Here is a 112,118-nt window from a genome sequence, read left to right as displayed (position 1 = left end):
CGTGGCGGCCACGTCGACCTCACCGTGCTGGGGGCGTTCGAGGTGGACGTGGAGGGCAACATCGCCTCCTGGATGATCCCGGGCAAACTGGTCAAGGGCATGGGCGGGGCGATGGACCTGGTGGCCGGTGCCGAGAACATCATCGTCACCATGACCCATGCCTCCAAGGACGGCGAGTCCAAGCTGCTGTCGCGTTGCAGCCTGCCGCTGACCGGTGCCGGCTGCATCCGCAAGGTGCTGACCGACCTGGCCTATCTTGAGATCGAGAATGGCGCGTTCATCCTGCGCGAGACAGCGCCGGGGGTGAGCGTGGAAGAGATCGTCGCCAAGACCGCCGGCAAGCTGATCGTGGCCGATGATGTGAAAGAGATGACGTTCTAGGCTGATAACCGCCTTGCCTGTGCTGGCCTCTTCGCCGGCAAGGCCGGCTCCTGCAGGGAACCACGCATTCCTGTGCAGGAGCCGGCCTTGCCGGCGAAGGGGCCTTCAGCCGTTCAAAAAAAATCAATAAGAAGGAAAATCCCGTGGCCGCCGAACTCCAAGACAGCCGCTCCGCCCGCTTTGCCCTGCGTTGCTCCAACTGGGCCGAACGCTGGTTCCCCGACTCCTGGGTGTTCGCCGCCCTGGCCGTGGTGCTGGTGTCACTGGCCGCCCTGGCCATGGGCGCCAAACCCCTCGATACCGCCACCGCCTTCGGTGACGGGTTCTGGAGCCTGATCCCCTTCACCATGCAGATGGCCTTCGTGGTCATCGGCGGCTATGTGGTGGCCAGCTCGCCGCCGGCGGTGAAACTCATCGACCGCCTGGCGCGTATTCCGAAGAACGGCCGTTCGGCCGTGTGCTGGGTGGCGCTGATATCGATGGTCGCCTCGCTGCTCAACTGGGGCCTGTCGCTGGTGTTCGGCGGCCTGCTGGTACGCGCCCTGGCGCGCCGTACCGACCTGAAGATGGACTACCGCGCCGCCGGTGCCGCCGCCTACCTGGGCCTGGGCGCCGTATGGGCCCTGGGCCTGTCCTCGTCGGCCGCGCAGCTGCAAGCCAACCCGGCCAGCCTGCCGCCGTCGATCCTGGCGATCACCGGGGTGATCCCGTTCACCGAAACCATCTTCCTCTGGCAGTCGGGCGTGATGCTGGCGGCGCTGGTCATCGTGTCGCTGATCGTGGCCTACGCCACTGCACCCGGCCCGCAGAGTGCCCGCGATGCCCAGGCCTGTGGCATCGACCCCAGCTTCAGCGCACCACCACCGGCGCAGCGCACGCGCCCAGGTGAATGGCTGGAATACAGCCCGGTGCTGACCCTGCTGCTGGTGGCCCTGGCGGCTGGCTGGCTGTACCACGAGTTCTCGACCAAGCCGGCCATCACCGCGATCTCGGGGCTCAATACCTACAACTTTCTGTTCATCATGCTCGGCGCCTTGCTGCACTGGCGCCCGCGCAGCTTCCTGGATGCGGTGGGCCGTGCGGTGCCGACCACCACCGGGGTACTGATCCAGTTCCCGCTGTACGGCTCGATCGCGGCCATCCTCACCCAGGTCAAGGGCGTGGACGCGCAAACCCTGGCGCACCATATCTCCACCTTCTTCGTGCAGATCGCCTCGCATGACACCTACGCCTTGCTGATGGGCGTGTACTCCGCGGTGCTGGGCTTCTTCATTCCCTCCGGTGGCGGCAAGTGGATCATCGAGGCGCCCTACGTGATGCTGGTGGCCAACGACCTGCAGTACCACCTGGGCTGGGCGGTGCAGATCTACAACGCCGCCGAGGCGCTGCCTAACCTGATCAACCCGTTCTACATGCTGCCGCTGCTGGGCGTGCTGGGGCTCAAGGCGCGCGACCTGATCGGCTTCTCGTTCGTGCAGTTGCTGGTGCACGTGCCGCTGGTGCTGTTCTTGCTCTGGGCGCTGGGCACCACGTTGCAGTACACGCCACCTGTGATGCCGTAGCGCATCCGGCGGGTAAAAAAGGCGATCTTCGGATCGCCTTTTTCATGTCTAAATTAAATCGATAAGCATTCGTATTAAGGGTGATCCGATGATGTCCCGCTGTGTATTTCTAAACGGAATTTCCCGTCGTAAAACAAGGAGAAGGCCGCGATGTTCGCGCCGATTACCCGTTCCATGACGTTGACACTGGGCCTGTACGGCACCGCCTGCAGCGCCGTCGCACTGGCTGACAACGAACCCCTGCCCGACGCCGCCCCCCAGGCGCTGGAGCTGGGTTCGACCAACGTGAGTGCCCAGGGCCTGGGCAGCACCACCGAAAACACCGGGGCCTACACCACCGGCAGCATGAGCACCGCCACCCGCCTGAACCTGTCGATCAAGGACACCCCGCAGTCGATGTCGGTGCTGACCCGCCAGCAGCTGGACGACTTCCAGCTCGACAACCTCTCCGAAGCCATGGGCCAGGTGACGGGCGTGGTGGTGCAGCGCAACGACTCCGAGCGCCCCACGTACAACTCGCGCGGCTATGCCATCGACAACTTCCAGATCGACGGCATGCTCAACACCTTCGCGGGGCTCAAGTCCGACTCGGACACCATCATCTACGACCGCATCGAAGTGGTGCGTGGCGCCACCGGGCTGACCACCGGCGCCGGCGACCCGTCGGGCACCATCAACATGATGCGCAAGCGCCCCACCCATGAACTGGCGGTGAAAACCGGCCTGCGTGGCGGCAGCTACGACAACTACTACAGCTATGTCGACGTGGGCGGGCCGCTGGCCTTCGACGGCCGTCTGCGCGGGCGCAGCGTGCTGGCCTACCGCGATGCCCATTCGTTTCGCGACCGCTACCAGACCCAGCGCGAGGTGGCCTACGGCATTCTCGAGGGCGACCTGAGCGACGACACCGTGCTGGCGGTGGGGTACGACTACCAGAACAAGCATGTACAGGGTGCCTCGTGGGGCACCGTGCCGTACTGGAACGCCTCCGGTGGCAAGGCCAAGCTGCCGCGTTCGAACAACATCTCGGCGCCGTGGAGTTCATGGCCGCTCAAGGACGAGACCGTGTTCGCCACCCTCGACCAGCGCCTGGGCGGCGACTGGCACCTCAAGGCCGCCTACACCTACCGCCAGAGCGAAACCGACGGCAAGGTGTACTTCGGTGGCCAGGGCTTCCCCGAGGCCGACCGCAGCGGCATGAATGCCTGGGTCAGCCACTTCATCGGCGACGAGAAAATGAGCGCCGCCGACCTTAACCTGGGCGGGCCCTTTGCGCTGCTGGGGCGCGAGCACGAATTCATGATCGGCTATGGCGAGTCGCAGCGGCGCAACAGCGCGCCGCTCAAGCGGCCCCTGGACCTGCCGCCCGGCTACACGACCATCCCCGACTGGAAGTACCTGGGCGGGGTAGACAAGTTCGCCGATACCGTGACCAACCTGGATGGTTCGCGCGATACCACGCAGCAGAAGGCCGGCTATGTCGCCACCCGGCTGAACGTGACCGATGCACTGCACCTGGTGCTGGGCAGCCGCTACGGCAGCTGGAAGGTCACGGGGCGCTCATGGGCATTCGATGCGGCGGGGCAGGTGGTGGAGAACCCGCGCTCCAGCCGCACCCACAATGACGTGTGGACACCCTATGCGGGCGTTCTGTACGACATCACCGACCACTACACCGTGTACGCCAGCTATACCGACATCTTCAAGCCGCAGAACTACAAGGATGTCGACGACAAGTACCTGGAACCGGTGGTGGGCAGCAACTACGAGGTGGGCCTGAAGGGCAGCCTGCTGGACGAGCGCCTGAACCTGTCGACGGCGGTGTTTCGCAGCAAGCAGGACAACGTGGCCGAGGTGGACGATTCCATTCCGGTAGGGCCCAACGGCGAGCAGTATTACAAGTCCGGCGGCAAGGGCAATACCGTGGAGGGCTTCGAGGCGGAGGTCGCTGGCGAGGTGATGGCGGGGTGGAACATGACCCTGGGCTACAGCTACACCCACTCGCTGGATGCCGAGCACAAGCGGCGCAACACCACCCAGCCGTTGAACATGGTGCGCTGGAACAGCACCTACAGGGTGATGGACAGGTTGACCGTGGGTGGGTCGGTGGATTGGCAGAGCGACATCTACCGCAGCGGCAATCGTCCGGTGGGGCGAGGCAGCGATGGCCGGATCATCACGGCGCCGGCTGACATTCGCCAGCGGTCCTACACGGTGGTGGGGTTGATGTCCCGTTACGAGTTCGACGAACACCTGTCGGCGTCCTTGAACGTGAAGAACCTGCTGGATACCAGGTACTACAACAACGTGGGGTTCTACAACGGGGTGTACTGGGGTGATCCGCGCACGCTGACGGTGAGCCTGGATTGGCGGTTGTAGCGCCCTGAAGCCGAGCCAACAGGGCTGGCGATGCATGCCCTGTTGGCCGTGGCGATACCGTGCGCTGAGGCCGTGATAAGGCCTTACCCCATCTGTTCGAGCAACCCGCGCAACCGCTCACGCCCGGCGTCATCCAGCCCGAACACCGGCCTGCGCGGCTCGCCCACCTCAAGCCCGGTCAACGCCAACCCTGCCTTCACCGTCGCTGGCAAGCCGCCCTTGAGGATGAACTCCAGCAATGGCAACTGCCGGTAGAACAGCGCCCGCGCCGCCTCAAGGTCGTTACCCATCACGGCCTGGTACAGCTGCTGGTTGAGCGCCGGAATCAGGTTGGCTGCCGCCGTGCACCAGCCCGTGGCACCGGCCACGAACGCTTCCAGGGCCAACGGGTTGCAGCCGTTGTAGAACGGCACCTGGCCTTCGCCCAACTGCTGCAGCTTGTGCATGCGCTGGATGTCGCCGGTACTCTCCTTGACCATGGTCACGTTCTCGACCTGGCGCACGATGCGCATGATCAGCTCCACCGACAGGTCGGTGCCGCTGGTGGCCGGGTTGTTGTAGAGCATGATCGGCACGCCGATGCAGTCGCCGATGCTCTGGTAGTGCTGCAGGATCTCGGCCTCGCTCAGCTTCCAGTAGGCCGCCGGCAATACCATCACCGCATCTGCCCCATGGGCCTCGGCAAAGCGCGCGCGGCGCATGGCGCTGGCGGTGGTCAGGTCCGAGACGCTGACAATGGTCGGTACCCGCCCGCCAATGTGCGCCAGGCTGAACTCGGCCACCTGGTCCCACTCGCGGTCGCTCAGGTAGGCGCCTTCGCCCGTGCTGCCCAGGGGCGCGATGGCCTGTACCCCACCTTCGATCAGCCGATCGATGGAGCGGCCAAGGGCCGTCAGGTCGAGCTGGGTGCCGTCGGCGCTGAACGGGGTGATGGTGTAGCCGATGATGCCGTGAAAAGTCGTGGACATGAAAAACACTCCGCAGAAAACAGGTTCAGTTCAGGCAATCGGCATGCTGACGCAGGCACTGCCGGGCATAGTAGGCGAACGCCGCGCCGTGGCGCTTGGGGCGGGCGATCCAGTCGTGCGCTTCGCGCCCCAGCACCGGCTCGATGGGCTTGATCTGGCCGGCTGACATCGCCAGCAACTGCAGGCGCGCCGCGCGCTCGATCAACTGCGCGATCACACAGGCTTCCTCGATGCTGGCGCCGGTCGACAGCTGGCCGTGGTGCGACAGCAGGATGGCGCGCTTGTCGCCCAGCGCCGCGCTGATCAGCTCGCCTTCCTCGTTGCCCACCGGCACCCCGGGCCAGCCTTCGAGAAACGCGCAGTCTTCGTACAGCGGGCAGAGGTCCATGTGCGACACCTGCAACGGTACCTCGAGCATCGACAATGCGGCGATGTGGGTCGGGTGGGTGTGGATGATGCAGTTCACATCCGGGCGTGCGCGGTACACCCAGCTGTGAAAGCGATTGGCCGGGTTGGGCATGCCGCTGCCTTCGAGCACCTCCAGGTCCTCGTTGACCAATAGCAGGTTGCTGGCGGTGATTTCATCGAAGCCCAGCCCCAGTTGCTGGGTGTAGAAGGTGCCCGGTTGCGGGCCGCGGGCACTGATCTGCCCGGCCAGGCCGGAGTCGTGGCCGTTGTCGAACAGGATTCGGCAGGTCAGCGCCAGCTTTTCACGCACAGTCCACGTATTATCGGCAAGCGAGCCCTGCATCTGTTCCAGGGCCTGCTTGACCAGTTGGTCCTTGGGGAGTGCTAATGTCTTGGCCATTGGGGTTTCCTCGGTGGCGGATCGGACGTCAGGGCTGGCCCGCCCCGGTTGCTTGAAAGGTGAGCGGGGTGGTCAACCTCATGACACAAACAAGGCTATATGACACAAAGTGTCATTGGCAAGGGAAAGGTTGCCCATTGCACCGGGAATAGCGGCGTTAAATGTCTATCCGATTGAAAGTATTAAGAAAAAAACTTGGGCTGACGCTTGAGACGCTGGCCGAGAAAACGGCCATGACCAAGAGCTACCTGTCCAAGGTGGAGCGGGGTCTGAACACGCCTTCGATTGCGGCGGCGCTGAAACTGGCGCGGGCGTTGAACGTGAACGTGGAAGAACTGTTCGCCGAAGACCAGCCTGCGCAGGCGCGCTACAGCCTGGTACGCCGGGGTGAACGCCAGGCGTTGTCCGGCAGCGCCGAAGGGCCGGGCTACGCGGTGCTGGCCCAGCATATCGGCCAGCGCAGCCTGCTGCCGTTCATCATCTGCCCGCCGGCGGACTTCAGCGACTCGACGTTCAAGGAGCACCTGGGCGAAGAGTTCCTGTTCGTGCACGAAGGGCAGGTGGAAGTGGACTTCATGCACGAGCGGGTGTTGCTCGAGCGCGGCGATGCGCTGCACTTCAATGCCCAGACACCGCACCGGCTACGCTCGGTCGGGGCGGTGCAGGCGCAGTTGCTGGTGGTGGTGCACGACGCCGATTCGCCGGTTTAACCGGGCTGTCGAATGAACGCCACCGGCACGTGGGCCGTCAGCCATACGCCATTGTCGGCCTGGAAGAACGCCAGGCCCTGGGCGTGCATTGCCGCTGCATCGATGTGCAGCAGTACCGGTGAGCCGTAACGCTGGCCGACCGCAATGGCCGTGGCAGGGTCGTGGGACAGGTGCACGTGGTGACGGTTGCCGGCGATCAGGCCCTGTTGGGCAATCGAGTCGAGAAAGCGCGTTGCCGTACCGTGGTACAGCTCGGCAGGCGGCGCCTTGGGCGCGTACTGGAGCTCGACCGTCGCTGTCGAGTGCCCCTGTACGGCGCGAATCCTGCGGCCATCGTCCGACAGGCCGAAGCGTTTCTTGTCGCTGCTGGCCACCACCGCCTGCAGGTGCGCCAGGTCCAGCGCGCGGCCCTGGCGGGCGGCGCCGGCAATCAGTGCATCGACATCGCCCCAGCCTTCGCTGTCCAGTTGCAGATCGATGGATTCGGGGGCGTGACGCAGCACGTAGCTGAGAAATTTGCTGGTTTCGGTGAAGCGCTTGCTGCTCATGCGGGTCTTCCTTGAACGGTCTGCGCGGCAGCTTATCAGGGCGCGCAAGCGGCGACGAGCGGTGCGCAAGGGGCAGTGGCACGCCTTGAAGCCTGATAGAGTGCGCGTTGTTCCACTGCCCACAGGCCCGCACGCGATGACCACCACCTCGTATTTCTGGCGTGACCCGGCGTTGCCCTTCATCGAGGCGCGCGGGGTCGCAGACGGTCGCAAGGTCTGCTATGCGCGCCATTCCCATGCCGGGTTCTCCATCGGTGCGATCACTGCCGGGCGCAGCTCCTACCTCAGCGGGCACACCTGGCGCGAGGTCGAGACCGGCACGGTGGTGATGATGAACCCCGGTGTGGTGCACGCCTGCAACCCGATCGCCGACCAGCCGTGGTCGTACCTGATGCTGTACGTGGACATGCCGTGGCTGACCCGGCTTGGCTTCGCACCGGTCGCTGCCACCCTGAGTACCGCCCCGGCCCTGTTCGAGGCCCTGTTGCAGTTGTACGACGTGCTCATCGACAACCAGCGTGGCGCGACGTGCAAGGCGGCGGCTGCCGAAGCGTTCTTCGGCGACCTGCGCCAGCAGCTGGAGGCAGCGCCACCGCCGCTGGCCAGGCCGGATGCGCGCCTGGAGCGGGCGGCGGCATTCATTCGCGCACATTGCACCGAACCGCTCAAGCTCGAAGACATCAGCCAGGCCGCCGGCTTATCCACCTCGTATCTGATCCGCACCTTCAAACAGCATTACGGCCTGACCCCGCACGGCTTTGTGCTGGACTGCCGCGTGCAGTACGCCCGCGCCCAGTTGCGCCAGGGCCGGCTGATCGCCGAGGTGGCGCTGGAGGCCGGGTTTGCCGACCAGGCGCATCTGCAACGGGCATTCAAGCAGCACCTGGCTGCGACGCCCGGGCATTACCGCTCAGCCTAGGCGCTGTACGAAAAGCCTTGATACTTGGTGATGCTGGGTTGAAAACAGCCTGACCTTCGTCTTTTTCATACAGACCCCTGCATCAGGTACAGCGCACTCAGCACCAGCAGGGCGGCCAGGCTGCGATTGAACAGGCGCAGGCGCCGCGGGTTGTCGAGGTAGCTGCGGATCAGGCTGCCGGCCAGCGCCCAGCTGCCCAGCGAGAGGTAGCAGATCACCAGGTAGATCAGGCTGAACTGGCCCAGCAGGGCGGTTTCGCCCTGGCCCACGAAGGCGCCGATGCCCGCCACGCAGGCCAGCCAGGCCTTGGGGTTGAGCCATTGCATGGCAGCGCCGCGCAGCAGGCTGGGTGCGTGGGTATCACGCCCTTCACCGAGCGCGCCGTCGTCGCGGGCCAGTTTCCATGCCATGTACAGCAGAAACAGCACCCCGGCCCAGTGCAGGGCAACGGCAAGGCCTGGCCAGTGGCGCAGCACCTCATGCAGGCCCAGGCCGATCAGTACCAGCAGCAGGATGAACCCCAGGGTGGCGCCGGTAACGTGGCGCATGGCCGGGCGCAAGCCATGCCGTGCGCCGGCGCCCAGGGCAACGATGTTGACCGGGCCAGGGGAAATGGAGGCGGCCAGGGCGAAGGCGGCCATGGAAAGGCTGAGGCTCATGCGGCAGATCCTTGAGGGGGAGGGTGCAGCGAGGGTAGGCGGGAAGGTCGGTGGGGTATTGAAGGAAATTGCCCTGTGCCGCAGCGCGTGTTTTGCCACAGATTGAAATAATTTCACGCTGTGAGAAAAGTCAGCTGAAATTGTAGGATCACCGTCCCTAATTGACCCAAGGTTGATATGACTTCGTTCTCGGAGCCTCCCAGTACCCGGCCGTCCTGGCCATCCTCCCTTTCCCGTCCCCGTGACGTTTCCCGCCTGAGTACCTGCCCATGGAATGGCTAGCCGACCCCACGGCCTGGCTGGGCCTTGCCACGCTGATCGTGCTCGAGCTGGTACTGGGTATCGACAACCTGGTGTTCATCGCGATTCTCGCCGACAAGCTGCCGCCCCATCAGCGCGACCGCGCGCGGGTGATCGGCCTGTCGCTGGCGCTGATCATGCGCCTGGGCCTGCTGGCCAGCATCTCGTGGATGGTGACGCTGACCGCGCCGCTGTTCGAGGTGTTCGACAAGAGCTTCTCGGGCCGTGACCTGATCATGCTGTTCGGCGGTGTGTTCCTGCTGTTCAAGGCCACCATGGAGTTGCACGAGCGTCTCGAAGGGCATGTCGCCCACCATCAGGGCCCGGCGCGCCATTCGGCGTTCTGGCCGATCGTGGCGCAGATCGTGGTACTCGATGCAGTGTTCTCGCTGGACGCGGTGATTACCGCCGTGGGCATGGTCGAGCACCTGTCGATCATGATGATCGCGGTGATCTTCTCCATCGGCATCATGATCGTCGCGAGCAAGCCGCTGACCCGCTTCGTCAATGCCCACCCCACGGTGATCATGCTGTGCCTGGGCTTTCTGATGATGATCGGCTTCAGCCTCACCGCCGAGGGCCTGGGCTTTCATATACCCAAGGGGTACCTGTACGCGGCAATCGGCTTCTCGATCCTGATCGAGCTGTTCAACCAGCTGGCCCGCGCCCGGCGCAAGCGCAGCCTGCAACAGCACCGGCCATTGCGCGAGCGCACCGCCCACGCGGTGATGCGCATGCTGGGTGGGCGCCGGTTGCAGGCCGACGAGGTGGGTGAGGACATCGCCGACCTGGTCGAGGATGGCGATGAACAGGTGCTGTTCGACCGCCGCGAACGGGTGATGATCAGCGGCGTGCTGAACCTGGCCGAACGCCCCATCAGAACGCTGATGACGGTGCGCGCCAAAGTCGACTTCATCGACCTGGCGCAACCGCCGGAGGCGATCCGTACCGCGCTGATGCATTCGTCCTACTCGCGCCTGCCGCTGATTCGCCAGGGGCGGGTGGAGGAGCCGCTGGGCTTCGTGCACAAGAAGGAGCTGCTCAGGGAGCTGCTGGCCGGTCACGAGCCGGACCTGGAGCGCCTGGCGCGCACGCCGCTGAACCTGCTGGAGAGTTTCAGCATCCTCAACGCGCTGGAGCAGATGCGCAGCCAGTCGACCCACATCGCCTTCGTGGTCAACGAATTCGGCGACTTCACCGGCGTGCTGACCATGACCGACATCCTCGAGTCCATCGCCGGCGAGCTGCCCGATGCCAGTGAAGTAGAAGGGCCGGGCATCGTGCAGGCGCCGGACGGCTACCTGGTCAACGGCGCGCTGAACCTGCGCCAGATCCAGGCGCAGATCGGCTTTGCGGCCAAGCCCACCGAGGACTACCAGACCCTCGCCGGCCTGGTCATGAGCCTGCTCGACCGCCTGCCGCGGGTGGGCGATCAACTGACCTGGGGCGACTGGCTGATGACCGTCGAGGCCGTGCAGGAGCGCCGGGTGCGGCAGGTACGGCTTACACCGAACGCCGCCGCTGACGCAGCAGGTGCCTGACCCCCTCGAGCACCAGCACCACCACTGCCAGCCAGATCGGCAGGTAGGTCAGCCACTGGTCCGGGGCGATGCTCTCGCCCAGGATCAGGGCCACCGCCACCAGCAGCACCGGTTCCACATAGCTGAGCAGGCCGAACAGGCTGAACGCCAGCAGACGGCTGGCCATCACGTAGGTGACCAGCGCCAGGGCGCTGATCACGCCCAGGATCGGAATCAGCACGTAGAGCTGCGGGTGGGCCAGCAGGTCGGCTGCGCTCAGCGGGCCCTGCACGATGAAGTACACCGAGGGCGGCATCATCAGGCACATGTCGGCCCACAGCCCGCCCAGGTGATCGGTGCGCAACTTGCGCCGCAAGATGAAGTAGAACGGGTAGCCGCCGGCCACCAGCAGGGTTTCCCAGGCGAACGAGCCATGGCGTATCAGTTCATGCCCCACCCCCACCACGGCGCAGGCCACGGCGACCTTCTGCAGGCGTGACAGGCGCTCGCCATACACCACCCGCCCGGTCAGCACCATGGTCAGCGGCAGCAGGAAGTACCCCAGCGACACCTCCATGCTGCGCCCGTGCAGCGGTGCCCACAGAAACACCCACAGCTGCAGACCCATCAATGTCGAGGTACCCACCAGCCCCAGCAACAGCAGCGGGTTGCGCCGGATGCGCTGCAGTACGCCGATTGCCAGTGGCCAGTCCTTGGACAGCAGCATGAACAGCGTGATGCACGGCAGGGTCAGCAGCATGCGCCAACCGAAGATCTCCTCGCCGTCGAGGGGGGTGAGCAGGGAGGTGTAGTAGTACATCAGGGCGAACAGACACGACGCCATGACCGATGAAACGATGCCTCTGGACAAGGGGGCCTCGGGAGCACGAAGGGGTAGGGAAGTGGTGAGCGCGCATGATCTCAGGGGCGCGTCACCTGGGCAACCGGCTGTGTGCCCAATGCAGCCACGAACTCGGCCAACGGCATCGGCCGGGCGAACAGGTAGCCCTGCTGGAAGTCCACCCGGTGCCGGGCCAGGTAGTCGCGCTGGGCGATGGTCTCCACGCCCTCGGCGACAATGCCCAGGCCCAGCTTGCCCGACAGCTCGATGATGCTGTCCAGGATATGCAGCGACAGGGCATCGACGCCGATCATGGCCACGAAGCTCTGGTCGATCTTCAGGTAGTCGACCTTGAACTGGCGCAGGTAGCCCAGGCTCGACTGGCCGGTGCCGAAGTCATCGATGGCGATCATCACCCCCAGGGCCTGCAGCCTTGCGAACAGCTGCTCGGTGGTGTCGCTGGGTACCACCAGCTTGCGCTCGGTCAGCTCCAGGGTCAGGATCACCCGGCCAGGCGGGAAGGCGGCGAGAAAATCGCGGCAGTCGTCATACAGGGCCATGTCCTGGCAGTGATCGGCAGTGATGTTGATGCCCACATGAAAGCCGTCGCCAAAGGTCTGGGCGTGGGGCGCCAGGCCTTCGGCCACGCGCTGCATCAGGCGCCGGGTCATGGGCACGATCTGGCCGCTGTGCTCGGCATAGGGAATGAACAGGTCAGGGCGCACCATGCCTTCGCGCGGGTGCTGCCAGCGCATCAGCACCTCGGCGCCGGCCCAGCGGTAGTCACCCTCGCGCACCACCGGCTGGAAGTACGGGATGAACTCGTCGGCCTCCAGTGCCCGTTGCAGCTCCACCCGTGGCGAACTGGCCCTGCGCAGCTGCCAGCGGCAGGCCGCGCCGGCCATCACGCCCAGCAGGGTCACCAGGCCGAACAGCCCCGGGTACTCGGCGCGCATCAGGCGCCAGGGCTCGCCAGCGGCATAACCGCTGTGCACCGAAAAACGATAGCGCTGCGAGGCCTGCTGCGTCGGCGCCACGGCAAACACCGGGGGCGGGCCCTGGTGCACCACGCCGTCTTCGCCCATCCAGTTGGGGCCTACCTGCAGCACCAGGGTGGTGCCCTGGTCGAGCAGCTCCAGGGCGCTGCTCAGGTGGTCGCCATCGACGGTGGTGATGGCGCCGTCGTTGCCCTTGCTGAGCCGGTAGGCCAGCAGTGCATGGCCGGGCGTCACCGAGTTGCCGTTCATCAGCCACAGGCTGCCATCGACATAGTCCTTGGCATCCACCGGCTCGCTGAAGTTGCCAAACAGCGAACTGCAGTACAGGTCATTGTCACGAAACAGGTTGCTGGAGCGCACGAACGAGCCGCGTGTCACCTGTTCGCGCAGCGCCAGTGTGGCCTCTGCGCAGGGTTGGCGGGTCAGGGGCAACAGGGCCTGGGCGGCGCCGGCGATGTTGTCGAGGATGCGATCGAAGTGCCCGGTGACCAGGGCGGCCGTGTTCGCGGCCCTGGCCTCGAGCTCACGCTGTGCCTGCCAGTGCATGATCAGCACGCCGGACACCACCGGTATCGCCCCCACCAGCCATGGCAGCAGGGCTCGCAGGGTCCAGCGACCGGGGCGTTTTTTCGTGAGGGGCATGGTGGCTACCTGTGCGGGATGAGCGCGGATGATTTCAAGGGCAGGGTTTCCCTGGTACCCCGAGCGCACAGCATAGCCGTTCATCGGCCTGTATACAGCTGAGGCGTCAGCCTGATGTACTGCAGGGGAGGCTGCCGCTGTCGGCAGGCCCGGGCACTAAAGTACTTACAATTTTTCTTACGCCCTGTAGAATCGCGTTACGCATACAATAATAAGGTCCTTCGCCACTGGAGGATCAGACGGCCGAGAATAGGTCCCATATGAAGTGTCATGGGTTCAAACTGATTTATGGTGACTACCTCGCCCGCAGTGTGAGGGGCATCTCCTGCGCGCCGCCACGTTCGCTCCACATCGACAGCAAGCTACCCCTGTGATTTGAACGCTTTGATGATGAGGAAACGAACATGGCAGATATCTTCGAAAACCCGATGGGCCTGATGGGCTTCGAGTTCATTGAACTGGCCGCACCCGTCCCGGGTACCCTGGAGCCGATCTTCCAGATCATGGGCTTCACCAAGGTCGCCAGCCACCGCTCCAAGGACGTGCACCTGTACCGTCAGGGCGGCATCAACCTGATCCTGAACAACGAACCCAAGAGCGTGGCGTCCTACTTTGCCGCCGAGCATGGTCCGTCGGTGTGCGGCATGGCCTTCCGTGTGCGCAATGCCCATGAAGCCTATGCCCGTGCCCTGGAGCTGGGTGCCCAGCCGGTCGAGATCGAGACCGGGCCGATGGAACTGCGCCTGCCGGCGATCAAGGGTATCGGCGGCGCGCCGCTGTACCTGATCGACCGCTTCGAGGAAGGCAGCTCGATCTACGACATCGACTTCAAGTGGATCGAAGGCGTGGACCGCAACCCGGTCGGCGCCGGCCTCAAGATCATCGACCACCTGACCCACAACGTGTATCGCGGGCGCATGGCCTACTGGGCCGGCTTCTACGAGAAGCTGTTCAACTTCCGCGAGATCCGCTACTTCGACATCAAGGGTGAGTACACCGGCCTGACCTCCAAGGCCATGACCGCCCCCGACGCGATGATCCGTATCCCGCTGAACGAGGAGTCCTCCAAGGGCGCCGGTCAGATCGAAGAGTTCCTGATGCAGTTCAACGGCGAGGGCATCCAGCACGTCGCCTTCCTCACCGACGACCTGATCAAGAGCTGGGACGCGCTGAAAAAGCTCGGCATGCGTTTCATGACCGCACCGCCGGACACCTACTACGAAATGCTCGAAGGCCGTCTGCCGAACCACGGCGAGCCGGTGGGCGAGCTGCAGTCGCGGGGCATTCTGCTGGACGGCTCGTCCGAGGCGGGCGACAAGCGCCTGCTGCTGCAGATCTTCTCCGAAACCCTGATGGGCCCGGTGTTCTTCGAGTTCATCCAGCGCAAGGGTGACGACGGCTTCGGCGAGGGCAACTTCAAGGCCCTGTTCGAATCCATCGAGCGCGACCAGGTTCGCCGCGGTGTACTGACCGCCGAATAAACGCGGCGCGTATGCAAAAAGGCCATCGAGCATGCCTCGATGGCCTTTTTTTGTGCCTGCGCCGGCCTCAACCGTAACGACGCACCGATGGCGCGCGGCGGTTGCGAAACAGCGTCCAGTACACCGCTGCCGAGGTCATGACGCCCACCAGCAGCAACGACGGGATGATGGCCTGGGCGTTGGACAGCATCGCCTGCCAGATATGGCCGTCCGGGTAGCCGCCATGGATGGTGTACCCGTAACTGGCGGACAGCACGCGGACATGCTGTTCGGAGTGATCGGGCAGCACGTCGTCGAAGGTGCTGCCCTCGCTCCACAGGTAATCGTCACCGAACTGCAGCACCAGATTGGCGCTGGTCTTTACCCGCTGCATCGTGGCTTGCAGGGTCTTGGCGTCGACCAGGGCCAGCACGCCGAGCGGGTACTCCTGCAGGCGGTAATACAGGATGGCCGAGTCCGGGGTCACATCGTTGCCCGGCTCCAGGCGCAGGCGCTGGTTGAAGAAGCTGCCCGGGTCGACCAGCAGCTGGTATTCGCCGTGCACCGTGCTGCAGTAGGCCCGGTTCTCGCGCACCAGCACCAGCGAGCGCAGCTCGGGGCGCATCACCACTTCGGTACGCAGGCTGGGCAGGGCCCGCGGGCAGGGGAAGTCCGCCAGGTTGAGCACCTTGTTGCTGGCATTGTGCAGCGAGTCGAGGATGCGATCGATGTCCTGCTGGGTGTGCTGGATCGAGACCAGGGTCGACTCGGCCAGCATCTTTTCCACCTGCCAGCTCATGATCAACAGGCCGCACCCCACAGGGGTCAGGCCGATCAACAGGATGACCAGCAGTTCCAGCAGCACACGGCCAGCGCGAAATTTGTGACGGGGCATGATTCACCTATGTTGACAGAGCGGGCCGCAGGGGCGCGCGGGCATCTTGAGCGGATGCCGTTCAGCATAAGTGAGGGGCGTAGTTTGCCCTTGTAAGACGCGACGACATTGGCCGTGCTATTCGTCGACGCTCCGGGGGGCTAGCCTGCCTTCGATGCGGCCAGTACTGCCAGCACCTGGCGTGCGACAGCAGCCGAGGAGGCGGGGTTCTGCCCGGTGATCAGGCGCCCCTCGCGCTGGTCGCGCACCACGTATTCCTGCCAGGGGTCCTCGGCCTTGCTGTACAGGCCACCGCGCGCGGCCAGTTCGTTCTCGGTCAGAAACGGCACCACCTTGTCCAGTTCGGCCAGTTGTTCCTCGACGTTGGAGAACCCGGTAACCTCGCGGTCCTTGAGCAGCAGGGTGTTGTCACTGAGCTTGATGTTGAGCAGGCCGACCGCGCCATGGCACACCGAGGCCACCACGCCGCCGGCCTCGAAGATCTGGCGCGCCAGGCCCTGCAATGCCGTGTTGTCGGGGAAGTCCCAGATCACCCCGTGGCCGCCGGTGAAATAGATCGCGTGGTAGTCCTGCGCCTTGACCTGGTCAGGGGCCAGGGTGGCGCCCAGGCGGTTCATGAACGCCTTGTCGTCGTACCACTGCCAATCCAGGTCCGGGGCCATGCTCAGGCTGTGCGGGTCGATCGGCACGTAGCCGCCGGCGGGGCTCACATAGTCCACCTTGTAGCCGGCCTTCTCGATCACCGCAACGAAGTGCACGGCTTCGCCCAGCCACAGCCCGGTGGCGCGCTTGAGGCTCGGATACCTGGCGGTATTGGTCAGCACTACCAGTACTTTCTTGCTCATTGCAGCGTTCCTCTGGTGATCGGGCGCGGGGAGGGGGGGGCGAAGCAAACCTATAGAGCATAGTCGCGGCCGCAAAACCCGCCATCGCCCAGGGCGTTGTGCTAGTTTCCACCCATACAGCCGCTGTCACAGGAGTCACCGTCATCATGTCCACACACACCGATCCGTTCATGCAGGCCGCCATCGACGAAGCGCGGAAGAGCCTGGCAGAAGGTGGCATTCCCATCGGCTCGGTGATCGTGCACCAGGGCAGGATCATCGGACGCGGCCACAACCGCCGGGTGCAACAGGGCAGCGCGATACTGCACGGTGAAATGAGCGCGCTCGAAGATGCCGGGCGCCAGCCGGCCAGCGTGTACGCCGACGCCACCCTCTATACCACCCTGTCACCCTGCGCCATGTGCAGCGGCGCCATCCTGCTGTACGGCATCAAGCAGGTGGTGATCGGCGAGCACCACACCTTCCTGGGCGAGGAGGCCCTGCTGCAGAGCCGTGGCGTGAACCTGCAGGTGCTGCATGACGCCACCTGCACCGGCCTGATGCGCAGATTCATCGAGGACCACCCCCAGCTCTGGAACGAAGATATCGGCGAGCAGTCCGAGCCTTGAGCCCCAAGGAAGCGCACCCGATCATGCACACCCCCCATTCTGAAGCGGCCCCGAACCTGTCGGGCGGCATGAGCGATGCGGTACGCCAGTTCGACTGGAGCCGCACCGCCCTGGGGCCGGCGCCGCAATGGCAGGCTTCGCTGCGCATCGCCGTGGACATGCTGCTGGCTTCCAAGTTTCCGGGTTGCCTGGTGTGGGGCCCCGAGCTGATCAGCATCCACAACGACGCGTTCGTGCCCTTGCTCGGCGCCAAGCCGGCGCCGCTGGGCAAGCCGCTGAGCGTGATCTGGAGCGACGTGTGGGACGATATCAGCGCCCTGGCGCAGCGGGCTTACGCCGGCGAAGCGGTGTTCATGGAAAACTTCGCGCTCGATACCGACCGCAACGGGGACGTGGAGCGGGCGTACTTCACCTTCTGTTACAGCCCGGTGCGCGACGAGTCCGGCCAGGTGGCGGGCTTTCTGAACACCGTGTTCGAAACCACCGAGACGGTCAGAAACGAGCAGGTGTGGCGCGAACGCGCCGATGCCTTCGAACAGAAGATCATGGAGCAGACCGCAGACCACGAGCGCATCTGGGAGCTGTCCAGCGACATCATGATGCTGGTGCGCGAAGACCTGCAGATCTACGCCATCAATGCCTGCGGTCGCGAGCTGCTGGGCTGGGACGATTCGTTCATCGGCAGGCCGGTGCTGGAGCTGTGCCATGTCGACGACCGCCCGGGCATCGAAGCGGTGCACCAGCAACTGCGGGCCGGGCAGACCGTGCAGGGCTTCAAGTGCCGCTACCGTCACCGTGACGGCCATTACCGCTGGTTCAACTGGTCGATCGTGCCCAGCACCGGCATCTATACCGCCATCGGCCACGACATCACCCTGGACCAGGAGCGCGCCGCGGCCCTGGTGCAAGCCGAGGAACTGCTGCGCCAGAGCCAGAAGATGGATGCCGTGGGCCAGTTGACCGCCGGCATGGCACACGACTTCAACAACCTGCTGACCGGCATCAGCGGCAGCCTGGAAATGATCGAGCGGCGTATCGGCAGTGGCCAGCTGGACGGCCTGGATCGCTACATCGCCGCCGCCAAGGAGGCGTCCCAGCGCGCGGCGGTGCTCACCCACCGCCTGCTGGCATTCGCCCGGCGCCAGCCCCTCGACCCGCGCCCGGCAGACCTCAATGCCCTGGTGCACGGCATGGACGCCCTGATCCGCCAGACCCTGGGCCCGGACATCGCCCTGCAGCTGAAGGTCGAGCCGCAGCTGTGGCGCACCCTGGTGGACGCCAACCAGCTGGAAAACGCCTTGCTCAACCTATGCATCAACGCACGCGATGCGATGCGCGCCGGCGGGCGCCTGACCATCAGTACCGGCAATGAACGCTACGATGCCCGGGTCGCAGGCAGGGACGGCCTGCCCCCTGGCGACTACTGCTCGCTGACGGTCGAGGACGACGGCCAGGGCATGAGCCCCCAGGTGATGGAGCGCGCCTTCGAACCCTTCTTCACCACCAAACCCGTGGGCCAGGGCACCGGCCTGGGCCTGTCGATGGTGTACGGTTTCGTGCGTCAGTCGGGCGGGCGGGTGTGGATCGAGGCGTCCGATACCGGCGGCACCCGCATCAGGCTGGTGCTGCCACGCTACTGTGGCGCCGACAGCCAGTCTGCGGCCAGCGTACCGGTGCCGGCCAAGGTCAGCGTGCCGGGCAAGGGGCGGATCCTGCTGATCGATGACGAACCGACCCTGCGCATGCTGATCAAGGAGGTGCTGCAACAGGAAGGCTACGACGTGATCGAGGCCGTGGATGGCCGTTCAGGCCTGGCGGCGTGCCTGGCCGGCCCGCCGGTCGACCTGCTGATCACCGACATCGGCCTGCCCGGCGGTTTCAGTGGGCGCCAGGTGGCCAGCGAGGTGCGCCGGCACAACCCGCAGCAGAACATCCTGTTCATCACCGGCTACACCGACGAAGCCATCGCCCAGCGCGACACCCTCGAGGCGGGGGTGGAACTGCTGACCAAGCCCTTCCCGCTGGACCGCCTGCAGCGCAAGGTCAAGGCCATGCTTCAGCGCGCCGAGTCGCGTGGGCCGGGGGCCGGCACGCCGGCGCCCTGACTGGCCACGCGCTCCAGCAGCAGGTAGACGATGCAAGCCACCAGCAGCGGCAGCAGAAAGTACAGTACGCGGTAGGCAATCAGCGCCGCCAGCAGGGTGCCCTTGGCGTACTGGCCCTGCAGCAGGGTGATGAACACCGTCTCCAGCACCCCCAGGCCTGCCGGAATATGCGTGATCACCCCGGCAATGCTGCTGATCATCAGCACCCCGACGATGCTCGGGTAGCCCACCTTGTCCGGCAGCAGGGTGTAGATCACCAGCCCCATCAGCAGCCAGTTGCATGCCCCCATGACGGCCTGCAGCAGTGCCAGGCGGATGCCCGGCAGCGTGAGCACCTGCCCGCGCACCTGCCAGCTGCGGCGCCTGGCGAACGCGCAGGCGCCCAGGTAGGCCGCAGCGGCCAGCAGCATCAGCACACCGATCACGCGCAGCCCGCCGGTGCCGATCTCCATTCCCGCCGGCAGGCGCGGCAGGCCACAGGCGAACAGGCTGCCGGCCACCAGCAAGTAGCCCAGCCAGTTGGTCACCAGGCCCAGCCCGAGCAGGCGGCTGATGGTCGGTACATCCAGCCCCAGGCGCGAATACAGGCGATAGCGCAGGGCAACCCCGCCCACCCAGGCACTCAGGTTCAGGTTGAACGCGTAGCACACGAAGGCCAGCGGCACGACCTGGCGCGCCGGCAGCTGGTGGCCGGTGTAGCGCCGCCCCAGCAGGTCATAGCAGCTGAACAGCACGAAGCTGCACGCCGCAATCGCCCCGCCCAGCAGCAACACCCCGGGCGGGTACGACACCAGGGCGTGACGCACCTCGCCCCAGTCCTGGTTGCGCAGCAACATGAACAGCAATGTCGGTATCAGGATGAAGAACGCCAGGGTCAGGGCCCGGCGCGCCCATTGCCAGTGTGTGCCGGAACGCTTCATGACAGCGGCTCCTGGAGCGCCGCTGGCGGCTGCAGCGGCTTGAGCCGGGGCTGGTGCGCAGGCAGCCAGCCGACGATGGCCGGGAACAGCCGGGTGAAGTGGAACGCCATGAAGATCAGCGGCGCGCGCCACCAGTAACCGCGCAGCACCCGTTGCAGGGTCACCGGCTTGCATTGGCTGTGGGCCAGCGCCTGCAGGTGCTCGCCCAGCAGCTGGTTGAAGGCCTGGTCGCGGATCACCAGGTTGGCCTCGAGGTTCAGCGACAGGCTCAGCGGGTCGAGGTTGCTCGACCCCACCGTGGACCACTCGCGGTCCACCACCGCGACCTTGCCGTGCAGCGGGCGCTCGCAGTACTCGTGAATGCGCACGCCGTCGCGCAGCAGGTAGTTGTAGAGCATGCGCGAGCACAGCCGCACCAGCGGCATGTCGGGCATGCCCTGCAGGATCAGGGTGACGTCCACGCCACGCCGGGCCGCATTGCGCAGGGCCCGCAGCATCCGGTAGCCGGGGAAGAAATAGGCGTTGGCGATGATGATCCGTTCGCGCGCGGTGACGATGGCGCGCATGTAGTGCTGCTCGATGTCGGTGGGGTGCTCGGCGTTGTCGCGGATGCACAGGCACATGCGCGCCTGCACGCTGTCGGCACTGATCGGCGGCGCCCGGCGCCACCAGCCCCGGGGCCGCACAGGGCGGGCGCGCTGGGCGTCGAGCAGGGTCAGGGTGGCCTGCTGCAGGTCGGCCACGATCGGCCCCCGTACCCGCACGGCGTAGTCCTGCTTGGCCATCGGCCCGAAGTCGGCCAGGTGGTCGGCGCTGTAGTTGATTCCGCCGACAAAGGCAGTGTGCCCGTCGATCACCAGGATCTTGCGGTGCAGGCGGCGGAACAGGTTGGTGCGCAGCCCCAGCCGCCGCGGGCTCGGGTCGAACGCCTGCAGGTGCACACCGGCCTGGCTCAGCGCCAGCAGAAAGGCGTTGCTCAGGTCGGCGGTGCCATAACCGTCCACCAGCACCTCCACCTGCACGCCGCGTTGCGCTGCCTCGATCAATACCTGTTGCAGCTGCTTGCCGACCTTGTCTTCGAAAATGATGAAGGTCTCCAGCAGCACCTGCTCCCTGGCATTGGCAATCGCCTCGAAGGCGGCCGGGAAGTACGCCTCGCCATTGATCAGCAATTGCACCTCGTTATCCTCGCGCCAGTCGGCCTTCATAGCAGTACCTCCACGAACAGCGGCAAGTGGTCTGACAGGTGCGACCAGGGTTTGCGCCCCATCACCCGGGGTTGCCGGGCCTGGGCGTTGCGCACATAGATACGGTCCAGGCACAGCAGCGGCCAGCGCGCCGGAAAGCTGCGTGCGGGGCGCCCGTGGGCCTGGGTGAACACCTCCACCAGGCCGCAGCCGGCCAGGTGCTGGTCGGCGCGCTGGCGCCAGTCATTGAAGTCGCCCGCCACGATCACCGGCGCCTCGGCGGGCAGGCTGTCCAGCAGCCGGCACAGCAGGCGCAACTGCTTGACGCGCTGGCGCTCATCCAGCCCCAGGTGCGCACACACGGTGTGCAGCGGACGCTGGCCGGGAACATCGAGCACGGCGTGGAGCAGGCCGCGGCGCTCGCTGCCGGTCACGCTCACATCGAGGTTTTCGTAATGCCGGATGGCGAACTTGGACAGCAGCGCATTGCCGTGCTCGCCGTCCGGGTACACCGCATTGCGCCCGTAGGCGTACTGCGGCCACAGGCTGTCGGCCAGGAACTCGTACTGCGGCACGTGGGACCAGTCCGGGTGGCGGCTGGCATGGCCACGGTGGCTGCCCAGCACCTCCTGCAGAAACACCAGGTCGGCGTCCTGGCTGCGCACGGCCTCGCGTAGCTCGGGCAGCACATAACGCCGGTTGAACGCGCTGAAGCCCTTGTGCACATTCACCGTAAGCACCCGCACGGCGTGCTCGGTGACCTGCCGGCCGGCCACCGGCGGGGGCTGGGGCAGGCTCATGGGGCGTTGCCCGGGCCGAGCATCTGCGCCACCTTGCGCGTCAGCTGGGTGAACTTGAATGGCTTGTTGATCATCTGCATGCCCGGGTCGAGAAAGCCCCGGCACGAGGTGGCGTTTTCGGCGTAGCCGGTGATGAACAGCACCTTCAGCCCCGGGCGCAGCTTGCGCGCGATCTCCGCCAGCTGGCGCCCGTTCATCCCCGGCAGCCCCACATCGCTGATCAGCAGGTCGATCGGCCGGTCGGAGCGCAGAACCGACAGTGCCAGGCTGGCGTCGGCCACCTCGCAGCACTGGTAGCCCTGCTCGGCGAGGGTCTCGTGGACCAGCTGGCGCACCGTGTGGTCGTCCTCCACGATCAGCACGCGGTTGCTGCCATTGGCCTCCGGCGGCGGGCCGGGGGCGTGCGCTGGCGCGCCCTGTACATCCCCCACATGACGCGGCAGGTAGAGCTCGACCTGGGTGCCATGGCCGATGCTGCTGTACAGCGCCACGTGCCCCTGGGACTGGCGACTGAAGCCATACACCATCGACAGGCCCAGCCCGGTGCCCTGGCCGATGGGCTTGGTGGTGAAGAAGGGGTCGAAGGCGCGGTCCACGCTGCTTTGCGGCATGCCGCAGCCGTTGTCGTGCACGCTCAGCAGTACATAGTCGCCGCTGGCCAGCGGATGCCCGCCAGGCAACGGCTTGCCCTGGCGACGGTTGCCGGCGTGGATGCGCAGCTCACCGCCGTTGGGCATGGCATCACGGGCGTTGCTCAGCAGGTTGTCGATGGCTTCGCGCAACTGCTGCGCGTCCACCTCGATGTGCCACAGGTCGGCGTCGAGGCTGACCTGCAGGTCGATCTGCGGGGTCAGCAGGGCGCGCAGCTGGTCGCCGTCCAGCAGGCTGGCCAGGCTGACCGGGCCCGCATCCAGCGGCTGACGGCTGGAGAATGCCAGCAGCCGATGGGTCATGCTGGCGGCGCGCTGCACCGCCCCCAGGCTCATGTCGATAAGCTTGGGCAGGTCTTCCTGGCGGCCCTGGGCAAGGCGCCGGCGGATCAGTTCCACGCTGCCGCCGATGCCGGTAAGCAGGTTGTTGAAGTCGTGGGCCACACCGCCGGCCAACTGGCCGATGGCTTCCATCTTCTGCGTGTGGCGCAGCTGTTGTTCGTCTTCGCGCAGGTGGCGCAGTTGCTCTTCCACCCGCTGCTCCAGGTCCTGCAGGCGGGCCGCGCTGTACTGGGCCTGGTACTGTCGACGGCGGGCGCGCAGCGAAGCGTGGGTCAGGGCCAGCAGGCCGCTGGGCTGGAACGGGCATGCCAGCAGGAACAGGTTGCCCAGCGCCGTGTGCAGGTCGGCGTCCGGCGCCCGGGCCGGGCTGGTCAGCAGCACCACCGGCAGGTCCGACCAGGCGGGCTGGGTACGCAGGTAGTTGTGCACGGGCGACTGCACGAAGCCGCCCAGGGACTCGTCGGCGATGATGGCCAGCCCCGCGCCCTGGCCCAGGGCATCGGCCATCTCGTCCAGGTCGCGGGTGGCCAGCGCCTGTATGCCGGCTTCGTCGAACAGGTTCAGCGCCAGGCGGCTGAGGGTGGGCGGGGCAAGTATCAGTGCGCGTTCGCCGTTTGGCACCGAATTGTTCACGGGCGATCTCCTTTGATAACGCACAGCCAGGCGATTGCCTTTTTATCCATGCACTATCACTGGACACGCCACTTTCGGCGGGGTTCAAAACGCTTGCGGGAGCCCGGACGAGGGGCCTCAGAGGCCTTGCTGCACCAGCGGATCGTCCGGGTTCTGCTGCTCCAGCTGGGCCAGCAGCACCTGCACGTTCTGCAGCTGGCCGGTCTCTTTCCAGTAGCCGATCAGCAGCACCCGCGCCTTGCGGTTGGCCGGCTGGCGGGCGAGCAGGGTTTCAAGCTGCTTCTGCGCCACCTCGACCTGCTCCAGGCTGTGCAGGGTCAACGCCAGGGTATAGCGATACTCGGCGTTGTCCGGGTCCAGCGCCAGGGCCCGGTCGAACGCCAGCAGCGCGTATTCGTGCTGGTCGTGGCGCATCAGCCACAGGCCCAGCTCGTGTTGCAGGAAGGCCGAGTCGGGGTGGCGCTTGAGCGCCTGGGCCAGCAGCTCGCGGGAGGCATCGGCGTGGCCCTGGCTGTCGAGCAGGCGCACCTTGGCCGCCAGTGCCTCGAGGTCGTCGGGGGCCAGCGCCAATGCTCGCTCCAGTGCCTGCGCCGCCTCGTCGTCATGGCCCTCGTGCACGTACAGCCGGGCCAGGTGCACCTGGGCGGCGGCCTCGTCGAGCTGCTTGAGCAAGGCCTGCTGGTACTGCTCCAGTGCCTGCTGCAGCGGGCCGTAGTACAGGCCGACATCGTCCGGGCCCAGCCCCAGCAGCGCATCGACCGCGGCAAAGCGCACGCTCTGCTCGGGGTCTTCGAGCATCGGCCCCAGCAGCACGCTGCGCTGCGGCGCCGGCACCAGCGCGCTGATGCTGGCGATCGCCGCGCGGCGCACCAGCGGGTCGTCGTGGCTCAGGTCCTGGTCGGCCAGCTTCAGCGCCAGCGGCGAAGGGTAGTTGGGCAGCTCGGCATGCAGGCTGGCGCGGCGAATGCCCGACAGGTCGGCGCGCGCCAGTTGCTGGTACAGCACCCGCGCCGCCCCCGGCTGCCCTTCATGGGCCATGGTCAGCGCCTTGGTGTAGCCATGGCTGGGGGCCGGCGCGGGGGCCGGGGCGTCACCCAGCCAGCCGTAGCCCAGCCCGATGACGAGCAGCACGAGCAGGCTGAGCAGGGTATAGAGGCGCGGTTTTGACATGCGGCATCCGGGCAGGCGGGGTGGGGCAAGCTTGGGTCAGCCAGGAAACGGAGTCAATCCGTTTTCCCCCTTCACCTGCCCGCGCCCTGCGCCGCAGCCCGTGCCGCGAGCCGTCAGGTGCGAAAATGCACCACCAGGCTCTGCAGGTCGCTGCCCAGGCGCGCCAGTTCGACGCTGGAGCTGGCGATCTCGCTGCTGGCCAGTGCCGACTGGTCGGCGGTTTCGCGCACATGCAGCACGTTGCGGGTGATTTCCTCGACCACCGTGGTCTGTTCTTCGGCGGCGCTGGCGATGCGCAGGCTCATCTGCTGGATGTCCGAGACCTGCCGGGTGATCGCCGCCAGCGCATCGCCGGTGTTGCGCACCCCGGTCACGGTCGACTGGGTCTGCTCCACGCTGGACTGCATGATCTGCGTACTCTCGTTGGCAATGCGCTGCAACTCGCCGATCAGGTGCTCGATCTCCTCGGAAGACTGCTGGGTACGCTGGGCCAGGCTGCGCACCTCGTCGGCCACCACTGCGAAGCCGCGCCCGGCCTCGCCGGCACGTGCCGCCTCGATGGCGGCATTGAGCGCCAGCAGGTTGGTCTGCCCGGCCACGGCCTTGATCACCCCGAGCACGCTGGCGATACGGTCGATTTCCTGGTGCAGGCGGCTCATCGACTCGGCCGACACCCCGACCTCGCCGGCCAGCGCCTCGATCTGCACGATGGCATTGCGCGAGATGCCCGAGGCGCCGCTGGCTTCCTCGTCGGCCTGGCGGGCCGCCTGGGCCGCGTCTTCGGAGTTGCGCGCCACGGCCTGCACCATCGAGGTCATCTGGTTCATGGCGGTGGCGACCCGGTCGGTGTCGCTGCGCTGGCTGTCGGTGCCGGCCTGGGTCTGGGTGGTGATGGTGGCCAGCTGGCTGGCCGATACCGCCAGTTGCGAGGAGCCGTGACCAATGCGCGTGATCACCTCGCGCAGACGCTGGCTCATGTCGCCGATGGCGCGCAGCAGCTGGCCCAGTTCGTCACGCCGATGGCTGTCCAGCTGCACGGTGAGGTCGCCGTGGGCGATGCGCTCGGCCGCCTCCAGGCTCTGGCGCAGCGGGCGCACGATCTGCCGGCCGATCAGCCAGGCGATCAGGGTGCCCAGCACCAGGGTCGCGACGGTCACGCCCAGCAGAATCGAGACCACCGTGGCCACGCTGGCGGCAGCGCGCTCCTCTTCCTTCTTGTACAGCACGTTGATGCTGCCCTGCAGGTCGGCCAGCAGGGCGTTGGCCTGCACCACCCGGGCGCTGTCGGGCGGGTCCAGGGCCAGGGCGGCCTGGTGGGTGGTGATGTAGCCCTGCAGGCCGTCGGCCAGTTGCTGCACGGTCTGCAGGTCTTCGGCGGGCCAGGCGCCGCGCTGCACGTCCTCGAGCACCGCGTTCAGTGCGCTGTGCAAGGCCTGCTGGTGGGTCTGGTGGGTGTCCAGGTGGGCGGCCTGGGGCGCCAGCGCGTACTGGTAGTTGGCCTCGCGGGCAAACACCGTTTCGTCGAACAGGGTGCTCAGTCGGTTGATCCGCTCGAACGAGGTCTTGTCGTTGTGCAACCCCTTGAGGCCGGTGGCGGCCAACCACACCGCCAGGGCCAGCATCAGCCCGAAGCCCAGTGCCAGTTTGCGGGTGACGGTGAGGTTTTCCAGTGAAAGTACGCGCAGCATGAACGCTCCTTAGAGTGGGGGGAACGTGGTTCCCGCCACACTATAGAAGCGCTGTCGCAGTGGATGAAGGCTAAGTGCCATACATCACGCCAAACGTTGATCCAGCTCAATTTTATTGTCGGACAAAACTCAGAAGTCGTAACTCAGGCTGGTGTAGTAGAACGCGCCCTGGGCGCCCTCGGGCGAGGTGATCGAGTACTTCTGCACCCCGTACAGGGTCTGGCCTTCGAGTTTGTCGGGGTGGCTGTCGAACAGGTTGATCGCACCCACCGAGACCTTCAGCCCCTGGTCGAAGCGGTAGCTCAGGTCCAGGTCGGTGATCCACTGTGCGCTGAAGGTCTGGTCCAGGTCGGGGTTGCTGGCATTGAGGCTCTGCCATTCACCGTAGCGGCGCTGGGTCAGGGTCACGCCCCAGTTCTGGTACAGCCAGTTGGCGCTGAGGGTCAGCTTGGTGTCGGGGGTGCCGTGCTCGATCAGGCCCTGGGTGGCGCGCCCGACGATCTGGTTGCCGGCAATGCCGCCGGCATCGCGCAGTTCGGTGATGCGCGTGCGGGTCTTGGCGAAGCCGGCGTTCAGGTCCAGCCGGCCGTACTGCGCCAGGTCCCACTGGTACTGGCCGGCCAGCTCGATGCCGTCGGTGCGGGTGTCGGCAATGTTGGTATAGAACGCCGCACTCTGGATGTTGGCATACGGCGTACCGGCGAAGATCGGCCCCACCACGCTGGCCGGCAACTGGTCGGACAGGGTGATGCGGTTGTCGATGTCGATGCGGTAGGCGTCCACGGTCACCGAGGCGTTGGCCAGCGGGCGCCACACCAGGCCCAGGGAGTAGTTGGTCGACTCTTCGGGCTTGAGCGCGCGCCCGCCCAGCAGCGCGGCCTCGGGGCTGTCGGCACGCAGGGTGCGCTGCTGCACCTCGACCCAGTTGCCGCTGCCAGGTGGCTGCTCCACCACCTGCACGCTGAACGAGGACAGCCCGCTCTGCACCAGTGAAGGGGCGCGGTAGCCGGTGCTGAGGCTGCCGCGTGCGGCGATCTGCGGGGTGAAGTCGTAGCGCAGCGACAGCTTGCCGTTGGTGGTGTCGCCAAAGTCCGAGTAATGCTCCGAGCGCAGCGCCACGCCGGCCTGGAACTTGTCGGTGAGCTGCCCTTCGAGGTCGACATAGGCGCCGAACACCTTGCGCTCCAGCGACGCGGCATCGACGTTGGTGATGCCCGAGTAGTAACCGGGGATCGGCCGCCCGCTGACCGGGTCCAGGCTGCCGAACAGCGGCCCGTTCTGCCAGCCGGCCGCCTCGCCGGCGCCCAGGTGGTAGTTCTCCTTGCGCCAGGCCAGGCCCGCCGACAGGGTCAGCGGCCTGGCCAGCAGGTCGGTGGGGAAGTCGCGCACCCAGTCCAGGGTCAGGTTGGTCTGTTGGTTCTCGCGCTCGCCGGTGTAGATGCTCGACGGGCTGGCCGTGCCCCAGCTGGGGTTGATGGCGTTGCGGTCGGTGGACTTCAACGTGTCGTTGCCGTAGTTGGCAGCCAGGTCGAACGTGCCCAGGGTTTCGTCCTCCCAGCGCAGGCCGCCGGTCACGGCATAGTCTTGCAGGTTGTAGCGGGTGACCGGCAGGCGCCCGTCCGGGTAGCGGCGCAGCGCATCGCTGCCGTAGTTGCGGGCCAGGGTGGTGGGCGGGTCGAAGAAGCCGTCGGCGTCGGTGTTCTTGTGCGCATAGGTGGCAAAGCCATAGGCGGTCAGCCCTTCACCCAGGCCGATTTCGCTGTTGGCCACCAGGTTGTACTGGTCCGAGACATTGCCCGAGCCCCAGCGCCAGGTGCGGTAGCGGTTGTTCTGCTCGCGCGGGGTATCGGTGCTGGTGCTGCCGGGGTAGAAGATCCGGTTGTCGGGGTTGGTGTCGCTGGCCGGGTCCTGGCTGCCGGCATCGAAGCTCAGGGTCAGGAAGCCATCGTTGGGCAGGGCCAGGCCCTTCCAGCCGCTGAGCTTGCGCTGCAGGCCGTCGCCCTTGTCATAGCCGCCGAAGCGATAGCCCACGTTGCCGCCGTCGTCGTTCTCCTTGAGCACGATGTTGATCACCCCGGCGATGGCGTCCGAGCCGTACTGGGCGGCGGCGCCGTCGCGCAGGATCTCCACCCGCGACACCGCGCTGAGCGGGATCAGGCTCAGGTCCACGGCCGCTGCGCCACGCCCGTTGGCCAGGCCCTGGCGGGTCACGTTGGCGCTGGTATGGCGGCGCTTGCCGTTGACCAGCACCAGCACCTGGTCCGACGCCAGGCCGCGCAGCGAGGCGCCCTGGGCGATGGAGCCGGCGAACGCGCCCTGGGGCGACTGCGGGAAGCTGAACGAGGGCGACAGGGCGGTCAGCGCACCGGACAGGTCGCTGGCGCCGGTGTCCTGCAGCTTTTCGGCGCTCAGCACATCCACCGGGGCTGCGCTTTGCAGCGCGGTGACGTCGCTGCGGCGGGTGCCGACCACGACCACGGTATCGAGCTTGTCATCCGCGCCGGGTGCGGCCTGGGCAGAGCATTCGGGCACGGCAACGCTGCCGATGACCAGCGCGATGGCGCCGGCCAAGGGGGTGGGACGCAACATGGGGTGTACTCCTTGCAAGGCAGTTGAAGTGCGCCGGCAGCCTGCCGCCGGCGCGTTCGATCAGAATCGGCTGGTGACGCTGAGGCCGACCGTGCGCGGGTCGCCGTAGGTCAGCACGTACTGGCCCTGGGGGCCGTTGGGCCGGCCGTGCACCTGGTAGCGGCGGTCGGTGAGGTTGTTGACGAAGCCGCTCACGCTGAGCTTTTCATCCGCGCTGAACCAGGTCAGGCGGCTGTTGGCCAGGGTGTAGTGGGGCTGGCTGAGGGTCGGCTCGGCGCTGCTCTGGCGGTTGGCCAGAAAGTACTCCTTGTCGCGAAAACTCACGTCGGCGCCGGCCACCAGCTTGCCGCCGATCGCCAGCGGGATGGTGTAGTCGGCGCCCAGCGACACCACGTTGCGCGGCGAGCGCACGAAGCTGTTGCCGCTGTAGTCGGCGGTCACTTCGCCGGTGGTGGGGTTGACGTTCTTGAAGTCGGTGTACTCGGTGTCCAGGAACGACACCGCCGCGCGCAGGTGCAGGTAGTCGGTGGGCTGGCCCTCGATCTCCAGCTCCGCGCCCTTGACCTTGCCCTTGGCACCGTTGGTGAGCGCGGTGGTGAGCACGCCGCTGTTGACCGTCAGCAGGTTGACCTGGATGTCCTGGTAGTCGTAGTAGAACAGGTTGGCGTTGACCGTCAGGCGGTGGTCGAACCACTCCGATTTCAGGCCCAGCTCGTAGGCATCGAGCTGTTCCGGGTCGACCGTGGTCAGCTGCGCCAGGTTGCTCGACAGGCCGGTGTTGAAGCCGCCGGAGCGAAAGCCGTGGGCATAGCGAAAGAACACCCGCAGGTTGTCGTTGATGCGGTACTCGGGCGTCACATCGTAGGTCCAGGCGTCCCAGCGCTTGCTCTCGTCGCGGTTGCCGTTGGCACCCGCAGCGCCCAGCGGCACCAGCGGGCCGTTGGCGCTGGTGCGGGTGAGCTGGGCCAGGTCCAGGTCGATGCTCTTTTTCTCGGTGGTCCAGCGCAGCCCGCCGGTCACGGTGAAGTTGTCGCTCAGGTCATAGGCCAGGTTGCCGAACAGCGCGTAGCTGTCGGTCTTGTGGGTGTAGTCGAGGCTGCTCAGGTCGACCCCGCCGATCTGGTTGGAGCCGGTGCCGTTGGGCGTCGGGCCCGGCGTCACGAAACGCCGGTCGGTGCTGTCGAGGGTTTCGTGAAAGTAATGGGTGCCGAGCATCCAGCGCAGGGTTTCCTGCTGCGGGGAGGCCAGGCGAAATTCCTGCGAGTACTGGTCGTAGCGGTTGTCGGTGTCGCTCGCGCCGTTGACCTCGTAGGGGGTGTAGTCGGCGTCGGTCAGCGACTGCTGGCGGATAGAGTCGTAGGCGGTGATGGAGGTCAGCCGGTAGTCGCCGATGTCCCAGTTCAGGGTCAGCGAGGTGCCGTCGTGGTCGAGTTTGGAGTGCTCGTCCACGTTCAGCTCGATGCGCCGCCCCTGCGGGCGCTGGTAGCCGACGTTGTAATAGGTGCCCAGCGGCAGCGAACCGCTGCTGCCATCGCCCTTGAACTGGCGCCCGTGGAGCTTCCACAGCGCCTCCAGGTCCGGGTTGAGCCTGGCCAGAAACTGCACGCGCACGGCCTTCTTGTTGACGTCGCCATAGGTCTGGTCGTTGGTCAGGTTGTGGGTGAAGCCGTCGCGCTCCTCGGAATACAGCGACACCCGGCCGGCCAGGCGTTCGTCCACCAGGGTGCCGCCCAGGGCGCCGTTGAGGATGCGTTCGTTCTTGCTGCCAAAGCCGATGGTGCCGAAGCCGTCGGTGTCGAAGGTGGGCTTTTTCGAGATCACGTTGACTGCCCCCGCCGTGGTGTTCTTGCCGTACAGGGTGCCCTGAGGGCCGCGCAGCACCTCGATGCGCTCCAGGTCGAACAGCGGGCCGCCGCCGGCGACGGGTGCGTTGAGGTAGACGTCGTCGGCATAGATGCCCACCGGGTAGACCGTGGCGGCGCCGGTGTCGCCGGTGCCCAGGCCGCGGATGTACCAGCGCGGGCGGCCATCGCCATCGGGGTTCTTGGCCGAGGCGTTGGGGATGAAGGTGGTGATGTCGCCCATGGCGCGCACGCCGTCGGCGGTGATACTGGTGCCCTGGACCGCGCTGACCGCCACCGGCACTTCCTGCAGGGCTTCTTCGCGGTGTTGTGCGGTGACGGTGACGGTCTTGAGTGCCGGCGTGGTGCTGTCGTCGGCGTGGGCGGTGCTGGTGCCTGCGAGCAGCAGGCCCAGGCCGATGCCCCTGGCCAGTGGATGAAGCTGATGCATGGTGTGGCTCCCCGAGTGTGGCTGATACGGGGCTAGAGCAGGGTTTGTGCCATGTTTGCAAGCTGTTGATTTACATGGGTTTTATCGGGTGTTTCGGGGTGGGTTGCTAGTGGTGCAGCAGGGGGCTGTGGAACGCCTGCTGCTGCAGCAGCAACCGGTTGACAAGGCTGTGCCTTGCATCGCGGGTCAAGCCCGCTCCCATACGGACCGTGCGAATCCTGTGGGAGCGGGCTTGACCCGCGATGGGCTGCAAAGCAGCCCCAGCAATCAGGTGGCCACCCGCGACGTCGACCCGATCACCGCCTCCAGCACACTGAAATCGATCCAGTCGCGCACATCGAAGCGCCGCGCAATGAAATGCCACCGATGCAGAAAATCGGTGAAATCCTGCAGCGCCTCGATCGAGCGACTGTCCAGCGTGGTGCGCAGGCGTCGGTGCGCGTCCTCGCCATACGCCGCCGCCACCCAGTACTCGCTGGTGTTGAGCTCGCGCGCCAGGTAGCGTCGGGTTTCATCGGGGTTGGCCCAGGCCCACTGCTCGGTACGCAGCACCACGTCGACGATGCGCGTGCACGCGCCGAAATGCTGTTGCAGCAGGTTCAGGTCAACAGTCAGGGTGCGCGGCGTGCCGTTGTTGGAACGGATCAGCGGGTCGGGGTGCGAGCCGGTGTCGATCACCACCCGCAGGCCGAACTCGTGGGCCAGTTGCAAGGCCGAGGCCCCCTTGAGGAAGATCGCGTCGATATCGCCGCGCAGCAACCCGATCAGTTCGTTGTTGCGCCGGCTCACCCGGTTCATGCCCAGGGTCACCGTGGCGCCATGCACATGGGTGACCTGCTCGTCGCTGTGGGTGCCGCCGTAGGGGTAGTCCACCAGCTCAACATCGGCCACGTCCAGGCCTTCGAGCCTGAGCGCGTTTTCCAGCCCGCGCAGGGCCTGGGCGCGGGTGAAGTCGATCTGCACGTTGGCCCACTTGGGCAGGCCGAAGCGGCGGTTCTTGAGGTCGCGCACGCTTTTCACGCCGCTGTCCTCGGTGGTCAGGATCAACTGCACCTCATCGGCCCAGCTCAGCCCCAGCACGCGGGTCTGCACGCCGCTGGCGTAGGCCCAGATCGCCGGAATGTTGCCGCCGTGGCGCACCGAGTTGGGCAGGTGATGGTCGTAGTGGGCTTCGCGCACTTCGCGCTCGCTGGACTCGCGCAGCGACTGGATCGAAGTGCCCAGCGGCTGGAACGCCTCGGCCAGGCGCCCGGTCTGCACGGCGATGCCAAGGCCGGTCGGCACCGGGCTGTGGGTGTACCAGAGGGTATCGAGAGGGGAGGTCATAGGGGCATCGGGTCCTTGATGGGTTGTCGTTGTTGCACCAGCGGCAGCACTTCCTGGCCGATGCGCAGGGCTTCTTCCAGGTGCGGGTTGCCGGCCAGGATGAAGGTCGAGAAGCCGGCGTCGCGGTACTCGGCCAGGCGTTCGGCGATGTTCTGGTGGCTGCCCACCAGGCCCACGGTGGGGCCGGGCTTGGCCTTGGCGAAACCGGCCCACAGGTTTGGCCCCAGAATCAGGTCGTCGAAGCGCTGGATGTTCTGGTGATAGGCGCTCTGGCGGGCGCCGCCGACCGAGTCGCTGGCAGTGCTGAAGGTGCTGGAGAGGGCGCTGGGCCTGCCGTCGAGCCTGTCGAACTGGCGGCGCAGGTCGCGCCAGGCGGCCTCTTCGGTTTCGCGGGCGAACAGGTCCACGCGCAGGCCGAAGCGCACCGTGCGGCCCTGCCTGTCGGCCAGCTCGCGCACGCGCTCGATATGCGGCCTGAGCTGCTCGATCGGCTCGGCCCAGTTCAGGTACACATCGGCGTGGCGTGCAGCCACGTCCAGGGCCGGGTCGGAGAAGCCGGAGAAATACACCCCCGGCTTGCGCACATGGGCCAGGTGCTCGGGCAGGGCGCCGTTGTCCAGTTGATAGACCTCGCCCTGGTAGCTGAAGTGCTCGTTGCGCCACAGGCCGTCGATGATGTCGAGAAATTCGCCGGTGCGCCGGTAGCGCTGGTCGTGGTCGAGAAAGTCGCCCTGGGCGCGCTGGCTGGCGGGGTTGCCGCCGGTGATGATGTTCCAGTCCAGGCGGTCGTGGCTCAGGTGCTGCAGGATGGCGGCCTGCTGTGCGGCATAGGCGGGCAGGGTCCAGGCGGCCTGGAAGGCGATCAGAAAGCGCAGGCGGCGGGTTTCGCGGGCCAGTGCGGCGGCCACGATCCAGGGTTCGGGGCCGGTGGGCAGCAGGGCGCCTTCGAAGCCGGCCAGTTCGGCGGCCTTGGCCACCTGGGCGATGTAGTCGATATAGGTGAAGCCGTCGGGGCGGCCGTCTGCCAGCCGGCCGGGTGCGATATGGCCGTGCTGGTGGCTGAAGCTGCCACGGTTGTGCCGGTCGGTGCTCAATTGCGGCCCGTCGGTGCCCAGGGGTAGGCGCCAGAAGAATTCGGTGCTCATGGCTGTTCCTCGGTGAATGTGCCAGAGGTGGTGCAACCGTCATGCCACGCGGTGCGGGCCCGATTTTGCGGGGGGTGGGCTGCTGCACTGCTGCCAGGGCAGCAGTGCAGCAGCAGTGGGTGCGGCGGTTGCAGCACCAGAGCAATGCCCCCCTGTGGGAGCGGGCTTGACCCGCGATTGGCCCTAACCGGCCCGCGCATAGCTGCGATGCAGCGCCGCATACGCCCCACCCCTGGCCAGCAACTGCGCATGCGGCCCTTGCTCCACCAGGCGGCCCTGGCCGATCACCACGATGCGGTCTGCCTCGCGAATGGTCGCCAGCCGATGCGCGATGATGATCGCCGTGTGCCCCTCGCACAGCCGACGCAACGCCCGCTGGATGCGCCGCTCGGTATGCACGTCCACCGCCGAGGTGGCTTCGTCCAGCACCAGCACCGCGGGGTCTGCCAGGTACGCCCGCACCAGGCACACCAGCTGGCGCTGCCCATGGCTCAGGTGCGCGCCCAGCGCCCCCACCTGGGTCGCGTACTGGTGCGGCAGGCGCTCCAGCACTTCATCGGCGCCCAGCTCGCGGGCCGCCGCGATCAGCGTCGCATCGTCCGCCCCCGGTGCTGCCAGGCGCAGGTTGTCGAGGATGCTGCCGGCAAACAGCACGTTGTCCTGCAGCACCACACCCACGTGCCGGCGCAACTGCTGCTGGCTCAACTGGCGAACATCGATGCCATCGAGCTTCACCGCGCCGCCGTCCACGTCATAGAAGCGCGTGAGCAACTGCACCAGCGTGCTCTTGCCATGCCCCGACGGCCCGACCAATGCCAGCACCTCGCCGGCCCGTATGTGCAGGTCCAGCCCGTCGATCACCGGCGTTGGCGCCTGACGCTCATAGGCAAAGCGCACCTGCTCGAAGCGCACCTCGCCACGCGCCCTGGGCAACGCCACGGGCACCTGCGGGTCGAGAATCTGCGGCGCGGTGTCCAGCAGCAGAAAGATCCGCTGCGCCGAAGCCGAACCGGTGGCATAGCGCTCGAACAGGTCGGTCAGCTCCTGCAACGGCCCCAGAAACAGCATCACGTAGAACAGGCTTTCACCCACCTGGCCTACCGTCACCGAACCCTCGGCCAGCCCGTAGCCACCCACCAGCACCAGCACCGCCATGCCCATCGCGGCCAGCAGCGCGGTGAACGGCGCGAACCAGCCCGAGCGCAGGCTGCCCAGAATCAGCGCGCGGTTGAAGTCGTCCAGCAGGCCCTGGTAACGCTGCAGGTTGGTCTGCTGCCGGCCGGTCTGCTGCAGCAGGCGCACGCCGCTGACGCTCTCCACCAGATGGGCGGTGAAGCGGCTGCGGTTTTCCGCGACCTTCGCCCAGTTGCGCTGGGCGATACGCTTGAAGCCCCAGGTGGCGAGCAGCAGCAACGGCACGCTGCCGATCAGGCTGAAGAAGAACAGCGGCTCGATCAGCCACAGCATCACCGCCGCCAGGCTGCAGCGCAGCAGGGCGCCGAGCAGCTCGGGCGGGCCCTGGATCAGCAGCGGCTCAAGCGCGTCCACGTCGCGGTCGGCCCGCGAAATGATGCGCCCGGCGCGGGTGCGGTCGAAGTAGCCCACGCTCAGCGCCTGCACGTGCGCAAACACCCGCACGCGCAGGTCGTTGAGCACGCTGATCGCGGCGCTGCCGGCGATGTACTGCGACAGCCCCGCCAGCACGAAGCGCCCCAGCCAGCTTGCCGCCAGGCCCGCGCCCAGCCACAGCACCAGCGGCGGGTCCAGCAGCCAGGCGTTGCCGTCATGGATCAGCCCGTGATCGAGCAGCTCGCGCACGAACCACGGGCGCAGGAACACGGTGAACACCAGCACCAGCTCCAGGCCGATCACCCAGCCGATCTGCCGGCGCACCGGGCGCAGCAGGGGCAGCAGGCGCCGGAACATGCTGCGGTCCAGGGCCTTTCTTGCCAGCAATTCTTCTATTTCGATATCGCTCAGGGCAGTGCCCGCTTGCGGCTTAGCCATGCTCGATCCCCAGCAGTTCACGGTAGGTCGGGTTGCGTTGCAGCAGCTGCGCATGGCTGCCGCTGTCGGTGATGCCGGTACTGCTCAGCAGCAGCACGCGGTCGGCCAGTTGCACGGTGCTCAGCTTGCTGGCGATCAGCAGCAGGGTCGGCGCATGCCCATCGCTGCGGCGCTGGCGCAGGGTGTCGAGCACACGCTGTTCACTGATCGCGTCCAGCGCGCTGGTGGCGTCGTCCAGGCACAGGATGTCGGGGGCCGCCAGCAGGGCGCGGGCCAGGCACAGGCGCTGGCGCTGGCCGCCCGAGAGGGTCACGCCACGGTCGCCCAGCGGCGTGTCCAGGCCCTGGGGCAGGCGCGCCAGCACGTCCTCGGCGCTGGCCTGGCGCAGTGCATCGAGCAGTTGCGCGTCGCTGGCCGTGGGCGCACCCAGGCGCAGGTTGGCAGCCAGGCTGTCGGCGAACAGAAAGCTCTCCTGGGGCAGCACATGCACGCGCCGGCGCAGTTCATCCAGCGCCAGGGTGCGCACGTCGTGCCAGCCCCGTGCAGCGCTGCCCAGCAGCACGCGGCCCTGGTCGGCCTCGGTCAGGCGCGGCAGCAGGCTGGCCAGCAGGCTCTTGCCGGTGCCCGTGGCGCCCACCAGCGCGACCACCTCGCCGGGTTCTATCTGCAACGAGCACTGGCTGAGCACCGCCTGCCCACCGCCGGGCGCTGCCACGCCGACAGCCTCCAGCTTCAGGCCCAGCGGCCCCGGGGGCAGCGACTGCTGACCGCTGACGATGTGTACCGGCGCATCGAGCAACTGCCAGATACGCTCGGCCGAGGCGCGCGCGTCGGCGAAGGTCTGCATCACCCGGCCGATGCCTTCGATGCGAAACACCAGGGTGGTGGCGATCAGCAGCGAGGTCACCAGCTCGCCGATGCCGATGCGCCCCTGGGCCACCAGCTGCGCACCGACCACCAGGATCCACACATGCCCCAGCGCCACCACCGCCTGCGGCAGCGGTATGCGCGAGCTGGCGTAGGCCAGCGCCTGGCGTGCATGCCCGGCAAACACCTGCACCTGCGCGGCAAAGCCCTCGATGCGCTGGGCCTGCAGGCCGAACGACTTGATCACCCGTACCGCGCCGATGCCTTCGGCCAGGTCCTGGTTGACCCGGTCGTAGGCGGCGCCCACGGCACGGTCCAGTGCCACCAGGCGCTCGGTCTGGTGCACGAAGATGCCCAGCCCGAGCACGGTCAGCAGCAGCGGCCCCAGGGCCAGCCACGGGTCGTACCAGGCCAGCAGGCCGACGGTGGCCAGCACCACCAACGGGGTTTCCACCAGTTGGCGCCAGAAGCTGATCAGCGCATCGCGCACCTTGTCCGCATCGCGGGTGGTGCGGGTGACCATCTCGCCCATGCCGTGCTGCCAGTGGTAGCCCAGGTGCAGGGCCTGCACCTGGGCCAGCAGGCGCTCGCGCAGGCGCGTGAGCAGCGCCTGGCCGAGCACCAGCGAGCCGATGGCCGCGGCGTACTGCAACACCGCGCGGCCCAGCGCCACCGCGCCTATCAGCCAGAACCAGTGCCAGGCCAGGCGTGCATCCAGGCTGCCATCGGCCAGGCGCACCACGGCGGCGCCGGCACTCACGTCGTTCAGTGCATGGCCGATCAGCCATTGCTGCCAGACCAGCCCCAGGTTGATGAAAACGAACAGCCCGGCGACCAGGGCGAAACGCCAGGGCATTTCGCGGTAGATCGCCAGGCTGCGCAGCAGCGGGTGTCGAGGGCTCATGGAAAACTCGAGACAAAGGGGAAAGCAGGCGCTGGGCAGGCCCCGCGCCCGGTGTTCAGCGGCTGGCGCCCGCGCTCTGCTTGGCGGCGAGAATGGCGGTGTATTCGCCCGGGTCGATGCCGTTGAGGTAGTAGTTGCCCACGTGGTGCAGGCGCCAGCGGATCGAGTCGTGGGTGGTGTGCACCCGCGCATTGCGCCAGAAGCGGTCCAGGTTCCATTTGCTCAGCGAGGCGCTGGCCCCCAGCAGCGAGAAGATGTCGCTGGAGATCTTCAGCGAGGCGGCATCCGAGTGCGCCCGCGCGGTGGCTACCGAGAGAATCAGCTCGTCCTGCAGGGCCTTGTCGTCGGGGGCCAGCTCGTGCGCATCGAAGGTCCGTGCGGCATCGCGCAGCAGCGATTCGGCGGCGCGCAGGGCCACGGCGTATTCACCGACCTGGCGGATGATGTGCGGCTCTTCGCTGGCGCGCTCCACCTCGCTCTCTACCCACGGGCGCGCGTGCTGGTTGAGGTAGTCGATGCCGGCCTGCAGGGCGCCGGCGGCGATGCCGGTGTCGATGGCCGCGTGCAGTATCTGCGGGAAGGTCAGCCCGGTGCGCTTCATCGGGCCCTGGCGGCGCAGCACATAGCGCTCGTCCAGCTCGATGTTGTCGAACTGCACCGTGCCGCTCACCGAGTTGTTCTGGCCGAATGCGTCCCAGTCGTCGAGCAGGGTCAGGCCCGGCGTGTCGCGGTGCAGCAGCACCCCGGCGCCGCCGTCGTCGCTGGCGGCGGTCAGCGAGATCCATTCGGCCAGGTACGAGCCGGTGGAGTAGAACTTGCTGCCGTTGAGCACCAGCTTGCCGTCTTCGCGGCGCTCGATGCGGGTCTTGAGGGCGAACTTGTTCTTGCCGCCGACCTCGGCCAGGGCGTTGCCCAGGCGCTTGCCGGCCAGCAGGTCGGCGATCAGGCGCTCGCGCACTTCATCCGGGTAGCCGCTGAGCACACCGCGCAGCATCACGTTGTGAATCTGCAGCAGTTGCCCGACACCGCCGTCGGCGGCGGACACGATGCGCACGGTCTCGACGATGGTCTGTACCGAAGCGCCCAGCCCGCCGAACTGCGTGGGCACGCCGATGGCGGTCAGGCCGCTGTCGGACAGCAGCTGGGCCTGGCGACGCGGCAACTGGTGGTTGTTGTGCGGGTCGCGGGCCAGCTCGGCGATGTGGCCGGCGATTTCATGGGCGGCGGCGATGGCCTGGGCGGCGCTTTCCAGGCGGCGGGGCGGGGTACTCATGCGGGGGCTTCCTTGGATGAACAGGTTTCAGGCCCTTGAGCAGGTTCTGTGCCACACGCCGCAAAGCCTTGTGCCACAAGGACTGCGGCCAGGTGCGGGCGGCGGGGTGCTGCTGGGGCAGCAGCGGGGCGCCGATTGTTGCTCTGGCAGCAGCAGGGCAGCTGCAACACTGCTGCCAGGCCAGCAGCCGGTGTTCAGAAGGTCTCTAAAAAACCAACAAAAACAATGAGATGGTGAGTTGGCACGGGCGCTGCAATGGCATGGCTACCTTCGCTTGATGGAACATGCCCATGTCAATCGCCGCTACCTTGCCGTGGCCTGCCGCACCGGCCCTCGAACAGATCTGGTTCACCCGCTGCCCCGTGCCGACCGCCTCCGGCATCGCCTACACCCTGGGCTGGCTGGGGGAGGAATTCGCCGCCGACGGCCTGCCGGTGGAGACCCTGCAGGAGGCCCGCCAGCTCGGCCCTCACCACCACGATCACCAGTTGCCCGGGCTGTTTCGCGAGGGCGGCAACGTGCCGGCCCTGGCCGCCCGCGCCGCCGGTTCGCCCAGCCGCCTGATCGGCCTGACCTGGATCGAGGAGTGGCAGACCGTCCTGGTGCGCCCCGACTCCGGCATCCGCAGCGCCCGGGACCTCAAGGGCAAGCGCCTGGCGCTGCCGGCCTGGGGCGACAACCGCCCGGGCAGCATCGCCCGCGCCATGAGCCTGCATGGCTACAAGGGTGCGCTGAGCCTGGCCGGCCTGAGCTTCGACGATGTCGAACTGGTGGAAGTGGCGCTGCACAACCAGGACGACGCCCCCACCCCCGAGCAGGGCCTGCAGCGCCTGTGGTCGGGGCTGGACTACCTGGCCCGTGGCGAGGTCGACGCGGTGTACGTCAAGGGCGCCGCCGCTGCCGATGCAGCGCGCCGCCTGGGCCTGGTGGTGGGCATCGACCTGGACCAGATCAGCGACCCGCGTTACCGCATCAACAACGGCACGCCACGGCCGATCACCGTGCACCAGAGCCTGCTGGACAACCACTTCGAGCTGGTGGTGCGCTTCCTCGCGCAGACCCTGCGCGCCGCCGACTGGGCCAGCCACAACCGCGAGGCACTGCTGCGCATCCTGCAGGACGAGACCCGCGCCGGCGCCCAGGGCGTGGACGAAGCCTACCGTGGCGACTTCCACACCACCCTGGCCCCGGACCTCTCGGCCCAGCGCCTGGGCTACCTGGACATCCAGAAGACCTTCCTCAACCTGCATGGCTTTCTCGAAGCCGATTTCAACCTGGCCGACTGGGTCGACCCGCGTCCACTGCAAGCTGCCCATCAACTGCTGGCCCGGCGCGCCCGCGCCTGAACCAAGGAGTCCGCCATGACCGTACTGATCACCGAGCACCTGATCGACGCCGACCTCAAGGCCTTCATCGAGCAGGTGCTGCACGAGGCCGAACAGGCCTTCACCGTGTTCCGCGAAACCAACACCATCACCGCCGCCGGCACCGTGGGCTTCATCGAGCGCGTACCGGGCCGCGAGCTGCTGGTGTCGGTCAACTACCCAGGCCCTTGGGACTACCGCAAGCCGCTGCAGGCCACGGTCAGCGACTTTGCCGGCAACCTGGTGCATGGCCAGGGCAAGGGCGGGCTGGGCCGCTACACCCGGCTGTTTCGCGAAGACGCCGGCATCACCACGGTGTCCCACGTGCACACCCCGTACCTGGGCGCCTGGGCGCAGACCCAGCGCAGCCTGCCGTTCCATTACGTGCCGGTGCAGCGCTACCAGCTGGCCCGCGAGCTGCCGGTGTACATCGACCGGCGCCAGGACGAGGTCGACTTCATTCTCGAGCGCCTGGCCGAGAACCCCTACACCCCGGCGATTCTCGAAGCCAACGGCGGTGCGACCGTGTGGGGGCGCCAGGGCCTGCGCGCCACCGCCGAATTCATCCTGCTGCTGGAGGAGGGCGCGCAACTGCAACTGCTGGCCGAGTCCATCGGCGGCTCGCGCCCCTACGGCCCCGGCGTGCTCACCCAGCAATGGAACATGAGCAAGCTGATCGACCGCGCCCACGCGCTGGGCCTGGTCCCGGCCATCGATCGCCCACGCGCCTGAGGAACCTGCCATGGCCATCAAGATCCTGTGGTACCTCACCAGCCCCGACGGCCCCTACCCGTGGGAGCCCCAGGGGCGCTGGAAAACCGATTTCGCCCACCTCAGGCAACTGGCGGTGGCCAGTGACCGCCTGGGGTTCTACGGCGCCCTGCTGGGTTCAAGCCCCAACGAGAGCCTGGCGGTGTCGGCGGCATTGATCGATGCCACCGAGCGCCTGCGCTTTCTGGTGGCGCAGCACCCGGGCGAGCTGTCGCCGGCGGTGCTGGCCAAGTGGGCGCTGACCTTCGACGAGTTCTCCAACGGCCGCCTGCTGTTCAACGTGGTCAATGGCAGCGACGCGGGCCTGGCCACCCTGGGTGTGCATTACCCGCACGATGAGCGCTACCAGTTCAGCCTGGAATACTGGCGCGCCTTCCAGCGCATCTATGCCGGCGACACCGCCGGTTTCGACGGCTAGTACGTGCAGCTCGCGCCACGCCCGGCTGCGGCGGCGCGCCATCCGCTGGGCGGCTGGCACCCGCCGCAGCGCCTGGCGGTACCCCTGTGGGGCGCCGGCACCTCGGACGTGGGCGTGGCGCATTCGGTGCAACTGCTGGACGTGTACCTGAGCTTTGCCGACACCCCGCCCAGGCTGGGCGACAAGTTCCGCCGCGTGGCCGCCGAAGCGGCGAAGATCGGCCGCGAACTGACCTACGGCACGCGCCTGCAGGTCATCGTGCGCGAGACCGAGGCCCAAGCCTGGGCGCATGCCGAGAATCTGCTGCAACAGACCTCCCTGGCCACCGCCCGCGCCGCCATCGAGCGCCGCCTGCCGCCGGGCCAGACCCTGGACACCTTCCACAGCGACAACCCGCAGGTGCAGCGCAACGTGCAGAGCATCCGCGACGGGCGCCTGCCCACTGCGCGCGAGCTTGAGATCTACCCCAACGTGTGGACCGGCCCCAGCCTGTTCGGCTTCGACATCCTCGGCCCGTCGTCCGGCACCTACCTGGTGGGCAGTGCCGAGCAGGTGGCCGAGCGCATTCGCGAGTACCAGCAGCAGGGCACCTCGGCGTTCATTCTCTCGGGCTTTCCGCTGATCGATGAAGCGCACCGGGTGGCCGACCTGCTGTTCCCGCTGCTGGAACTGGACCACGGGTTCGAGATCCCGCGCCTGGGTGCGCGCACCGCTGCCGAGCCGGCCTAAGGAGCTGCCCATGCCTCATGAATTCTCGCGCCGGATCTTCCTCGGCAACAGCCTGGCCGTCGGCGGCGGCCTGCTGCTGGGCTCCAGCCTGCTGGGCGGCTGCGATGCCGGCGGGCCTGCCAGCAGCGCGGCGGCCAGCGCACGCCCGGGCACCCCGGTGCACGGCGGGCGCCTGCGCGTCGGCATCATCGACGGCGACCAGGCCGGCAACCTGGATGCACACAAGCCTTCCGGTGGCGGGATCATTCGCGGCTGGGCGCTGTACAGCAAGTTCTGGGAGTGGAACGACGACGTCAGCACGCGCCTGGGCCTGGCCGAATTTGCCGAGCCCAATGCCGATGCCAGCGCCTGGACCATTCGCATCAAGCCGGGGCTGGAGTTCCACCACGGCAAGAGCATCGGCGCCGACGACATGCTGTTCTCGATCCTGCGCCTGACCGACCCGAAACTTGCCTCGCCATTTGCCGGGCTGGTGGGCGCCATCGACCGCCAGGCGCTGCGCAAGCTCGACGAGCGCACCATCGAGATCCGCTTCAAGCAGGGCCGCAGCTTCTTCCCGCTGGACGAGACCCTGATTGCCTTCGGCGGCATCGTGCCCACCGACTACGACCCGGTCAGCAACCCGGTGGGCGCCGGCCCGTACCGGCTCAAACGTTTCGTGCCGGGCCAGCGTGCGCTGTTCAGCCGTTTCGAAAACTACTACAAGCCCAACCAGCCGTACGCCGATGAGCTGGAGATCATCGAATTCAAGGACCAGGTATCGCGCGTGGCCGCCCTGCGTGCCGGGCAGATCGACATCGCCAGCGGCGTGCAGGCCGAGCACAGTGCCTTGCTCAAGGCCGACCCGCGCCTGCAACTGGTGGTGTCGCCCACCACCTCGTTCAGTGGCTTCAACCTCAACACCGCCAAGGCGCCGTTCCAGGACGAGCGGGTGCGCCAGGCCTTCCGCCTGCTGGCCGACCGCCAGGAGCTGGTGGGCCGTGGCCTCAACGGCTTCGGGCGCATCGCCAACGATCTGTATTCGCCAACCGACCCTACCTACAACCATGCCATCGCCCAGCGCCCCTTCGATCTGGACCAGGCCCGTTCGCTGCTGCGCCAGGCCGGGCAGACCGACCTGCGCATAGAGCTGACCACCACCGCCAACGAAATCAACGCTGCCCTGGTGTTCGCCCAGCAGGCGAAGAAGGCCGGGGTCCAGGTCAAGGTCACGCCGGTGGACGCCTCGGTATTCAACGGCCCGCAGAAGGAGCAGTGGCTGATGTCGCCCGGCTCGACACCGGCCCGCGGCTTTCTGGCCACCGGCCTGCACAACGATGCACCGCTGGCGATCTACAACCGCAGCAACTTCCGTGACGAGCGCTTCAGTGCGCTGTTCACCCAGGCCCTCGGCCAGCCGGATCTGGCGCAGCGCAAGCAACTGGTACACGAGGCGCAGGCCATTCAGCACCAGCGCGGCGGCCTGCTGATCTGGGGCTTCACCGACGTGCTGGACGCCGCCTCGAACAAGGTCGGCGGCCTGCACGGCGAACAGACCACCTTCGCCTCCTGGCGCTTTGACAGCCTGTGGTTGAACCATGCCTGAACCGTGCGCAACCTCTCATCGACTGCCGGCCTGGCTGCCCTGGTTCATCGGGCGCCTGGGCTACGGCCTGCTCACCGCCTGGGTCATCAGCCTGGTGGTGTTCATCGCCACCCAGGCGCTGCCCTCGGACCCGGCGCGGGTGATCCTGGGCCCCGACGCGCCGCTGGAGAGCATCCAGACCCTGCGCGAGCAACTGGGCCTGAACCGGCCGATCCTGCTGCAGTACCTGAGCTGGCTGGGGCAGGTGCTGCACGGCGACCTGGGCATCTCGCTGGATTCGAACCAACCGGTGGCCGGCATCATTCTCGCGCGCTTTGGCAATACCCTGGCGCTGCTGGGCGGCGTGCTGCTGGTGGTGGTGCCGCTGGCGTTGAGCATCGGCGTGAGCCTGGCGCTGCGGCGTGACAGCCGCCTGGACCGCTGGGCGCTGTCGGCGCTGATCTTTCTCAAGGCCACCCCGGGTTTTCTGCTGGCCATCGGGCTGGTGCTGCTGTTTTCCATGCCGCAGTTCAGCCTGCTGCCGGCGGTGTCGATCCTCGACCCGGACAAGCACCTGTGGCAGCAGCTGGAGTTTCTGCTGCTGCCGATACTGGCCCTGAGCCTGTCGTCGCTGCCGTACCTGGCGCGGCTGGTACGCGCCTCGATGATCGAGGCGCTGGAATCCGACTACGTGAGTGCGGCGCGCCTGCGCGGGGTGCCCGAATGGCGCATCGTGTGGCGCCACACCTTGCCCAACGCGCTGGTGCCGGCGGTGCAGGGCGTGGCCCTGACCTTGCGCACCCTGATCGGCGGCGCGCTGCTGGCCGAGGTGATCTTCAGCTACCCCGGCATCGGCACCCAGCTCAACACCGCGATCCAGATGCGCGACCTGCCGCTGATCCAGGGCGTGGTCCTGGTGATCACCCTGGGCGTGGTGGCGATCAACCTGCTGGCCGATCTGCTCACCGTGCTGCTGACCCCCAGGCTGCGCACCGCGCGGCGGGCAACGCTGATCCAGCGCAACCGTCGCGGCATCCAGAGCTGGTGGCGCCGCCCGGCAGCCAAGGCCCCTTGAGAGGAAGAGAGCATGTTCAGTGCAAGTGTCTGGCGTGAGCCGCAAATTCGTCGGGGTGGGCTGGTGACCCTGGCCATCGTGCTGCTGGCGCTGCTGGGCCCGTGGCTGGCGCCGCATGCGCCCACCGACATGGTTGGCGGGGTGTACGGGCCGCCCAGCGGCGAGGCGCCGTTGGGGCATGATTTTCTGGGCCACGACGTGGTGTCGCGGCTGCTCGGTGGCGGTGTGTCGATCCTGTGGATGTCGCTGGCGGCCGCTGCCATTGCGCTGGTGCTGGGCACGGCGCTGGGGCTGCTGGCCGGTCTGTCGCGCCAGCGCCTGGACCAGGCCATCACCTGGCTGGCGGATGTGTGGCTGGCGTTTCCGGACCTGATCCTGGTGCTGCTGATCGTGTCGATGCTGGGGCGCGCGCCGTGGCTGATCGTGATGACCGTGGCAATTGCCTTTACCCCCGGCGTGATCCGCCTGGCGCGCGGCAGTGCGGTGGCGGTGGCCAGCCAGGAGTTCGTGGAGGCGGCGCAGATGATGGGCTTTTCGCGCACGCGGATTCTGCTGTGCGAGATCCTGCCCAACGTGCTCACGCCGCTGCTGGTGCACTTTGGCAACATGCTGACCTGGGGCGTGGGCATGTTGTCGGGCCTGAGCTTTCTGGGTTACGGCGTGGCGCCGCCGGCGGCGGACTGGGGGCTGATGATCAACGAGAACCAGGCCGGGCTGCTGGTGCAGCCGTGGGCGGTGCTGGCACCGGCGCTGCTGATCGGGGTGTTCGCCTACGGCACCAATATTCTGGCCGAGGGCATTGCCCGGCACAGTGCGGGAGAACGCAAATGAATGCGCATGCCTTGATGGCCTCTTCGCCGGCAACGCCGGCGCCTACAGGTTTTGCACCGTCTGTAGGAGCCGGCGTTGCCGGCGAAGCGTTGCGGGTCGAGAACCTGCGGGTCGAACTCGCCAGCGGCGCCGATATCATCGACCACATCCACTTCAGCCTGGCCCCCGGTGAAATCCTCGGCCTTGTCGGCGAGTCCGGCTCGGGCAAGACCACCCTGGCCACCGCGCTGCTGGCCCATGCCCGGCGCGGTGCGCAGATTGCCGGCGGGCGCATCGACATTGCCGGCGCCTCGCTGCTCGAGCGCAAGGGCGATGCCCTGCGCCGTGCCCGCGGCGGGCTGATCGGCTATGTCGCGCAAGACCCGGCCATGGCCCTCAACCCGGCGCTGCGCATCGGCAACCTGCTGCGCGAAACCCTGCTGGCCCACGAGCCGCAGCTTGCCCGCGCGGCCCAGGCCGACCGCCTGCAGCAGACCCTGGTGGACGTCGGCCTGCCCGGCGATCGCGAGTTTCTCAGGCGCTTCCCCCATCAACTGTCCGGCGGCCAGCAGCAACGGGTGATGCTGGCCCTGGCCTTCGTGCTGCGCCCGCGCCTGATCGTGCTCGACGAACCCACCACCGCCCTCGACGTCGGCACCCAGGCGCACATCCTGCAAACCCTGCGCAGGCTGTGCAAGGAGCAGGGGGTGGCGGCGGTGTACGTGTCCCACGACCTGGCCGTGATCAAGGACCTGGTCGACCGCGTGATGGTGATGTACGCCGGGCGCATCGTCGAGGTGGCGCAGCGCGAACGCCTGTTCGCGCGGCCCGCGCACCCGTACACCCTGGGCCTGCTGGCGGCGATTCCGGACGTGGCCCGCCAGCGCCCGTTGCAGGCGATTGCCGGCCATGCCCCGGCGCCCGGTCAGCGCCCGCAAGGCTGCGCCTTCGCCCCGCGGTGCGCGCGCCGCAGCGCTGCCTGCACCTCGCTGGAGCCGTCGCTGAATGTGCTGGACAGCGCGCAGCAGGTCGCCTGCCTGCACCCGCAACTGACTGCTGTGGCTGCGCCGACGGTGGTGCCGGCAACGATGCTCAGCTGCGCTGACACGCCGCTGCTGAGCCTGCGCGACCTCAACCTGAGCTACGACCGCCAGGTGCTGTTCGACCTGTCGCTGGACCTGTACAAGGGCGAATGCCTGGCGGTGGTGGGCGAGTCGGGCTCGGGCAAGACCAGCCTGGCGCGCACCCTGGCGGGGCTGGGCGATACCGCCCAGGCCGAGCTGACCTTCGACGGGCAGCCGCTGAGCCTGCTGGCGCGCCAGCGGCCCGCGGCCACGCGCCACCGTATCCAGTACATCTTCCAGAACCCGTACCGCGCCCTGAACCCGCGCCAGACCGTGGCGCAGTGCCTGCAAGCGCCCCTGGAGCACTTCTTCGGCCTCAAGGGCGCGGCCTGCCGGGCGCGTATCGACGCGGCGCTGGCACGGGTCGCGCTGCCCCCGGATGCGGCGCACAAATACCCGCATCATCTGTCGGGTGGCGAGCGCCAGCGCGTGGCGATTGCCCGCGCGCTGGTGTGCGAGCCTTCGGTGCTGATCTGCGACGAGGTGACCTCGGCCCTGGACGTGTCGGTGCAGGCGGCGATCCTGGCGCTGCTCAAGCAGTTGCAGGGCGAGGGCATGACCCTGCTGTTCGTCACCCACGACCTGGGCGTGGTGCGCGCCATCGCCGACCGCGTGGTGGTGGTCAGGGAAGGGCGGATTGTCGAGCAGGGGCCGGCGCAGGATGTGCTGGACCACCCCCAGGCGGCGTACACCCAGGGCTTGCTGGCGCACTCGCCACGGCTGGGCTGAGCGGGCGGCCGGCGTGCATCAGCGCATGCACCAGCAGGCCGGTCAGCAACCCCCCGAACGCGCCGCCGATACCCAGCAGGGTGACATTGGCGGCGGTGGCCAGAAAGGTGATCAGCGCGGTCTCGCGAGTACGCGCATCGCCCATCGCGCTGGCCAGGCTGCCACCGATGGCGCCCAGCAGGGCCAGCCCGGCGAGGGTGGTGACGAAGGTGCGCGGCAGCACCATGAACAGGCTGGCCAGGGTCACGCCGAAAACCCCCACGGTGACGTAGAACACCCCGCAGGCGATGCCGGCGAGGTAGCGTCTGGCCGGGTCGGGGTGCGCGTCCTTGCCGGTGCAGATGGCTGCGGTGATGGCGGCCACGTTGAACGCATGGGCGCCAAACGGCGCCATCAGCAGCGACCCCAGCCCGGTGACCGTGATGATCGGGTTGGCGCTGGTGGTGTAGCCGTCGTTGCGCAGCACCAGCATGCCCGGCATGTACTGCCCGGTGAGGGTGATGACGAACAGCGGCAGCGCCACGCCGAACAGCGCGCCAAGGCTGAGCTGCGGGGTTTCGAACACCGGCAGCGCCATGCTCAGGTGCACGCCGTGCAGGTCCAGGCGCTGCTGGGCCAGCAGCATGGCCAGGCCCGCCACCAGCACCCCGACCACGGCAAAGCGCGAGGTGAAGCGGCGCAGCACGGCGTAGGTGAGCACCAGCACGATCACCAGCAGCGGGTCGGCGCTGGCCCCGCCGAAGGCGTTGACCCCGAACTGCAGCAGAATGCCTGCCAGCAGCCCGGCGGCGATGCCGGCCGGTATCCAGCGCACCAGCCGCTCGAACACCCCCGACAGCCCCAGCAGGATGAAGCCGATGGCGCACAGCACGTAAGCGCCGATCACCTCGCCATAGGGTGTGAACGGCATGACCGTGGCCAGGAACGCCACGCCCGGGGTGGACCAGGCGGTGATGATCGGCGCGCGGTAGCGCCAGCTCAGCCAGGCCCCGGTCAGGCCCACGCCGATGCTCACCGACCACACCCACGAGGCGGTTTGCGCGGCGGTCAGGTTGCCCAGTTGCGCGGCCTGGAACACCAGCACGAAGGTGCGGCCATAGTTGACCATGACGCTGATCAGGGCGGCCAGGGTGGGTGAGACGAGGTCACGCGGGTGCAGGCGCGAAGCGGTTCGGTTCATGGGCAGGTCCTTGCGGGATGGGCTGGGGTGCCGAGCGTATCCGCGCCAGGGGTGGCCCGATCAGTCCACCTCGCTGGCCTGCGCCAGACCGCTGCGCACGCCGGGGCGCAGGGCCTTGGCCAGGCGTGCCACGGCACTGCCGATCTGGTGCGGGGTGAGCGCTGCGAAGCCCAGCAGCCAGCCGCCCTGTGCCGGCGGCGTGGCGTACAGGCGGCTGAGGCCGGGCAGGTGGATGCCCGCCCGCGCGGCCTGGCGGATCGTCTCGGCCTCGCTCCAGCCATGCTCCAGGCGGCACAGCATCTGCAGGCCGCCCGGTGGCAGCTGCGCGCTGGCGATGCCGCCCAGGTGCTGGTGCAGGGCCTGGGCCATGGCCTCGCGGCGCACGGCATACAGCGTGCGCATGGCGCGAATGTGCGCGGCGAAATGGCCGTCTTCGATAAACCGCGCCAGGGTCAACTGGGCCAGCTGCGGGGTGTGCCCGTCGAGCATGCTGCGCGCGTGGCTCATGGGCGCGACCAGGGCCGGCGGCAGCACCATGAAACCCATGCGCAGGCCGGGGTACAGCGACTTGGCGAAGGTGCCCAGGTAGATCGTGCGCTGCGCGTTGTCCAGGCCCTGCACGCAGGCGGTGGGCAGGCCGTCGTAGTGGAACTGGCTGTCGTAGTCGTCCTCGATGATCCAGCCGTTGCGCTCGGCGGCCCAGGCAATCAGGTCCAGGCGGCGCTCCAGGGCCAGGGTGACGCCGGTGGGGTACTGGTGCGACGGGGTGACGTAGACGGTGTTGGCGCCGCTGCGGTCGGCACGCAGCAGGTCGGTGCGCAGGCCGTGCTCATCCACGGCCACGGGCACCACCTGCAGCTGGGCCATCTCGAAGGCCTTGCGCGCGCCAAAGTAACCCGGGTCTTCGAGCAGGATCGGCCCGCCGGGGTCGGCCAGCACCTGCGCGCACAGGTACAGCGCCTGGCGCGCGCTGCTCAGCACCAGCACCTGGTCGGCGTGCACCCTGGCGCCGCGTTCCAGGTTCAGGTAGCGGGCGATGGCCTGGCGCAGCGGCGCGGCACCCAGCGGGTCGCCATGCAGCAGCACCTGGGCGCGGTAGTCCTTCTGGGCCTGGCGTTGCAGGCGGTCCCAGGTGTCGATGGGGAAGTTGCGCGTCTCGGGCAGGCCGGTGGCGAAGGCCTTGACCTGCTGCTGGTCGCTGACCCCGCCGCTGGCCAGGATCGCCGCGCCACGGGCGCTGAGGCCGACGGTGGCAGGCGCGTGCTGCGGCGCGCTGGTGCGCGGGGGGCGTGCACCCAGCAGACGCGGCCCCAGGTGCTCGGCCACATAGCTGCCCGAGCCTGGGCGGCGGCAGATGCAGCCCTCCAGCTGCAGTTGCACATAGGCCATCTCCACGGTGTCGCGAGACAGTCCCAGGGAACTGGCCAGGGTGCGGGTGGCGGGCAGGCGGCAACCCGGCGGCAGTTCGCCGGCAAGAATGAGTTCGCGCAGGGCGCGCTGTACCCGCACGCGCAGCTCCAGCGGGGCCAGCTCGGCGGCGGCCAGGCGGATCTTCAGGGTGTCGAGTTGAAAACTGTGGGCCATGACGTCTGTGCAGTGAAGAAGGGCAGGCCGGCATGCTGACCTGCCAGGGCCCGGCTGTCCATGCCTGCCCTTGAACGGGGGAAGGTTACAGCGCGATCTGGTAGAGGATCGTGCCGGGGTTGACGGCCACACGGTTGTACAGCTGCTGGGCGCGATGGTTGGTCTGGTGGGTGTGCCAGTACAGGCGTGTGCACTGCTGCTGGTCGGCGGCGGCCTTGACCCAGGCGATCAGGTGCTCGCCGGTACCCTGGCCGCGCATCTGCGGGGCGACGTAGAGGTCTTCGAGGTAGCAGTAGTGGGTGGTCGACCAGGTAGAGCGGTGGATGACCCAGGTGACCATGCCGACCAGCTCGCCGTCGTACTCGGCCACTGCGGCGAACACGGGCTCGTCGGGGTCCAGAAAGCGCTTGAAGGTGGTGGCGTTGACGGCTTCGCCCAGGTCGACCTGGTAGAAGTCCTGATAGGCCAGCCAGAGCGGCAGCCAGGCCTCGAAGTCGGTGGGCTGGATGGGGCGGATGGCGAGTGATGCGGTACTGCTGGTCATCGCTGATGGTCCTCGTTGATGGCAAGGCTGCATGCCTCGCGACCTGCCCAAGCATAGGGGCAGGGCGCGGGCATCAACCGACCACTTGGAGGGCGGCGGGCAGTCCGCGTGCCTCAGGCCGCCAACACGCCGGCCAGCGCGACCAGCCGCTGTTCGACCGTGTCGCGGGGGCAGTGGCTCTGCAGGTAGCCGGCCTCGACGACAAAGTCGAAGTCCTGCTGCAGGGCATGGGCCAGGGCGTCGCGCCCGAGCAGTTCATCGACATCGATCTGCAGCAGGAAGCCATGCGGCGTGGAGGTGACATAGAGATGGGTGTGCACCTGCGGGCTGGGCCAGTGCAGCAGGTAGAAGTAGGGTTCGTCGGCACTGCCGGAAACCGGCACGTAGCCTTCGACCGACAGCGGTGCCAGTTGCGCCAGCCGCTGCGGGGTTTGCAGCCGTTGATGCAGGGCGAAGCTGAACAGCTCGGCATGGCTGCCACTCATGCGTTCCCTGGCCAGCAGGTACACCTGGTCGCGTTCGAAGCGCAGTTGGCGCAACGCGCAGTACCCGAGGGCCGAGGGGGTCTGGATCAGCACCTGGCGCCACGGCTCCCGCACCCGGGCCTGGTCGATGATGCGTTGCAACTGGGCCGGCAGCGGGCGGGTTTCGTCCAGTCGGTTCCAGAGGCAGAACAGCGTCACGCGCATGCCGTCTTCATTGGCCAGCAGGCGTTTCCAGGTGCCAGGGCCCGTGAGACCGTCGCCAAGGAACGAATGGTTGTAGCCGCGTTTGAGCAGGTAATCACCTTCGCTCAACAGCGCGCGCTCCCAGAGGAAGTCGTCGATTGCGCGTAGCCCGTGGTCGTCGAACATCTGCTCGGCCAGCGCAAGGCTGCTGGCAAAATGTTCCTGCCAGGTGGCGTGCGCGTGGCTTTGCAGCGCCCAGGCGGCGCTGCTGTGGTCGAGCAGAAAATCGATCTGGCCCTGGAAGTAGCCGTGCTGCTCGGCGTGTTCTAGCAGCGGCCGCCATTGGCTGTCGGCGACGATCAGTTTCGCCTTGGTGATTTCCTCGCGCACCTGGGTACCGCGAAAGCCGCTGACGGGCCTGTCGACGCTGGCAAAGTGCGCGAGGATGTCCAGCGCCTGCTCAAGCATTTCGCCGAGCCCGCTGACGCTGCGCTTTACATCGTCCGGCCCGTCGTAGCTGGCATTGACCGACAGGTTGACCACCAGTCGCATCCACTCGCCGAACGCCTGCGGTTGGCTGCTGCCATGGCGGCGCAGGAACATCGCATAGCCGCAGAACTGCACCAGGCGGGTGTAGTTCAGTGGCTGGTCGCTGATGGCGTGGTTGAAGAAGGCGACCTCGTCGAAGTAGTGCGCCGTGGGCAACTGGGTGGCGAAACTGTCGGGCCCCTCGCTCCAGGCTTCGAGCAGCAGCATCAGGGTTTCGGAAAACGCCTCATCGAGCCAGCCGTTGTCCTCGTATACCTGGTAGCTCAGGCGCTGCTGGCGGTTGCGCAGCTTGAGCAGGTCGGCTTCGTAGCCCGGCGCCTCGGGCGCGCGGGTGGCCGCGGCGACCATCTGCAACAGGTTCATCACCGCCTGGTCGAACAGGCGCATGGTCGCGGGGGCCGTGGCGTCATTGCGGGCGTTGCTGAAGTTCCAGAAAAAATCCGCCCAACGCGTGTCCATGCGCCAGGCGAAGAAGGTCGCGGTGCTGACCGGCTTGCCGTGCATCTGCCGGGTGTGACCGTCGAACTGGGTGTGCAGGTGCCGTTCATAGCGCGCCTTGAACGTCTCGAAGGCGGTCAGCGGCATGCCGCGGGCGTTCATCTTGATGTACAGGTCGTCGGCCAGGCCGAAGTCGTCCAGGTCGAGGATCTGGAAGCTGATCACCGGCCGCTGCACATCGATCAGGCGGGCAAAACGGGCGGTGGCGGCGTTGTGAAAGCGCTCGTGCATGGCCTGCAGCATGGTCAGGCATGACTGGATGGTGGGGTCCAGGCGCCAGTGGCGAAAGTACCAGAGCTGGTCGGTGAGGTGCTCGATCAGCGAGTCGTCGGCACCCAGCGCGGGCGAGGGCGCATGCTGGCTGAGGGCGTCGAAGAACTCGCTGCTGCTGGGCCTGACGCTGTAGGCGAATCGGGCGCTGCCGTTGGCGTTGCAGAACAGCTGGGTGAAGGCTGCCAGCTCACCGTCGCGTTGCGCCAGGTACCAGTGCAGCAGAAACAGCGTGGTCAGGCGCTGCTGGCCGTCGAGCGGGACGAACTGGCGCTGGGGGTTCAGCGTGCCGTAGACGAAGTCCAGGTTCAGCGGCAGGCTCGGGTCGTCGGGCGGCAGTGCCAGGGCGCGCGCCAGGGCACCGAGGAATTCGCTGCGCACCTCTTCGGTATCGGCCCTGCCCTGGGCGTAGTCGCGCTGGATCAGCGGGATGCGGGTGCCGGCGTAGCGCTCGAACAGCTGGCCGAAGATGATCTGGCTGTTGGCGCTCATGCGTGCTGCTCCTGCGGGTCGGCGAAGAAGGCTATCAGGGTGTGCAAGAGCGCAAGCGCGTAGCCCTTGCGGTCCTGTTCGCCCCAGAACAGCAGGTGCTTGACGTCAGGGCTGTAGCATTTGAGGAACAGGTTGCGCGTGCACAGCGGCACGAACACGCCGCCCTGGTCCAGGGCCAGCAGGCGCTCGCGCTTGACCGCGAAGATCGCGTTCTTGTAGCTGCGGTTGGTCTTCTGGTCGAGCAGCGTGAGGTTGCCGATGCTGTCGTCGACCTCCTGGTTTTCGCCGAACGCCTCCAGCACTGCCTGGTGGAGCGCGTTGAAAGCCTCATCGTCTGCACCCTTGGGGTCGCCAATGAATGCCTCCAGGGCCTCGCGCAGGGGCCGGGTTTCGGTCTTGTCCGGCAGGTGCGACAGGCAGCGCTGCAGCCATTGCTGTTTTTCCTCGGCGCCGTTGAAGCGGTGGGCGGTGACCGAGCGCACATGTTCGATGTCCCAGCGCTCCTTCTTGAAGCTGTCGAACTGGAAGCGCACGTTCGATTGCGGGTTCTGCAGCAGGCTGGCGAGGTTGAACAGCAGCAGGGTCGCGCGAATGGCCGATCTGTCCCGCTGTGAGTAGTCCAGGCCGGCGAGGAATGGCGAGAGCGCATCGGTAATGGCGTCGCGGGTAGCCGGCTGGGGCAGGGGCGAGCCGGTCAGTTGCATGAACACGCGCTGGCGCAGGCGCTGTTCGAACTGGCTCTTGGGCAGGCCTTGCGACAGTGCGAACAGCTCGGTCACGGCGACACCCTGCTGCACCAGAAAACCGATGATGTGGTAGAGCCGGCGGTCCTCGAACCATTCCTCCAGCAGCATGCAGGTGTTCTTGACCTGCTGCCATAGCGTTTGCGCCGAGGCGTCGGGGGCAGCCAGCCGGCGACTGTAGTGATGGAACACGGAGTAGCGCTGTCGGGCTGGCGCGCTTGCGCCTTCCAGCCGGGCTACCAGCTGGAACAGGAAGCCGATGCGGTTCTGCCCGGTGCTTGGCTGCTCGTTCAGGAAGTACCAGAGCGCGTCGTTCTGCAGGGCCTTTTCGAGTTGATCCCATTCGTGGGCGATGCGCAGTTGCTGGGGCGTTTCGCCCGAGGCGTCGTCGGCGTTGCGCTTGAGAAACAGCGCACGGATCAGCTCGTCGTCGGTCAGGGGGATCTTGCCGATGTTCAGGCGCGTGAAGGCGTCCACCGGGTTCTCGCTGGCGGCCAGCTCGTACCAGATGACCTTGGTGCGGTTGAGCAGGGTGGACTTGAAGTCGTCGACTTCGTTGTCGTGCTGATCGAACCAGTGCTCGATGCTGTGCATGGCCTGGTACAGGTGGAAGAAATCGACATTGCCGCGGGCCTGCTCGGCCGAGGGCTCAAGCAGAAAATCCGGCAGGTGCGGGCGGGTTTCGTAGCTGAGTTCGAACACCGGTGCGCGGTGTCTTTCGGTGAGCCGCTGGTTGAAGAAACGCAGAATCAGCAGCAGCGTGGTGAGGCGCTGCTGGCCGTCGACCACTTCATACTGGCCATTGTCGCGGGCCTTTAGCACCAGCGGCTGCAGGCAGTAGAAGTCGTCGTTCTGCGGGTTCTTGCGGTAGGCGAACTCGAGGATGTCTTCCAGCAGTTGTTGCACCTGCTCGGGTTTCCAGCGGTAGCCGCGCTGGTAGGCGGGGATCCAGAAGCGATTGACCGGGCTTTGCCTGTCCTCCCTGATCAGCTGGTGGACGGGCTTGGGCCGAAAATCGGGTGAGGTCATTGCAATGGTCCTTATTGCCGAGGGTGCGCAACAGCCGAGCGATGGCAGAGTGCCTTGGTGGGGCGAGGTTGGCAACGGAGTGGGCAGAAAAACCGCGTGGGCAGGTTTTGCTGGCGCTGCGCACCAGATCGCGGGGCAAGGCCCGCTCCTACGGCCTGGCGGCCCGAAACAGATCATTGAGCCATGCATAATCCGCTTCTGCCCGCAGGGCGTGGGAGCGGGCTTGACCCGCGAATCGAGCGCGAAGCGGTCGCAGGGCCTACATGCACAATGCAGGCTTTTGCTGCGAGGCCACCGCGCCAATCGCCAGGGAAGTGCCCTTCACTCACCCCCCATCATCAGGTCCAGATTCTGCACCGCCGCCCCCGCCGCGCCCTTGCCCAGGTTGTCGAACACCGCCGCCAACAGCACCTGCTCGCCATTCTCGAACACCATCAGGCGCAGGTCGTCGGTGCCGTTCATCACCTGCGGGTCCAGGTACGTCAGCGCCTTGGCCTGCTGCAACGAAAGCACCTCGACGTGCTGCAATTGCGCATAGTGCTCGGCCAGGCACGCCTGCAAGCGCTCCCCGGTAACACCCGGCGCCAGCAGCCGCAGTTGCACCGGGATGGTCAGCACGATGCCCTGGCGGAACGCACCATAGGCCGGCATGAACATCGGCCGCTGGCCCAGCCCGCTGTACTGCTGGATCTCCGGCACGTGCTTGTGCGCAAGCCCCAGCCCATACGCCTGGTATGCCGGCGCCCCGGCCGCATCCGGCCCCTCGTACAGCTCGACACCGGCACGCCCGGTGCCCGAGTAGCCCGACACGGCATGCAGGCTGGCAGGGTAGTCCTGCGGCAACAGGCCGGCATCGATCAACGGCTTGAGCAGGCCGATGGCCCCGGTCGGGTAGCACCCGGGGTTGCTCACCCGCTTGGCTGATGCAATGCGCTCGGCCTGCTGCGGGCTCATCTGGGCGAAACCATAGACCCACTCCGGGTGGGTACGGTGCGCGGAGCTGGCGTCGATCACCCGCACCGCCGGGTTGCGGATGCTGGCCACCGCCTCGCGCGCGGCATCGTCGGGCAGGCACAGCATGGCGATGTCGCAGGCGTTGATCGCCACGGCGCGGTGCTGCGGGCTCTTTCTGTGTTCGGCGGGCAGGGTCAGCAACTGCAGGTCGGTTCGGCCCTGCAGGCGCTGGTGGATCTGCAACCCGGTGGTGCCCTGGTCGCCATCGATGAATACAACGGGTGTGGCCATGAGTGTGCTCGCACGTGAAAAAGGTCAGGGCTTATCTTCGATGCGCGGTTAAGATAGGAAAAGTTGAATTTGGCAAAGGTCAGGTTCAGTTTTACTGAAGAGGCAACATCCATGCGTGAAATCAGCCTGGACCGTTTGCGTACCCTGGTGGCGATTGCCGACCTGGGGTCGTTCGCCGAAGCCGCGCGGGTGCTCAACCTGGCGCCGCCCACGGTCAGCCTGCATGTCGCCGAGCTTGAAGCACGGGTGGGCGGCACCCTGCTTTCGCGCACCCGCGGCAACGTGCAGCCCACGGCCATCGGCGAAACCCTGGTGGAGCGCGCCCGCCGCCTGCTGGCCGACGCGCAGCAGGCACTGGACGACGTGCAGCGCCAGGTGCTGGGCCTGGCCGGGCGCGTGCGATTGGGGGCGTCCACCGGGGCGATTGCGCAACTGATGCCCCAGGCGCTGGAAACCCTGGGCCATGCACACCCCGGCATCGATGTGCAGGTGGCGGTGCTGACCTCGCGCGAAACGCTCAACAAGCTCGCCGAGGGCTCGCTGGACATCGGCCTGGTGGCCCTGCCGCAAAGCCCGGTGAAGGGGCTGAGCATCGAGCCCTGGCGGCGCGACCCGGTCATGGCGTACCTGCCGGCACGCTGGGACTGCCCGGCGCAGGTCACGCCCGAGTGGCTGGCGACCCAGCCGCTGATTCTCAACGACAGCAGCACCGGGCTGTCACGCCTGACCTCGGAGTGGTTCAACGCGGCCGGCCAGCAGCCGGCGCCGCGCATCCAGCTCAACTACAACGATGCGATCAAGAGCCTGGTGGCTGCCGGCTACGGCGCCACCCTGCTGCCCAACGAAGGCTCCACGCCGCTGGCCGATGCGCGCATCGTGATGCGCCCGTTGCAGCCGCTGCTGTGGCGCCAGCTGGGCATCGCGCACCGCAGCGGCGAGGTGGAGCGTGCCACCGGCCATGTGCTGCAGGTGCTGTGGGGCTTGAGCGCGGGGTAGGGCGGGGCCGCGCAGACCTGTAGAATCCCCGCCAGGACCGCAAAGGTCACCCTGTTTCCGGAGCCAGACGCCGCATGCCTGTCATCACCCTGCTGCAAACACCCCCCGACGAACCGATCAAGGGCCAGATCCTGCAGATGGTGGTCGACTACCTGACCGACATCAGCAGCGTGGCCCTGCCGCCGAGCAACCCGCTGTACAGCCTCTACCAGTACGGCATCGGCTATGAAGTGCACCTGTACCTGGAGGCCCTGAGTGGCGCGCGCGGCATCCCGGTGGAGCTGCTGGTGGCCACCGACGAGCAGGACCCCTCGCAGCTGCTGGGGTTCGTGCTGTACCTGCCGGTGCAGGACGACCCCCAGGCCTGTGCGGTGGCGTACATGGCGGTACTGGCCGGGCATCGGCGCCAGGGCATCGCCCGGGCCCTGCTGGGGCAGGTGCGCGAGCGCTACCCGCACGTGGAGCTGGCCTGCGCCGTGGGCAAGGTGGCGTATTTCGAGGCGATGGGCTTTCAGGTGCTGGGGGCACGCGGGCCGCAGGTATTGATGAACACCCGCGATCACGCCACCGAGGGGCTGCTGGCGGTGCTCGACGTGGCGCCGATCTACCGCACCCTTGAGGTCCAGCAGATTCACGCCTACCTGCTCAAGCAGCACGGCAAGCGGACCATGGTGGACGCCGAAAAGCAGCGCGACCGTCATCTGGATCAACTCACCCGCCAGGCCAGGGCATTCGTGCAGCAGCGCCTTGGCGACACGGGCGCGCAAGCCGCTGCCAGCCTGCGGCTGGTGTGAGGGTAGGGGCGTCAACCGGTGGATTTGTGCGCAGGGCAAGGAACGCCGGCCGGCACTGCGCATCCAAGCTCGATAGCGGCGCACAGGCAGGTATTGATAATGCGTCGCATCCCGTGGTGCTACGAAAGCAACACAAAATCCCGCATCATGGGCGCAGTTTGTTCAAGGGAGAGTTACATGCACGACTTATCATCCAGGCTGCGTCTGGGCGCGTTGGCGCTGGGCATGCTTGTCACCACGCTGGCGGTGGCGAGCGACGAGACGCAACTGGTCGAGTCGATCAATGGCTATCGCAGCCAGTCGCAACGTTGTGCCGAGCAGGTGTCGCTGGAGCTGCCGCCGCTGGCCAGCGACCCGCGCCTGGTGCTCCCGGCCAACGGTGTCGGTGACTTGCAACAGGCGCTGGTGAAGGCCTCGTACCCGATGGTCAGCGTGCAGGCCATCAGCCTGTCGGGGCCGCGCGATGCAGCGGCAGCGATGAAGGCGATTCAGGAGAGCTTCTGCAAGGTGGTGCTCGACCCGCAGTTCGTCGATGTGGGCGTGAGCCGCGAAGGGCGTGACTGGCGCATCGTGCTGGCGCGCCCACTGCTCAGTGCCAAGCTGGCGGAGTCGCAGGTGGAGGGGCAGAAGCTGCTCGACGCGATCAACAGTGCGCGGGCCCAGCCGCGCCAGTGCGGCGCCCAGGCCTATGCGGCCAGCGCGCCGCTGGCCTGGAATACCACCCTGGCAGAGGCCTCACAGGGCCATACGCGGGCCATGGCCAACGGCAATTTCTTCGACCACCGCGACCGTGACGGGCGCATGCCGGGCGACCGCGCCGAGTTGCAGGGCTACAGCTATCAGCTGATCGGGGAAAACATCGCCGCCGGGCAGGACAACGTGCGCAAGGTGGTTGATGGCTGGCTGGCCAGCGCCGGGCATTGCGCCAACCTGATGAACCCGCAGTTCAAGGAGCTGGGCGCGGCTTATGCGGTGGACCCCAAGAGCGATGCGGGGATCTACTGGACGGCGATGTTCGGGACGAAGTGACAGCATCGCGGGTCAAGCCCGCTCCCACAAGGCACACCGCCATCCTTGTGGGAGCGGGCTTGACCCGCGAGAGGCCGGCGCCGACCTACACCAGTACCTTGGTCATGGGCACACACGCCAGGTCGATGCCCCGGGGAGAGTGATAGAGCGCTGTCGCTTCGCCCACATAACCACACTGTCGATAGAAGGCTGCTGCGTTCAGCGTGGCGTCCAGGTTCACCTGCGCCAGCCCCAGGTTGCGCGCCAGCGCTTCAAGAAACGCCAGCATCTGTTTGCCCAGGCCTTGCTGCATGTACCCCGGCAACACGAAGATCGCCCCGATTTCACGGGCATTCACATCCAGCATGCCGGTTGCCACCGGCTCACCTTCGATGCACCCCATGTAGAAGTGACTGGCCATAAGGCTGGCGTAGCCATCCTCGGCCGTGCCCGCCGTCCAGGCCAGCATCTGTTCTGCCGGGTAGGCCCCGATGCAGTGATGACGGACTGCTTCCCGACGTATGTCGTAGGCCACCTGGGCATCGGCGCTGGTAGCGGGTCTGATGGTGAGCATTTCACAGTCCATTGGTTCAGGAGGAGGTTGCGGTGGCACTGGCAGTATCGCTGCGGTGGCAGTTCAGGCACCAGACCACGCCACCGACCAGCAGCGCAATAGCAACCAGCTCCAGCGCACCGGGCAGCCGCTGTTCCCACAAAAAGCCGAACAGCAGCGCCGCCAGGGTTTCCACCACCAGCACCTGGCCGCTGAGCGCCAGCGGCAGCAGCCGGCTGGCCTGGTTCCAGAAGGCGCCGCCGACCACCGACGATAGCAGCGCCACGCCCGCGGCCACCAGCACGAAGTGAACCCAGGTTGCCGCGCCATGGGCCGCCACTTCAGGGCCCAGCACCGGAATCGCCAGCACCAGCGCCTGTGCGCCGGTCATCAGGCCCGTGAGCAAGGCCCAGTCGTGGGAGGACACGCCGCCGACCAGGGCCAGCCGACGGGCATTGGCCACCGCGTACCAGCTCCAGCTCACCAGCGCGCCCACGGCGCACAGCAGGCCGGCTATCACCTGGCCGCTGCTGGTGCGGGTGTCGGCGCCGCTGTGCAACGCATCGAGGCTGATCAGGGCCACGCCGGCCATCGCCAGCGTCAGCGAGGGGATCAGCCGCCGCACAGGCACCGCGTTGGCGTCATGGCGCCCCGCCAGGGTCACCAGCACCGGGATCAGACCGACGATCAACGAGGTGGTGGCGATGCCGACCAGTTGCACGCCGCTGCCCACCAGCGAGTAGTACACCAGGTTGCCCACCAGGCTCAGCCAGAACAGCGAGACCCAGTCGGCACGGGTGAGCTGCGCGCATACCCGGTGCAGGCGCGGCATCAGCAGCACCAGCGAAAACAGCCCGTAACACAGGAACCGCAGTACCGCGAACTGCACCCCGCTCAACCCTGGGGTGAGTTCGGGGCCCAGGAAGATCACGCCCCAGCACACCCCGGCCGCCACGCCGTAGCCAAGCCCCTTTACCAACGAACGATCAGCGAACATCGCACCACCCCTGCCGTGAAAGGTGCCCAGCATGCGGGTTTTGCCAGTGGTGGTATTGGCGCCGACTGCGGGTTTTTTTACCCAGGCTGTTTCTGGCGCCTGCGGTAGGCGGCGGGGGTGATGCCGCCCACCCGCTGCATGGCGCGGGTGAGGGCGGCCTGGTCGCTGAAGCCGCTGCGCAGGGCAATCTCGGCAATCGGCAGGTGGCTGTCGCCCAGCCAGCGCTGGGCCTGCTCGATCCGTACGCGGGTCAGCCAGCCCTGCGGGGTGCAGTCATGCAGCTCGCGAAAGCGCTGATGCAGCTGGCTGAGGCTCATGCCCGCGACATGGGCCATGCGTTCGTTGCTCCAGGCGGCGGCTGGTTGGGCGTGTACCTGGGCAATCAGGCGGTTGAGGCCGGGGTTCGGCTGCACCGGCAGGGCGGCCAGCGACGCCAGCAGCAAGGGCGCCAGGTGCGTTGCAGTGGCCGCCAGCTGGTCACGGCCGATGAGCTCGGCATATTCGATCAGGCGCCGGGTGGCGGGCGGGATGGCGACGTAGGTGCGTTGCGCCAGCGCCGTGAACGGCTGGCCGTGCAGTGCATCGGGGGCACAGTCGAGCACCAGGAAGCGACTGCCGGGCTGCGCCAGCTGCGCGTGCTGCGAACCGGGTCGCACCAGCGCCGCCAGGGCATTGTCGATGCTGCCGCCGCGGCCATCCACGTCGATTTCCATGCGCCCGCAGATGGGCAGCACCAGTTGCGTGAAGTCATGCTGGTGATGAGCGCTTTCAGCCTGATAGCTGCGAATATCGAGGTTCAAGACCAATGGTGCACTCCTGGCGTCAGACGTCGGCATGGCCGCCGTGCGCACAGGCTATCCTCGACCCTCTGAACATTCAATCGCACGTGCGCGCCCCAGCCGACAGCCGGCTGTTCGAGATGATCGCACAGTGCCACAATGCGGCTTACCAGCGCTTCACCATAGCGGGCATAGCCAATGGATCATCCCTTTTCGCACCCTGATGCCACTGTGGCGCAACTGGCCCGTACCGACCGTTTGCAGTTGCTGTTCCGTCAGTCGCTGACCGCGGTATACGGCAGCTTTCTTGGCGCAGTGATGCTGTGCTGGCTGTGCTGGGACTACATCGAACACAACGTCGCGTTGAGCTGGATCGGCGTGCTGAGCGTGGCGACCCTGTCGCGCATCGTGCTGTTCACCGCTTACTACCGCAGCCCCGAGACCAGCCATACCCCATCGCGCTGGGAACGCAGATACTGGGTCACCCTGGTGTTCAGTGCCGGCGTGTGGGGCCTGGGGGCGCTGGCGGTGATGCCGCACGACAGCCTGCTGGCCCAGGCGATCGTGCTGTTGTTCGCCGTGGGCATGTCGGGCAGCGCGGTGTCCTGCTATTACGCCTACCGCTCGATGACCCTGGCCGCCATCGGCCTGGTGCTGCTGCCCTGCACGCTGTGGCTGCTGTTTCAGCCCTCGCAGCTGCAGACCGGCATGGCCCTGGCGGTGCTGGTGTTTTCCTCGTTCATGCTGCGCGCCACCGGCAAGCTCTGCGCGGCGCTGGAGAAGGCGTTATGCCTGACCCACGAGATGGAACGCGCGCACCACATCGCCAGCAGCGCGGCGCAAACCGATGAGCTGACCGGCCTGAAGAACCGCCGGGCGTTCTTCGAACATGCCCAGCAGTTGTACTCCCACAGCCAGCGCGAGCAGCGCCCGCTGTGCGCACTGATGCTGGACATCGACCACTTCAAGCGCATCAACGACACCTACGGTCATCAGGTCGGCGACGAGGTGCTGCGCCAGATCGGCGGGGTGATCAAGGCTTCGTTCCGCGACACCGACGTGTACGGTCGGCTGGGCGGCGAGGAGTTCGCGGTGCTGCTCGCCGACACCCCGATGGACACGGCGCTGGGCATCGCCGAACAGTTGGCGCAAGCCATCGCCCAATTGCAGTTCGTGCACCACAGCGACGGCCGCCAGGGCATGACGGCCAGCTTCGGCGTGGCGGTGGCCAGTGCGGCGCACAGCGACCTGCACACCTTGCTCAACAGCGCCGACCAGGCGATGTACCGTGCCAAGGCCCAGGGGCGCAATCAGGTGGTGGCGGCCGACTGACCGCCTGTGCACTGCAACTGAACGTTCGGCCACGTCCGGCACTCACTAGAGCTGAGTGACCCAGAGGACAATGCCATGTCGGTTGACCGCAATATGCCTGAACTCAAAGCCTGGTATGCCGTGCTGGACGATCAGAGTTACCGGCTGGAGTCGCCGGATGCCTACCACCAGGCCCTGGTCAGCCTGGCCCAGGCGCTGCTGGACGACGGTGCCATCGAATGGGACGACTGGCTGGCGCTCAAGGCCATGGCCGATGAGGCGAACACGCACGCCATCGAAGCGGCCGTGGAGGCCAAGGTCGACGACCCGGATACCTGATCGCCAGGGAGGTGCGGATGAAAACGCTGAAGATCGCCACATTCAACATCAACGGCCTGCGGGCGCGGCTGCCCAACCTGCTGGCCTGGCTGGAGCGGGAACAGCCCGACATCGCCTGCCTGCAGGAGCTCAAGGCGGTAGACAGCGCGTTCCCTGTGGCTGACTTCGAAGCCCTCGGCTATGGCTGCCTGCACCATGGCCAGGCGTCGTGGAACGGTGTGGCGATTCTGGCCCGTGACGCGCAACCGCTGGAGGTGCGCCGCGGCTTGCCGGGAAGCGAGGACGATACGCAAAGCCGGTATCTGGAAGCGGCGGTGCTGGGCATTCAGGTCGGCTGCCTGTACCTGCCCAATGGCAACCCGCAACCGGGGCCCAAGTTCGACTACAAGCTGGCCTGGTTCGAACGCCTGATCGCCCACGCCCAGGGCCTGGTGAACAGCGAGCACCCGGTGCTGCTGGCCGGCGACTTCAATGTGGTGCCCACCGACCTGGATATCTACAACCCGCGCTCCTGGCTCAAGGACGCGCTGCTGCAGCCCGAAAGCCGCGAATGCTACCAGCGCCTGCTGGCCCAGGGCTGGACGGACGCTATCCGCCACCTGTACCCGGACGAGCGGGTGTACACCTTCTGGGACTATTTTCGCCAGCACTGGCAGAAGAACTCGGGGCTGCGCATCGACCACCTGCTGCTCAACCCGCCGCTGGCCAGGCGCCTGAAAAACGCCGGGGTCGACGCCTGGGTGCGCAACGAAGCGCATGCCAGCGACCATGCACCCACCTGGATCGAACTCAAGGCCGCTCGATGAGCCCCTTGTTACGCATCGGCTGTGCCGGCTGGAGCCTGCCGCGCGCGTACTGGCCGGCGTTCGCCGAGCAGGGCACGTACCTGCAGCGTTATGCGTCGCGCCTGCCGGCCGTGGAAATCAACAGCTCGTTCTACCGCCCGCACCAGCCCGCCACCTATGCGCGCTGGGCTCAGGCGGTACCGCCAGGCTTCGTGTTCTCGGTCAAGGTGCCCAAGCAGATCACCCATGTGCAACGCCTGCATGACTGCGCCGGGTTGCTGGATGCGTTTGTGCAGCAGTGCATGCAGCTGGGCGAGCGCCTGGGATGCCTGCTGGTGCAGACCCCGCCATCGCTGGCCTGCGAGCCGCAGGTGGCGCAGGCGTTCTTCGGTGCACTGCGTGAGCGCTACGCCGGCGCCGTGGCGTTCGAGCCGCGCCATGCCTCCTGGGCCGACGCCGGGGCGCTGCTCGAACGCTGGCGCATTGCCCAGGTGGGGGCCGACCCCAGCCCCATCGGTGCCGTGCAGCCAGGTGGCTGGGCCGGCTTGCGCTATTGGCGCCTGCACGGCTCGCCACGCCTCTATCACAGCGCCTATGGGCACGAACGCCTGGCACTGCTGGCCCAGGACATACGCCAGGCCCTGGAGGCCGGCGTGGAGTGCTGGTGCATCTTCGACAACACCGCCAGCGGCGCTGCGGTAGGCGATGCACTGGGCCTGCTGCAACTGCTGGAGGACACATAAGGCAATTTGCTGGCCCCGGCGCCTTTTCATCCTTGGCAAACTCGCCGCCTTTCAACGGGTTAGGATGACTTCATGCGAGGTTTCGTGATGACCGTGGCCGTGTGCGCACTGGCCACCTTCTCGCTGGCGACGCACGCCAAGGCGCTGAACAAGAATGACCGCTTCGTGTGCAGCTGGGGTTCGGAGATTGCCGCCGGCGCGCAGCAGTCCAAGCTGTCCGGGGTCACGCTGTATGCCGCGCGCAAGCGCCTGCAATCACGCAAGTTCCCCAAGCCGTGGATGCGCATGACGGCCATGGGCATTACCGAACAGACCTACAACAGCCGCTCGCGGCTCAAGCCGCCAGCCATCAAGCAGACCTACTACGAACAGTGCGCGCGCCATGCCATGGCGCAGCGCTAGGCGCCGAGCAGGCGCTCGATCCGGGCCAGTTCCCAGGTGCTGAGCAGGTAGACCGGGTCGGTGCCGTAGCGCAGGCCAGGCTCGTACACCCGGCCATCCGGGCTCTGGCAACGCTGGCAGTGGTGCAGGTGGCCGTGTTCGACATCCAGGCTCAACTGCCAGCCGTCGATCTGCACCTGCATCACGCCACTGGCCGGTTGCGCCTGCAGGCACTGCAGGCTGGCCAGCCCCAGGGCGGCGTCACGTAGCTGCTGGCACACCTCGCGGGCGGTGAGGGTGTGGTCAGTGGGCGCGTTCATCCATACCTCCCGGAAAAAAGCGTCACTTTATGCGGTGGCGCGGGCGATGTCTTCGCCTGCCTGAGTCGCGCTATAGTCGCCGGCTTGTCGAAGCCCAATGAACGAGGTGTGGTGTGAGAGTGCTGATCGTGCTGTTGCTGGGCCTGATGCCCATCGTTGCCCAGGCGCTTGAGGTGGGCGAGCGCGTGGCCCCGTGGACCCTGCTCGACCAGTTCGAGCAGCCGTATACCCTCAACGACGACACTGCCCTGGTGCTGGTGGCGCGCAGCATGGAGGGTGGCAAGCTGGTCAAGGCGGTGCTGGAGGGGCAGCCCAAGGGCTACCTGGAGGCGCGCAAGGGTGTGTTTGTCGCCGACGTGCAGCGCATGCCGGCGCTGATCGCCAAGCTGTTCGCCATCCCGGCCATGCGCGACTACAGCTACCGCGTGCTGCTGGACCGCGAGGGGCGGGTGGCCTCGCGTTACCCGGGCGCCGAGGGCACGGTGCTGTTGCTGCAACTGGAGCACGGGCGCGTGACGGCCAAGCAGGAATTGGCCGATGCACAGGCACTGCGCGAGGCGCTGGCCGAGGTGAAGGCGCGTTGAAGATCCCCGCTGAGTTCATCGTTCACGAAACCGCACACTGGGTACTCAACCACCATCTGTCTTCGGCGTTGCCGGGTTATCTGATGCTGGGGTCGCGCCAGCCGGTCGATTCACTGGCGGAACTGCCCGACGCGGCGCTGGCCGAGATGGGCGGGCTGATGGCCAGGACGCAGGCGGTGATGGAGCGCCAGTTGCAGCCCAAGTGGCTGTACATCAGCCGGTACGGGCATATGCCGGGGTACCCGATTCACTTTCACTTCATCCCGGTGTACGACTGGGTGGAGGCGCTGTTCTGGAAGGATGAGCGCTATCGGCTGCTGCAGACCTATGCCGGGGCCGGCTGCCAGTCGCTCACCGATGGCGCGGAGCTGACCCTGTTCGTGTGGCGCGAGTTCGGTGAGCGCGAAGACCCGCCAGCGGTGCAGGGGCGCTCGGTAGGTGAAGCCATTGAATGTGTGCGTGAGGCGTTGCGATGAGGGACCTATGGTTGGAAGGGGCACTACCCGTGTGATTTGAGCCATGCGAGCGCTTTGCGCTCGATCGCGGGCCAAGCCCGCTCCCACAGAAGCAGCGCAAACCTGTGGGAGCGGGCTTGACCCGCGATCGGGTGCGCAGCACCAGCAGGCAACTACGCCCCTCACTTCACCGGATGCGCCGCCACCGCCACCTTCAACGCCTCGGTCACCAGCTCGATCAGCACCGGCCTGGAACTGGCCTGCATGGCCTTGCCGATGTCTGGCTGCTTGCTCATCACCTTGTCGGCATACTTGGATTCGCGACCTTCGCTGGCCAGTGACGCCAGCTCCTTCGCCGAAAACGACTGGCTGTAGGCCTCGACCAGGTGCTGGTCCCACTGCGGCTGGTACTTGGGCAGCAGCCCCTTGATGGCCGCCGTCACGCTCTTTTCCGCTTGCTGGCTGCCGACCTGCGCAGTCAGCAGGCCGTAGGTGTTGGTGCGCATGGCCGCCGACAGCGCAATCGGCCCCAGGTTGGCCCCGGCCTGGCTCTTGACCACGAACTCGCGCGCCGCCTCTGCGGCCGGTGCCTTGGCATAGGCGGTGCCACCCAGTCCGCTCAACGCCAGCAGGGCAAGCAGGGTATACAGAACTTTCATGATCACTCCGTTCTCGACAATCCGAATCTACTGCGCCAGATGCTCCAGCGCGATGCCCGGCCGCTCCACATGGCGGTAGCCGGTCTGGCCGGCCACCGGCACGGGCACGCCCGGTTGCGGGGCCCTGGCCTGGGTACGATAACCCAGCGGGCTGGTGCCCAGCTCTTTCTGAAACACCCGGCGCATGCGTTCTTCGCGGCCGAAGCCGACGGTTTCGGCAATGCGCTTGATCGGCTCGCGGGTGGTCTCCAGCAGGCGGCACGCCGCTTCAAGGCGCAATGTTTCCACCGCCTGGGCCGGCGTGTCACCCGTGGCCGCCACATAGGCCCGGGCAAAATGCCGCGGGCTCATGCCGAACTGCTCGGCCAGGCGCTCCACCCGCAGGTCGCCATCCAGGTTGGCGGCGATCCAGGCATGCAGCCGGGCCAGGCGCACATCCGGTGCGGTGCGCAGCGCGTTGGACTGTGCCTGCAACGAGGCACTGAGCTGCGGTTGCCCGGCCGAGCGCCACAGAAACACCGTGAAGTAGCGTGCCAGCGCCAGGGCCGCGTGGGGGCCCAGGTCCTGCTCCACCAGTGCCAGCGCCAGGTCGATGCCCGCCGTGGCGCCGCCGCAGGTCCACAGGTTGGCGTCGTTCAGGTACAGCGCGTCGGGCTGGCACTGCACGCTGGGGTAGCGCGCCTGCAACTCGTCATTGAACTTCCAGTGGGTCACCACCCGACGGCCATCGAGCAGGCCCGCAGCCGCCAGCGCGAAGGTGCCGGTGCCCACCGAGCACAGCCGGCGAATCTGCCCATGGCGCCGGCGCAGCCAGTCGCACGCGCGCGGGTCTGCTTCCAGTGCGGCCACCCCAGGGCCGCCGGCCACGATCAGGGTGTCGATGTCGCGCAGCTCCAGGTCCAGCTGCGCCAGTGAACGGGTCATCACCTCGATGCCCGACACCGTGCTGATCAGGCCGCCCTCGGGCGAGGCCAGTACCAGGCGATAGGGCGGGTGCTGTGCGAACGCGCCGGCCAGCAGGCGCGGCACGGCGCCGAACACCTCCAGCGGGCCGGCCGCATTGAGCAGCAACGCATCGTCGAAACCCAGCACCACCACCGTGCGGGGCGCGGGTGGCGTGGCAGCAAAGGAGGGGTGTTTGGCATGGAGTTGCACGGGGGGCCTCGACATACTGGGTTCAACACGAAACAAGGGGACGACAATGCCGTTATTCGCTGCTGCTGCCAAGCACCTGCACGCCCGCCGCACCACCTTGCGCGCCGTGGCGCTGTGCGCCGGCATGGTGCTGGCCCAGGCCGTCAGCGCCGCACCTGCCGCGCTGCGGGTCGGCGACCAGAGCGGGCTGGTACAAACCCTGCTGCAGGCCGCCGGGGAGGCCCAGACTCCTACCTTGCCCCTGAGCTGGCACCCGTTCCCGGCCGGCCCGGCCTTGCTCGAGGCGCTGAGTGCCGGGGCGGTGGATGTGGGGGTGGTGGGCAATGCGCCGCCGGTGTTTGCCCAGGCCGGCGGTTTCGACATCCGTATCATCGGCGTGGCCGACGGCGCCCAGAACAACAATGCGCTGCTGCTGCCACAAGGCTCGACGGTGCAACAGGTGGTCGACCTCAAGGGCCGGCGCGTGGCGGTGGCCAAAGGCTCCAGCGGCCACTACCTGCTGCTGGCCGCGCTGCGCCAGGCCGGGCTGAGCCCCCGGGAGGTGAAGATCGCCTATGCCAGCCCCATCGATGCGCAAAACGCCTTTGCCAGTGGCCACCTGGACGCCTGGGCGGTGTGGTACCCCTTTGTCGGGCAGGCCACCGCCCACGGCGCCCGGGTGCTGGTGGACGGCTCGGCCTGGCCCGAGACCGGCCTTAACTTCACGGTCGCCAGCGGCCAGGCCCTGGCCGACCCGCAGCGTGCTCGACAGCTGGGCGAGCTGATGGTGCGCCTGGCCAGGGCGCAGGCCTGGGCCACCGCCCACCCGGATGCCTGGGCCCAGGCGCTGGCAGGCAGCACGCGCCTGCCCCTTGAGCTGGTGCGCGAGATGCTGGCGCACCAGCACCTGCGCTATGTGCCCATCGACCCTTCGATCATCGCCTTGCAGCAACGCCTGGCCGATGCCTTCGCCGCCGAGCGCCTGATCCCCAAACCGTTGCAGGTTGAACAGGTATTCGATAGCCGTTTCAACAGTTTGCTGCCACAACCTGACTAAACACTTCAACTCGACCTGCCATGCCGACCTGCCGTCGGCAGGGCACCACTCACCCGGAGAAACCTCATGACTGCCCTGCACACCCCGACCCTCAAACGCCACAGGACCGGCCTGGTTGCCGTGGACCACGCCCGCAGCGCCGGGGGTTATACCCTGTTCGCACCGCAGACCGCCGACGGCAACGTGTTCCTGATCGACCTGGACGGCGAAGTGGTACACCGCTGGAAGCTGCCCCAGCGCCCCGGTCGCGACGCGGTGATACTGCCCAACGGCAACCTGGGCTACAACGGCAACCACCCCGACTCCCCCGAGCTGTTCCCCGGCTGGTCGGTATGGCACGGCGGCGCCTTCAGTGAAGTCACCGCGCAAGGCGAGGTGGTGTGGCAGCACACCGATCTGCTGCACCACCACGATGCCCAGTGGCTGGACAACGGCCACCTGCTGTACACCACGGTCGAGCCCCTGAGCCCCGAGCTGGCCAGCCGCGTGGTGGGCGGTATTCCCGGCAGCGAGGCGGCGGGCGGGGTGATCTATGCCGACGTGGTCAAGGAGGTGGATCGCCAGGGCCAGGTGGTGTGGGAGTGGCGCAGCTGGGAGCACCTGCGCCCCGAGGACTACCCGCTGCACGACACCTTCGAGCGCTACCACTGGCCCATGACCAATGCGGTGACCCCGGGTCGCGATGGCAAGGTGATCCTCAGCTTGCGCAGCGTGTCGTCGGTGATCGCCGTGCAGCGCGGCAGCGGCGAGGTGCTGTGGCGTCTGGGCCACGATCTGGTGGCGCAGCAGCATTGCCCGAGCGAGCTGGAGAACGGCCGCATCCTGGTGTTCGATAACGGTATTTCGCGGCCCCACGTGTCGATGCCGCACTCGCGCATCCTGGAGATCGACCCGCTGACCCGGCGCATCGAATGGCAGTACGCCGATACCCCCGGCTACGCCTTCTTCACCCCGTTCATGGGCGGTGCACAGCGTCTGCACAACGGCAACACGCTGATCACCGAGGCCAACTTCGGCCGCCTGTTCGAAGTGACGCCGGCCGGCGAGGTGGTGTGGGAGTACATCAACCCGCATTTTGCCGCCTACCCCGATGCGGCCTCGCGCCGCTACCTGCCGGGCGAGAACAACGCGATCTTCCGCGCGCACCGTTACCAGCGCGACGACATTCCCTGGCTGAAAGCCTGAACACAGCGCACCAGCACCCACCCTCACGCTCACGCACACCACGCGCAGCGAGGTACCGCCATACCCCCAAAGGAATCGATGATGAAGCTGCCTTATCCACGCCCCCTGTGCCTGGCCGCACTGGGCCTGCTGTCACTGCCTGCGTCAGCCACTGAGCCGGCCCCCACCGACGCCCCGACCCTTGCCCCGGTGACGGTCGAGGCGCGCCGGCGCAGCGAAGAGGCGCAGCACGTGCCCACCCCCATGAGCGTGCTGGGCGCCCAGGCCCTGGAGGCCCAGCGCCTGTATCGCCTGCAGGACCTGCAACAGGCCATGCCCAGCGTCAACGTGGCGTTCATGAACCCGCGCCAGTCGAGCCTGTCGATTCGCGGGCTGGGCAACAACCCGGCCAGTGACGGCCTGGAGGGCAGCGCCGGGATCTACCTCGACAACGTCTACCTGGGCCGCCCCGGCATGGCCGTGTTCGACCTGCTGGACATCGAGCAGATCGCCTTGCTGCGCGGCCCGCAAGGCACCCTGTTCGGCAAGAACACCACGGCCGGGGTGCTCAACATCGCCACCCGCCAGCCCACCTTCACCCCGCAGGGCAACGTGTCGACGTCGCTGGGCGAGGACGGCTACCGGCAGGTGCAGGGCGGTGTGTCGGGGCCGTTGACCGACACGCTGGCCGGGCGGGTGGCGGCCTACCGCACCGACGAGAACGGCTACGTGGAGAACCAATTCGACGGCGACACCCTGGGCGGCGGCCGACGCCAGGGCTTTCGCGGGCAGTTGCTGTTCAGGCCGCAGGAAGACTTCAGCCTGCGCTGGATTGGCGACTACAACGAGGAGCACTCCAGCGCCGGCACGCGCTCGCTGTTCAGCACCGGGCCGACCATCAACGGGGTCAACCGCTATGAACAGCGGGCCCAGGCGGTGGGCGCGACGCTGGTCGACGGGCGCAGGGTCAACCTCGATGCCGACCAGCGTGTCACGGTGTTCCAGGGCGGCACCTCGCTGGAGGCGAACTGGGGGCTGGCCGATGGCTTCACGCTGACGTCGATCAGCGCCTACCGCTGGTGGGACTTCACCCCGCGCAACGACGACGAACTGAACGTGGACGTGATGCACAACGTAGGCCAGTCGGCCCGCGACAAGCAGTATTCGCAAGAGCTGCGCCTGGCCTCGCCGCTGGGTGAGCGGTTCGATTACGTGGTGGGCGGCTATTACTTTCGCCAGCAGATGCAGAACCGCGTGTTCACCGAGTACGGGCCGCTGGCCGACACCTGGAACGGCACCCCGCAGGGCGCATTGAACGATGTGAACAGCGTGGGCCACGGCAGCATCGACACCGACAGTTTCGCCACCTTTGCCCAGGGCACCTGGCACCTGACCCCGCGCCTGGACCTGAGCCTGGGCCTGCGCGGTACCTACGAGCGCAAGCAGGCCAGGGTGACGCGCGATGCCCCGGTGGGCGGCGCGAGCGTGACGGGTGCGGCGGCAGCGGTAAGGCAGGGGCGTGTGGGCGCCTATGATTCGGGCGACCTGAGCCTCTACAGCTTCAGCCCGTCGGCGCTGGCCAGCCTGGCCTGGCGGGTTAACGACCAGGTACTGGCGTATGGCTCGTTGTCCCACGGGGAGAAGTCCGGCGGGGTCAACCTCAGCGTGGCCAGCGCCCCGGTGGCCGGCGCCGACTCGCTGCTGATCGGTAGCGAACGGGCCAACGACGCCGAACTGGGCATCAAGACCACGCTGCTGGATCAGCGCCTGCAACTCAATGCCAACCTGTTCTGGACGATTGTGCACGGCTACCAGACCAACGCCTACGACGACGCCAACCTCACCAGCTACCTGACCAACGCCGGCAGCGTGCGCAGCCGTGGCCTTGAGCTGGACAGTACCTGGCGGGTGAGCCGTGGCCTGACCCTGAGCCTGAACGGCTCGTGGAACGATGTGCGCTACCTGTCCTACGACAACGCCCCATGCCCGGCGGAGGTGGCCTTGCGCCCCGGCGCCCCGGCCGCCTGCGACCTCAGCGGGCATAACGTGGTGGGCGCGGCCAAATGGATTGCCAACACCAGCGCCAGCTACCAGTGGGACCTGGACAACGGCCTGCAACCCTACGTGAACGGCAACTACGCCTGGCGCTCGCAGGCGGTGGGCACGGTGGACGATTCGCGCCTGGCGCAGTTGCCGGGGTATGCGCTGGTCAACCTGTCGGCGGGGGTGCGCGGCGACTGGGGCCAGGGCCAGTGGGACGTGTCGCTGTGGCTGAAGAACGCCTTCGACAAGACCTACTACACCACCCTGTGGAACTCGCCCAACGGCGCCTACACCGGGGTGCTGGGTACGCCGCGCACCCTGGGCATGAGTGCACGCTACGACTTCTGAGGCGTGGGCTTCAGGAGTACGCCTGCACTACCCAGCGTACCTTCGCCAGCGCCGCGCGCAGCGTGTCCAGGTCCACCGAGCCCAGCGCCAGCCTGAGTGCACGCGGCACGTGACTGGTGGTGGCGAACGGCTGCGCGGTGGACACCGCCACCTGTTCGCGCATCAGGGCGGCGGCGATCTGTTCGGCGCGGGCGTCATCGGCCAGCGGTAGCCACAGAAAGTACGAAGTGGGGTGGGTGACGCAAGGCATGCCCGCCAGTACTTCGCGGGCGATGGCCTGCCTGGCCTGGGCATCGGCGCGCTTCTCGGCTTCCAGGCGCTCCACCGTGCCGTCCTCGATCCAGGCGCAGGCAATGGCGGTCATCACCCCGGGGGTGTTCCAGGTGGTGGCGCGAATGGAGCGCTCCAGCGCGGCAACCTGGTGCGGCGGCGCGGCAATGAAGCCCACGCGCAGGCCGGTGGCGATGTTCTTCGACAGGCCTGACACGTACAGCGTGCGCTCCGGTGCCAGTTGGGCCAGGGGCGGCGGCGCGTCGTCGGCCAGGAAGGCGTAGGCGGCGTCCTCGATCAGGTGCAGGTTGTGGGTGCGGGCAATCGACACCAGTTGTTCGCGCTGCTCCAGGCTCATCACCCAGCCCAGCGGGTTGTGCAGCGTGGGCATGCTGTACACCGCGCGTACCGGGCGGCTGCGGCACAGCCGCTGCAGGGCGCCGAGGTCCGGCCCGTGGGGCGTGACCGGAATCGGCAGCATCTCGAGGCGCAACGCCTCGGCCAGCACCTTGAACCCGGAGTAGGTGAGGGCGTCGACCGCGATCACGTCGCCGGGCTGCAGCAGGGCCATCAGCACCACGGCCAACCCGTGCTGGGCGCCGCTGACGATCAGTACCTGCTCTGGATTCACCTCGAGCCCGCAACCGAGCAGGTGCCGGGCGATGCAGGCGCGTTCATGGGCGCGCCCGGCATGGGGCTGGTAGCGCAGCAGCGCCTCCAGGTCGCCGCTCAGTGCCAGCTGGCGCAAGCCGCTGCGCAGCAGGTCGGCCTGGCCGGGCAATGCCGGGTAGTTGAAGTTCAGGTCGGCCATGCCGGCGGCCACCACCTGCTGGTCGACGCCCAGGTCGGGCGGCAGCGAGGTTTCGCGCACGAAGGTGCCGCGCCCGGTCTCGCCGCTCACCAGGCCCATCTGCTCGAGTTCGGCATAAACCCGTGACGCGGTGACCAGGGCCAGGCCATGGGTCGCGGCCAGGTGACGGTGGGTGGGCAGGCGGGTGCCAGGGGCGAGCCTGCCGTCACGAATGTCGGCGGCAAAGGTGTCGACCAGGGCCTTGTAGCGCGAACGAGGCATGTTCAGATGTATCCATGACGATTTTTTGATTGTGCTGATCGTCGGCCCTAGCATGGTTTTTGGCAAGCGTGCCCTTACCCCTGCAACCTGTCGAGCGTGACTTCAATGGAACAGACTCTCAAACCTCGTACCCTGGACGACGCCACCCGTGGCTGGATCAACGGCCTGATCGGCGTGGTGATTTTCAGCGGCTCCTTGCCGGCCACGCGCCTGGCGGTGCTGGAATTCGACCCGGTGTTCCTCACCGTGGCGCGTGCCGCCATTGCCGGTGTACTGGCGCTGGCCTTGCTGATGCTGCTCAGGCAACCGCGCCCGACCCGGGCTCAGGTAATGCCCTTGATCGTGGTGTCGCTTGGGGTGGTGGTGGGGTTTCCGCTGCTGACCGCGCTGGCCTTGCAGTACGTGACCTCGGCGCATTCGATCGTGTTCATCGGCATGCTGCCGCTGGCCACCGCGGTGTTTGGCGTGCTGCGCGGGGGCGAGCGCCCGCGCCCGGTGTTCTGGCTGTTTTCGGTGCTGGGGTGCTTGATGGTGGTGGGCTTTGCGTTGTCGCAGGGCTTGGCGGCGTCGCCCCAGGGTGACCTGCTGATGCTGCTGGCGGTGGTGGTGTGCGGCCTGGGTTATGCCGAGGGGGCACGGTTGTCGCGGGCGCTGGGCGGTTGGCAGGTGATCTGCTGGGCGCTGCTGGTGTCGTTGCCGGTGATGCTGGTGCTGACCTGGTACCTGGCGCCGTCGACGTTCGCGGGTATCAGCCTGCCGGCGTGGGTGAGCCTGGGGTATGTGTCGCTGTTCAGCATGCTGATCGGTTTCGTGTTCTGGTACCGCGGCCTGGCCCAGGGCGGGATTGCGGCGGTGGGGCAGTTGCAGTTGCTGCAGCCGTTCTTTGGCCTGGCCTTGGCGGCGGGGTTGCTGGGCGAGCAGGTCAGCCCGGGTATGCTGGGGGTGACGGTGGGGGTGATCCTGTGTGTGGCGGGGGCGAGGCGGTGGGCGCGGTAGACGGTTGCGTCCAGCCTGGGCTTTTCAGCCGAACTCATCTGATCCGCTTTTGGCCTCGCTAGCTGCATCTGTTTCCAGATCAGAAGGGGGCAGACAATGTGGCCTTCGACAGCCGCACCCCCTCAGTTAGGAGCTCCCATGGGCAAGATGGCAATTTTTGTATTCGGCTTTCTGATATTGGCCTTCGCAATCGGAGCACTGGGTACCATCTCCCCCCTGTAACCCCCGCCACACCCCGCACAGAACCAGGAAGGCGCCGAGACTCCCGCGCCTTCTTTTCTATTCTGCCACCAAGCCCTTGTTCACCCGCCACGCCAGCGGCAGCGTGAGCAGCAGCGTGGCCGCCAGCACCACCACCGCCGTGGGCACCCCGGTAACGTCCCCCAGCCGCCCGAACACCACCGGTGCCAGCGCGCCGCCACCGATGGTGCCGGTGTAGAACAGCGCGAAGGCCTGCTCGTGCTTGCCGGCAGCCGCCAGCTCCGGCACCACGCCATACAGCACCGACGAGGTGCCGTTCAGCGCCAGGCCCAGCAACGGCAGCATCACCAGCGTGGCCGAATACGGCAGCACCACCGCCAGCACGATCAACAGTGCAGTCCCCGCTTCGGTGAGCGAGACGGTTTTCAGCAGGCCGATGCGTGCGCCCAGGTAGCCGCACAGCAGCTTGCCGAAGGCCCCGCCCACGAACAGCAGCGTCAGCGCCAGGCCGATACCGGCGGTGCCGGCGCCCTTGAGCCTGAGCAGAAACGGCAGGAAGGTCAGAAACCCCATGCGCACCGCGCTGTCGAGCATGCCCAGCATCAGCAGGGCACGCAGGCCGCCCGGCGAGCCGTTTCCGGTGGCCAGCTTCGGCGCCTTGCCGCCCGCCGCCAGGGCCTGGGCCCGGGAGGGGATCAGCCACCACAGCAACACCGCCGCAGCCACACCCAGCACGCCCAGCAGCGTTGCACCGGTACGCCAGCTGACGGCCACCAGCAGCACGCCCATCAGGCCCGGAATGACCGCCTTGCCGATATCGCCCGCGAAGTTGTAGTGCGACAGCGCCTGCTTGACCCCGCCGCCCGCCGCGTGGCTGTCGGTGATCATCGAGGAGGCCAGCGGGTGCTGGGTACTGGCGCCCAGCCCGCCCAGCATCAGCGCCACCAGCAGCACACCCAGGCCGGTGGCCTGGCCGGCGACCAGGTAGGCCACGCCGGCCAGCAGCGTGCCGCCCACCAGCAGGCGCTCGCGGCCAAAGCGCCGGGCCGCGCGGCTGGCCAGTAGCTGAAAGCCGGCCATCATCCCGGAATAGGCCCCGCGCAACAGGCCCACCTGGGCCAGGCTGAGGCCGAACTGCGCCTGCCACAGCGGCAGCAGCACGTAGATCACGTCGGTGAGCCCGTCGTGCACCGCGTGGGCGCTGCAGCCGGCCAGCAGCGAGCGGCGGCGCACCGAGGTTTCGGTGGTGACGGTGGCGTTACGGGGTACCGTTTCTTCCATGGATGACAAACCCTTCGCGTTCGGTCAGACGCTCGTAGTATGCCCGAACCGCTGCAAAATCCGGATGCTCCAGCGGGGTTTCGAACCAGCGATTGACCGACAGGCCGATGGCGATGTCCGCCAGTGAAAAGTCCTGGCCACTGACGTAGGCGCCGGTCGATTCGAGCTGGCGGTCGAGGATCTGCAGGTTGGTGGTCCACTGTCTGCATGCCGCCGCCAGTGCCTCGGGGTCCTGATGGTCGGGGGAATGGCGCACCAGCGACAGGAAGGGGTAGGTCCAGGACTTGTTGAGGTCGGTGGCCTGCCAGTCCATCCACTGGTCCACCCGTGCGCGCACCCGGGGCTCGGCGGGGTAGAGGTGCTGCCCGTGGTACTGGTTGGCCAGGTAGCGCAGGATGCTGTTGGACTCCCACAGCACGAAGTCGCCGTCCTTGATCACCGGCACCATGGCGTTGGGGTTCAGGGCCAGGAACTGCGGGCTGAAGGTGGACCTGAAGCCCGAGCCCCAGTCCTCGCGCTCGAAGGCGATACCCAGCTCGGTGCAGGCCCATAGCACCTTGCGTACATTGATGGAGGAAGCTTTGCCGAGTATCTGCAGCATGGGAGGCCCTTGTGGTTCGGTAGGGGAGTGAGGCGCGTCAGGCGCCGGTGGTGTCGTCGAGCGAGGCCATGTCGATCACGAAGCGGTAGCGCACATCGGAGCGCTGCATGCGTTCGAACGCCTCGTTGATCTGGTCCATGCGGATCATTTCACACTCCGGCAGAATGTTCTTCTTCGCGCAGAAGTCGAGCATCTCCTGGGTTTGCGCAATCCCGCCAATCGGCGAGCCGGCCAGGCGCCGCCGGCCGAGGATGAACGGCACGGTCAGTTGTTCGTCGATCGGCCCCACCTGGCCGACGATCACCAGGGTGCCGTCCACGTCCAGCAGCGACATGTAGGGCGACACGTCATGGCGCACCGGCACCGTGTCGATGATCAGGTCGAAGCTGGAGCGCGCGGCGGCCATGGCCTTGGCGTCGGACGACACCAGCAGCTTGTCGGCGCCCAGCGCCCGCGCATCATCGAGTTTGTCGGGGGTGCGGCTGAGCACCGTGACGTCGGCACCCAGGCCCGCCGCCAGCTTCACGGCCATGTGCCCCAGCCCGCCCAGGCCGATGACCGCGACGCGGCTGCCGGGCCCGGCATTCCAGGTGCGCAGCGGCGAGTAGGTGGTGATGCCGGCGCACAGCAGCGGCGCGGCCTTGGCCAGGTCCAGGCCGTCGGGCACGCGCAGCACGAACTCCTCGCGCACTACAAGGTGCTTGGAATAGCCGCCGTAGGTGGGTTCGCGGGTGATGCGGTCCAGGCTGTTGTAGGTTTGCGTGTTGTTCTCGCGGCACAGCTGTTCCTCGCCCTTGCGGCACTGGTCGCACTGCTGGCAGGAGTCGACCATGCAGCCCACCGCCACGGCGTCACCGACCTTGTAGCGGGTGACCTGGCTGCCCACCTCGGTCACGCGCCCGACGATCTCGTGGCCTGGCACGATCGGGTAGCGGCTGAAACCCCAGTCGTCGCGGGCCTGGTGCAGGTCGGAGTGGCATACGCCGCAGTACAGGATCTGCATCGCCACGTCGTTGGGGCGCAGGGCGCGGCGTTCGAACTTGAAGGGTGCCAGCGGTGCTTCGCGGTGCTGCGCTGCATAGCCAATGGTGTACATGTTCACCTCTCGTCACGCTCGGGAATGGGGACCAGGGTTTCAATATAGCCAGCATGGCGGGCTTCGGTGGGCGGGTAGGGATATTGGCGGGAACTCTTGGCCTGGGGGGCCTATCCTAATGAATGTAGGTTCCCCCCCCATCACGGAGGCATCGTCATGCGCCGTTTACTGCTGGTTTCTTCCCTTGTGCTCTGCCTGCCTTTGGGCACGGCCCTGGCCCGTGTGGATGGTCGCGATGTCGCCACCTCCGCCGGGGTTTCCGCCTCGTTGTACTCGACCTTCAAGGACGACAAGCTGGTGATTCCGGCGCGCGATGATGCTTCGACGTTCATCGCCAGCGGCGGCGAAATTCGCGGTGTGTACCTGGAGTCGATGCTGCAGCGTATCCGTCAGCAGAACCCTGGGTTGCAGGCCAGTGACGAAGACCTGGCCAAGGCGATACTGACCCAGGATGAGCTGGGGGCGGGGCAGTAAGGCGCCGCAGGCAAGGTGAGCCCATCGCGGGTCAAGCCCGCTCCCACAGGGATCTTCATGGCCTTTGTGGGAGCGGGCTTGACCCGCGATGGGTATGCCGCGATCTATCAGACTGAAGCCGGATCAACCTTGCCAGGGTCGATGCCCAGCGCTTCGATCGCGCCGGCCACCACCTCACGCTCGATCACCCCGTCCGCCGCCAGCGCATTCAGCGCCGCCAGCACGATGAACTGGCGGTCCACCTCGAAATGCCGGCGCAGCGCCTCGCGGGTGTCCGACTGGCCGAAGCCGTCGGTGCCCAACGCCACGAAACGCCTCCCGGTCACCCACGGCCGGATCTGGTCGGCATGGATCTTCATGTAGTCCGTGGCCACCACCACCGGCCCCGCATGCCCCTGCAGCAGCGTTTCGATGTATGGCGTCTTCGGCGCCTGCAGCGGGTGCAGCAGGTTCCACCGCTCCACCGCCTGCGCCTCGCGCCGCACCTCGGTCAGGCTGGTGGCGCTCCACACCTCGCTGCTGACGCCGAAATCACGCTGCAGAATATCCGCCGCCGCCAGCACCTCGTTCAGTATCGAGCCGCTGCCCATCAACTGCACATGCCGCTCGCCCTGCGGCGGTTTTTCCACCGGCAGGCGGTACAGCCCCTTGAGAATGCCTTGCTCTGCGCCTTCGGGCATGGCGGGGTGGGCGTAGTTCTCGTTGAGCACGGTGATGTAGTAGTACACGTCCTCCTGCTCGGCATACATGCGGCGCATGCCGTCCTGGTTGATTACCGCCAGCTCGTAGGCATAGGTGGGGTCGTAGGAGACGCAGCAGGGCACGGTGGCCGACATCACGTGGCTGTGCCCGTCGTCATGCTGCAAGCCTTCGCCCATCAACGTGGTACGCCCGCTGGTGGCGCCCAGCAGAAACCCCCGTGCGCGCGCATCGCCCGCCGCCCACAGCAGGTCGCCCACTCGCTGGAAGCCGAACATCGAATAGAAGATGTAGAACGGCAGGGTCATCACGCCATGGTTGGCGTAGGCGGTGCTGGCGGCAATCCACGACGAGGTGGCGCCGGACTCGTTGAGCCCTTCCTGCATGATCTGGCCGTCGGTGCTCTCCTTGTAGTAGCTGAGCGTGCCGGCATCCTGCGGCGTGTACAGCTGGCCCACATGGGAGTGGATGCCGATCTGGCGGAACAGCCCCTCCATGCCGAAGGTGCGTGATTCGTCGGGCACGATCGGTACGACGAGGCGGCCGACCTGCGGGTCCTTGAGCAGGGTGCCGAGAATGCGCACGAACGCCATGGTGGTGGAGATGGCACGGTCACCGGTGCCCTTGAGCTGGCTGTCGAAGGCCTCCAGGGCCGGCACCTGCAACGGCTCGACCCTGGCCTGGCGCGCCGGCACATGCCCGCCCAGGCGATCACGGGCCACCTGCAGGTAGCGCGCATCGGCGCTGTCGGGGGCGGGCTTGAGGTAGGGGATCTCGCCGAGGCGCTCATCACTCAGGTCCAGGCCGAAGCGGTCGCGGAAGGCCTTGACCGCCTCGTCGCCCATCTTCTTCAACTGGTGGTTGATGTTCTGGCCTTCGCCGGCTTCGCCCATGCCGAAGCCCTTGACGGTCTTGGCCAGGATCACCGTTGGCCGCCCCGTGTGACGCACGGCCGCCGCGTAGGCGTTGTACACCTTGACCGGGTCGTGCCCGCCGCGAGCCAGCTTCCAGATGTCGTCATCGCTCAGGTCGCTGACCATCGCCAGCAGTTCCGGGTACTTGCCGAAGAAGTGCTCGCGCACGTAGGCGCCGTTCTGCGACTTGTAGGTCTGATACTCGCCGTCCACGCACTCCATCATGCGCTGGCGCAGGATGCCGCTGCTGTCCCTGGCCAGCAGCGCATCCCAGCCGCTGCCCCACACCACCTTGATCACGTTCCAGCCGGCAGCACGGTACAGGCTCTCGAATTCCTGGATCACCTTGGCGTTGCCACGTACCGGGCCGTCCAGGCGCTGCAGGTTGCAGTTGACCACGAAGATCAGGTTGTCGAGTTTTTCGCGCCCGGCCAGCGAGATGGCCGCCAGCGACTCGGGCTGATCCATTTCGCCGTCACCGAGAAACGCCCACACCTTGCGGCCCTGGCGTGGGGTGAGGTCGCGGTCTTCGAGGTAGCGCATGAAGCGCGCCTGGTAGGCCGCGGTGATCGGCCCCAGGCCCATGGACACGGTGGGAAACTGCCAGAACTCGGGCATCAGCCGCGGGTGCGGGTAGGACGACACGCCATCGCGGTCGGTCTCGCGGCGAAAGTTGTCCAGCTGCGCCTCGCTCAGGCGCCCTTCGAGGTAGGCCCGGCCATAGATACCCGGCGCCGAGTGGCCCTGGATGTACACCATGTCGCCGGCAAACTGCGCGGTGCGCCCGCGAAAGAAATGGTCGAAGCCCACGTCATACAGCACCGCCGCCGAGGCGTAGGTGGCGATATGCCCGCCCACCCCCGAATGCTTGCCGGCGCGCAGCACCATGGCCAGTGCGTTCCAGCGGATATAGGCATTCAGGCGCTGCTCGGTGGCCAGGTCGCCGGGGTAGGGCAGTTCGCGCTCGGGGCCGATGGTGTTGACGTAGGGGGTGTTGACGCGGCCACGAAAGTCGCCGTGCAGCGACACGTCCAGGTCCAGCATCTGGTCGATCAGGAAGTGCGCACGCGAGCGCCCCTCCACCTCGACAACGGTGGCCAGGGACTCAAGCCATTCCTGGGTCTGCTCGGGATCTGGGTCGTTCAACAGAGGGGGCTGCTGTTGCATCGGTAATCCTCCTGCGGGGTTGTGGCGGGCAGTGCCGGCAGGCCTGCCGGGTAGTAGTTGCATTTGCAATTGATTCTAGGCATGCGTCCCGTATGATTGCAAATGCAATAACTTTGACCCGAGGAACCCTCATGGCTGCACCCACCGCTGACCTCTGGTTCAGCTTCATTCGCGCCCACCGCAACCTGATTCGCGAAATCGAACGCCGCCTGGCCGACCAGGGCCTGCCCGTGTACGCCTGGTATGACGCGCTGTGGGGCATCGAGAGCGGCCCCGATGGCTGCCGGCGCATGCACGAGCTGGCCGATGTGATGGCCATCGAGCGTTACAACCTGACCCGCCTGGTCGACCGCCTGGAGGCCGAAGGGCATGTGGTGCGCAAGAAGGTCGCGGGCGACGGGCGCGGCGCCCTGGCGTGCATCACCGACAGCGGCAAGGCGCTGCGCAAGCGCATGTGGGCGGTGTACAAGCAGGCAGTGGACGAGCTGTTTCTGAGCCAGTTCACGCCCGAGCAACAGGCGCTGTTCGCCCAGGCGCTGGAACAGTCGAGCTTCAAGGCCCGGGCGTCATTCGCCTAGGCCCAGCCGGGCCTGTGCGGCGGGTAGCGCCTGGGTGTCGAACAGGCCCTGGCCGGCCAGTGCCTGCAACGCGCTGAAGGCTATCCAGCGCCGATCCAGGCAGTTGCCCGGCGCCAGGCTGTCGGCGCCCAGTGCGGTGAAGGGCGCCGTGACATGCGGGGCAAGCTGGTCGGCGATGTGCTGGGCATAGCCGGTCACGGCGATCACCGGCGTGCTGGCCGACATCAGGCAGTACTGCAGGTAGCTCTTGCGTGGCGCGGCCTCGGGGTGCAGGCGGTTCCAGCGCGCGGCATCGTCGCTGTCACGGGCCAGGCGCGTGTAGCTGGGGCAACTCCACAACTGGCTGGCGATGCCCCAGTGCGTGTCGAGCAGCACCGCGGCGGAACGCACCTCCCGGAGCATGGCGCCGGCGCCCAGCAGGCGTACCTGGGGGCGGGCAGCGCTGGTGGGCTGCAACGGGTACATGCCCAGAAATGCATCGCTGCAATCGTCGTGTGCCGGTTCATCGGCTGCCGGCGGCTGGTCGTGCAGGGTCATGTAGTAGAAGCCGTGGCGCCCCTGTACGTACAGCTCGTCCAGCGCCGCCAGCAGGATGGCCTGGGCCTCGGCAGCGCTGGCGGGGTCGTACGGGCGGCACTGGGCGTTGGCCGACAGCCACAACGGCAGCCACGGGTGCGCGCCCTTGGGCCAGCGCGAGGCGGCCGATTCCAGGTCGTTGAACACGATGCCGCGGTGGCCGATCTGCTCGGCCAGCATCGACACGCGGGCCGAGCTCGGCGACTGGGTGAGGTAGATCAGCGGGCGTTCGCGGCTGGGCGCCTGCTGGCGAAACCAGATGCCCCAGGGGCTGACCACCTCGCTCGCGCTGTCGGCGCGATCATTGATCACCCACAGGTTGCCCGCCACGGCCGGGTCGTGCTCGATGCGGTGCACGGTCTGCAAAATCTGCAACAGTGGCGAGTGCGACGCTGCGCCGGTCGACGGCAGGCCGGCCTCGATGCTGCGAATGCAGGCGTGGGCGGCCAGTCGGGCAGGGGGGATGGCAGGCAGTGAATCCACGGGGCAGCTCCATGATCGGTCCTTGGCAGAAGCGCAAGGGATACTGCAATCTGATTGCAAATGCAATCAGATGCTGTCGGCACGATCAGGGTGCTGCGCTTTCAGGTATGGGGCACCGCGGCGGGTGCTGCGTTGCCGGCGTACTGGGGCTTGAGGTGGCCTTGTTCGTCCAGCAGGTAGGCGTCCATGATTTCCCGGACCACCGGCCCGGCCACGCGCCCACCGGCCTCGCCGTTCTCGATCATCACCGCGATGGCGATGCTCGGGTGGTCGGCGGGGGCAAAGCCCACGAACAACGCGTTGTCGCGGTGGCGCTCCAGGGTCTTGTCGCGGTTGTAGCGTTCCCCCTGCTTGATCGCCACCACCTGCGCGGTGCCGCTCTTGCCGGCGATGCGGTACTGCGCCCCGGCAGCGGCGGCGCGGGCGATGCCGCGCGGGGCGTGCATGACCATCTGCATGCCCTGGTTGACCTGGTCCCAGGCGTGGCGGTCATGCAGCACGATGTCGGGCATGGGGTTGGGGTCTACCGGCGGCTCGTCGCCGATGCTCATGGCCAGGTGCGGGCGGTGCCACACGCCCTTGCTGGCCAGCAGGCTGGTGGCCTGCGCCAGTTGCAGCGGGGTGACCTGCATGTAGCCCTGGCCGATGCCCAGGATCAGGGTTTCGCCGGGGTACCAGGCCTGGCGCCGGTTGGCGCGCTTCCAGGCGGGTGAGGGCATCAGGCCGGGTGACTCTTCGAACATGTCCAGCGAGACCTTCTGGCCCAGGCCGAATTCGCTCATGTAGTCGTGCAGGCGCTCGACCCCCAGCTTGTGCGCCAGGTCGTAGAAGTAGGTGTCGTTGGAACGCATGATGGCGCTGTACATGTCCACCCAGCCGTCGCCGCTGCGGTTCCAGTTGCGGTACTTGTGGTCGTAGTTGGGCAGCTCGTAGTAGCCGGGGTCGAATACCCGGCTGGCCGGGGTGATCACGCCGCTGTCGAGGCCGGCGATGGCCACCTCGGGCTTGATCGTCGAGCCCGGGGCGTACAGGCCGCGCAGCACGCGGTTGAACAGTGGCCGGTCGATGGAATCGCGCAGCTCGGCGTACTGCCTGAAGCTGATGCCCTTGACGAACAGGTTGGGGTCGAAGCTGGGGTTGCTGACCATCGCCAGCACCTCGCCGGTGGCCGGGTCCAGCGCCACCACCGAACCACGGCGATCGCCCAGGGCCTTTTCGGCGGCCAGCTGCAGGTGCGCGTCCAGGCTCAGGGTGATGTTCTTGCCGGGCACCGGATCGTGGTGGCGCAGCACGCGCATGATGCGGCCCTGGGCGTTGGTCTCGACCTCTTCGTAGCCCACCTGGCCGTGCAGCTGGGCCTCGTAGAAGTGCTCGATGCCGGTCTTGCCGATGGACTGGGTGCCACGGTACTCGGTGGCATCGAGGGTCTTGGCTTCTTTCTCGTTGATGCGCCCCACGTAGCCCACCGAGTGGGCAAAGTGCGCGCCCATGGGGTATTCACGAATGAACTGCGGCTCCACGTCCAGCCCCGGCAGACGGAACTGGTTGACCGCGATCAGGGCGATCTGCTCTTCGCTCAGGCCGAACATCAGCGTCACCGGCTCGAACGGCTTGCGGCCACGGCGCAGGTCCTTCTCGAAGCCCTGGCGGTCCTCCTCGCCCAGGCCCAGGATCTGCACCAGGCTGTCGAGCACCCTGGGCGTGTCGCCAGCACGCTCGCGGGTCATGGTGAGGTTGAAGCTGGGCTTGTTGTCGGCCAGCACCTCGCCGTTGCGGTCGTAGATCAGCCCGCGCTCGGGGGCGATGGGCAGCACGTGCACGCGGTTGTTCTGCGACACGGCGGCATGGTAGTCGTGCTGCACCACCTGCAGCACGTACAGCCGCCCCACCAGCACCGCCACCAGCACCAGTACCAGCAGCGCACACGCGATCAGCCTGCGGTTGACCAGGTGCGTTTCTTTCTCGTGGTCCTTGAGGGGGATAGGCTGGGGCATGTGCAGGCTCTTGCGGAAAACGGATACACCACCGGCCTGGGAGCAGGCAGTGAACGGGCGCGATGGCGTGAATGAACGGCGATCCTACGCAAGCTGCTGCGGTGCCTCAAGGCCGGTTGTCCGCAGGCGGGCGAGGGTGCGCCGAGGTTCCCCGGTTAGCGGGGCGCAGCGTTCATGAAGATTTTTTCATGAAGGCCGCAGCGGCCCGGTCGACAGGCTACGCTTGCATGCGTGGCGATCTGCGAATACTGTATGGATAATCAGTATCGAGGTGGACCCCATGCAGCTCATCGCCAAGCTCGGCATCCTGGCCGATGCCGCCAAGTACGACGCCTCGTGCGCCAGCAGCGGCGCCCCCAAGCGCAGCTCGCGCGGTCGCGACGGCCTGGGCGCCACCGATGGCATGGGCATCTGCCACAGCTACACCCCCGACGGGCGCTGCGTGTCGCTGCTCAAGGTGCTGCTGACCAACTTCTGCCTGTACGACTGCCAGTACTGCGTCAACCGCCGCTCCAGCAACGTGCCGCGGGCACGCTTCACGCCTGAGGAGGTGGTGCGCCTGACCCTGGATTTCTACCGGCGCAACTGCATCAGCGGGCTGTTCCTCAGCTCGGGCATCATCCGCTCCGCCGACTACACCATGGAACAGTTGATTCGCGTGGCGCAGCTGCTGCGCGAAGAGCACAACTTTCGCGGCTACATCCACCTCAAGACCATCCCCGACGCCGACCCGCTGCTGATCGAGCAGGCCGGGCGGCTGGCCGACCGCCTCAGCGTGAACATCGAGCTGCCCACCGAAGCCAGCCTGCAGCGCCTGGCGCCGGAGAAGCAGGTGCGTACCATTCGCCAGGCCATGGGCACCATCCACCACGGCCAGCAGGCGGTGGCCGGTGAAGTCAACGCACCGCGCTTCACCCCTGCCGGGCAGAGCACCCAGATGATCGTGGGCGCCGATGCCACCGACGACCACACCATCCTGGGCAATGCCGAATCGCTGTACCAGGGCTATGGCCTCCGGCGTGTGTACTACTCGGCGTTCAGCCCGATCCCCGACAGCCCCACCAGCGTACCCCTGGCCGCGCCGCCGCTGCTGCGCGAGCACCGCCTGTACCAGGCGGACTTTCTCATGCGCGGCTTTGGCTACAAGGCCGGCGAACTGCTGGGCGGCGCGGGCAACCTGGCGCTGGACATCGACCCCAAGCTGGCCTGGGCCCTGGCCAACCGCGAGGTGTTCCCGCTGGATGTGAACCGCGCCGAGCCGGCGCTGCTGGCGCGCATTCCCGGCATCGGGCTGCGCAGCGTGCAACGCCTGGTGGCGCTGCGCCGTGAACGGCGCATTCGCTATGACGACCTGATCCAGCTGCGCTGCGTGCTGGACAAGGCGCGCCCGTTCATCGTCACCAGCGACTATCGCCCGCCCCAGTCGGAAACCCGCAGCGGCCTGCTGCGCGAACGCCTGCGCGAGCCGCAGGCACCGGTGCAGATGGGGTTGTGGGGATGATCGCACTGGACTGCGACGAGCACTTCGACACCTGGCGCGACCAGGCCCGCGTGCTGCTGGGCCACGGCATCGACCCCACCGAGGTGGTGTGGGCCCACGGCCCGGTGCACGATCTGCTGGCGGTGCCGGCGGTGTTGCCGCAGGGCCCCGGGCCGTTTCGCACACGGGTGCCGGCCGCCTTGCTGGATCAACTTGAGCAGGCCGCCCGCTACCGTGGCGAGCAGCGCTGGAACCTGCTGTATGAAGTGCTGTGGCGCGTGGCCCATGGCGACCGCACCGCCATGCTGGCGGGCGACCGGCTGGGCAGCGAGCTGCAGCGGCGCATCAAGCAGGTCAGCCGCGAGGCCCATCACCTGCATGCCTTCGTGCGCTTCGTGCCATTGCCGGCGGCACTGGCCGAGCAACTGCAACTGGACCTGGTGGCCTTCCATGAACCGGCCCACGACATTCTGCAAAGCGCCAGCGGCCACTTTGCCGACCGGCTGGGCCGCCAGCGCTGGCTGATCGCCACGCCACGCGATGGCATCCGCTTCGATGGCAGCACCCTGGACTACCGACGGCACTGTCCCGAGCAATGGCGCCAGTGGGCCTGCCACGCCGACGACCCTGGCGCCGAGCTGTGGCGCACCTACTACCGGCACACCTTCAACCCGGCACGGGTCAACCCCGACGCCATGCGCCAGCACATGCCGGGGCGCTTCTGGCGTCATCTGCCCGAAGGCCCGCTGATCGCGCGGCTGGTGGGCCAGGCGCGCCAGGGCAAGCAGCGCGACGGCCAGGCGCAGGAGGTGGGGCAGCAGGGCGGCAAGCGCATCGGGCGCGGGGATTCGTCAACGCGCTGAGGGCCGCCTTTCCATATGCCACCCTGGCTGTGTATGATCGGCGCGGGCCGATGCTGCCCGCCGCTCGCTCCCGTTGGGAAAGGTGAAAGCATTGCAGTTACCCCTGACGCGATCATTCTCTTGAACGTCGAGGCCTGGCAACGCGAGCCCCACACTGCCTCGTCACCAGGAGCACATGATGATCTCGATCGAACAGGCCAAACAGATGGCCAAGCGTCTGCGTACCGCCCTGCAGGCGCAGAACCCGCCGCTGACCCACTCCGGCGCACTGGAGCTGGTGGCGCAGCAGCTGGGCTACAAGGACTGGAACACCGCCTCGGCCCTGCTTGCCCCCGACACCCCTGCAAGCGAAGTGAGCTTCGACAAGGCTATCCCCATCCTGCGCATGTTCGACGAAGCCAAGGCGCGCGAGTTCTACCTCGACTTCCTGGGCTTCAGCGTGGAGTTCGAGCATCGCTTCGAAGCCGACCTACCGCTGTACCTGGGCATCGTACGCAATGGGCTGCAACTGCACCTGTCCGAGCACCACGGCGACGCGAGCCCTGGCTCGACGGTGTTCATCCCCATGCACAACATCGAGCAATTGCGCGACGAGCTGCTTGCCAAGCGCTACGGCTATGGCCGCCCGGACATCGTCGAGCAGGGCTGGGGCAAGGTGCTTGAGGTGTACGACCCGTTCGGCAATCGCATTCGCTTCTGCCAGGGCTGACCGGCCTTTCCCCCCAGGCTGAAGATGCGCCGTTTGTTCAAGCGGAGCAGGCTGCGGCTACACGAAACTCCAGGCTCTGACCTGCCTGGAGTTTCACGATGCGAACCCTGTACGCCCCTGTATTTTTCCTTGGATTCGTCGGCTCGGCCGTGTGGCTGCTGGACGAGGGCGCAAGCCTTGGCTGGTTGCCGGTTCTGCTGTTGCTGGCGATTGGCGTGTCGCTGCTGTGCGAGCGGCTGTGGCCCTATCGCGAGCGTTGGAATGTAAGCCAGGGCGATGGCACCCGGGACGTGATTCACGCGGGGGTGAACGAGGCGCTCAACGCGGCCGGCATTGCCGCCATCCCCCTGATTGCCCTGGTGCTGCCCGATACCGGCCTGTGGCCGAGCGACTGGCCGCTGGCGCTGCAGCTGTTGCTGGCGTTGCCGGTGGCAGACCTGGGCATCACCCTGGTGCATTACGCCAGCCACCGCCTGCCGTTGCTGTGGCGCCTGCACGCCGTGCATCACAGCGTGACCCGAATGTACGGCTTCAACGGGCTGATGAAGCACCCGCTGCACCAGATGCTCGAAGCGCTGGGCGGCACCTTGCCCTTGCTGCTGTGCGGGTTGCCGCTGGATGTGGCGGCCTTGCTGGCGTTCAGCATATCCATCCAGCTGCTGTTGCAGCACAGCAACGTCGACATGCGCATCGGCTGGCTGCGCCATGTGTTTGCCTGGGCGCCGGTGCACCGGCTGCATCACCTCAAGTACGGCACCACGGGGGATGTGAACTTCGCGCTGTTCTTCAGCGTTTGGGACCGCCTGCTGGGTACCGCCTTGCACCTGCCGCACTATCACCTGGCGGACGACGACCTGGGTATCGGCGACTTTCCGGACTACCCGGTGGGCTACGGCGCGCAATTGCGCCAACCCTTTCGCCGCGACCAGCCCGAGCATCCACCTGCCGTACTGCCCGATGCCCTGAGCCGTGCGCTAGTCCAGCAGCCTTAGGCGCAGGTGGCGCAGGGTACGGTCGGCACGGATGCCGAACTGCTGGCGCACGCTGCGTGACAGGTGGGCCGAGTCGGCAAAGCCTGCGCAGGTGGCTGCCTCGGTCAGGCTGCTACCGCCCAGTGCCAGCTGCAAGGCCACGCGCAGGCGTTGCCACAACACCAGGCGGCGCACCGACAGCCCCAGTTGACCGCCGAACAGGCGCTCCAGCTGGCTGAGCGACAGCGCCGCCTCACTGGCCAGCTGCGCGGCGGGCAGGGTGTTTTCATCCAGTGCACGTACCCGTTGCAAGGCGGTGGCCAGGCGCGGATGCAAAGGGCGCCGGGGCAGGGCGCGCAAGCGTTGGTTCAGGCCTTCCAGGTCTGCGCCGGCGTCTTCGCAGAGCTGGCGCAGCACCGGCAGTTCGAAAGCCAATGGCTCGGCAAACAGCGTGATCGCCGGTTGCTCGCTGAGAATCGCATGCGGCTGGCCGGAGGCAATGAGCAGCAGCGGCCCGCACTCGACCTGGCCCTGGATCGACGCCTGCACCGGGGCAGCGCAGGCGATCAGCACCTGGTGGGCATAGTGGGCGTGGGCCTGGGTTTGCCCGACCTGCCCGGCCACCAGGCAGTAGTCGGTGGCCAGCCACAGGTCGCCTTGCCAGGGTTCGTTGGGTGCGCGGTGGATAGTGGTGCTCCTGAGTGGGGGTGAAGGCGGGCGGCGAGGTTACAACGGCAAGGGCCGGTCCTGCACCACGCGCTTCATCACCAGGGTGGAGGTGAGCCGCTGCACGTTGGGCAGAGACGACAGGCTTTCATCATAGAGCCGCTGGAAGGCCGGCAGGTCCTGGGTGATCACGTGCAGCAGGTAGTCCGGCTCGCCGAACAGGCGCTGCGCATCCACCACCTGTGGCAACGCCACCAGCGCGTTCTCGAACGCCTCGACCGCCGTGCGATCGCCCTCGCGAAGGGTGACGAAGACCATGGCGGAAAAGGTCAGGCCCAGGGCAATGGGGTCCAGTTTCGCCCGATAGCCCAGCAGCACCCCCGATTCTTCCAGGGCACGCACCCGCCGGTGGCAGGGGGAGAGGCTCAACCCCACCCGCTCGGCCAGTTCGGTGATCGAAAGGCGCCCGTCTTTTTGCAGTTCGGCAAGAATGTTCCGGTCGATGCGGTCCATCTGGAAGGATCTTCCCCTATTGGCCTATGTCGCGATTATCTTCGAAAGAAAATTCTAGCAAGATTTCATTATTGTTCCCTGCATCAATTTGCTTGTGGAGCAGCACGATGCAGCCAACCGTGGATCAACCCCTGGCGTGGGTAGCGCCATGACCCTGAGTGTTTTCGTGGCGTTCTGGGCGGTGTCGATGTTGTTCATCATCACGCCGGGTGCGGACTGGGCCTATGCGATATCGGCCGGGCTGAAGGGGCGGGTGGTATTGCCCGCCGTGGCCGGGCTGTTGTCGGGGCATCTGATCGCGACACTGATCGTCGCCGCCGGGGTGGGCACGCTGGTGGCGGGGCATCCGTTTGCGCTGTCGGTGCTGACAGTGGCGGGGGCCGGGTACCTGCTATGGTTGGGCATCGGCATGCTGCGGCACCCGACTGTGCCCCAGGCGGACCAGGTGCAGGTAGCCGGTGCGTGGCAGCGCTGGGCGGTGAAGGGCCTGTGTGTGAGCGGCCTGAACCCCAAGGTGTTCCTGCTGTTTCTGGCATTGCTGCCACAGTTCACCGACGCCACGGCGCCGTGGCCGGTACCGCTGCAGATCGTGGCGCTGGGGCTGGTGCATGCGCTCAGCTGCGGGGTGATCTACCTGCTGGTGGGCTTTGGATCGCAGGCCGTGCTGGGCGCGCGGCCTGCGGCGGCGCTGTGGGTCAGCCGGGTGTCGGGGGCGGCGATGGTCATCATCGCGCTGGTGCTGCTGGGCGGGCAGCTACCCAGGTAGGCAGAATGTACGCGGCAATCGAACAGGGGGAGTGCCATGAAGAGCTTGAGAGCACGGGCCGTACAGGGCCTGGAGGTGGGGGCGCAACTGAGCGTGACCCGGTGCTTCACCGATGAGGACATCCGCTGCTTTGCGCAGCTTTCGCGGGACTACAACCCCGTGCACTACGATGCCGCCTCGGCCGAACTGCGCAGGTTCAGGTCGATCATCTCCCATGGCCTGCTGACGGCCAGCCTGGTGACCGAGATCGGCGGGCAGATCGGCTGGCTGGCGACCAGCATGAGCTTCGAGTTCAAGCGGCCGGTGTATGCCGGCGATGCAATCACCTGCCACTGGCTGATCGTGGACAAGGACGAGCGCGGGCATGCGCGGGCGCAGTTGAGCATCGTCAACGCGCAGGGCGAAACCGTGCTGGAAGGCATGACCACCGGGGTGTTGCCGAACGCAGCGGCGCGTGAACGCATGGCGCAGCTGTTGGCCGAGGGCGACCCCGGCAACCTGGCTGCGGCAGGTGCCTAGGGCGCCGGCACGCGGCAGGGTTCAATTGCGAAAGTACAGCTCGTCCAGCTGGCGCCGACGGATCGCCACGTACTGCTCCCACACCTTGGGGAACTCCGCCTCGCGGATGAACGGGAAGGTGAGGTACACGAATCGCCCCTTCACCTGAATGTACTGGCGTGCACGCTGGAAGGCCGGCTGCTCGGTCAATGCGATGCTCTCGTCGTAGCCGTCGTGGTAGTGACGAATATCCACCCGGTGCGGGGCAAGCATGCCGCGGGCAAAGTCGATCACCCAGCCGGTGCCCACCGAGGTGCTCAGGTAACCGTAGACGCCGTCCTCCGACAGCTGCAGGCACGCCTTGGCCTGCGTGCCGTCGTCATCGTTCACCAGCACGATCTGGTCGTTGAAGTACTGGATGGATTGCCCCTGCGGCCCGTGCAGCACCAGGTTCCAGCCTTCGGCATCCATGCGGAACTCGCCCTGGTTGGCAAACTCGGCGATCCATCCGTTTGACAGCTCGATTCTGTGGTTGGTCATGGGGGTGGGGGTCCTGAGGGATGGGGCAGGCAGTTGCTTCAGCTGTGCTCGATCAGCATGACAGCAACGGTATCGGGCTCCAAGGCTTCGAACACATGGGGCTGGTTGGCCGGGTAGCGCAGGTAGTCGCCGGCATGCAACAGCACCGGTGCACTGGCCGGGCCTGCGCTGGCGGCCCCCTGGCACACGAATACATGCTCGAAAGTGCCCGCCGGGTGCGCCTGGGAATGGTGCGGCTGCCCGGGCTGGGCGTGCACGCGGTACAGGTCCCGGCGTATGCCGGGCGGGCAGTCGGCGAGCAGGGTCGCCGCGTAGTCGGCGTCGTCGGCCTTGAGCGCCGCACCTTCGCCTGCGCGAATCACCGTGACCGTCTGCGCCGGCTGCTCGAAGAACCGCGTGACCTGAATGCCCAGTGCCGTGGCCAGCGCCCACAGGGTCTCGATGCTGGGGTTGCCAAGGCCGGACTCCAGCTGCGACAGCGTGGATTTGGCCACGCCGGCGCGGCGCGCCAGATCGCTGACGGACATCCCCGACTGCAAGCGCTCGCGCCTGATGGCCTGGGCCAGAATCATGATCGGCGCATCGTTCGATATAATGGTCATTTGTTCGTTATAGGTTGACTAGGAGAGAGGGCGGCGGACATTATGGCACCCACTTGTTCGTTTTGATGGATTTTGTTCGATGACACAGCCTTCTGTTTTTGCCTCGACGGGACACCGCGCGCCATGAATGCACGTTCACGCGGCACCCTCGAAATGGTCACCGCCATGTGCATTTCTGGCACTGTCGGCTGGTTCGTGGTGCAGTCGGGCCAGTCGCCTTCGTCGATGGTGTTCTGGCGCTGCCTGTTCGGCGCCGCCGTGATGGCCCTGGCGTGCTGGGCGTTGGGGGTGTTTGGCACGCTGCGCCCGACCCGCGCGCAGTGGGGGTGGATGCTGCTGGGTGGCGTTGCGCTGGCCTGCAACTGGCTGCTGCTGTTCAGCGCCTACAGCCAGGCCTCCATCGCGGTGGCCACGGTGGTCTACCACACGCAACCCTTCATGCTGGTGGGGCTGGGCGTGCTGCTGTTCGGCGAGCGGATTTCGGCCAGTGGTGCTGGCTGGTTGGGCCTGGCGTTTGTCGGCATGCTGCTGATTGTGACGGCCAAGACGGGGGCGGCCGGGGAAAACTACCTGATAGGTGTGATGCTCGCGCTGCCGTCGGCCTTGCTGTACGCGATTGCGGCGATCATCGCCAAGCGCCTGCAGGGCGTGCCGCCGCACCTGATCGTGCTGGTGCAGCTGCTGGTGGGCGCGGCCATGCTCTGGCCCTGGGCGCAGGTGCCGGACATGACCGCGCAGCCCCAGGCCTGGGCCTACCTGCTGACCATTGGCGCGGTGCATACCGGGCTGATGTCGACCCTGCTGTACGGCGCCATCCAGAAACTGCCCACGGCGCTGATCGGCGCCCTGTCGTTTCTGTACCCGGCGGTGGCCATCCTGGTCGACTGGCTGGCCTTCGATCACCCCCTCAGCGGGCTGCAGGCAGCCGGGGCGCTGGCCATATTGCTGGCGGCGGCCGGCATGAACCTGGGCTGGCGCCTGGGCCCAAAGCCGGCCCTGAATACCTGAGTTAGACCACCGCGTGCCCTGGGCCGCACTGGTCGAGCGTGGCCAGGTAAACACTGGGCGGGGCGCCCAATTGGCGGTGGAACATGCTGGAAAAGGCGCTGGGGCTGTCGTAGCCCAGCTCCAGCGCGACCCGTGTGACCGAGGCGCCGGCCGCCAGGCGGGTGACGGCAGCCATCAGGCAGGCCTGCTGGCGCCAGGTGCCGAATGAAAGCCCGGTTTGTTGGCGGAACAGGCGGCTGAAGGTTCTTGCACTGCAATGCAGGGCACTTGCCCAGGACTCGGCGCTGGTGTCGATGCGGGGTTGGCGCAGGAAGTTGCGACATAGTTCGGCCAGCCGCGGGTCGTTTGGCAAGGGTGCGAACAGCGCCAGGCTCGGCGCGCTGCGCAGCTCGTGCAGTACCAACTGAATCAGATGCCCGTCGCGACCGTGTGTTTCATACAGTGCGGGTACGTGCGCCGTGGCCAGCAACAGGTGGTGGAGCAGGGGCGAGACCACCAGGGCCTGGCACTGCGAGGTATCACGCACCGGCTGCGCCGGCTCTATGTACAGGCTGCGGGTGCTCACCCCGCGCATCAGCACCTGGTGCGGCTTGCCGGCGGGTATCCACACCCCGCTACCGGGCGGAATCACCCAGCTGCCGTCCTGGGTTTGGACCTCCATCAGGCCACTCATGCCATACAGAAACTGTGCGCGCCGATGCACATGGGTGGGCAGCAGTGTGTCGGGCGGGTAGTCGGTACCGATGGCGAGCACCGGGCGGGCGACGGCGTCGACGCTGGCGAGCGGAATATTGAGCATGTGAAGCACCTTGGCCGGAACGCGAGGATTATTGGCCAATTCGCGAGGGCTGGCCACATGTCTGGCCGTTAACGTGTGGCTCCCCCCTTGTGTTGGAAGCGATGCATGTTCTGGTTTCTGCTGTGTGCGTTCGGTGTGGTAGCTGGTGTGACGACTGTGCTGTTCGGCTTTGGTGGCGGCTTTGTGGCGGTGCCGCTGCTGTTCACCCTTATCAGTGTGAGCCATGCGCCGGGGTCGGCCATCGGCGAGGCCGCGATGCATATCGCCGTGGCCACCTCCACGGCGGCGATGATCTTCGGCGCAGGCCTTTCGACCTTGCGCCATGCCCGTGCGCGCACCTTGCAGTGGCCGGTGGTGCGGCCGTTGCTGGGTTACGTTGCGCTGGGTGCAGTGCTGGGCGCATGGGCCGCCACGCAGGTGCAAGGGGCGTGGATACGCTGGCTGTTCATCGGCTACCTTGGCCTGACCATTCTTGATGCCGTGTTGCGCCCGGGGTTTACCGTGAGCACAAGCGATGGCATGCGCCCGCTGGGCCGTCGAGCCAGCGCCGTGATCGGTGTCGGCATGGGCGCCGTGGCGGCTTTTCTGGGAGTCGGCGGCAGCGTGATGAGCGTGCCGCTGATGCGCAGGCGTGGGGCGAGCATGGCCGTGGCGACGGCGTCGGCCAACCCGCTGTCGCTGCCGATGGCGATTGCCGGTACTGCCGCCTACGCCGTGCTTGCGTGGCGCACCGAAGTGCTGGGGCCCTGGTTTGCCGGCTACATCGACGTGCGTGCCCTGGCCGTGCTGGTGCTGGGCTCGTGGTGCGGCATTCGCCTGGCCGCGCCGTGGATCGGGCGCATGCCCGACGCGCTGCATGTGAAGTGCTACCTGGCCCTGCTGGGGGTGGTGCTGGTGGTGATGGTGGTTGCCTGACTAGCCCAGCCAGACGCTCAGCAACACCGCAGCCAGCGCGACCAGTGCGGTGTTGAGGCACACCAGCGCAAAGCCGAAGCGCACCAGTTCGCCTTCTTCACTGGCGCTGGTTCTGGCCAGGCCCAGGATCAGCATCACGATCGACAGCGAGCCCAGCGCCGCATGCCCCGCCGCGCTGTTCTGCACCGCCGCGAGCAACAGGCGGCCGTGTTCGGGCAGCATGGCGATGGCGGGCATGAAGATCGCATTGCCGCCCACGTTCGAGCCGGTCATGTAGCCGGACAACCCGCCCAGCAGGGCGACCAGCAACGAGGCGGTGGACGGTGCCAGGCCGGTCAGCAGCTGCATCAGGCCCGTCAGAAAGCCGGCCTTGACCATCAACTGCGACATGGCGAGAAAAAAGAAGATCGTCAGCAGGGGCCGCTTCGCCCGGGCCAGCAGTGCGGTGCCGATGCGGGTGCCCGGCCCCGGCAGATACGGTGCGCTTCGCGGGTGAAACCCCAGGCCCACCAGCACCAGGATCAGTGCCACGCCCGGAGAGGCGAGCGGCTTCCAGGTGACCTGCGCGCCCTGGACGACCCACAGGTTCTGCCAGCCGGTGATGGCCCACAGCGCCTTGAGTGCGACGATGCTGGTGATCAGCACCAGGTAAGGCCACGCCTGGCGCGGCCATTGTCGCGCCCCGCGTATGCCGCCGTGGTTGCGCAGGCGCCGCAGCCCGTTGGCCAGTACGGCGGCTGCGCTCACCAGGCCCGCCGCCACGCCGGCTACCTCCGGCCCCAACCAGCGGCTGCTGCTGTAGAGCACCCCCACGAATACCAGCCAGCCAGCGCCCAGCACCGTCCATTCGCGCAAGGTGCGAACCTCGGCCAGGTACAGCGCCATCGCCCCGAGCGCGAGAAACACCGGTGCGCTGGTCAGTGCCGAAGTGGCTGCCAGCGCCGCAGCGTCCAGATGGGCCAGGGAAGCGCCGATCACCGATGCCAGGCCCAGCGTGCCCCACGGCATGATCGCCATGCCGGCCAACGCGATACGCAGCGCCACCCGGCGGTCGAACAGGCTGAGCAGCAGCGGCACGGTGGCGATCAACGACACGCCAAAGCCGGTCATGGCTTCGAGCAACGGGGCCAGCCCGAGCACGATGAACACCACCTGGTCGCCGCGCCCGAGCCCGAGCGAGCGTACCCACTGGCTGAATGCCAGGTTCACGCCCAGGCGCTCGATGAAGATCACGAAGGCCAGCCCCGGTACGATCACGAACGCGGTGCTGGCAAACAGCACGGCAGTGTCCTGGGCGGCCGCCACCAGGCTGCCCAGGCGCCACGTATCGGCAGCACCGACCAGCCACAGCACCATTACCAGCAGCGTACCGGCGATGGCGGCGTGCACGGGTGGGCGGCGCAGTACCACCAGCATGGCCGTGACCAGCAGCACGGGCGACAGATGAAACAGTGCGAGCATGCGAGCAATATCCTGTGTAAGTCCCGACCAGGGCTGCGGCTGCAGGCTGGGGCTCGATAATATTTCTCGCTGTCAGATAAAGGGGCGCGGATTTCTGGTAGTTTTCGAGAAAATTTCTCGCAGGGTTTCCATGGCCATTCACGATGTAGCGGCTGAGCCGCTGGACAAGTTCGACCGCGCCATTCTTGACCTGGTGCAGCGCGACAACACCGTGCCGCTGCGGTTGGTGGCCGAGCAGGTCAACCTGTCCACGGCGGCGGTGCAGCGGCGCATCAAGCGCATGGAGGAGCGGGGCGTCATCACCGCCAATGTCGCCGTCGTCGACCCTACTGCGGTGGGTCGGCCGATCACCATCATCGTGGAGGTGATGGCCGAGCGCACCAGCCTCGATGCGCTGGAGGCCATGAAGGCGCACTTTGCGGTGCCTGAAGTGCAGCAGTGCTACTACGTCACTGGCGAGGTGGATTTCGTGCTGGTGCTGACCGTGGCCAGCATGCAGGAGTACCAGGCGTTGGCGCGGCGGTTGTTTGCCGAGAACGCCAATGTCACCTGGTTCAAGACCATTGTGGCGCTGGACCGGGTGAAGGTCGGGTTGCAGGTGCCCAGCCTGTAGGAGCGGGCCTTGCCCCGCGATCTGGCGCGCAGCGCCAGCAGAACCTGCGATGCGACACCGCACACTTTCCAAGGTAACGATGTTGGTGCAGCATAGGCCCGCGTCGACAAAGGGACATGAGACTCGAATGAAGCTGATCGCTGCGCAAATCTCGGCCACCCCGGGGGATGTCGAAAAGAACCTCGCCCAACACATCGACGCTATCCACGCCGCCGCAAGCCAGGGAGCCGATGTGGTGGTCTTCCCCGAACTTTCGCTGACCGGCTACGAACCCGAACTGGCCGGTGGCCTGGCGATGGCGCCCACCGACAGCCGCCTCGATGCGTTCCAGGCCTTGAGCGATCGCTACACCCTGCTCATCGCCGTGGGTGCGCCAACCCAGGGGAGGGAGGGCACCCAGATCAGCATGATCGCCTTCCAGCCAGGGCTGCCACGTGCGGTGTATTCCAAGCAGCTTCTGCACGCCGACGAACTGCCATTCTTCACGCCTGGTACCCAGCAGCAGGTGTTCCGCCAGGGCGGGCATGTTCTGGTGCCCGCGATCTGCTACGAATCCTTGCAACCCGCCCATGCAGACCAGGCCGCCGCGGCAGGTGCCCAGGTGTACCTGGCCAGCGTGGCCAAGTCGCAGAAGGGCGTGGACCTGGCCTGCAACCATTACCCGGCAATGGCCCGCAAGCATGGCATGACCGTGATCATGGCCAACTGCGTAGGCCCCGCCGACAACTTCATCGGTGCAGGCCAGTCCGCGGTCTGGAACCCGAATGGCGAGCGCGTTTGCACTGCCGACGCCACCCGGCAAGCCCTGGTCGCATATGACACACGCACGGGAGAAGCGGGTACTGTCAGCCTGGCTTGAATCACCATCGCCACCCCAATTCGCTGACCACCGACCTGGTGGCCGCGCTCAACCCGGACCTGGACTTTGCCGAGGCGGTGGCCTCGGCTGTCGAAACGGGCTACCCCTGCGCCGGATAAGTGCTACCACCCCTGGGCCAGCGGCGCTGGCCCTTGCAAGGTGGGGAACAGCGGCAACACTTCTTCGGCCAATTCCTGAATGACCTCGTCAACCGGCCGCCGGGCCATCTGAATGCCCAGCGCCGCATGATTGACGCCCGCTGCCTTCCATTCGCCAAGCAACGCGATCAGCCCGTTGCGCCCGGTCTTGAGCACATACCCACCTTGCAACGGCGTGCGCGGGAAGTCGGGGTCTTCGTCCAGGTCGATCCACTCGTTGGTCATGTGCGGGCGAAACCCGCCGTTGGGGATCTGCGAGCGCCACGCCCGAACCTTTTCTGCCAGGCGAAGCGGGCCCTGCGCCGTGTGGGTGGCGTCCGGGTAGGTCAGCCAGCCATCGGCCTGCTCACCCAGCCACTGCAGGGATTGACGCGACGACCCCGTCACGATCAGCGGAATGCGCCCGGTGACCGGTTGTGGCAGCAACTGCGTGCCGCTCATCTGGCCCAGCGGCGAGCGGAGGGTCGCAGGGCCCTGCGCCAGCAATTGCCGAAAGTAGTCCACGCTGTGGGCAAAGCGCTCACCGCGCTGGTCATGGGCCAGGCCGTAGGCGGGGAACTCCACGGCCCTGTCCCCCGACGCGATGCCCATCACCAACCGGCCGCCCGACAGGCGATCGAGGCTGGCGGCAGACTTGGCCAGGTCGATGGGGTGGCGCAAGGTGAAGATGGCGCTGCCGGTGACCAGCGCGATGTGCCGGGTATGGGCGGCCAGGTAGCCCAGGTACACGAAGGGGTCGAACACCTGGCCGGCATCGCCGAAGGCCGGGTCGAACAAGGGCACGTCGCGCACCCATACGGCAGCAAAGCCCAGGTGCTCGATCTCGCTCACATGCTGCGCCTGGGCGTGAAGCACCGCCATGTCGCCCTGGTAGAAGCGCAGTGGCAGAAAGATGCCCAGTGTCAGGTGATCGGCGGCGAACATGCGCCGGTAGCCGGGGTGGTGGGCGAAGGCTTCGGCGTTCGCGCCGCAGGTGACGACGGGTGCAGTGGGGTGGGTCATGGTGTTCATGCCTGTTCCTTGGTGTCGGGGTTCATGGGCCGGTGGCAGGGGCGGGCAGGCGAATGCCGCGTTGCACCGCAGGGCGCTGCTCAACCTGCGCGTACCATCGGCTCAACCAGGGCTGCAGGCTGAAGTCGAAGCCCACCAGCTGCGCGATATGCAGCCAGGCGAAGGTGGCGATGTCCGCAATCGAATAGGTGGCGCCACCCAGCCACGGCTGGTTTGCCAGGTGCTGATCGAGGGTGACGAAGGTGGCTTCGGTGAGGGTCCTGTAGCGCTGGATGACGGCAGGGTTGGGCACGGTGTCGAAGCATTCGAAGTGCACGCGCTGGCCCAGCAACGGCCCCATGCTGGCGCTGTGAAACATCAGCCAGGTGATGCATGCCCAGCGCTCGGGGGCGTCGTGGCCAAGCAACTGGCCGCTCTTGTCCGCCAGGTACAGCAGGATGGCGGCGGACTCGAACAGGGTGATGCCGGTGGCGCGGTCGATCAGCACCGGGATGCGACCGTGCGGGTTGAGCGCAAGAAACTCGGGCCGCTGGTGCTCGCCCTCATCGATGCGCACATGGCGCAGGCTGTAGGGCAGGCCCATTTCTTCCAGGGCGATGGTGATCTTGAAGCCATTTGGCGAACTGTCGGTGTAGAGAATCAGGTCAGGATCGGACACAGGGCACATACCTCAGGCAGACTAATGCTTGTTGCGTGGTGTGGGTGCCATGCTAGTGAGTGATTGCCTGGGACAAAAACGATTAGTCCTGCGCTTTGACGTTAGATTTTCTAAACCAGGGAATACGCCATGGGCGCCGTTCTACCCTTGCTGGCGCTGCGCGCCTTTACCGAAGCTGCACGGCTGGGCAGCCTCAAGGCGGCGGCCGAGCACATGGGCGTCACCCCCGGCGCCATCAGCCAGCAGATCCGCCAGCTGGAAGACCGTCTGGGCGTCACGCTGCTGGTGCGGGGGCGGCATGGGGTGCAGCTCAGCGAGGCCGGCGCACGTCTTTTCCCCGGGTTGTCGCGGGGCTTTGGGCAGATCGAGAACGCGCTACTCGAACTTGAGTCGTTCACCCACGAGCAAACGCTTACCATCAGCACCGTGCCGTCGTTCGCGTCCACCTGGCTGGTGCCGCGCCTGGGTGACTTCAGTGCCCGGCATCCTGACATCGAAGTGCGGGTGGAGGCGTCGGCAAGGCTGGTGGATTTCCAGCGCGAGCGCATCGACATTGCGCTGCGCCATGGCCTGGGCCAGTACCCGGGGCTGGAGTCGATCCCACTGATGGCGCCGGTGCTGCTACCGGTGGCCAGCCCTCGGCTGCTGGCCGAGGGGCCGCCGATCAACAGCCCGCAGGATTGCCTGAACTACCCGTTGCTGCACGACACCGAGCGAGCGGATTGGCCGCTGTGGCTGCAAGCGCATGGCGTGGAGGCTGACAGCCGTAGCCAGCGCGGTGCCAGTTACGATGAAGACCTGTTGCTGCTGCGCGCGGCGGCGAGCGGGCAGGGCATTGCCCTGGTGCAGGACAACCATGCCCAGGAAGATCTGCACAACGGCAGGCTGGTGGTGGCGCTGGACAGGCCGTGGCCGTCGCGATTTGCGTACTACCTGGTAACGCGCCAAGCGGCCTTGAAGCGGGCGCAGGTGCAGGCGTTCATCGAGTGGATAACGCAGCAGGCGGGTGCTGCGTGACAGGTGTGGCTCAGCCTTCGGCGGCGGGGGTCGGGGTTTCGGCGGCTTCTGCAGCCAGCTTCAGTCGGTCGGCCTTGCAGATGTATTTGGGTTTGCTTTTGGGGGCCAGCTTGGCGCTGGCCTTCTTGGCGTTGGCCTTGAGTATCTGCTTGATCTTCTTTTGGCGGTTCATGGTTCTGCTGGGCCTGTAGATGCTTGAAAGCGGTGCGATGGCGGGGAGGTTGCAGGTGTTCTGCAGAGCCTTGCCGGTATTGCCGGTGGGGCGAGTTTACTAAAGGTTGCGCTGCAAGCGTGAGCGTTGTGCGTGGGGAGGCTTTGAGGGCGCGTGCACAGGTTTTGCTGGTGCTGCGCACCAGATCGCGGGTCAAGGCCCGCTCCTACGGCCTGGCGGCTAGAGGCGGAGTCTGCCCGCAGGCCGTAGGAGCCGGCGTTGCCGGCGAACGAGCGCGAAGCGGTCGCAACGCCTGAGTGCGCGGTGTGTCAGGCGAACCGCATGTGCAGGTTTTGCTGGTGCTGCGCACCAGATCGCGGGTCAAGGCCCGCTCCTACGGCCTGGCGGCCAGAGGCGGAGTCTGCCCGAAGGGCGTAGGAGCCGGCGTTGCCGGCGAACGAGCGCGAAGCGGTCGTAAAGCCTGAGTGCGCGGTGTGTCAGGCGAACCGCACGTGCAGGTTTTGCTGGCGCTACGCACCAGATCGCGGGGCAAGGCCCGCTCCCACGGCCTGGCGGCCAGAGGCGGAGTCTGCGCAGGGTGTAGGAGCCGGCGTTACCGGCGAACGAGCGCGAAGCGGTCGCAAGGCCTGAGTGCGCGGTGTGCCAGGCGAACCGCATGTGCAGGTTTTGCTGGCGCTGCGCGCCAGATCGCGGGTCAAGTCCGCTCCCACGGCCTGGCGGCCAGAAGCAGCATCTGCCCGAAGGGCGTAGGAGCCGGCGTTGCCGGCGAACGAGCGCGAAGCGGTCGCAACGCCTGAGTTCGCGGTGTATCAGGCAGACCGCGTGTGCAGGTTCTACTGGCGCTACGCACCAGATCGCGGGCAAGGCCCGCTCCCACGGCCTGGCGGCCAGAGGCAGCATCTGCCCGCAGGCGTAGGAGCCGGCGTTGCCGGCGAACGAGCGCGAAGCGGTCGCAAGGCCTGAGTGCGCGATGTATCAGGCAGACCGCATGTGCAGGTTTTACTGGCGCTACGCACCAGATCGCGGGGCAAGGCCCGCTCCTACGGCCTGGCGGCCAGAGGCGGAGTCTGCCCGAAGGGTGTAGGAGCCGGCGTTGCCGGCGAACGAGAGCAAAGCGGTCGCAACGCCTGAGTGCGCGGTGTGTCAGGCGAACCGCATGTGTAGGTTTTACTGGCGCTGCGCACCAGATCGCGGGGCAAGGCCCGCTCCCACGGCCTGGCGGCCCGAAACAGATCATCAAGCCATGCATAATCCGCTTCTGCCCGCAGGGCGTGGGAGCGGGCTTGACCCGCGAACGAGCGCAAAGCGGTCGCAAGGCCTGAGTACGCGGTGTGTCAGGCGAACCGCATGTGCAGGTTTTGCTGGCGCTACGCACCAGATCGCGGGGCAAGGCCCGCTCCTACGGCCTGGCGGCCCGAAACAGATCATCGAGCCATGCATAATCCGCTTCTGCCCGCAGGGCGTGGGAGCGGGCTTGACCCGCGAATCGAGCGCGAAGCGGTCGCAGCGCCTGAATGCACGGTGCATCAGCCAATCTGCATATGCCGGCAATCACGCTGACCCCGGCGCATCATCAGAAGCTGTACTTCGCCGTAACCATCAAGTTGCGCGGGTCGCCAAACACGTCATATGGGCTCCACGTGGAGTTGCTGGCGATGCCCTGGTAGTACTTCTTGTCGAACACGTTGTTGATGTTCAACTGCGTGTCCAGATGCTTGTTGACCTGGTAACCCGCCATCAACCCGACCAGCGCATACGCCTCCTGCTCGACATGGTAGTTGCCGAACACATTGCTGCCCTTGTTGAAGGTCGCGCTCTGGCTATAGAGGTTGGCCCCCACTCGCCACTGCTTCAGATCACCCTGCAACTGGTACGTGGTACTGGCCTTGAACATATGACGCGGCAGGTCGGTGTCGAACAGCCGGCCTTCCTTGGCCTTGTCGGCATCCTTCTCGTACTTGGCCTGGGCGAACGTATAGCCGGCGCCCACTTGCCAGTTGGGCGTCAGCGCACCATTGATCTCGAACTCGATGCCCTGGCTGCGCACCTTGCCGGCCGCTTCATAGCATCCGTAGCTACCCACCGGGATGACCTTGCACAGGCTTGCATCCGCCACCTCGGCCGCGCGGTTGAGCTGGTCGATCTGGAACAGCGAAGCACTGGCATTCAGCGCGCCGCCAAAATACTCACCCTTGATACCCACTTCGTAGTTTTCGCCGGTAATAGGCTCGATGCCTTTGCCTTGGCCGTCCTTCTCGGTCTGCGGCTGAAAGATATCGGTGTAGCTGGCATACACCGAATGGTTGTCGTCCAGGTCATAGATAACCCCGGCATAACGGGTGACGTTGCGCACCACCTTGGTCTTGCCCGAGGTGTAGTACTGGTCGTTGATCTGGTCATAGATGGCCGTGGCGTCGTACCAGTCCAGGCGTGCACCGAGTATCACCTTCAGCGGGTCGGCCAGGTTCCAGCGCGAGGTGAGGTACAGGCCTTCCTGATCGACCTTGTCGTCGATGGAGTAGATGTCCGGCACGTTCGGTCTGGCCAGCCCACCCGGATTGAAGCGGTTGATGTCCGGCACATCGACGAAAACCGTGCCGCCGGTGGCTTCGGTCTTGAGCTGGCGCTTGCTGGCGCCGACCACCAGTTCATGCTCGCGCCCCAGCAGTGTGAACGGGCCTGTGGCGTAGACATCGTAGGTGGACTGATCGAAGTCGCGGTTCTGGTTGAAGATGCGCTGGCGGTAGGTGGCGTCGTTGTTGCGCTCCAGCACGCCGCCCATCATCTTGAATTCGGACCAGTTTTTCGACGCGCCCAGGTGAAGGCGCCAGTCGTTGTCGAAGCGCTGGTCGAGCTCGACGAACACCGTCTTGTTCTCGACGTCCTGGTGCGACCAGCTGTAGCCGAAGGTCTTGGAGCGAGAAAAGCCCATGTGGCTGCCATCGGGGTTCACCGGCAGGCCGCCCCAGTTGATGTTGTTATTGTCGTTCTGGTCGGACGCGCCCACGGTCAGGGTGGTGCTGTCGGTGAGGTCGAACTCGCTGATGCCGTAGAACACCCCGCGCTCGCGCCCGGCGTAATCCTGATAGCTGCCCTTGTCGTTGTACGCGCCGACGATGCGGCCACGCACGCTGGCGCTGTCGTTCAGCGGGCCGGACACATCCAGCTCGCTGCGGTAGTTGTCCCAGCTGCCGGCGCTGCCGGTCACGCTGGCCTGGAACGCCTGGGTAGGGCGCTTGCGCACCATGTTGATGGCGGCCGACGGGTTGCCGGCCCCTTGCATCATGCCGGTGGCGCCGCGCACCACTTCGACGCGGTCATAGGGGGCCAGGTCGGCGGTGGCCACCCAGTCGGCGTTGTAGGTGGTGGGCAGGCCGTCGAACATCAGGTTGGTGATGGGGAAGCCGCGGGCGAAGAACTCGCTGTTGGCCGGGCGCGCGGCCGACAGGCGCAGCCCGGGCGTGGCCTGCACCACGTCGTCGAGGCTGCGCATGCCCTGGTCGTCCATGCGCTGGCGGGTAATCACTGTGACCGACTGCGGTGTTTCGCGCAGCGACAGCGGCAGCTTGGTGGCGGTCTGCATGGCGCCGGTGGTGTACGAACCGCTGTGCTCGGTGGTCGAGCCCAGGCCCAGGCCGCTGATGGTGGTGGCGCCCAGTTCCAGGGCATCGCCGTTTTGGCTACGGGCAATCAGCAGGTAATTGCCGCTTGCGGTGCGGGTAACCGTGAGGCCGCTGCCGGCCAGCAGGCGTTCGAGGCCATCCTGCACGGCATAGTCCCCACGCAGTGCCGGGGCGCGCTTGCCCTGCACCAGCGCCGGGTCGAACGGCAGGCTGATGCCGGCCACCTGGGCAAAGCTGTTGAGCGATTCTTCAAGCGGGCCTGCCGCCAGCTCGTAGTGGCGGCTGCTTGCCTCGGCGGCCTGCGCGGCCGCACTGGCCAGCGACACGCTGGTGGCACCGGCCAGCAACATACTGCGCAGGGTCAGTGCCAGCACGCTGCGCTGCAAAGGCCGGGTGGGGATAAAAGCAGAAGACATGGACGGCGTGCTCCTTTCGAATGACGAGGTGTATTGCCTGTCTGTCGAAGAGGGTGGCAAAACCCGTAAAAGTTTTTGAGATTTCTTCTCATCAGCCTTACCGGGCGACGATACGGGTCCATAACGGGGTAAAGCGTTCCACCCGCACCGGCAGCGAATCGCTCAGGGCGCTGAGGGCCTGGTCGATGTCATCGAGCTGGAACACGCCCGACACCTCCAGGTGCGCAATGGCCGGGTCGCAGCGCAGCCAGCCGTGGCGATAGCGCGCCAGTTCTGCGGTCAGCTCGCGCAGTTGCATGCGCTTGGCCACCAGTTGCCCGCGCGCCCAGGCGCTGGCGTCGAGGGTGCTGGTTTCGACCCGCTGGCTGCCGATTGCATCGATCAGGTATTGCTCCCCGGCGGCAACCATCACCGGCTGGCCCTTGCCCTGAATCGCCACCACCCCATCCTCGACCCGCAACCGCGTGCCGCTGGCTTCATCACGCACCGCAAAGGCCGTACCGATGGCCTGCAACTGTGCATGCTGCGTGCTGACCCAGAAGCTGCGACGCCCGCCCGCCGTGGCGGCGTCCTTGCCGGTGTCGATAAAGATTTCGCCGCGCCGCAGCACGATCAACCGGCGCTGGGCGGTGAACTGCACGTCCACTGCACTGGCTGTGTTCAGTTGCAGGCGGGTGCCGTCATCCAGCACGAACTGACGGCGCTCGCCCACCTCGGTGGCGTAGTCCGCGCCCCAGGGCACCAGCGTGCTGTCACGCATCGACCAGCCGGTAACGCCGCTGGCCAGCAGCCCCACGCCCAGCAGCTTGAGCGCCTGGCGTCGGCTGTGACGACCGCCTTGCAGGCGTTGCAGCGTGTCCCGCGCCACCGAGCCGGGCAGTGCGGCCAGGCCCTGGAAGGTGGCATCGCTTTTTTGCAGCGCTTGCCAGGCCACCTCATGCAGCGCGTGCGCCTGACGCCAGCGTTGGCAGGCCTCCAGCAGTTGCGGGTTGGCGCCGTCGGACTCGATGCGCACCAGCCAGCCGATGGCCTGGTCCAGCACGTTGTCGGGCAGTTCGGGCAATGGCGGGCGGCTCATCGCTGGGCCAGGTAGCAATGGCGAATGGCGCTGGCCATGTACTTCTCCACCGAACTCAGGCTTACCGCCAGGCGCTCGGCGATCTCCTTGTAGCTCAGGCCCTCCAGGCGCGACAGCAGAAAGGCCATGCGCACCTTGGGCGGCAGGCCGTTGAGCAGGGCGTCCACACGGGTCAGGGTTTCCAGCAGTATCAGCTGCGACTCGGGCGACGGCACCTCGGCTTCGGGCAGGTGTGCGATGGCCTCCAGATACGCCCGCTCGACCCGCTGGCGACGCACGCGATCCACCAGCAGCCCGTGGGCCACGGTGCTCAACCAGGCACGCGGCTGACGCAACTGCTGCAGCTGCTCCGGCTTGCCGAGGATGTGCACGAAGATGTCGTGGGCCAGGTCCGCCGCGTGGTCGCCGTGGCGCATGCGCTTGCGCAACCAGCCCAGCAACCAGGCGTGATGGTTGATGTACAGCGCACGAACATCGGCATGAGGGGTGCGGAAAGTGGATGGCGACGACACGGAAAACCTCAGCATGATAGCCAGGTGCATTTGAGAATTTGTCGCATCCTAGTGCCAGTGGGCCGTGGACAGCAAGGGGAGAGTGCGTGATGTGGGGGGGCAGGTGGGGTTTTGGTGGGCGGAGCGAGCTCGGTAGGCCGCGTGTGCGGCCCGTGTGTTGCGTCGTTACTCGGGTGCCGCGTTTGCTTCCATGCCGTCCAGCACGGTGTCGATCAGTACGGTGCTCATTTCCAGCGATTGCTGTGCGGCGATCAGCAGCGTCTTGAACTGCTCGTCGGCGCGTTCGCAGGCTTGGGCGGTGGTGTCCTTGGCGCATTGGATCTGGAGCGACAGGTGAACCAGGGCGTCTTCCAGCTCGATGCCTTCGCAGACTGAAAACAGGGGCGGGTGATTGCCGTTGCAACAGCCGAAGGCGGTGTAGGTGGGTTTGCGGCGGGGAGTAGCTGGCGGATCGGGAACGATTTTACTCATTGTGGTGCTCCTTCTGCAGTGGAGCTGCCACCGTTCGCCGCGACGCGAATGGGGTGGCAGCTGTACGCGGGTTCGCGGACCGAGGCAAAAGGAACTCGGCAGACCCGAAGGTCTCCCACGCACAGCCGCCATTACACAGAAAGCAGGCACAAAAAAAGCGCCTGCAATTTGTAGTGGTGGGGCGCTGTAGCGCCTTTTGCATTAGCGGGCCGCGACGCCCGGTCGCTGGATTGACAGCGACGTCGCAAGATTAGCGGGGTTGGGGTGGGGATTCAAGACGTTCTACAGCGGTATGCGCACCCCCCCTGAAGCGGGAGCCGGATGCTTGTGCATTATTGCTAAGGCAGCAAGGCTGGATCCGCTCGATGCAACTGGCAAAGTTGACAGTTGTGACAAGCAAAATGACGTCGCAAGCTATCCAGGAGCACATAGCCGAGTGCCTTTCCTGGGAGCATCGATCATGAGTGCAACATCCTTCAGCGTACAACTCCAAAACGAAATGGAGGGTAAGATCAATTATTTCCACTACCAAAAGTTCGGTGACCCCGCCTCGGGTACAAAATCCGCATTAACATCGCCCCAAACTATTTATGACTTCAATCTCTACCCCGGCGGAAAGTTTATAGCGACGACCGCCGAGTCCTACCAAACGCAGCTTGAAGATCCAAAACTTCTTCGATTCAAATTTACAAATAATTCAGGTTTTCCTGTCGGGTTGCTCCGCGTATACGGTGAGCCCCCTTATCCCGACTGGGTAATAGCCGCGCTGGAGGACATTCCGGGGGACGAAAGTGAGGAAGACGTTCAATCTCAGCGCGAGTTAATAATCGATAGATACAACCAAATGGTTGGGGGGGTGAATACAGGACCGAAGCGGTTTCCAGGGGGGGTACTACGGCGCTGGATCGACTACGAACCTCGCCGTGGCGACCCCTCTAAATGGTACGCATGGCTGCTACGTCCAGGAAGGTCAACTAGTGTGGCGGTAATCGAAGGAAGCGTATGGGCGGTGAGCGAAGCAAAAAACGAAGACTGACCTTTTCCCCTGGCAGCGCAACGGGGAGCTTGGGTGCTGTACAGAACTCAAGTGACCCTAGTTCAGCTCTCGCGTCGTCAGCATTTTTAAGTAGTGCATGCGTTGAACAGAGGAGGGTGATTGCCGTTGCAACACCCTCCCTTTTTGAGTGGAGCTGCCATCTGATGTTCGGGTGGCGCAGTAGCAGTGCGCGAGGCCCGTTCGCTGGATTGCCTGCGAGCTCGCAAGGTTAGCGGGTTGGGCGCGGGGCTTCTACACGCTCTACACCTGTATGCGCACCCCCCATGAAGCGGGAGCCGGATGCTTGTGCATTATTGCTAAGGCAGCAAGGCTGGATCCGCTCGATGCAACTGGCAAAGTTGACAGTTGTGACAAGCAAAATGACGTAGCAAGCTATCTAGGAACACAAAGCCGCGTGGCTATCCTGGGAGCATCGATCATGAGTGCAACATACTTCAACGTGCACCTCCAAAATGAAATGGAGGGTAAGATCAATTATTTCCACTACAAAAAAGTCAACGACCCCACCACGGGTACAAAATCCCCATTAACATCGCCCCAAACCATTTATGACTTCAATCTCTACTTCGGCGGAAGGTTTATAGCGACGACCGCCGACTCCTTAACTGTGCCGCCTGAAGGGCCAGAAACTCTTCGATTCAAATTAACAAATAATTCAGATTTTAAGTTCTATCTGATTGAGCTGGACTCTACCGACGTTGTCATTATGGAATGGCTCAACTCAGACAATTCTACGAAGAAAGCCCCCTTCAAGCCTCATTATACAATGAGGCCACTGTTGCCCAATGTGCCTGTGACGTTGGAGGTCCCCAATGGAAGCCACTGGTATGTGGACGTGGTGCCAGATCGGAAACGCACCTAGCCGCGCAATGAGGAGCTTGGTTTTGTAGAAAACTGAAGTGACGATAAATGCGTTCTCGAGCTGTCAGCAGTTGCCACATAAGTTCCAAACATTAGAGTAGGCAACGCAAGTCAATGGGAAGTAGGTGACGTGCTGGATAGGGCGCTCTAGGCACTGTACGAAAAGTATTGTGTTAACCGTCGCCAGCACCTTCACTCAGGGCCCCAGCGTCAACCTGGGCTACATCGGCGGTCGCGCCGAGCAGGTGGTGTTCGTGCGCGGCTTCGACCGCCTGCCGGTGCCGGTGTATATCCGCGGCATCTACATCTTTATGTGACACATCCCACACAACTCCAGGAAGTTTCTCCATATCTGAGAATTCCTTGCCCTCGTACGCTTTGCCTTCATGGACCACCCAGGGCGCTTCGCCCCTGCCTAGGAAGGCTATTCCCGATGTCTGCTTCCCCCACAGCGTCCACGTCCAGCGAGCGTGAGATCCAGATTGCGATTGCGCCACTCGAAACCCTGCTAAGTGAAGACCTCGGCGCTGCTGCCGCCTCTGTCGACCACTGGCTGCGCGAGGCCACCTACGGCCTGGTGAACCTGCAACTGCTGCGCCAGGCCGGCGAAAATGTGCCGGTGCTCTGTAATGCCCTGGCCGGTGTGGATGTACTGATCGACATCCTCACGCTGCTGGAAAGCCCGTCCCCCGACCCGCTCGACTGGGTCAGCCTGGGCATCAACCTGATCGGCGTAGTGCCGTTTCCCCCAGGCCTGGCCAAGGCGCGCATGGTGCTGCGCCCGGTGCTGCAATTGACCCGCCAGACCCTGCGCCGTCGCCCGGGGGCGAACATCGGCGCGGTGATCCTGGAGATCATTGACGGCCACCTGCATGCCAACATCCGCGGCGCCCTGGAACACTACGTACGCGAGGCGCTGGCCCAGTTGCCGGCCATGCTCGGCGAGGCCGCCGGCACCGCGCGCCTGTTGTTCACCACGCTGGCCAGGGCCATAGAAGCCGCTGCCCGGGGCCAACTCGACGCCGCAGCCAGCCACCAGTTGTCACGCACCCAGATGACCCAGGCGGCGCTGTACGACTCGCTGCTGAGCACTGATGCCTGGCGCCTGGCGCTGTCGGCCTTGGCCAATGCCTCCGAGGGCAACCTCAAGGCGGCCTACAACCATGTCGCCAGCCACTTCGGCGAGGCGCTGGAAAGCCTGCTGCGCCCGCTGGTGCACACGCTCGACGGGTTGGCCGCGTCGGTGCCGGATCGCCTCGAAGCCCTGGGCGCCCCTGGCATGCAAAACAGCATTGCCTGGCTGCTGAGCCGCCTGCTGGAAACCGTACTGGCACACCCCGCCAGGCGCGGCGTTGCCACCAGCATTCGCCCCGGGGTCACCCAGCAGGCGCGGCACATCCACAGTGAAGGCCCGACCGAGGTGGTCAGCCGCCAGGTCAGGGCCAAAAAGGCCCCCAATACCGACAAGAATGGTATCTGTCCCTGTACCGGCCACAGCATCGGCCATGTGCTCGGCGACGAGACCGTCGTTCATCAGGACTTCGCGTTGTCCGGCCCGTTCCCGGTGGATTGGGCCCGGGTCTACAACTCGCGGCTCGACGCGCTGGATAGCGGCACCATAGGCGCACGCTGGATCACCGAGTTCACCACCTGCATCGATGTGGTCGACAAGGGGCTGGTGCTGCATGACAGCGATGGACGCAGCCACGACTTCCCGTGGCTCGAGGTCGACACCTGGCACCACGACCCCATCGAATACCTGACCCTCAAGCGCACCCGTGCACAGCAGCTGACCCTGGTGCGGGGCCAGGATCGGTTCGAAACCTATGCCCAGGTCGGCGAGCGCTTTTACCTGACCCACATTCGCCTGCGCAGCGGTGCCGGTGCCATGCTGCATTACGAGCATCGCCACAACGGCCAGCCGGTGCTGTCCGATATCAACACCTACCAGGACGACGACCCGAGCAAGGTGCACCTGCAACTGGGCACCCTGCTGAATGAGCAGGGGCATATCCAGGGCGTGTGGCAGGTGGTCGATGGCAAGCCGCTGCGCCAACTGTGCGCCTATCACTACGACGGCGCGGGTGACCTGGTAGCGGCTCAGGATGAAAACGGTGCCGCTTGGCACTATGAGTACCAGCATCATCTGATCACCCGTTACACCGACCGCACCGACCGTGGCCTCAACCTCGAGTGGGATGGCACAGGCCCGCACGCCAAGGCGATTCATGAATGGGCGGATGACGGCAGCTTCGAGACCCGTCTGGCGTGGGACCCGAACATCCGCCTGACCTACGTCACCGACGCCCACGGCCAGGAAACCTGGTACTACTACGACGCCCTTGGCTATACCTACCGCGTCGTACATCCCGATGGCCGCGAGCAATGGCTGTTCCGTGATGCACGCAAGAACATCATCCGCCACGTGCACCCCGACGGTAGCCAGGACCGCTACAGCTTTGATGAGCGTAGCAACCTGCTGCAGCACATCCGTCCCGACCACAGCACGCTGCATTACGCCTACGACGACCATGACCAGCTGATTAAGATCCGCGATGCCGAGGGTGGCCTTTGGCTGCGCGACTACGACGAGCGCGGCAACCTGGTAGAGACGGTCGACCCGCTGGGCAACAAGACCGAAT

General features: G+C 66.6%; 99 protein-coding genes and 3 pseudogenes (1 of these 102 running past the window's edge). 48 read left to right on the top strand and 54 right to left on the bottom strand.

What is annotated here, in order from left to right; all coding sequences use genetic code 11:
• The 3 genes from MF6396_RS09415 to MF6396_RS09405 all read left to right on the top strand — a co-directional run.
• Nucleotides 1–381, top strand: partial view of a CoA transferase subunit B gene (locus tag MF6396_RS09415; protein WP_054915387.1) — the 3' portion only. The gene continues 276 nt to the left of window position 1, outside the view; the window shows 381 of its 657 coding nt (coding positions 277–657); its start codon lies beyond the left edge, outside the window; its stop codon occupies nucleotides 379–381.
• 143 nt (nucleotides 382–524) lie between these two features.
• Nucleotides 525–1,943, top strand: a complete 1,419-nt coding sequence (locus MF6396_RS09410) for a short-chain fatty acid transporter (protein ID WP_043862939.1) — start codon at nucleotides 525–527, stop codon at nucleotides 1,941–1,943.
• 150 nt (nucleotides 1,944–2,093) lie between these two features.
• Complete coding sequence (locus MF6396_RS09405; RefSeq protein ID WP_078480162.1) at nucleotides 2,094–4,322, top strand: TonB-dependent siderophore receptor; 2,229 nt, start codon at nucleotides 2,094–2,096, stop codon at nucleotides 4,320–4,322.
• 83 nt (nucleotides 4,323–4,405) lie between these two features.
• Here the strand turns inward: MF6396_RS09405 and MF6396_RS09400 are convergent, their stop codons facing one another.
• Together MF6396_RS09400 and MF6396_RS09395 are read right to left on the bottom strand one after the other, a co-directional pair.
• Nucleotides 4,406–5,290, bottom strand: coding sequence for a dihydrodipicolinate synthase family protein (locus MF6396_RS09400; protein WP_078480161.1), 885 nt, complete (start codon nucleotides 5,288–5,290; stop codon nucleotides 4,406–4,408).
• A 25-nt stretch (nucleotides 5,291–5,315) separates the two neighbouring features.
• On the bottom strand, nucleotides 5,316–6,098 hold the full coding sequence (locus tag MF6396_RS09395; protein ID WP_043862936.1) for an aldolase: 783 nt from the start codon (nucleotides 6,096–6,098) through the stop codon (nucleotides 5,316–5,318).
• Between the two features lie 161 nt (nucleotides 6,099–6,259).
• Here MF6396_RS09395 and MF6396_RS09390 point away from each other — a divergent pair, with 161 nt between their 5' ends.
• Nucleotides 6,260–6,808, top strand: coding sequence for a helix-turn-helix domain-containing protein (locus MF6396_RS09390; RefSeq protein WP_043862935.1), 549 nt, complete (start codon nucleotides 6,260–6,262; stop codon nucleotides 6,806–6,808).
• Here MF6396_RS09390 and MF6396_RS09385 read toward each other — a convergent pair.
• Nucleotides 6,805–7,356 (bottom strand): RNA 2'-phosphotransferase, encoded by a 552-nt coding sequence (locus MF6396_RS09385; protein WP_078480160.1) that lies wholly within the window; start codon nucleotides 7,354–7,356, stop codon nucleotides 6,805–6,807. The genes MF6396_RS09390 and MF6396_RS09385 overlap by 4 nt on opposite strands.
• A gap of 136 nt (nucleotides 7,357–7,492) precedes the next feature.
• On the opposite strand from MF6396_RS09385, the gene MF6396_RS09380 reads away from it, so the two are divergent.
• The gene (locus MF6396_RS09380) at nucleotides 7,493–8,275 is read left to right on the top strand and encodes an AraC family transcriptional regulator (RefSeq protein ID WP_078480159.1); all 783 of its coding nucleotides are present in this window, start codon (nucleotides 7,493–7,495) and stop codon (nucleotides 8,273–8,275) included.
• Nucleotides 8,276–8,340: 65 nt separating this feature from the next.
• Here MF6396_RS09380 and MF6396_RS09375 read toward each other — a convergent pair whose 3' ends face one another.
• Nucleotides 8,341–8,934: a LysE family translocator gene (locus MF6396_RS09375; protein ID WP_054915382.1), complete on the bottom strand. Its 594-nt coding sequence runs from the start codon at nucleotides 8,932–8,934 to the stop codon at nucleotides 8,341–8,343.
• Nucleotides 8,935–9,203: 269 nt separating this feature from the next.
• Here MF6396_RS09375 and MF6396_RS09370 point away from each other — a divergent pair, with 269 nt between their 5' ends.
• The gene (locus MF6396_RS09370; protein WP_043862931.1) at nucleotides 9,204–10,775 is read left to right on the top strand and encodes a TerC family protein; all 1,572 of its coding nucleotides are present in this window, start codon (nucleotides 9,204–9,206) and stop codon (nucleotides 10,773–10,775) included.
• Here MF6396_RS09370 and rarD read toward each other — a convergent pair.
• Together rarD and MF6396_RS09360 are read right to left on the bottom strand one after the other, a co-directional pair.
• Nucleotides 10,738–11,625, bottom strand: a complete 888-nt coding sequence (gene rarD, locus MF6396_RS09365) for an EamA family transporter RarD (RefSeq protein WP_043862930.1) — start codon at nucleotides 11,623–11,625, stop codon at nucleotides 10,738–10,740. The two genes, MF6396_RS09370 and rarD, sit on opposite strands and share 38 nt — an antisense overlap.
• A 50-nt stretch (nucleotides 11,626–11,675) precedes the next feature.
• Entirely contained in the window at nucleotides 11,676–13,235 is a 1,560-nt protein-coding gene (locus tag MF6396_RS09360; protein WP_177346321.1) for an EAL domain-containing protein, read from the bottom strand.
• A 404-nt stretch (nucleotides 13,236–13,639) separates the two neighbouring features.
• Here MF6396_RS09360 and hppD point away from each other — a divergent pair, with 404 nt between their 5' ends.
• Nucleotides 13,640–14,716 carry a 4-hydroxyphenylpyruvate dioxygenase gene (gene hppD, locus MF6396_RS09355; RefSeq protein WP_054915379.1) on the top strand — a complete coding sequence of 359 codons (1,077 nt, stop codon included), beginning with the start codon at nucleotides 13,640–13,642 and terminating at the stop codon, nucleotides 14,714–14,716.
• Nucleotides 14,717–14,783: 67 nt separating this feature from the next.
• Here hppD and MF6396_RS09350 read toward each other — a convergent pair whose 3' ends face one another.
• Entirely contained in the window at nucleotides 14,784–15,590 is an 807-nt protein-coding gene (locus MF6396_RS09350; protein WP_078480158.1) for a CSS-motif domain-containing protein, read from the bottom strand.
• A 140-nt stretch (nucleotides 15,591–15,730) separates the two neighbouring features.
• Nucleotides 15,731–16,435, bottom strand: coding sequence for a type 1 glutamine amidotransferase domain-containing protein (locus MF6396_RS09345; RefSeq protein WP_078480157.1), 705 nt, complete (start codon nucleotides 16,433–16,435; stop codon nucleotides 15,731–15,733).
• A gap of 146 nt (nucleotides 16,436–16,581) precedes the next feature.
• Here MF6396_RS09345 and MF6396_RS09340 point away from each other — a divergent pair, with 146 nt between their 5' ends.
• Nucleotides 16,582–17,043, top strand: a complete 462-nt coding sequence (locus tag MF6396_RS09340) for a nucleoside deaminase (RefSeq protein WP_238596426.1) — start codon at nucleotides 16,582–16,584, stop codon at nucleotides 17,041–17,043.
• A 23-nt stretch (nucleotides 17,044–17,066) separates the two neighbouring features.
• Nucleotides 17,067–19,148: an ATP-binding protein gene (locus MF6396_RS09335; RefSeq protein ID WP_231390610.1), complete on the top strand. Its 2,082-nt coding sequence runs from the start codon at nucleotides 17,067–17,069 to the stop codon at nucleotides 19,146–19,148.
• Here MF6396_RS09335 and MF6396_RS09330 read toward each other — a convergent pair.
• From MF6396_RS09330 to MF6396_RS09270, 14 genes and pseudogenes are all read right to left on the bottom strand, one after another.
• Complete coding sequence (locus MF6396_RS09330) at nucleotides 19,100–20,068, bottom strand: lysylphosphatidylglycerol synthase domain-containing protein (RefSeq protein WP_078480156.1); 969 nt, start codon at nucleotides 20,066–20,068, stop codon at nucleotides 19,100–19,102. The two genes, MF6396_RS09335 and MF6396_RS09330, sit on opposite strands and share 49 nt — an antisense overlap.
• The gene (clsB, locus tag MF6396_RS09325) at nucleotides 20,065–21,276 is read right to left on the bottom strand and encodes a cardiolipin synthase ClsB (protein WP_054915377.1); all 1,212 of its coding nucleotides are present in this window, start codon (nucleotides 21,274–21,276) and stop codon (nucleotides 20,065–20,067) included. The genes MF6396_RS09330 and clsB overlap by 4 nt, the downstream gene beginning before the upstream one ends.
• On the bottom strand, nucleotides 21,273–22,055 hold the full coding sequence (locus tag MF6396_RS09320; RefSeq protein ID WP_043862922.1) for an endonuclease/exonuclease/phosphatase family protein: 783 nt from the start codon (nucleotides 22,053–22,055) through the stop codon (nucleotides 21,273–21,275). The genes clsB and MF6396_RS09320 overlap by 4 nt, the downstream gene beginning before the upstream one ends.
• On the bottom strand, nucleotides 22,052–23,680 hold the full coding sequence (locus tag MF6396_RS09315; protein ID WP_078480155.1) for a response regulator: 1,629 nt from the start codon (nucleotides 23,678–23,680) through the stop codon (nucleotides 22,052–22,054). The genes MF6396_RS09320 and MF6396_RS09315 overlap by 4 nt, the downstream gene beginning before the upstream one ends.
• A gap of 117 nt (nucleotides 23,681–23,797) precedes the next feature.
• Nucleotides 23,798–24,850, bottom strand: a complete 1,053-nt coding sequence (locus MF6396_RS09310; RefSeq protein ID WP_078480154.1) for a tetratricopeptide repeat protein — start codon at nucleotides 24,848–24,850, stop codon at nucleotides 23,798–23,800.
• A 113-nt stretch (nucleotides 24,851–24,963) separates the two neighbouring features.
• Nucleotides 24,964–25,533 (bottom strand): annotated as a pseudogene (locus MF6396_RS29445) (methyl-accepting chemotaxis protein); the annotation flags it as partial.
• Nucleotides 25,534–25,818: 285 nt separating this feature from the next.
• Nucleotides 25,819–26,472: pseudogene (locus MF6396_RS29440) on the bottom strand (HAMP domain-containing protein); the annotation flags it as partial.
• A 195-nt stretch (nucleotides 26,473–26,667) separates the two neighbouring features.
• Entirely contained in the window at nucleotides 26,668–29,127 is a 2,460-nt protein-coding gene (locus MF6396_RS09300) for a TonB-dependent receptor plug domain-containing protein (protein ID WP_058540677.1), read from the bottom strand.
• Between the two features lie 60 nt (nucleotides 29,128–29,187).
• Entirely contained in the window at nucleotides 29,188–31,419 is a 2,232-nt protein-coding gene (locus MF6396_RS09295; protein ID WP_078480153.1) for a TonB-dependent receptor, read from the bottom strand.
• 267 nt (nucleotides 31,420–31,686) lie between these two features.
• Nucleotides 31,687–32,745 (bottom strand): ABC transporter substrate-binding protein, encoded by a 1,059-nt coding sequence (locus tag MF6396_RS09290; RefSeq protein ID WP_078480152.1) that lies wholly within the window; start codon nucleotides 32,743–32,745, stop codon nucleotides 31,687–31,689.
• A complete protein-coding gene (locus tag MF6396_RS09285) occupies nucleotides 32,742–33,890 on the bottom strand; it encodes an LLM class flavin-dependent oxidoreductase (RefSeq protein ID WP_078480151.1) in 1,149 nt (382 codons plus the stop codon). Before MF6396_RS09285 ends, MF6396_RS09290 begins: the two co-directional genes overlap by 4 nt.
• A 183-nt stretch (nucleotides 33,891–34,073) precedes the next feature.
• Nucleotides 34,074–35,897, bottom strand: coding sequence for an ABC transporter ATP-binding protein (locus tag MF6396_RS09280; RefSeq protein ID WP_078480150.1), 1,824 nt, complete (start codon nucleotides 35,895–35,897; stop codon nucleotides 34,074–34,076).
• The gene (locus MF6396_RS09275) at nucleotides 35,890–37,668 is read right to left on the bottom strand and encodes an ABC transporter ATP-binding protein (RefSeq protein WP_078480149.1); all 1,779 of its coding nucleotides are present in this window, start codon (nucleotides 37,666–37,668) and stop codon (nucleotides 35,890–35,892) included. Before MF6396_RS09275 ends, MF6396_RS09280 begins: the two co-directional genes overlap by 8 nt.
• A 55-nt stretch (nucleotides 37,669–37,723) precedes the next feature.
• The gene (locus MF6396_RS09270) at nucleotides 37,724–38,941 is read right to left on the bottom strand and encodes an acyl-CoA dehydrogenase family protein (RefSeq protein WP_078480148.1); all 1,218 of its coding nucleotides are present in this window, start codon (nucleotides 38,939–38,941) and stop codon (nucleotides 37,724–37,726) included.
• 290 nt (nucleotides 38,942–39,231) lie between these two features.
• On the opposite strand from MF6396_RS09270, the gene MF6396_RS09265 reads away from it, so the two are divergent.
• From MF6396_RS09265 to MF6396_RS09235, 7 genes and pseudogenes are all read left to right on the top strand, one after another.
• Nucleotides 39,232–40,287: an ABC transporter substrate-binding protein gene (locus MF6396_RS09265; protein ID WP_078480147.1), complete on the top strand. Its 1,056-nt coding sequence runs from the start codon at nucleotides 39,232–39,234 to the stop codon at nucleotides 40,285–40,287.
• 15 nt (nucleotides 40,288–40,302) lie between these two features.
• The gene (locus tag MF6396_RS09260; protein ID WP_078480146.1) at nucleotides 40,303–41,037 is read left to right on the top strand and encodes a class II aldolase/adducin family protein; all 735 of its coding nucleotides are present in this window, start codon (nucleotides 40,303–40,305) and stop codon (nucleotides 41,035–41,037) included.
• A gap of 10 nt (nucleotides 41,038–41,047) precedes the next feature.
• Nucleotides 41,048–42,223 (top strand): annotated as a pseudogene (locus tag MF6396_RS09255) (LLM class flavin-dependent oxidoreductase).
• A 10-nt stretch (nucleotides 42,224–42,233) separates the two neighbouring features.
• Complete coding sequence (locus MF6396_RS09250; protein ID WP_078480145.1) at nucleotides 42,234–43,808, top strand: ABC transporter substrate-binding protein; 1,575 nt, start codon at nucleotides 42,234–42,236, stop codon at nucleotides 43,806–43,808.
• Nucleotides 43,801–44,862 carry an ABC transporter permease gene (locus MF6396_RS09245; protein ID WP_043860484.1) on the top strand — a complete coding sequence of 354 codons (1,062 nt, stop codon included), beginning with the start codon at nucleotides 43,801–43,803 and terminating at the stop codon, nucleotides 44,860–44,862. Before MF6396_RS09250 ends, MF6396_RS09245 begins: the two co-directional genes overlap by 8 nt.
• Nucleotides 44,863–44,874: 12 nt before the next feature.
• Nucleotides 44,875–45,693, top strand: coding sequence for an ABC transporter permease (locus MF6396_RS09240; RefSeq protein WP_078480144.1), 819 nt, complete (start codon nucleotides 44,875–44,877; stop codon nucleotides 45,691–45,693).
• Nucleotides 45,690–47,525 carry a dipeptide ABC transporter ATP-binding protein gene (locus tag MF6396_RS09235; RefSeq protein WP_078480143.1) on the top strand — a complete coding sequence of 612 codons (1,836 nt, stop codon included), beginning with the start codon at nucleotides 45,690–45,692 and terminating at the stop codon, nucleotides 47,523–47,525. Before MF6396_RS09240 ends, MF6396_RS09235 begins: the two co-directional genes overlap by 4 nt.
• Here the strand turns inward: MF6396_RS09235 and MF6396_RS09230 are convergent.
• The 6 genes from MF6396_RS09230 to argC form a co-directional block, all read right to left on the bottom strand.
• Nucleotides 47,419–48,705, bottom strand: a complete 1,287-nt coding sequence (locus tag MF6396_RS09230) for a benzoate/H(+) symporter BenE family transporter (RefSeq protein WP_078480142.1) — start codon at nucleotides 48,703–48,705, stop codon at nucleotides 47,419–47,421. The two genes, MF6396_RS09235 and MF6396_RS09230, sit on opposite strands and share 107 nt — an antisense overlap.
• Before the next feature lie 60 nt (nucleotides 48,706–48,765).
• Complete coding sequence (pdxR, locus tag MF6396_RS09225) at nucleotides 48,766–50,289, bottom strand: MocR-like pyridoxine biosynthesis transcription factor PdxR (RefSeq protein ID WP_078480141.1); 1,524 nt, start codon at nucleotides 50,287–50,289, stop codon at nucleotides 48,766–48,768.
• A gap of 85 nt (nucleotides 50,290–50,374) precedes the next feature.
• Nucleotides 50,375–50,833, bottom strand: coding sequence for a GNAT family N-acetyltransferase (locus MF6396_RS09220; protein WP_054915360.1), 459 nt, complete (start codon nucleotides 50,831–50,833; stop codon nucleotides 50,375–50,377).
• A gap of 113 nt (nucleotides 50,834–50,946) precedes the next feature.
• The gene (locus MF6396_RS09215) at nucleotides 50,947–53,310 is read right to left on the bottom strand and encodes a DUF262 domain-containing protein (protein ID WP_078480140.1); all 2,364 of its coding nucleotides are present in this window, start codon (nucleotides 53,308–53,310) and stop codon (nucleotides 50,947–50,949) included.
• The gene (locus tag MF6396_RS09210; protein ID WP_078480139.1) at nucleotides 53,307–55,082 is read right to left on the bottom strand and encodes a DUF262 domain-containing protein; all 1,776 of its coding nucleotides are present in this window, start codon (nucleotides 55,080–55,082) and stop codon (nucleotides 53,307–53,309) included. Before MF6396_RS09210 ends, MF6396_RS09215 begins: the two co-directional genes overlap by 4 nt.
• Before the next feature lie 321 nt (nucleotides 55,083–55,403).
• A complete protein-coding gene (gene argC, locus MF6396_RS09205; RefSeq protein WP_078480138.1) occupies nucleotides 55,404–56,327 on the bottom strand; it encodes an N-acetyl-gamma-glutamyl-phosphate reductase in 924 nt (307 codons plus the stop codon).
• Nucleotides 56,328–56,438: 111 nt separating this feature from the next.
• Here argC and MF6396_RS09200 point away from each other — a divergent pair, with 111 nt between their 5' ends.
• The 3 genes from MF6396_RS09200 to MF6396_RS09190 all read left to right on the top strand — a co-directional run bounded on the left by MF6396_RS09200 (nucleotide 56,439) and on the right by MF6396_RS09190 (nucleotide 59,146).
• Entirely contained in the window at nucleotides 56,439–57,323 is an 885-nt protein-coding gene (locus MF6396_RS09200) for a LysR family transcriptional regulator (protein ID WP_043860492.1), read from the top strand.
• Between the two features lie 74 nt (nucleotides 57,324–57,397).
• Nucleotides 57,398–58,117 carry a GNAT family N-acetyltransferase gene (locus tag MF6396_RS09195; RefSeq protein ID WP_078480137.1) on the top strand — a complete coding sequence of 240 codons (720 nt, stop codon included), beginning with the start codon at nucleotides 57,398–57,400 and terminating at the stop codon, nucleotides 58,115–58,117.
• Between the two features lie 177 nt (nucleotides 58,118–58,294).
• Complete coding sequence (locus MF6396_RS09190; RefSeq protein ID WP_043860494.1) at nucleotides 58,295–59,146, top strand: CAP domain-containing protein; 852 nt, start codon at nucleotides 58,295–58,297, stop codon at nucleotides 59,144–59,146.
• Between the two features lie 85 nt (nucleotides 59,147–59,231).
• Here MF6396_RS09190 and MF6396_RS09185 read toward each other — a convergent pair whose 3' ends face one another.
• The 3 genes from MF6396_RS09185 to MF6396_RS09175 all read right to left on the bottom strand — a co-directional run bounded on the left by MF6396_RS09185 (nucleotide 59,232) and on the right by MF6396_RS09175 (nucleotide 61,481).
• Nucleotides 59,232–59,699, bottom strand: a complete 468-nt coding sequence (locus tag MF6396_RS09185; protein ID WP_058540690.1) for a GNAT family N-acetyltransferase — start codon at nucleotides 59,697–59,699, stop codon at nucleotides 59,232–59,234.
• Nucleotides 59,700–59,715: 16 nt separating this feature from the next.
• Nucleotides 59,716–60,675 carry a DMT family transporter gene (locus MF6396_RS09180; RefSeq protein ID WP_078480222.1) on the bottom strand — a complete coding sequence of 320 codons (960 nt, stop codon included), beginning with the start codon at nucleotides 60,673–60,675 and terminating at the stop codon, nucleotides 59,716–59,718.
• 77 nt (nucleotides 60,676–60,752) lie between these two features.
• Nucleotides 60,753–61,481 carry an AraC family transcriptional regulator gene (locus tag MF6396_RS09175; protein WP_078480136.1) on the bottom strand — a complete coding sequence of 243 codons (729 nt, stop codon included), beginning with the start codon at nucleotides 61,479–61,481 and terminating at the stop codon, nucleotides 60,753–60,755.
• A 171-nt stretch (nucleotides 61,482–61,652) separates the two neighbouring features.
• Between MF6396_RS09175 and MF6396_RS09170 the strand changes: the two genes are divergently transcribed.
• The 5 genes from MF6396_RS09170 (at nucleotide 61,653) to MF6396_RS09150 (ending at nucleotide 65,034) form a co-directional block, all read left to right on the top strand.
• A complete protein-coding gene (locus tag MF6396_RS09170; protein WP_043860497.1) occupies nucleotides 61,653–62,786 on the top strand; it encodes a GGDEF domain-containing protein in 1,134 nt (377 codons plus the stop codon).
• 75 nt (nucleotides 62,787–62,861) lie between these two features.
• The gene (locus MF6396_RS09165) at nucleotides 62,862–63,104 is read left to right on the top strand and encodes a hypothetical protein (protein ID WP_078480135.1); all 243 of its coding nucleotides are present in this window, start codon (nucleotides 62,862–62,864) and stop codon (nucleotides 63,102–63,104) included.
• Between the two features lie 17 nt (nucleotides 63,105–63,121).
• Nucleotides 63,122–63,910 (top strand): exodeoxyribonuclease III, encoded by a 789-nt coding sequence (gene xth, locus MF6396_RS09160; protein ID WP_043860499.1) that lies wholly within the window; start codon nucleotides 63,122–63,124, stop codon nucleotides 63,908–63,910.
• On the top strand, nucleotides 63,907–64,632 hold the full coding sequence (locus MF6396_RS09155) for a DUF72 domain-containing protein (RefSeq protein WP_078480134.1): 726 nt from the start codon (nucleotides 63,907–63,909) through the stop codon (nucleotides 64,630–64,632). Before xth ends, MF6396_RS09155 begins: the two co-directional genes overlap by 4 nt.
• Nucleotides 64,633–64,704: 72 nt before the next feature.
• Nucleotides 64,705–65,034, top strand: a complete 330-nt coding sequence (locus MF6396_RS09150; RefSeq protein ID WP_043860501.1) for a hypothetical protein — start codon at nucleotides 64,705–64,707, stop codon at nucleotides 65,032–65,034.
• Here MF6396_RS09150 and MF6396_RS09145 read toward each other — a convergent pair.
• Nucleotides 65,031–65,333 (bottom strand): DUF7693 family protein, encoded by a 303-nt coding sequence (locus tag MF6396_RS09145; RefSeq protein ID WP_043860502.1) that lies wholly within the window; start codon nucleotides 65,331–65,333, stop codon nucleotides 65,031–65,033. The two genes, MF6396_RS09150 and MF6396_RS09145, sit on opposite strands and share 4 nt — an antisense overlap.
• Nucleotides 65,334–65,446: 113 nt before the next feature.
• Between MF6396_RS09145 and MF6396_RS09140 the strand changes: the two genes are divergently transcribed.
• The gene (locus MF6396_RS09140; protein WP_054915351.1) at nucleotides 65,447–65,917 is read left to right on the top strand and encodes a hypothetical protein; all 471 of its coding nucleotides are present in this window, start codon (nucleotides 65,447–65,449) and stop codon (nucleotides 65,915–65,917) included.
• Nucleotides 65,914–66,393: an HIT family protein gene (locus MF6396_RS09135; protein WP_078480133.1), complete on the top strand. Its 480-nt coding sequence runs from the start codon at nucleotides 65,914–65,916 to the stop codon at nucleotides 66,391–66,393. Before MF6396_RS09140 ends, MF6396_RS09135 begins: the two co-directional genes overlap by 4 nt.
• 161 nt (nucleotides 66,394–66,554) lie before the next feature.
• Here MF6396_RS09135 and MF6396_RS09130 read toward each other — a convergent pair whose 3' ends face one another.
• On the bottom strand, nucleotides 66,555–67,031 hold the full coding sequence (locus MF6396_RS09130) for a hypothetical protein (protein WP_078480132.1): 477 nt from the start codon (nucleotides 67,029–67,031) through the stop codon (nucleotides 66,555–66,557).
• A 27-nt stretch (nucleotides 67,032–67,058) separates the two neighbouring features.
• The gene (locus MF6396_RS09125; RefSeq protein WP_238596423.1) at nucleotides 67,059–68,186 is read right to left on the bottom strand and encodes a GlxA family transcriptional regulator; all 1,128 of its coding nucleotides are present in this window, start codon (nucleotides 68,184–68,186) and stop codon (nucleotides 67,059–67,061) included.
• 46 nt (nucleotides 68,187–68,232) lie between these two features.
• On the opposite strand from MF6396_RS09125, the gene MF6396_RS09120 reads away from it, so the two are divergent.
• The 3 genes from MF6396_RS09120 to MF6396_RS09110 all read left to right on the top strand — a co-directional run bounded on the left by MF6396_RS09120 (nucleotide 68,233) and on the right by MF6396_RS09110 (nucleotide 72,777).
• A complete protein-coding gene (locus MF6396_RS09120; RefSeq protein WP_078480130.1) occupies nucleotides 68,233–69,222 on the top strand; it encodes an ABC transporter substrate-binding protein in 990 nt (329 codons plus the stop codon).
• 66 nt (nucleotides 69,223–69,288) lie between these two features.
• Complete coding sequence (locus tag MF6396_RS09115; protein ID WP_043860506.1) at nucleotides 69,289–70,407, top strand: aryl-sulfate sulfotransferase; 1,119 nt, start codon at nucleotides 69,289–69,291, stop codon at nucleotides 70,405–70,407.
• A gap of 81 nt (nucleotides 70,408–70,488) precedes the next feature.
• Nucleotides 70,489–72,777: a TonB-dependent receptor gene (locus MF6396_RS09110; RefSeq protein ID WP_078480129.1), complete on the top strand. Its 2,289-nt coding sequence runs from the start codon at nucleotides 70,489–70,491 to the stop codon at nucleotides 72,775–72,777.
• A gap of 10 nt (nucleotides 72,778–72,787) precedes the next feature.
• Here the strand turns inward: MF6396_RS09110 and MF6396_RS09105 are convergent, their stop codons facing one another.
• Nucleotides 72,788–74,119, bottom strand: a complete 1,332-nt coding sequence (locus MF6396_RS09105; RefSeq protein WP_054915346.1) for an aminotransferase-like domain-containing protein — start codon at nucleotides 74,117–74,119, stop codon at nucleotides 72,788–72,790.
• A gap of 105 nt (nucleotides 74,120–74,224) precedes the next feature.
• Between MF6396_RS09105 and MF6396_RS09100 the strand changes: the two genes are divergently transcribed.
• Nucleotides 74,225–75,115: a DMT family transporter gene (locus MF6396_RS09100; RefSeq protein WP_054915345.1), complete on the top strand. Its 891-nt coding sequence runs from the start codon at nucleotides 74,225–74,227 to the stop codon at nucleotides 75,113–75,115.
• Between the two features lie 279 nt (nucleotides 75,116–75,394).
• On the opposite strand, the gene MF6396_RS09095 is transcribed toward MF6396_RS09100, so the two are convergent.
• From MF6396_RS09095 to MF6396_RS09085, 3 genes are read right to left on the bottom strand one after another with little or no spacing between them, the layout of a single operon-like run.
• Nucleotides 75,395–76,597: an MFS transporter gene (locus MF6396_RS09095; RefSeq protein WP_078480128.1), complete on the bottom strand. Its 1,203-nt coding sequence runs from the start codon at nucleotides 76,595–76,597 to the stop codon at nucleotides 75,395–75,397.
• Nucleotides 76,575–77,198: a glutathione S-transferase family protein gene (locus MF6396_RS09090; protein ID WP_043860541.1), complete on the bottom strand. Its 624-nt coding sequence runs from the start codon at nucleotides 77,196–77,198 to the stop codon at nucleotides 76,575–76,577. Before MF6396_RS09090 ends, MF6396_RS09095 begins: the two co-directional genes overlap by 23 nt.
• Before the next feature lie 37 nt (nucleotides 77,199–77,235).
• Nucleotides 77,236–78,294, bottom strand: coding sequence for an NAD(P)-dependent alcohol dehydrogenase (locus tag MF6396_RS09085; protein ID WP_058540721.1), 1,059 nt, complete (start codon nucleotides 78,292–78,294; stop codon nucleotides 77,236–77,238).
• 156 nt (nucleotides 78,295–78,450) lie between these two features.
• Between MF6396_RS09085 and MF6396_RS09080 the strand changes: the two genes are divergently transcribed.
• The gene (locus MF6396_RS09080; protein ID WP_043860539.1) at nucleotides 78,451–78,768 is read left to right on the top strand and encodes a DUF2388 domain-containing protein; all 318 of its coding nucleotides are present in this window, start codon (nucleotides 78,451–78,453) and stop codon (nucleotides 78,766–78,768) included.
• A 107-nt stretch (nucleotides 78,769–78,875) separates the two neighbouring features.
• Here MF6396_RS09080 and aceE read toward each other — a convergent pair whose 3' ends face one another.
• Entirely contained in the window at nucleotides 78,876–81,548 is a 2,673-nt protein-coding gene (aceE, locus tag MF6396_RS09075; protein ID WP_078480127.1) for a pyruvate dehydrogenase (acetyl-transferring), homodimeric type, read from the bottom strand.
• Between the two features lie 131 nt (nucleotides 81,549–81,679).
• Between aceE and MF6396_RS09070 the strand changes: the two genes are divergently transcribed.
• The gene (locus MF6396_RS09070; RefSeq protein WP_058540700.1) at nucleotides 81,680–82,126 is read left to right on the top strand and encodes a MarR family winged helix-turn-helix transcriptional regulator; all 447 of its coding nucleotides are present in this window, start codon (nucleotides 81,680–81,682) and stop codon (nucleotides 82,124–82,126) included.
• Here the strand turns inward: MF6396_RS09070 and MF6396_RS09065 are convergent.
• Entirely contained in the window at nucleotides 82,115–83,185 is a 1,071-nt protein-coding gene (locus MF6396_RS09065; RefSeq protein WP_078480126.1) for a transketolase-like TK C-terminal-containing protein, read from the bottom strand. The genes MF6396_RS09070 and MF6396_RS09065 overlap by 12 nt on opposite strands.
• Nucleotides 83,186–83,286: 101 nt before the next feature.
• Nucleotides 83,287–85,179 carry a penicillin-binding protein 2 gene (gene mrdA / locus MF6396_RS09060; RefSeq protein WP_043860536.1) on the bottom strand — a complete coding sequence of 631 codons (1,893 nt, stop codon included), beginning with the start codon at nucleotides 85,177–85,179 and terminating at the stop codon, nucleotides 83,287–83,289.
• Nucleotides 85,180–85,459: 280 nt separating this feature from the next.
• Here mrdA and MF6396_RS09055 point away from each other — a divergent pair, with 280 nt between their 5' ends.
• The 4 genes from MF6396_RS09055 to MF6396_RS09040 all read left to right on the top strand — a co-directional run bounded on the left by MF6396_RS09055 (nucleotide 85,460) and on the right by MF6396_RS09040 (nucleotide 89,223).
• Nucleotides 85,460–86,680, top strand: coding sequence for a putative DNA modification/repair radical SAM protein (locus MF6396_RS09055; RefSeq protein ID WP_078480125.1), 1,221 nt, complete (start codon nucleotides 85,460–85,462; stop codon nucleotides 86,678–86,680).
• Nucleotides 86,677–87,522 carry a TIGR03915 family putative DNA repair protein gene (locus tag MF6396_RS09050; protein ID WP_078480124.1) on the top strand — a complete coding sequence of 282 codons (846 nt, stop codon included), beginning with the start codon at nucleotides 86,677–86,679 and terminating at the stop codon, nucleotides 87,520–87,522. The genes MF6396_RS09055 and MF6396_RS09050 overlap by 4 nt, the downstream gene beginning before the upstream one ends.
• Nucleotides 87,523–87,700: 178 nt before the next feature.
• Nucleotides 87,701–88,231 (top strand): glyoxalase superfamily protein, encoded by a 531-nt coding sequence (locus tag MF6396_RS09045; RefSeq protein WP_078480123.1) that lies wholly within the window; start codon nucleotides 87,701–87,703, stop codon nucleotides 88,229–88,231.
• Nucleotides 88,232–88,329: 98 nt separating this feature from the next.
• Nucleotides 88,330–89,223, top strand: a complete 894-nt coding sequence (locus MF6396_RS09040) for a sterol desaturase family protein (protein ID WP_078480122.1) — start codon at nucleotides 88,330–88,332, stop codon at nucleotides 89,221–89,223.
• Here the strand turns inward: MF6396_RS09040 and MF6396_RS09035 are convergent.
• Together MF6396_RS09035 and MF6396_RS09030 are read right to left on the bottom strand one after the other, a co-directional pair.
• Nucleotides 89,206–89,826, bottom strand: a complete 621-nt coding sequence (locus MF6396_RS09035) for a helix-turn-helix transcriptional regulator (RefSeq protein WP_238596422.1) — start codon at nucleotides 89,824–89,826, stop codon at nucleotides 89,206–89,208. The two genes, MF6396_RS09040 and MF6396_RS09035, sit on opposite strands and share 18 nt — an antisense overlap.
• A 102-nt stretch (nucleotides 89,827–89,928) precedes the next feature.
• The gene (locus tag MF6396_RS09030; protein ID WP_043860530.1) at nucleotides 89,929–90,381 is read right to left on the bottom strand and encodes an Lrp/AsnC family transcriptional regulator; all 453 of its coding nucleotides are present in this window, start codon (nucleotides 90,379–90,381) and stop codon (nucleotides 89,929–89,931) included.
• Nucleotides 90,382–90,529: 148 nt separating this feature from the next.
• Between MF6396_RS09030 and MF6396_RS09025 the strand changes: the two genes are divergently transcribed.
• Nucleotides 90,530–91,147 (top strand): LysE family translocator, encoded by a 618-nt coding sequence (locus MF6396_RS09025; RefSeq protein ID WP_043860545.1) that lies wholly within the window; start codon nucleotides 90,530–90,532, stop codon nucleotides 91,145–91,147.
• 36 nt (nucleotides 91,148–91,183) lie between these two features.
• Nucleotides 91,184–91,666: a MaoC family dehydratase gene (locus MF6396_RS09020; protein WP_054915335.1), complete on the top strand. Its 483-nt coding sequence runs from the start codon at nucleotides 91,184–91,186 to the stop codon at nucleotides 91,664–91,666.
• A gap of 21 nt (nucleotides 91,667–91,687) precedes the next feature.
• Here MF6396_RS09020 and MF6396_RS09015 read toward each other — a convergent pair whose 3' ends face one another.
• The gene (locus MF6396_RS09015) at nucleotides 91,688–92,185 is read right to left on the bottom strand and encodes a hypothetical protein (protein WP_043860528.1); all 498 of its coding nucleotides are present in this window, start codon (nucleotides 92,183–92,185) and stop codon (nucleotides 91,688–91,690) included.
• A gap of 38 nt (nucleotides 92,186–92,223) precedes the next feature.
• Nucleotides 92,224–92,787: a helix-turn-helix domain-containing protein gene (locus tag MF6396_RS09010; RefSeq protein ID WP_054915334.1), complete on the bottom strand. Its 564-nt coding sequence runs from the start codon at nucleotides 92,785–92,787 to the stop codon at nucleotides 92,224–92,226.
• 123 nt (nucleotides 92,788–92,910) lie between these two features.
• On the opposite strand from MF6396_RS09010, the gene MF6396_RS09005 reads away from it, so the two are divergent.
• Entirely contained in the window at nucleotides 92,911–93,795 is an 885-nt protein-coding gene (locus MF6396_RS09005) for a DMT family transporter (RefSeq protein WP_078480120.1), read from the top strand.
• A 1-nt stretch (nucleotide 93,796) separates the two neighbouring features.
• Here the strand turns inward: MF6396_RS09005 and MF6396_RS09000 are convergent, their stop codons facing one another.
• Nucleotides 93,797–94,594, bottom strand: coding sequence for an AraC family transcriptional regulator (locus MF6396_RS09000; RefSeq protein WP_043860525.1), 798 nt, complete (start codon nucleotides 94,592–94,594; stop codon nucleotides 93,797–93,799).
• A gap of 105 nt (nucleotides 94,595–94,699) precedes the next feature.
• Here MF6396_RS09000 and MF6396_RS08995 point away from each other — a divergent pair, with 105 nt between their 5' ends.
• A complete protein-coding gene (locus tag MF6396_RS08995; RefSeq protein WP_058540707.1) occupies nucleotides 94,700–95,509 on the top strand; it encodes a sulfite exporter TauE/SafE family protein in 810 nt (269 codons plus the stop codon).
• On the opposite strand, the gene MF6396_RS08990 is transcribed toward MF6396_RS08995, so the two are convergent.
• Nucleotides 95,510–96,970, bottom strand: a complete 1,461-nt coding sequence (locus MF6396_RS08990) for a transporter (protein WP_078480119.1) — start codon at nucleotides 96,968–96,970, stop codon at nucleotides 95,510–95,512. It lies immediately after the preceding gene.
• A gap of 130 nt (nucleotides 96,971–97,100) precedes the next feature.
• Here MF6396_RS08990 and MF6396_RS08985 point away from each other — a divergent pair, with 130 nt between their 5' ends.
• From MF6396_RS08985 to MF6396_RS29205, 3 genes are all read left to right on the top strand, one after another.
• Complete coding sequence (locus tag MF6396_RS08985; protein WP_043860522.1) at nucleotides 97,101–97,583, top strand: Lrp/AsnC family transcriptional regulator; 483 nt, start codon at nucleotides 97,101–97,103, stop codon at nucleotides 97,581–97,583.
• Nucleotides 97,584–97,710: 127 nt separating this feature from the next.
• The gene (locus tag MF6396_RS08980) at nucleotides 97,711–98,442 is read left to right on the top strand and encodes a carbon-nitrogen hydrolase family protein (RefSeq protein ID WP_054915329.1); all 732 of its coding nucleotides are present in this window, start codon (nucleotides 97,711–97,713) and stop codon (nucleotides 98,440–98,442) included.
• The gene (locus MF6396_RS29205) at nucleotides 98,439–98,561 is read left to right on the top strand and encodes a hypothetical protein (protein WP_274521380.1); all 123 of its coding nucleotides are present in this window, start codon (nucleotides 98,439–98,441) and stop codon (nucleotides 98,559–98,561) included. Before MF6396_RS08980 ends, MF6396_RS29205 begins: the two co-directional genes overlap by 4 nt.
• A gap of 3 nt (nucleotides 98,562–98,564) precedes the next feature.
• Here the strand turns inward: MF6396_RS29205 and MF6396_RS08975 are convergent, their stop codons facing one another.
• Nucleotides 98,565–99,611: an LLM class oxidoreductase gene (locus MF6396_RS08975; RefSeq protein ID WP_078480118.1), complete on the bottom strand. Its 1,047-nt coding sequence runs from the start codon at nucleotides 99,609–99,611 to the stop codon at nucleotides 98,565–98,567.
• A gap of 22 nt (nucleotides 99,612–99,633) precedes the next feature.
• Nucleotides 99,634–100,269, bottom strand: a complete 636-nt coding sequence (locus MF6396_RS08970) for a glutathione S-transferase family protein (protein WP_238596421.1) — start codon at nucleotides 100,267–100,269, stop codon at nucleotides 99,634–99,636.
• A 129-nt stretch (nucleotides 100,270–100,398) separates the two neighbouring features.
• On the opposite strand from MF6396_RS08970, the gene gcvA reads away from it, so the two are divergent.
• A complete protein-coding gene (gcvA, locus tag MF6396_RS08965) occupies nucleotides 100,399–101,286 on the top strand; it encodes a transcriptional regulator GcvA (RefSeq protein WP_078480116.1) in 888 nt (295 codons plus the stop codon).
• 10 nt (nucleotides 101,287–101,296) lie between these two features.
• Here gcvA and MF6396_RS08960 read toward each other — a convergent pair whose 3' ends face one another.
• The 5 genes from MF6396_RS08960 to MF6396_RS08940 all read right to left on the bottom strand — a co-directional run bounded on the left by MF6396_RS08960 (nucleotide 101,297) and on the right by MF6396_RS08940 (nucleotide 107,558).
• Entirely contained in the window at nucleotides 101,297–101,458 is a 162-nt protein-coding gene (locus MF6396_RS08960) for a DUF2986 domain-containing protein (RefSeq protein WP_078480115.1), read from the bottom strand.
• Nucleotides 101,459–103,031: 1,573 nt separating this feature from the next.
• Nucleotides 103,032–105,497: a TonB-dependent siderophore receptor gene (locus tag MF6396_RS08955; protein ID WP_078480114.1), complete on the bottom strand. Its 2,466-nt coding sequence runs from the start codon at nucleotides 105,495–105,497 to the stop codon at nucleotides 103,032–103,034.
• Nucleotides 105,498–105,594: 97 nt separating this feature from the next.
• The gene (locus MF6396_RS08950; protein WP_078480113.1) at nucleotides 105,595–106,575 is read right to left on the bottom strand and encodes a FecR domain-containing protein; all 981 of its coding nucleotides are present in this window, start codon (nucleotides 106,573–106,575) and stop codon (nucleotides 105,595–105,597) included.
• Nucleotides 106,572–107,102 carry a sigma-70 family RNA polymerase sigma factor gene (locus tag MF6396_RS08945; protein ID WP_078480221.1) on the bottom strand — a complete coding sequence of 177 codons (531 nt, stop codon included), beginning with the start codon at nucleotides 107,100–107,102 and terminating at the stop codon, nucleotides 106,572–106,574. The genes MF6396_RS08950 and MF6396_RS08945 overlap by 4 nt, the downstream gene beginning before the upstream one ends.
• A gap of 150 nt (nucleotides 107,103–107,252) precedes the next feature.
• The gene (locus MF6396_RS08940) at nucleotides 107,253–107,558 is read right to left on the bottom strand and encodes a DUF6124 family protein (RefSeq protein ID WP_078480112.1); all 306 of its coding nucleotides are present in this window, start codon (nucleotides 107,556–107,558) and stop codon (nucleotides 107,253–107,255) included.
• Nucleotides 107,559–108,018: 460 nt separating this feature from the next.
• Here MF6396_RS08940 and MF6396_RS28425 point away from each other — a divergent pair, with 460 nt between their 5' ends.
• From MF6396_RS28425 to MF6396_RS08925, 4 genes are all read left to right on the top strand, one after another.
• Complete coding sequence (locus tag MF6396_RS28425; protein ID WP_153046070.1) at nucleotides 108,019–108,594, top strand: hypothetical protein; 576 nt, start codon at nucleotides 108,019–108,021, stop codon at nucleotides 108,592–108,594.
• A 304-nt stretch (nucleotides 108,595–108,898) separates the two neighbouring features.
• A complete protein-coding gene (locus MF6396_RS08930; RefSeq protein WP_153046069.1) occupies nucleotides 108,899–109,477 on the top strand; it encodes a hypothetical protein in 579 nt (192 codons plus the stop codon).
• A 169-nt stretch (nucleotides 109,478–109,646) separates the two neighbouring features.
• Nucleotides 109,647–109,793: a hypothetical protein gene (locus MF6396_RS28660; RefSeq protein ID WP_161493031.1), complete on the top strand. Its 147-nt coding sequence runs from the start codon at nucleotides 109,647–109,649 to the stop codon at nucleotides 109,791–109,793.
• A 116-nt stretch (nucleotides 109,794–109,909) separates the two neighbouring features.
• A partial coding sequence (locus MF6396_RS08925; protein WP_161493030.1) for a DUF6531 domain-containing protein occupies nucleotides 109,910–112,118 on the top strand: 2,209 nt, incomplete at its 3' end.

Origin of the sequence: Pseudomonas sp. MF6396 (assembly GCF_002018915.1) — a bacterium.
Taxonomy (GTDB): Bacteria; Pseudomonadota; Gammaproteobacteria; order Pseudomonadales; family Pseudomonadaceae; genus Aquipseudomonas; species Aquipseudomonas palmensis.
This window is presented reverse-complemented; position numbering and strand designations above follow the sequence as displayed.

What these genes read in the sequence shown, in the direction of transcription:
- MF6396_RS09405 (WP_078480162.1), top strand. Translation starts at nt 2,094, where the DNA reads ATGTTCGCGCCGATTACCCGTTCCATGACGTTGACACTGGGCCTGTAC.
- MF6396_RS09400 (WP_078480161.1), bottom strand. Translation starts at nt 5,290, where the DNA reads ATGTCCACGACTTTTCACGGCATCATCGGCTACACCATCACCCCGTTC.
- MF6396_RS09395 (WP_043862936.1), bottom strand. Translation starts at nt 6,098, where the DNA reads ATGGCCAAGACATTAGCACTCCCCAAGGACCAACTGGTCAAGCAGGCC.
- MF6396_RS09390 (WP_043862935.1), top strand. Translation starts at nt 6,260, where the DNA reads ATGTCTATCCGATTGAAAGTATTAAGAAAAAAACTTGGGCTGACGCTT.
- MF6396_RS09385 (WP_078480160.1), bottom strand. Translation starts at nt 7,356, where the DNA reads ATGAGCAGCAAGCGCTTCACCGAAACCAGCAAATTTCTCAGCTACGTG.
- MF6396_RS09380 (WP_078480159.1), top strand. Translation starts at nt 7,493, where the DNA reads ATGACCACCACCTCGTATTTCTGGCGTGACCCGGCGTTGCCCTTCATC.
- MF6396_RS09375 (WP_054915382.1), bottom strand. Translation starts at nt 8,934, where the DNA reads ATGAGCCTCAGCCTTTCCATGGCCGCCTTCGCCCTGGCCGCCTCCATT.
- MF6396_RS09370 (WP_043862931.1), top strand. Translation starts at nt 9,204, where the DNA reads ATGGAATGGCTAGCCGACCCCACGGCCTGGCTGGGCCTTGCCACGCTG.
- MF6396_RS09360 (WP_177346321.1), bottom strand. Translation starts at nt 13,235, where the DNA reads ATGCCCCTCACGAAAAAACGCCCCGGTCGCTGGACCCTGCGAGCCCTG.
- hppD (WP_054915379.1), top strand. Translation starts at nt 13,640, where the DNA reads ATGGCAGATATCTTCGAAAACCCGATGGGCCTGATGGGCTTCGAGTTC.
- MF6396_RS09350 (WP_078480158.1), bottom strand. Translation starts at nt 15,590, where the DNA reads ATGCCCCGTCACAAATTTCGCGCTGGCCGTGTGCTGCTGGAACTGCTG.
- MF6396_RS09345 (WP_078480157.1), bottom strand. Translation starts at nt 16,435, where the DNA reads ATGAGCAAGAAAGTACTGGTAGTGCTGACCAATACCGCCAGGTATCCG.
- MF6396_RS09340 (WP_238596426.1), top strand. Translation starts at nt 16,582, where the DNA reads ATGTCCACACACACCGATCCGTTCATGCAGGCCGCCATCGACGAAGCG.
- MF6396_RS09335 (WP_231390610.1), top strand. Translation starts at nt 17,067, where the DNA reads ATGCACACCCCCCATTCTGAAGCGGCCCCGAACCTGTCGGGCGGCATG.
- MF6396_RS09330 (WP_078480156.1), bottom strand. Translation starts at nt 20,068, where the DNA reads ATGAAGCGTTCCGGCACACACTGGCAATGGGCGCGCCGGGCCCTGACC.
- clsB (WP_054915377.1), bottom strand. Translation starts at nt 21,276, where the DNA reads ATGAAGGCCGACTGGCGCGAGGATAACGAGGTGCAATTGCTGATCAAT.
- MF6396_RS09320 (WP_043862922.1), bottom strand. Translation starts at nt 22,055, where the DNA reads ATGAGCCTGCCCCAGCCCCCGCCGGTGGCCGGCCGGCAGGTCACCGAG.
- MF6396_RS09310 (WP_078480154.1), bottom strand. Translation starts at nt 24,850, where the DNA reads ATGTCAAAACCGCGCCTCTATACCCTGCTCAGCCTGCTCGTGCTGCTC.
- MF6396_RS09300 (WP_058540677.1), bottom strand. Translation starts at nt 29,127, where the DNA reads ATGTTGCGTCCCACCCCCTTGGCCGGCGCCATCGCGCTGGTCATCGGC.
- MF6396_RS09295 (WP_078480153.1), bottom strand. Translation starts at nt 31,419, where the DNA reads ATGCATCAGCTTCATCCACTGGCCAGGGGCATCGGCCTGGGCCTGCTG.
- MF6396_RS09290 (WP_078480152.1), bottom strand. Translation starts at nt 32,745, where the DNA reads ATGACCTCCCCTCTCGATACCCTCTGGTACACCCACAGCCCGGTGCCG.
- MF6396_RS09285 (WP_078480151.1), bottom strand. Translation starts at nt 33,890, where the DNA reads ATGAGCACCGAATTCTTCTGGCGCCTACCCCTGGGCACCGACGGGCCG.
- MF6396_RS09280 (WP_078480150.1), bottom strand. Translation starts at nt 35,897, where the DNA reads ATGGCTAAGCCGCAAGCGGGCACTGCCCTGAGCGATATCGAAATAGAA.
- MF6396_RS09275 (WP_078480149.1), bottom strand. Translation starts at nt 37,668, where the DNA reads ATGAGCCCTCGACACCCGCTGCTGCGCAGCCTGGCGATCTACCGCGAA.
- MF6396_RS09270 (WP_078480148.1), bottom strand. Translation starts at nt 38,941, where the DNA reads ATGAGTACCCCGCCCCGCCGCCTGGAAAGCGCCGCCCAGGCCATCGCC.
- MF6396_RS09265 (WP_078480147.1), top strand. Translation starts at nt 39,232, where the DNA reads ATGTCAATCGCCGCTACCTTGCCGTGGCCTGCCGCACCGGCCCTCGAA.
- MF6396_RS09260 (WP_078480146.1), top strand. Translation starts at nt 40,303, where the DNA reads ATGACCGTACTGATCACCGAGCACCTGATCGACGCCGACCTCAAGGCC.
- MF6396_RS09250 (WP_078480145.1), top strand. Translation starts at nt 42,234, where the DNA reads ATGCCTCATGAATTCTCGCGCCGGATCTTCCTCGGCAACAGCCTGGCC.
- MF6396_RS09245 (WP_043860484.1), top strand. Translation starts at nt 43,801, where the DNA reads ATGCCTGAACCGTGCGCAACCTCTCATCGACTGCCGGCCTGGCTGCCC.
- MF6396_RS09240 (WP_078480144.1), top strand. Translation starts at nt 44,875, where the DNA reads ATGTTCAGTGCAAGTGTCTGGCGTGAGCCGCAAATTCGTCGGGGTGGG.
- MF6396_RS09235 (WP_078480143.1), top strand. Translation starts at nt 45,690, where the DNA reads ATGAATGCGCATGCCTTGATGGCCTCTTCGCCGGCAACGCCGGCGCCT.
- MF6396_RS09230 (WP_078480142.1), bottom strand. Translation starts at nt 48,705, where the DNA reads ATGAACCGAACCGCTTCGCGCCTGCACCCGCGTGACCTCGTCTCACCC.
- pdxR (WP_078480141.1), bottom strand. Translation starts at nt 50,289, where the DNA reads ATGGCCCACAGTTTTCAACTCGACACCCTGAAGATCCGCCTGGCCGCC.
- MF6396_RS09220 (WP_054915360.1), bottom strand. Translation starts at nt 50,833, where the DNA reads ATGACCAGCAGTACCGCATCACTCGCCATCCGCCCCATCCAGCCCACC.
- MF6396_RS09215 (WP_078480140.1), bottom strand. Translation starts at nt 53,310, where the DNA reads ATGAGCGCCAACAGCCAGATCATCTTCGGCCAGCTGTTCGAGCGCTAC.
- MF6396_RS09210 (WP_078480139.1), bottom strand. Translation starts at nt 55,082, where the DNA reads ATGACCTCACCCGATTTTCGGCCCAAGCCCGTCCACCAGCTGATCAGG.
- argC (WP_078480138.1), bottom strand. Translation starts at nt 56,327, where the DNA reads ATGGCCACACCCGTTGTATTCATCGATGGCGACCAGGGCACCACCGGG.
- MF6396_RS09200 (WP_043860492.1), top strand. Translation starts at nt 56,439, where the DNA reads ATGCGTGAAATCAGCCTGGACCGTTTGCGTACCCTGGTGGCGATTGCC.
- MF6396_RS09195 (WP_078480137.1), top strand. Translation starts at nt 57,398, where the DNA reads ATGCCTGTCATCACCCTGCTGCAAACACCCCCCGACGAACCGATCAAG.
- MF6396_RS09190 (WP_043860494.1), top strand. Translation starts at nt 58,295, where the DNA reads ATGCACGACTTATCATCCAGGCTGCGTCTGGGCGCGTTGGCGCTGGGC.
- MF6396_RS09185 (WP_058540690.1), bottom strand. Translation starts at nt 59,699, where the DNA reads ATGCTCACCATCAGACCCGCTACCAGCGCCGATGCCCAGGTGGCCTAC.
- MF6396_RS09180 (WP_078480222.1), bottom strand. Translation starts at nt 60,675, where the DNA reads ATGTTCGCTGATCGTTCGTTGGTAAAGGGGCTTGGCTACGGCGTGGCG.
- MF6396_RS09170 (WP_043860497.1), top strand. Translation starts at nt 61,653, where the DNA reads ATGGATCATCCCTTTTCGCACCCTGATGCCACTGTGGCGCAACTGGCC.
- MF6396_RS09165 (WP_078480135.1), top strand. Translation starts at nt 62,862, where the DNA reads ATGTCGGTTGACCGCAATATGCCTGAACTCAAAGCCTGGTATGCCGTG.
- xth (WP_043860499.1), top strand. Translation starts at nt 63,122, where the DNA reads ATGAAAACGCTGAAGATCGCCACATTCAACATCAACGGCCTGCGGGCG.
- MF6396_RS09155 (WP_078480134.1), top strand. Translation starts at nt 63,907, where the DNA reads ATGAGCCCCTTGTTACGCATCGGCTGTGCCGGCTGGAGCCTGCCGCGC.
- MF6396_RS09150 (WP_043860501.1), top strand. Translation starts at nt 64,705, where the DNA reads ATGCGAGGTTTCGTGATGACCGTGGCCGTGTGCGCACTGGCCACCTTC.
- MF6396_RS09145 (WP_043860502.1), bottom strand. Translation starts at nt 65,333, where the DNA reads ATGAACGCGCCCACTGACCACACCCTCACCGCCCGCGAGGTGTGCCAG.
- MF6396_RS09130 (WP_078480132.1), bottom strand. Translation starts at nt 67,031, where the DNA reads ATGAAAGTTCTGTATACCCTGCTTGCCCTGCTGGCGTTGAGCGGACTG.
- MF6396_RS09120 (WP_078480130.1), top strand. Translation starts at nt 68,233, where the DNA reads ATGCCGTTATTCGCTGCTGCTGCCAAGCACCTGCACGCCCGCCGCACC.
- MF6396_RS09115 (WP_043860506.1), top strand. Translation starts at nt 69,289, where the DNA reads ATGACTGCCCTGCACACCCCGACCCTCAAACGCCACAGGACCGGCCTG.
- MF6396_RS09110 (WP_078480129.1), top strand. Translation starts at nt 70,489, where the DNA reads ATGAAGCTGCCTTATCCACGCCCCCTGTGCCTGGCCGCACTGGGCCTG.
- MF6396_RS09105 (WP_054915346.1), bottom strand. Translation starts at nt 74,119, where the DNA reads ATGCCTCGTTCGCGCTACAAGGCCCTGGTCGACACCTTTGCCGCCGAC.
- MF6396_RS09100 (WP_054915345.1), top strand. Translation starts at nt 74,225, where the DNA reads ATGGAACAGACTCTCAAACCTCGTACCCTGGACGACGCCACCCGTGGC.
- MF6396_RS09095 (WP_078480128.1), bottom strand. Translation starts at nt 76,597, where the DNA reads ATGGAAGAAACGGTACCCCGTAACGCCACCGTCACCACCGAAACCTCG.
- MF6396_RS09090 (WP_043860541.1), bottom strand. Translation starts at nt 77,198, where the DNA reads ATGCTGCAGATACTCGGCAAAGCTTCCTCCATCAATGTACGCAAGGTG.
- MF6396_RS09085 (WP_058540721.1), bottom strand. Translation starts at nt 78,294, where the DNA reads ATGTACACCATTGGCTATGCAGCGCAGCACCGCGAAGCACCGCTGGCA.
- MF6396_RS09080 (WP_043860539.1), top strand. Translation starts at nt 78,451, where the DNA reads ATGCGCCGTTTACTGCTGGTTTCTTCCCTTGTGCTCTGCCTGCCTTTG.
- aceE (WP_078480127.1), bottom strand. Translation starts at nt 81,548, where the DNA reads ATGCAACAGCAGCCCCCTCTGTTGAACGACCCAGATCCCGAGCAGACC.
- MF6396_RS09070 (WP_058540700.1), top strand. Translation starts at nt 81,680, where the DNA reads ATGGCTGCACCCACCGCTGACCTCTGGTTCAGCTTCATTCGCGCCCAC.
- mrdA (WP_043860536.1), bottom strand. Translation starts at nt 85,179, where the DNA reads ATGCCCCAGCCTATCCCCCTCAAGGACCACGAGAAAGAAACGCACCTG.
- MF6396_RS09055 (WP_078480125.1), top strand. Translation starts at nt 85,460, where the DNA reads ATGCAGCTCATCGCCAAGCTCGGCATCCTGGCCGATGCCGCCAAGTAC.
- MF6396_RS09050 (WP_078480124.1), top strand. Translation starts at nt 86,677, where the DNA reads ATGATCGCACTGGACTGCGACGAGCACTTCGACACCTGGCGCGACCAG.
- MF6396_RS09045 (WP_078480123.1), top strand. Translation starts at nt 87,701, where the DNA reads ATGATCTCGATCGAACAGGCCAAACAGATGGCCAAGCGTCTGCGTACC.
- MF6396_RS09040 (WP_078480122.1), top strand. Translation starts at nt 88,330, where the DNA reads ATGCGAACCCTGTACGCCCCTGTATTTTTCCTTGGATTCGTCGGCTCG.
- MF6396_RS09030 (WP_043860530.1), bottom strand. Translation starts at nt 90,381, where the DNA reads ATGGACCGCATCGACCGGAACATTCTTGCCGAACTGCAAAAAGACGGG.
- MF6396_RS09025 (WP_043860545.1), top strand. Translation starts at nt 90,530, where the DNA reads ATGACCCTGAGTGTTTTCGTGGCGTTCTGGGCGGTGTCGATGTTGTTC.
- MF6396_RS09020 (WP_054915335.1), top strand. Translation starts at nt 91,184, where the DNA reads ATGAAGAGCTTGAGAGCACGGGCCGTACAGGGCCTGGAGGTGGGGGCG.
- MF6396_RS09015 (WP_043860528.1), bottom strand. Translation starts at nt 92,185, where the DNA reads ATGACCAACCACAGAATCGAGCTGTCAAACGGATGGATCGCCGAGTTT.
- MF6396_RS09010 (WP_054915334.1), bottom strand. Translation starts at nt 92,787, where the DNA reads ATGACCATTATATCGAACGATGCGCCGATCATGATTCTGGCCCAGGCC.
- MF6396_RS09005 (WP_078480120.1), top strand. Translation starts at nt 92,911, where the DNA reads ATGAATGCACGTTCACGCGGCACCCTCGAAATGGTCACCGCCATGTGC.
- MF6396_RS09000 (WP_043860525.1), bottom strand. Translation starts at nt 94,594, where the DNA reads ATGCTCAATATTCCGCTCGCCAGCGTCGACGCCGTCGCCCGCCCGGTG.
- MF6396_RS08995 (WP_058540707.1), top strand. Translation starts at nt 94,700, where the DNA reads ATGTTCTGGTTTCTGCTGTGTGCGTTCGGTGTGGTAGCTGGTGTGACG.
- MF6396_RS08990 (WP_078480119.1), bottom strand. Translation starts at nt 96,970, where the DNA reads ATGCTCGCACTGTTTCATCTGTCGCCCGTGCTGCTGGTCACGGCCATG.
- MF6396_RS08985 (WP_043860522.1), top strand. Translation starts at nt 97,101, where the DNA reads ATGGCCATTCACGATGTAGCGGCTGAGCCGCTGGACAAGTTCGACCGC.
- MF6396_RS08980 (WP_054915329.1), top strand. Translation starts at nt 97,711, where the DNA reads ATGAAGCTGATCGCTGCGCAAATCTCGGCCACCCCGGGGGATGTCGAA.
- MF6396_RS08975 (WP_078480118.1), bottom strand. Translation starts at nt 99,611, where the DNA reads ATGAACACCATGACCCACCCCACTGCACCCGTCGTCACCTGCGGCGCG.
- gcvA (WP_078480116.1), top strand. Translation starts at nt 100,399, where the DNA reads ATGGGCGCCGTTCTACCCTTGCTGGCGCTGCGCGCCTTTACCGAAGCT.
- MF6396_RS08960 (WP_078480115.1), bottom strand. Translation starts at nt 101,458, where the DNA reads ATGAACCGCCAAAAGAAGATCAAGCAGATACTCAAGGCCAACGCCAAG.
- MF6396_RS08955 (WP_078480114.1), bottom strand. Translation starts at nt 105,497, where the DNA reads ATGTCTTCTGCTTTTATCCCCACCCGGCCTTTGCAGCGCAGCGTGCTG.
- MF6396_RS08950 (WP_078480113.1), bottom strand. Translation starts at nt 106,575, where the DNA reads ATGAGCCGCCCGCCATTGCCCGAACTGCCCGACAACGTGCTGGACCAG.
- MF6396_RS08945 (WP_078480221.1), bottom strand. Translation starts at nt 107,102, where the DNA reads ATGCTGAGGTTTTCCGTGTCGTCGCCATCCACTTTCCGCACCCCTCAT.
- MF6396_RS08940 (WP_078480112.1), bottom strand. Translation starts at nt 107,558, where the DNA reads ATGAGTAAAATCGTTCCCGATCCGCCAGCTACTCCCCGCCGCAAACCC.
- MF6396_RS28425 (WP_153046070.1), top strand. Translation starts at nt 108,019, where the DNA reads ATGAGTGCAACATCCTTCAGCGTACAACTCCAAAACGAAATGGAGGGT.